This is a genomic window from bacterium (assembly GCA_014360495.1).
In the GTDB taxonomy this organism is placed as follows: domain Bacteria; phylum Armatimonadota; class JACIXR01; order JACIXR01; family JACIXR01; genus JACIXR01.
The window spans coordinates 230,686-346,028 of sequence record JACIXR010000001.1; the positions used below are offsets into that span (position 1 = coordinate 230,686).

Genomic DNA, 115,343 nt, shown 5'->3' on the forward strand with positions numbered 1-115,343 from the left:
GGACCCCAATAGCCTTGAGGCTCTTTTGGCTGCTGAGCTTGATGACCACGGGCGCTTTCCTCGTCCTGCTTTCCCCAAGGCATTTGAGGGAGATGGGAAACGATATGCTTTATAGACCTTGGTTCAATATGGGATGGGGATTTATCGCCCTTATAGTGGCGCCCATAGGCGCTATATTGATGGCAATAACTCTAATCGGGATTCCCTTGAGCTTGATAAGTTTGCTTATTTATTTAATTGCCATTTATCTTTCAACCCTTATTGCGGGAACAGCTTTGGGGATGAAAATTTTACAGCGTCTTTTGAAGAGTGAGGATGTAAATCTTTATCTCTCAATGGCGGTTGGAGTTATCGTGTTCTATATCCTTCAAAATATACCGATTCTCGGTTTGATAGTATCATTGCTTGGCATCTGCTGGGGGCTTGGAGGGATGAAAGGGCTCTTAGGAAAGAGGATAAGGGCGGCTCGCTTGCAGGATGGGTAAATTTATTTTGAAAAATGGTTGTTCGCCAGAAGAATTACCGCCTTGAATTGTTTTTGAATACTGAGAAATGCTTGGCTAAGGTATAGGCTTCGTATATTCCGAAGATTCTTGATATGTCCTTATAGCTCAATCTTGAAGTGAGGGATATGTGCTATTATAATAAAAGTATGCTCGTCATAACTGGCTCAGCGGGATTCATTGGAAGCGCCCTTGTTTGGGGATTCAATAAGAGAGGCTTTGATGATATTTTGATTGTAGATTCCTTGGGGCAAGACGAGAAATGGAAGAACCTCCTCAACCTTCGTTTCCAAGATTTTATGGATAAGGACGAATTCATAATTCGCCTTGAGAAGGGCGAGCTGGATGGAAAGATAGAGGACATCATCCATATGGGAGCATGTAGCGATACAATGGAAAGGGATGCCGATTTCCTACTCCGCAATAACTATGAATACAGCAAAAGATTGGCTTTATGGTGCTTAAAGAGGGGTAAACGTCTCCTCTATGCCTCCAGCGCCGCTACCTATGGCGATGGGAAGATGGGTTTTTCAGATGACCATAGCCTCCTGCCTTCCCTCCGACCTCTCAATATGTATGCCTATTCCAAACACCTATTTGACTTATGGGCATACAGAAACTCTTTTTTGGATAAGATGGTGGGATTGAAGTATTTCAATGTATTCGGTCCAAACGAATATCACAAAGGGGAGATGCGCTCCGTCATCCACAAGGCTTACGAGCAGGTCAAGCGGGAAGGGAAGATAAGGCTGTTCAAATCCTACAATCCGAATTTCAAAGATGGCTGGCAGATGAGGGACTTCGTCTACATAAAAGATGTCGTTGAGGCTACGATTTTCCTCTATGAGAATAAGAAGGCGAGGGGGATTTATAATATAGGGACGGGTAGGGCAAGGAGCTTCTATGATTTAGCTATGGCTGTATTCAGGGCTTTGGAAGTGGAACCGAATATAGAGTTCATAGATATGCCAGAGGAGATAAGAGATAAGTATCAGTATTGGACGCAGGCGGATATCAGCAAGCTGAGAAATGCGGGCTTCGTGAGGGAGTTCACTTCCCTTGAGGAGGCTGTAAACGATTATATCCGCAATTATCTCCTCAAACCCAACCCTTATTTGGGAAATGAATTTGAGGAAAGGAGTTGAGTTAAATGCTTCTTTTTTTAACCACTTATTTTACCACCATTTCCCTCCCAGTCGAAAGCTATACTGCTTATAAAGTGGAGAAAGCCCCCGTGATAGATGGTGATTTGCGCGATTGGAAGGGAGTTCCTTCGGTTGAGGTTAATTACGATATAGAGAAAGGGGAAAGGATAAAGCTCAAGACCTATGCGAGGGTAGTTTGGGATGATGAGCACCTTTACATTTCTTTTGAATGCGAAGATAACGACCCTTGGGCGACAATCACAAAGCGGGACGGCTTCTTGTGGGAGGAGGAGGCGGTGGAGGTTTTCATAGACCCAAGAGGAGATGGGAAGAGATATGTTGAGTTGGGAGTGAATCCCCTCAACACTGTTGACGATATTTTGATAATAAGGGAGCCAAAGTATCGCTGGCTCTTGAATTGGAATCTATTTGACCTGAAGACAGCGGTTAGGAAGAGGGAAGGTGGCTGGGATGTGGAGATAGCCATTCCCTGGTGGAATTTCCTCTCCTTTGAGGTTCCCCTGCCACCCCGAGAGAAAACCTGGCGAATCCAACTGTGTAGGGTGGATAGACCAGACCATAAAACACCCATATGGGTCTCCTGGTCTCCCACTCGCCAGACATTCCATAAGCCGGAGAATTTCGGAAAGGTCCTTTTCTCCGCGGAAAGAAGGTAAATGGGCAGCTTGAAAGAGGCTTTCATTTTAGGGCTCTTGCTTTTCGGGCTGATGAATTCCATTTGGGGAGTGCCATTTCTTTTGGCTTATTGCCTGTGCAGTGCGAGGGGTTCCTTTTATTGGACATCCCTTTTCCTCTTCGGCAATTTCACCGCTTATTTCTTTGTTTTCCTTTTATTTCTTTATTCGGGAGGAAATATAGTGGGAATAATACCTAACTTAAGGCAATTTTTCGCACTCGTGATTTCCTTCTTCTCCCTAATAGAAGGTTTTTTAATCCTCCTCACTGTTGCAACGCTGAAAAAGGGGCTTGTTATATTTATGAAGGGCTATCTACTCAGCGGGTGGGTGATTTACCTTTTCGGTTTTTTGGTCGGACTCTATCTTGGGAAAAGCGCTGAGGGAGCGAGCCTCTACTTTGATTCGTTGTTCCCATCAAGCAAAGGGATGTTTGCCCTTGCCAGCTTTCTTGGATGTCTTGGGACTTTCATTTCCCCTCTCTATATCCTCACGCCATTCTTCCGCGTCTTTCCCCTCCATACTTACACAAAAGGCGAGAGGAGGTTCTGGGATTCAATTGCGGGGATGACATTGATGATTACGGGAGCGGTATTTTTCTTTTTAAGGTAAAGGCTTTAATGGGAATAAGACCTAAGAGGATTCCTCCTCCTTGAGCATCCTGTTTATTTCTTCCTCCATGATATGCCCCTGGAGAGTTACCTCTACCTCACTTATCCCCTCAACGCTAAGGGCTTTCTCCTTGATTTGTTTGCCGATGAAGAGAGCGAATGGAGGAGGGCAGAAGGGAGCGGTGAGATGATATGTTATGGAAGCCTTGTTCCCTTCCACCCTTACCTCATCAATGAGTCCAGCCTCCAGGATTGAGAAGCCAAGCTCGGGGTCGGCTACATCCTTGAGGGCAGAGAGGATTGCCTTCTCCTTTTCAGATTGATTAGCCAATTTCTTTCCTCCTTTATTTGCTTTTTCTCACGATCATGTGACGGAGGATGCCCTCCTGTAGCTTCAGGAACTGGTCCAATTCCTTCAAGGTATCACCCGTCGTTTGAAAGAGGATGACGACATAATAGCCCTCCGTCTTGCGATTGATTTTATAGGCGAGCTGCCTTTTCTCCCATTCTTCTACATTTAAGACCTCGCCCTTTATCTCGTTTTTCACTGCCTCAATGATTTTCTCCCTTTCCTCATCGCTTAAATCAGGGTCTAAGATGAACATAAGCTCGTAAATATGCTCCACGATATCAACCTCCCTATGGACATTTTGGCTCCTCCCTGAGGGAGGAGCAGGGTTTCAATAAGATTTTAATGAAAAATTCAAGATATGGCAAATCGCTGTATAATTCCATAACATTTGGGACTCCTCTGGTTATTAAATTCCTCTATATCCGTTGAGTCCAGCGGGTATACATCTATGAAATATTCTTGGATAGTTCTCTGGAATCGCTCCACATAGCCGTTCTCTTGCGGTCTCTTTGGATGGGTGTAGAAATGGATAATACCCTTATTCCTGAGAAAATCTTCAAATTCTCCCGCGAACTCACTCCCGTTATCCGTTTGAACACACCCCACAGGGAAGGGGGATAACCAAATCTTGAGACAACATCTATTCTTCTATCCTTTTATAATTGTATCACTCTTATACCCCAGTTTCTTTTTCTTGGATTTTTAGGTCTTCTTGAGAGAGGTCGGAGCGCTGCGGGGTTATAACCTGCGTCTTTGTATATCTTTCTCCATCTATAGACTGTGCTTCTTTGTATAATTCCAATATCTTTGTGAAATTGTGCAATTTGCCCTTGCATTTCTCTCTGATATTTTAAATGCCCCCTATGTGAGAGATAAAGAGTGGTATCAAAGGGCGCTCTAATATTTTAACTTGTCAAAGAAGCTCATAAAAGCAGGCATCTTTACTCGCCTGGAAAAGCAGTAAATCGCCTTTCCTTGTCCATTCAACATCCCCTAACTCCCTTCCATCCTCCCCGAACGCCTTAACCTTGACCTTCTCCCATTCCTTTTTGAACTCTCCCAATCGCAACCCCACGGAGCATTCCCGCCCAATGGGAATGGGGATTATCCGAAGGGAATTTCCCCTCTTCTCAATCCTCAAACAGCCATCTGTTACAACCTTCCCAAAATCAATCGTTCTCCCCTCTTTATTCAAACGATATAGATACTTCTCCATTAAATCCTCTCCAGCTTCCTCATTGAACTCAATCCTCACTCTATCATTCTCTCTCCTCACCTCCAACTTACCCACCAAAAAACTATCCCTCCCATTTCCAAGTGTTACTCTCCCCTCCTTATTATAGAGCCCAAGATAGACTGGGAAAGTTCCCTCTTTATCCTTGGGCACCTCTATCGTATATGGACCATCTTCTATTACCATCCCTTTCTTCCAATCTTTTGTTGGAATAGGAAGATTATGGTCTTGCTGGAAGGCGATGGTATTTCTTTGAGGGTCGGTGAAATGGACGAAAGCAACGAAATCTCCACCCACCTCATCCTCAACTCTCCATCTATAAGTTATCTCAAACCTCCCGTCTCCCAGGTCCTTGAAATTTGAAATAGAAGGGAAGATTCGCTTGATTTTGGGAAGATATGTCTGCGTCCTGGCGTCGCAGAAAATCCCTTCCTCATCCTCGGAGTAATCAACGATAACGCCTTCACGCCTTGCGGTATAGGCGAGAACTCCCGCTCCCTCCGCAAGAAATCCATATTGAGGAATGATATAATTCCCTACTCTCCAGTCATCCCTTCCCCTGTTGAGGAAAAGCTTCAAGCCATTGGTAAATTCAATGAATAACCTATCCATATTGCCGAGAAGAATCGCTCCCGAGGAGCTTATCCATTTCCCATCTACTTCGTAGAGAATCCTCCTCGGCATAAAGGTCCCATACTTCTTCTGAATAGGCAGAGTGAGGAAATACTCTTTAGCCAAACCGTGAACGCTGAACATCAATTGGTGCCCCAAGAATCCGATTCTACCAAAGGCGAGAGTCATTATCCTATATTCGTCCCTTTCCTCCTCGGTTGGCACACGAAAATACCATGATGGGTCGGAATAGCCATCTATCAGCCAGCGCTCGTAATATCCCATCCCGTGATTGAGCATCAGCGGATGAACCTTGAGGAGTTCAAAGTCGGGAAGCATGGGGATTTGACGGCGATTCACACCGTAATTTGAGCCGCCATCGTAATATCCCGCCTCAGTGAAGTCGCTTGCCTCGCAGACGACTGGACCATTATATGTCTTTCGCAGGAAATCGTAGGCTTGCACATTTACTCTATGGGTATAGCTAATCTTTCCCGCGCCCTCAGCCTTCGCATCGTAATCCACATTCCAGCTTGGCATAATGTCAAAGTAGCCAGCATTCACACCATATCGCCTCTTTATCTCGGGAGAGAAGATTTTCTCGTAATAAAGGAATTTTGAGGGCTTTAAAATTAGAGCTTGGATGGGCACCGCCCCATTGAACCAACCTTTTAAATAATTCCCCTCCGGGTCTAAAGCAACATCCTCATATTTAAATGCCTCGGAGTTAGGATAATAATCGTAATAATTCTCGTGAACACAGAACCTATGCCCTATCCTCTTCGCTTCCTCGCATAACTTTCTCAGTTCCTCATCACCACCAAGCGATTTATTAGCGGGCATAGTTGTGGGATATGCGTTGTCATATCCCTCCCTTTGCCATTCGTGTTTGATGACGAGCAGGCTGTTTATCCCATATCTCTCCAATTCCAGTAGATATTTCCTATCATCGGCGAACTTTCCCGTCCAAATATCCAAGACAAGCCTATTTGAGAGCTCCTCCAGATAGGGGGAAGCTGGATTGGGGATATTGGGGAGAACCTCGTCAAGAATGGGAGAAGCGGTTAAATAGAAGATTTCCCTTGCGGGATTTCGCTCTCCGTTGGTCTTCGGGATATATGTGGGGGAAGAGCCATCGCCGCCTATGCTTGAAGCCTGGGTTTCCCACCAATCGCAGAAGGAGGATAAGAAAAGGGGCTCAACATAGGCTATTTCGGCTTGTCCCTCAAAGAGGAAGGGAATGAATACCTTTCTAAAGGGTGGAACCGCTATATTTATCGCATTGACGATGGGCTTCTCTGAGGAGAACTCCAATCTCAAGGACTTCCCTTCTATCGTCGCCTTGATTTTAAATTCTCCCCTTTCCCCCTTAAACTCCCATACTTCCCACTCCTCAACGCCTTTTTCCACAATTTTAACCTCAATATCCTTTTTAACATCTTCCCTTGCCCAATCAACTACCTCGCCTTTCAATACCAAGCTCACGCCTCCCATAAAGCAGGGTCCCTCTATCTCCTTTCCATTGAAAAATACAAGCAGATTGTTCAGAGATGAAAATGGTGGGGAGAAAATGTAATCTATCTGGCAATCTTTTCCTTTATAGCTGAATTTATATGAACCGTTTGAAAGCTTTTCAATTTTGTTTTGGAAGGGCGATGGGCAAGAGGGTCTTGGATTTTTCGCTCCTATTCCCCAAAATCTTCTGACATCACCGGTTTCCTCCCCATATCTCTTTAATATCTCCTTTCGCTTTTCCTCCTTTTCTTTCTCCTCCCATAATCTCGCTTCTTCCTCATTACCTACGATGACTTTCAACTCACCTACCCTCGCCCAATCGTTTGTCGTATTCCATTTCTCACCGGGATTCACCACCAATCTGAGGGTTATCCTCTTCCCCGCGAGATTTGATATATCAAAATCCCTTTCCTCCCATTCCTCTTTTCTGCAGAAAACACTGGCGATTTCTTTCCTTTCCCCATCTTCTATAGCCAACAGTTTATAGATTACCCCATCGCTTGCAGGGAGCGCTCCCTGGGATAGGGCTACTTTCAAACGAATCGTTATCGGCTTCACTTGAGGGAGAATAAGTTCCCATTCCGCGAAGGTTTCACCGGTGACACCACGCCAGGGTGGATGGATGAACCAGGGAGTGATATCTCTCTCCCTCATTTGGGGATAGCAATCAGCTCCCGTTGACTCAAATCTTCCATACCAATAGGGTGGCATATATCTCTCTTTCTCGCCCTTTATGATAAATCCCCAGCGAGGATAGGCCTCTAAAAGGTTATTCACACCCTCCTTTGGATTTATAGGCTGAGCGAATAGCAAAGCAAGGGAGGTGAATAGGGAGAGGCAAAATCTCATTTTATCTCTCCTCCTGAAAAAATAGTGGACAAACTTATAAAGGTATAGTAATATTTTTGAAAAAATTTTTCAAGGAGGTAGAGTTAAGATGAAAGTGAAGGTAGACAGAGAGCTTTGCATAGGTTGCGGGCTCTGTGAGGAGAGCTGTCCAGAGGTCTTCGCCTTGGACGATGAGGGCAAGGCATATGTTTTGCCCGATGCAGATTTTGAAGCCTGCGACCTTGAGGATGTAGCCCACTCCTGTCCCGCTGAGGCTATCAGCATAGAGGAGTAAGCTTCGAAGGGCGATAGGGGGAGATTATTGTCTCTGGTGAGAGATGAATAATCTCCCCCTACGCTCATTCTGGGTTAAGTATTTTGACATTGTGTTGACAAACTATAGATTGAGAATATAATAGTTATCGTCAGTCAAAGTAAGAAATAATTCATTCTAAAAAGAAGTTTTGAGGAGAGCTCTGTCCCTCTCATATTTTTAAAGCAAAAATCCAAAGAGAAAGGAGGTGAGAAAGAATGAAAAGAAAAGGATTTACGCTCATTGAACTGCTCGTCGTCATAGCTATCATCGCTATTCTCGCGGCAATTCTCTTCCCAGTTTTCAGCCGTGCGAGAGAGCAGGCGCGTAAAGCTGCCTGCGTAAGCAATATGAAGCAGTTAGCGCAGGCTTTGCAGATGTATGCACAAGACTGGGACGAAAACTTCCCAGATTGGCGATGGGGTCGTGATAGAGGTAATCCTCCTGTAAGCGGGAATCCCGCAACGCCGCTCCCTTGGTACCTCGCTGCCTTCCCCTATGTGAAGAACGAGGCTGTCTATGTCTGCCCCTCCGATAACCGTTGCCCCGACGGTGGTCCAAAAGGTAGAAGGTGCTGTGAAGATTGTAAGTACCCCCAGTTCCCAATAAGTTACGGTATAAACGAGGTTATAAGCGGTTGGGGTAGGACCTCCTTAGCCCAATGGCAGAAACCTGCAGAAACTGTTCTTCTCGGTGATTGTCGTGCTTCTCTGACCGGAAGCTGGCCCGGCTCTACCCCGAATTCACCCGGCTATATAGCTCGCTATATACTCGCCAACCAACCTCCCTCAGATGCATGCGGTGGCTGTCTTAGTGGCATCAATTTGCCGGCTATGCGCGATGATTATACCCGCCACACCGGTGGTTCAGTTATCGCCTTCGTTGATGGACATGTTAAGTGGGTGAAATGGGACCAGATAAAGATGAGAAGTTACGGAGGACCGCTTGTCTACCTGCCAGAGGACGAATGGTATTGATGATGAGTAGCTGAAAGGAAATGTGGGGGAGCGGGAGGCAGAGCCTCCCGCTCCCCCACATCCTTTGATTGTATAAAATAGCTTCTACTTGTATGTCGAATATGAAGCAGATTATGACGGCGATGATGATGTACACTCAAGACTGGGATGAGAGGTTCCCCTACGCTAGCTGGGGAGACCTTCACCCTGGCGGTGTGGAGAACCCAGCTGCTTCGGACTGGCTGGATGGCATTTACCCATACTTGAAGAATGTTCAAGTCCTTGCTTGTCCAAGCCAGGGATGGAGCCAGGGCATCTGCAATGTCATCCGCTGGAGAAACCCAGTCTGGAACACACCTAACATCAGAGTTAACTACGGCTTCAGCGAACCTGTTGCTCTGAATTGCGGTGGAAAGGGAAGTCTTGCAGCTATGAAGTATCCCGCCGATTCCTTCGTCGTTGGAGAGTCCGTTTGCCACTGGCTTGGAGGCTATTGGAATGACCAGAAGTTCTTCTTCCGCAGGACCGCTTGGACGGACTGGTATGGCTGTGGCTGTCCACCTTCTGGCGACATTCCTCCGGATCCTGATGACCACACTTACCACTCCGGAGGAGCTAACATAGGCTTTGCTGATGGACATGTTAAGTGGATGAAATGGGACCAGCTATACTCCGTGATGCGAGGAGGAAGGCTACGCTACGGGCAGTGTGAGCTATAACTAAAAAGGGGGCGGGAGGCAAAGCCTCCCGCCCCCAAAATTTTTATTTAAACCCCGCTAATGTTAAATAAAAATCTATTAGCGAGGAAGCAAAAAATATTGCCCCTATGCTCCCTATAACTAAAAAGGGACCAAAGGGAATATAAGTTCCCCATTCCTTCTTCCCTCTCAATATCAAACATATCCCCCATATTGCCCCCACTAAGACAGCAAGGAAAAAAGCGACAAGCGCGTTCTTCCAACCCAAACAAGCTCCCATCCCACCCGCCAACATCACATCGCCTCCGCCCATACTCTCCTTCTTAAATATCTTCCTCCCAATCAAATCTATCAGAACAACGAGAAGCGCCATGGCTAAAGCGGAGAATATCGCGGGCGGAAGAAAACCCCACATAAGCTCATCCCTTTTCTGCCAAATCATAATCCCATTTATGAGGATGCCCCATCCTATCGTAAAAAAGGAGAGCTGGTCGGGTATTATGTAGTGCTGGAGGTCTATGAAAAAGACAGCGATAAGGGCTAAGCTGAATGGGAGGTAGAGGAGAAGAAGATAGGGTTCGTAATCATAAATCAAAAACCTATATGCAAGGAGGAGTGATAAACTGGAGGAGGCTAATTCAACTATTAGATAGCGTGGCTCTATTCTCTCCCCACAATATCTACATCGTCCTTTAAGCATCAAATAGCTGAGGATAGGGATTAGGTCGAGGGGGCGGAGTGGGGCGTTGCATTTGGGGCAGTGGGAAGGTGGGAAGACGATGGATTCCTCTCTTGGCAGGCGCCAAATTAGCATATTGAGAAAGCTTCCAACCACCGCGCCGAAGATAAAGGCGCCTGCCAGAACAAGAGGAACCATTTATTCTTTTTAAGCTTTACCCTCCGCCGCCTTGCTCTCCTATCTTCTGGAGAACCGTTATAATGGGACCCCAGAGGGCGATGAGGATAACGAGAACAGCGCCTCCGAGGAGGACGAGAACGACAGGCTGGATGGCATCGGAGAGGGACTGAATGGCGGTATCAACTTCCTGCTCATAGAACTCTGCGACTTTAATGAGCATATCGTCAAGCGCACCGGACTCCTCTCCAACGCTGACCATATGCACGACCATGGGTGGGAAGTATTTGCTCTTCTGCATAGGACCAGCGATTGGGTCACCCTCTCGGATGCGGGCTCTTGCCTCCAAAATCGCGTCGCCGATTATGGAGTTGCCGACGGTTCCAGCGGTGGTTTCCATAGCTTGAAGGATGGGGACGCCGGAGCCAAGGAGGGTGGCAAGTGTGCGGGAGAAGCGGGCAAGGGCGAGCTTATGGGAGAGCTTGCCGACTACGGGTGCTTTCAACATCATGAAATCCCAGGCTCTTCTGCCCCAGCGGGTGCTCTTCAAAACGCGATAGACAATAAATAACCCAACCAGGATAGCGATTATCCAGTACCATTTATGAATGACGAAATCGCTGAAGTTCATTAGAGCCCTTGTGAGAGGAGGGAGTTCCTCCTCCGCTCCCGTCTTCTGGGTAATCTCCGCTATCATATTGATGAACCTTGGCACGACGAAGGTGACAAGGACGAGGATAATCATAAGAGCGAAGCCAACGACTATGATTGGGTAAGTCAAAGCTCCCTTGACCTTCCTCCGCAGGGCGAGGTCATCTTCTAAGAACTTGGCGATTCTTTGGAGGACTTCCTCCAACGCGCCACCGACTTCACCAGCCCTAACAAGCCCTACATAAAGGTCGGAGAAGACGCGAGGATGCTTTGCCATTGCTCTTGAGAGGCTTTCGCCTCCCTCAACATCCCTGCGAACCTGATTTATCACCTTGCGAAGAGTTCCGCTCGTCGTCTGCTCCTCCAAGACAGAGAGCGCCTTAACGAGGGTTACGCCTGCGTCTATCATCGTTGAGAACTGCCTGCTGAATATCGCGAGGTCGGATATCTTAACGCCGCCGATGAATGGCAGCGCGAAGCCAGCTCCCGCTATCTTCTCCCTTCTTATAGAAACGACCTTATATCCTTCCCTAGCAAGCCTCTGCGCCAATACCTTCTCATTCTCAGCCTCGGCTCTTCCTCTTATTATCTGCCCCGATATATCTCGCGCTGCGTATTCGTAGTTTGGCATATTATCTCACCTCCTTTTTTCAATCTTTCATCTCGGGCGGACTGGTCCCGAACTGGCGATTAATTTCTTAAGCTCATCGGGATTTATCGCCCGGCTCATTGCCTCTTCATAGGTTATCAGTCCCCTGATATAAAGGTCTCTTAGGGACTGGTCCATTGTTTGCATTCCTATCTCACCGCTCGTCTGAATTATTGAGGGAATCTGATGGAACTTCATCTCCCTTATGAGATTGCGAATTGCGGGGGTGCAAATCATAACTTCGCAGGCGGGGACTCTGCCGGGTCCATCGGCTCGGGGAAGCAACTGCTGGGATATCACCGCCACAAGCGTATTTGCCAATTGAACCCTCACTTGGTCCTGCTGGGAGGGCGGAAAAACATCTATGATTCTCTCAACCGTTTGGGCAGCGTTGTTCGTGTGGAGGGTGGCGAGGACAAGGTGTCCTGTCTCAGCCGCTGTTATAGCGGTTGCCATTGTCTCCAAATCCCTCATCTCCCCCACAAGTATTACATCGGGGTCTTCGCGCAAGGCACTGCGAAGAGCGGCTGCGAAGCTTTTCGTATCATGTCCCACTTCCCTTTGATTTATGATGGACATCTTGTGGGGATGGATATATTCTATTGGGTCTTCAATCGTTATTATATGACAACTGCGCTCAGAGTTTATCACACCTATCATAGCGGCGAGGGTAGTGGATTTACCCGAGCCCGTGGGACCTGTTACGAGGACCAAGCCACGAGGTTTGCGAGTTATATCCTCCAAAATGGGAGGGAGATTGAGCTCCCTTATGGTTGGGATGCGAGCGGGGATGAGGCGAAAGGCTCCCGCTACATTGCCCCTATCCCGATAAATATTGCAGCGGAAGCGAGCTATTTTGCTTAGGGAATAGGAGAAGTCCAGTTCCCATTCGCTTTCAAATCTTTGAATCTGGTCATCTCTTAGGATGTCATAAATCAACCTCTGCGCCTGGGAAGGCTTGACCCTCTCATAGGGCGTGGGAATGAGCTTCCCATCCACCCTTATGATGGGTGGAACTCCCACTACAAGATGGAGGTCGGAAGCCCCCTTCTCAACCACTATTCTCAATAGGTCGTCTATATGCACATCGTCTAATGGTAGCTGGCGACCGACTTCTTTTTCCGCGATTGGGTCTGGGCGATTCTCCATACTCTCTTACCTCCTTTAATTAGAATCCTACCGTTGCTGCCACGCGGAGCACTTCCTCAATCGTTGTTATTCCCGCCATAGCTTTCCGCAAACCATCTTCCATCAAGGTCTTCATCCCAGCCGCCCTAGCTGCTTCCCTTATTTCAGAAAGAGGCGCCCTCCTCACAATCAGCTCCGCTATCTCCTCGTTCACCACCATAAGCTCAAATATACCCGTTCTTCCATAATAACCGGTGTGGCGGCAATACTCGCAACCTCTTCCCCTATAGAAAGTTACTCCCTCAACTTCCTCAGGGGTAAGACCCAAACGCCTCAGCCCCTCAACTGGCGGCTTATATGGTTCCTTACAGCGAGGACAGAGGGTTCTAACAAGGCGCTGAGCGAGGACTCCTATCAAGGAAGCGGAAATTAGGAAAGGCTCAACTCCCATATCAACGAGACGAGTTACAGCTGTTGGGGCATCGTTAGTGTGGAGTGTGGAGAGGACAAGGTGTCCTGTAAGGGAAGCTTCAATCGCTATCTCCGCGGTTTCAAGGTCTCTTATCTCTCCTACCATTATTATGTCCGGGTCGTGGCGGAGGAAATATCTCAATGCGTTACTGAAGAGAAGACCTGCCTTGGTATTGACTTGCACCTGATAAATTCCCGCCAGCTGGTATTCAACTGGGTCCTCAATCGTTATTATGTTCACCTCGGTTGTATTCAATCTGCTCAAGATGGAGTACTGGGTAGTCGTTTTCCCCGACCCTGTAGGACCAGTTGAGAGGATAATGCCGTGGGGATGAGTTATCAGCTTTTCAAGGGCAGCGAATGTATCGGGGAAGAAGCCCAACTTGTGCAATCCAATCAAGGGGCTCTGCCTATCAAGTATTCGCATCACTATCTTCTCCCCGGTGATGGTGGGGATGCAAGAGACACGCAGGTCGTAATCCTTGCCGTCTGGTGTCCTTATGGGGATTCTTCCATCCTGGGGGAGACGACGCTCAGCGATGTTCATATCAGCCATAATCTTTATTCTTGAGGTGAGGGGCGGATGGAGAAAGCGGGGGAGATTCATAACCTCATGAAGGATGCCATCTATCCTATATCTAATCCTCACGCTTCTTCTCTCTGGCTCAACATGGATATCGGAGGCTCTCTCCCTTATCGCTTGATGGATTATGGCGTTAACCGCCCTTATGATTGGTGCCTCCTCAGCAACTCTAATCGCTTCTTCCTCCTCAGCGGAAATTTCTCCCCTTGCTCTAAGTGTGGATATAGCCTCCTGAACGGCGGTTGGCAAACCACCACCTCCAGCGGCGGTCTCCGTTAAAACAGCCGGCGTGGGCGCCGTTTCCCCACGATAGTGCCTATTTATAGCCTCGCTTATCATCTCAGGCACTGCTACTGCTGGCTCTATTTCCAAGCCAGTGACGAGCCTTAGGTCATCTATGGCAAGGATGTTCGTTGGGTCAGCCATAGCGACCAATAGCTTTCTGTCCCCTATCTTTCGCACGGGGATGACATTGTAACGCTGGGCGAAATGTTGGGGAACAAGATTTACAGCGCTGGGGTCTATACGCTCCTTGCTGAAATCAATGTAAGGATACCCCAGTTGTTGAGCGTAGGCGCTGTAAACTTGTTCCTCATTCGCGTAGCCAAGGTCTATAAGGAGTTTCTTGATGTCTCCTTTAGTTGCCTTAGCAACATCACGCACCTCCTTGAGCTGCTCGGGAGTTATAACTCCCTGCTCAAGGAGTATTTCGCCTATATCCTTTCTCATCATTGCCATAACTGCTCACGCCCCTTTTTAGGGTATTTAAGTAAATCATTTCCTATTATACATCAAACAAAATTTTTTGCAATACCTTTTCCATAACCTCTAAAGGTGCTTTCCTTCCCGTCCAAATCTCAAAGGAAAAAGCCCCTTGATGGAGGAGCATCTTCCATCCCTCCACAACCTCCGCCCCCCTTTCCCTCGCAGCCTTCAATAACGGGGTTTCCCTGGGATTGTAAACCAAATCCATCACCACCATCCCCTCCTTTAAAAGCTCGCTCACTCCTTCTATCTCCTCCCCCTTCATTCCTAAGGATGTAGCATTTATTAGAATATCCGCTCCTTTCATAGCTTCCTTCAGATTAGAAGGTGTTAATGCTCTCCCTTCTATCGCGCCAAGATTTTTATATTTCTCAGCCAATTCTCTCGCTTTCTCCTCTGTCCTATTCAGTATTATACAACTTGCCCCAGATGAAACAAGGGCATAAGCGACAGCCCTCCCCGCTCCTCCCGCTCCCAATAGAACCGCTCTCTTCCCCCTAACATCCACGTTCAACGCCCTCTTAAATCCTTCAACATCGGTATTATAACCGATGAGCTTACCATTGAGATTCTGCACCGTGTTAACTGCTCCCACCATTTCAGCTTCCTCGCTGAGGACATCAAGGAATTGACTCACCTTCTCCTTGTGGGGAATCGTCACATTCAAACCCACTATCCCCAATCCCCTCACCCCATCCATTGCAAGCTTTAGGTTTGGGGGAGCTACTTCCCAGGCAACATAGATATAGTTCAGACCTAAATGGGAGAAGGCAGAGTTATGCATCTGAGGGGATAGGGAGTGGGAAATGGGATAACCAATAACCCCTACCACCTTCGTGGTGGCATTTATAAATTTTGCTCTTAAATCTATTTCAACTGTCCGCTCCATATCCTTTCATATATTTTGACGAAAATAAGACTCAATATGTTCCCTAATTGCGAGCCGGAGAAGGAACCGCTCAAGATAATAGAAAAGCCTCGTCATAATTCCTGCACCTCCCTCCAACGGCTTCACTAATATCGTCCACATACCGACTCTATTCCCTCCCCATATATCTGTCAATAATCTATCTCCTATCATAACGCTTTCGTTAGGCTTCACTCCAAGGTAATTTAACGCCTTTCTCAGACCACCTCTTCTCGGCTTGAATTTCCCCCTTACATATGGAATTCCTAACTCAAGGCTTATCCTCCATAACCTCCTCATCTTGAAAGTGTTTGAAAAGATGCACAACTTGAACTCTTTCCCCTTTGCCTCCTCTATCCAAGCTCTTACCTTTTGAGGAACTTCGCTTTTACCTCCCAAAGCTATGGTGTTGTCAAGGTCAAGCAGGATAGCTTTTATTCCCAGCTCTTTAAGCTTCTCAAGTTCTACCTCCCAAAGGGAAGGATAAATAAAGTGAGGGACTATCCCTTTTCCCCTTGCCAAAGCCTTCTCGCCCTCTCTACAGCCTTGAAATGTTCCTCAGCGGTCAAAGAGAAGATGTGATAACCATCTGGACGAGCTACATAAAAGAGGAAAGGCGTGTCTTCAGGATTCAGCGCCGCCTCTATGGATGGAAGTCCGGGGTTGCATATTGGGGTTGGAGGCAATCCCTTCACCTTATAGGTATTATATGGGGAATCTATCTCCAAATCCTTATATGTGATTCTTTCCTTATGTCTGGGCAAAACATATTGAACTGTAGCGTCACATTCAAGCTTCATTCCCTTTCTCAATCTATTTAGAAGGACACCAGCTATCAGCCTCCTTTCCTCGTCGTGCTTTGCCTCCCATTCAACTAAGGAGGCAAGTTTTAGCGCGTCGTAAAATGGAAGTTCACCGCCTCTTTCCACCTTCTCCAGAACCTTTTTCCGAAAGTTCCATAGCATAGCCTTCAAAATGTTCTCGGGGCTTTCCCCTTTTGCAAAGTAGTATGTATCGGGGAATAGAAATCCCTCCAGATTACCGGAGGGAGCGCCCACTATCATTCTGAGGGTAAGGGGAGCGTTTGTAGCGAGATGAACGAACTCTTTAGCGGAGACTATGCCAGCTTTTTCCAGCCTCTCCCCTATCTGCCTTATACTGAAGCCCTCAGGAATGGTTACTTTGATTTTCTTCACTTCGCCTTCGGCGAGGATGCCCAATATCTTCCATGAGGGAAGAGCTGGGGAAAGCTCATAAAATCCTGCCTTCAATTTCCTCCCTTTACCCGTTAGGAGGGCAAGGAGAACGAAGGAAAATTTGCTCCTTATAAGTTTTTCGCTCTTTAATTCATCCGCTATGTAAAAAAGAGATGTTCCCTCCTTTATCTCTATATCCTTTCGCTCGCCTTTCCCCACGGGAAGCAGAGAAAGGAAGAAGAGCAAGAGGAAAAAAGATAAAAGGAGGTAGAGAAGCTTTACCCCTTCTTTTCCGCTCAGCTTATAGCGTTTCATCTATGCCAATTTTAGATTATAAATGATTTTGACGAATTATCAAAGATTAGTGTATAATTCCATAACATTTGAGACTCCTCTGGTTATTAAATTCCTCTATATCCGTTGAGTCCAGCGGGTATACATCTATGCAATATTCTTGGATAGTTCTCTGGAATCGCTCCACATAGCCGCTCTCTTGCGGTCTCTTTGGATGAGTGTAGAAATGGATGATACACTTATTCCTGAGAAAATCTTCAAATTCTCCCGCGAACTCGCTCCCGTTATCCGTTTGAACACACCTCACAGGGAAGGGGGATAACCAAATCTTGAGACAACATCTATTCTTCTACCCTTTTATATTGTATCACTCTTATATCCCAGTTTCTTTTTCTTGGATTTTTAGGTCTTCTTGAGAGAGGTCGGAGCGCTGCGGGGTTATAACCTGAGTCTTTGTATATCTTTAACTTAACTATATCTTCTCCTTTCAAATCTCTCCTCTTATCTATATATTCCAATATCTTTTTGAAATTATTCAAATTAGAGTGGTACTATCTTTTACCATTTTCTCTGGAAATAAAATTTTCTTTAGTGTAAAATAGAATTGATGAGGATTAAGATTTATCCCGTTGGCGATTTAAGATGCGATATCCTCCCTTATCTCAAGGAGGAACTCTTCAGGATAATCTCCTTCCCCTGTTCCATTAGTGAGGAAACCATTGCTCCCCCTCCGGAGGCGAAGGTGGGAGAAAGATACAACGCCTCAATCATCCTTCACAACCTTCCCTCATGTGATGAAGGGGAAAGGGTGTTAGGGGTATGCGACCTTGACCTATTTGTTCCGGGCTACAATTTCATATTTGGTGAGGCTGAGTTTATGGGAACCCGTGCTTTAATAAGCCTCTATAGGCTTTATCCCCAATTTTGGGGTGAGCCACCAAACGATGCAATCCTTTTGGAGCGAGCAGTAAAGGAAGCAACTCACGAGATTGGACATACATTTGGCTTGCGTCATTGTCCAAATAGGCGCTGTGTGATGCATTTCTCCAATTCAATTTGGGATACAGATATAAAGGGAGCCCTTTTCTGCGAGAATTGCCAAGCCCAGCTGAAAGATAATTTCTTTGGAAGGTGAGCGCCAAGATGAATGACAAGATAAAGGAGTTAAAGATTATCGCTACGAAGCTGAGGATAGATATAATAGAGATGCTCGCAGCAGCGGGTTCAGGGCATGCAGGCGGTTCCTTATCCTGTGCTGATATCATAGCCTGCCTTTACTTTTCCGTTATGCGACATAATCCTAAAAACCCAAAATGGCGAGAGAGGGATAGATTCGTTTTGAGCAAGGGGCACGCCTGCCCTGCCCTTTATGCCGCCCTCGCCGAGGCAGGATACTTCCCAAGGGAGGAAATCTTCACATTGAGAAAGCTGAACAGCATTCTGCAAGGACATCCAGATATGAATAAGACTCCCGGTGTTGAGTTTTCAAGCGGCTCACTTGGACAGGGTTTCGCAGCTGCTTTCGGTATGGCATTGGGATATAAGATGGATAATAACCCGGGGCGTATCTTCGTTATGCTCGGGGATGGGGAATGCCAGGAAGGGATAGTTTGGGAAACTGCTATGGGAGTGAGCCATTATAATCTTGATAATCTAACAGCTATCTTGGACTATAACAATCTGCAAATAGATGGAAGGGTCTCGGAAATTATGGAAATCGCTCCTATCTCCGAGAAATTCCGTTCCTTTGGCTGGACTGTCTATGAAATAGATGGACATAACATTGAGGAAATCCTCTGGGCGCTTTCGCCCGAGAGGATAGTGCCGGGAAAACCGACGCTCATCGTCGCTCGCACGATAAAGGGAAAGGGGGTTTCCTTTATGGAAAACCAAGTTGATTGGCACGGCAAAGCTCCTTCTAAAGATGAAGCAGAAATAGCCCTCAAAGAGCTTAGAGAGGAACTGGAGAGGTTGATGAAAGATGAAGGAAGCTGTTAAATCAACGAGGAGAGCTTATGGGGAAGCCCTTGCGGAGCTCGGAGAGCTCAAAGAGGAAGTCGTTGTGCTTGACGCCGACCTTTCCAAATCCACTTACACGAACATATTTGCCAAGAAGTTCCCTCATCGCTTCTTCAATATGGGCATCTCCGAGTGCAAGATGATTTCCTGCGCCGCGGGGCTGGCGACAACTGGCAAGATTCCCTTCGCCTCCACATTCGCTATATTCGCAGCGGGAAGAGCATGGGAGATGGTGCGGCTCTCCGTCGGCTACACAAACCTAAATGTGAAAATCGCCGCATCCCACGCGGGGATTTCTGTAGGGGAAGATGGTCCCACCCACCATTGCATAGAGGATATAGCCTTGATGAGGGTAATCCCTAATATGACGGTAATCGTTCCCGCCGATGCGACGGAGACGAGGAAGGCTGTCTTTGCTTCCGCTGAATGGAAGGGACCGGTATATCTCCGTCTTGGGCGTCCCGACATTCCAATCTTGTTTGACGATTCCTACGAATTCAAAATCGGGAAGGCAAATGTCATCAAAGAGGGGAAAGATGTCTCCATATTCGCTTGCGGTCTTATGGTCTGGCAGGCTTTACAGGCAGTTGAGCTATTGGAGAAGGAGGGAATAGATGCGGAATTGTTAAATGTCTCCACGATAAAGCCTTTGGACGAGGAGGCAATCCTAAATTCCCTAAGGAAAACCGGCTGCGCTGTCTCGGCGGAGGAACATAACATCATCGGTGGGCTTGGCTCGGCGATAGCTGAACTGATGGTAGAGAAATTCCCCGCTCCCCTGGAAATAGTTGGCGTGAAGGACCGCTTTGCAGAATCAGGTCCTTGGAAGGACCTTCTCATAAAATACAATCTCTCACCTGAGGATATAAAAGAGGCGGTCATCAGGGCAATAAAAAGGAAGGAAGAAAGAAAATGATTAGAGGAGTGAGAAGAGAGGAAAGAGAGCAATTGCTTTCCCTTTTGAAATCCGCTTTCCCAGACACCGAGATTGAATGGTTTCCTCCCTACTATGATGGCGACCCCTATTATAAGCTTGAATATACACGGGTGTGGGAGGAAAACGGCGTTTTGGTAAGCACGGTTCAGATTGTAAAGAAAATCCTTCGCATAGAGGACCAGACTATTTTGCTTGGCGGCATCGCAAATGTAGGCACACATCCGAAACACAGAGGGAAAGGGTATGCCACAGCCCTCCTCCAAGATTCAATCAGGCTTATGGAGACAGAAGGCTATCATCTCTCCCTCCTTTTCACGGGAATTCAGCCATTCTATGAGCGCCTCGGTTGGCGCGAAGTCCCCTTCCCCTATCTTCATATCCCCTCCTTGCCAAAAGACTTACCTCCCCAAACGAACATAAGGGAAGATAGCGATGAGGACATCCCTAAAATAGTGAGAATTTACAACGAGTTCAACGAAAATAGAAACCTCACAGCTGTGCGGGATGAAGCTTATATGAGGGGATGGATTTGGAAGTGGAGACATAATCAAGAGGTTTTGGTGTATGAAGAGGATTCTGAAATCCTCGCATATATACGCTTCAGCAAGGGAGCGGGGACGGAGCCTTTTTATATCAATGAATTTGGTTGTTTGAAAGGGAAGGAAGAAGTTTTCAATCCCTTATTAAAGGAAGCCATTAGGCGCGCTGTAGAGAATGGACGGAGCTCCTGCACCATTCACCTTCCATTTGAAGAATTCATTTTGGAGGGAATTAGAAATCTCTTGGGCGAGCCTGAAGTGCAGTATGGGAAGGGAGCGATGTGGCGGATAATCAATCTCGCCTCGCTACTTAGAGCGATATCCCCCATTCTCCGCCGTCGTTCCAAGGGAATTAAAGGCATATTCCCCCTTGATGTTGAGGGACATAGAGCGACATTGAAGGTGAACGATGGAGAAGTTGCAATAGAGGATTCGCTTCCATCCTCAATTTCTCCCATTGAAATTTCTCAGAAAGTCTTCATAAAACTCCTTGCCGGTTTTGAGGATGAGGAAATCCTTTCCCTTCCTGCTGAACTCACTCGCCTTTTCCCTCCCACCAAGCCCATGTTCTATTCCTTTGATGCTTTTTAAAAAGGAGGAAAAATGATAAACCAAGAGAGATTAAGGGAAACCATTCTGAAACTTCTTTCTATAAATAGCCCGAGCAAAAGGGAGGGCGAAATAGCGAGATTTCTCAAGGAGAAGTTAGCCTCTTTGGGATTTGATGTTTGGGAGGATTCCGCTGGCTCGGTAGTGCAGGGGGAGGTTGGGAACATAATAGGTAAGAGAAAGGGAAAGGGGATTCCAATTCTGTTCAATGCTCATATGGACACGATAGCGCCCACGGAAGGGATGAGGATTAGGATAGAGGATGGGGTAATAAAGCAGGAAGGAGCGAGCATATTGGGAGGAGATGATAAAGCGGGGGTAGCGGCTATTCTTGAAGCAGTGGAGGCGCTTATAGAGAAGGGAATTCCCCATCCTCCTCTGGAGGTTGTCTTCACAATAAGCGAGGAGACGGGATTGGAGGGTGCGAAAGCATTGGATGTATCACAGTTGGAGGCGAAAGCGGGTTTCGTTTTGGATGGAGGGGAACCGCAGGTTGCCATCGTTTCCGCTCCCTCACACGAGCAGGTAACCTTTTTCGTGAGGGGGAAGTCGGCACATGCAGGCGTTCACCCCGAGGAGGGGATAAACGCCATTCAGCTTGCCGCAAAGGCAATCGCTAAAATGAGAATTGGAAGGATAGACGAGGAGACGACGGCGAATATCGGGGTGATAAAGGGCGGAAAGGCGAGGAATATCGTTCCCGATCTCGTAGAGGTTTTGGGAGAGGCGAGGAGCAGAAACGAGGAAAAATTAAGAAGGCAGGTTGAACATATGATTTCCTGCTTTGAAGAGGTGAAGAAGGAAGGCGGTGATGTCATCTGGAAAGTGGAAAGAGAATACAATACATTTCGCCTCACTCCGGAGTCCCTCCCCGTTCAACTCCTGCTATCAGCGAGCAAAAGGACGGGATTATCTCTTCGTTTGGAGGATGGAGGAGGCGGCTCGGATGCAAATGTCTTCAACGAGAGAGGAATACCGAGCTTGATTATGGGAGCTGGCGCCCACAAACCCCACTCTTCAGAGGAAACGATAAATCTGAAAGAGCTTGAGCTTTCCGCCATCCTTCTTTACAACATCGCAATTGAAGCGGTTAATGCTAAATAGAAAAGAGAAGAGCCTTCGCCGGTCTCTGTTCTTTACCCTCTTTTTAATCCTACCCTCCCAGTTCCTCTTTTCCTTTGAGGCGAAGTTGTTTATTGGCGAGCCAAGGAAAGCGTTTTGGCAAAATGAAAGGATTCTCATTGGACTTTTCTCCTCTACCGATGTGGAAGGAAAGCTTTCCGTTTTAGCTATAGAGAAAGATTCTCCCTCTATTAGCATCCTGCTTCTAAAGGAGAGGAAAATGATTGGGAAGGGGGAAACTCTTCTTTGGGAATTGCCTCCATTTACCCTAAAGCCGGGGAACTATCGCTTGGTTGCCCAATTGGATGGGAAAACGATAGGTGAGGAAGAGATTAAAATCGTTTCAACCCTATTTCCTTCCCATTTTCTCATAGGCTCAACCGCTTCACCGGAGGAGAATGCGAGAATAGGGGCGAATCTGGCTCCCCTCGACCTTTACAATTACGCGAAATTGGATGGAGAGGGAAATTTCCTACCCGACCCGCTAACCCCTTCCCTTTTTGAAAAGGGAGTGGAAAGGCTGATAGCAAATGGATTGAAGGGTTTCGTTTGGCAGGGATTATGGAGCGGATATGTCCTCCATCAGCCGTTTGAGGCTAACGCTTCCTTCCTTGACCCTCATATAAGGGAAATCGCTATGCAGAGAGCGGAGTTGGGAGCCCAGCAAGCGAGAAGATTCCTATCCTCTATCGCCTCCTTAGGTGGTATGGATGAGCCTGGTTTGAATTATGGTGTGGTAAGAGAAGGGGCTTATTCTGGGCAGATTCTCACCTTGTTTCCCGATGCTTTCCAACGCTCCGCTTATGAAAAATTGAATAAAAAACCTCTCCCCTCTGACCCTCGCAAACTTTCGCCCAAGGAGTGGCTATCCTGGATGCGCTGGCGAGCAAATATTATGAGTGATTTCTTCCGGGAGGCAAAAAAACATATCAAGAGGGTAGCAAATGAGCTCCCTTGGGGGCAGGATATCTATGTCTCATGGGACATCAACGATGGAACCAATCCTTTCGCTCAAAGGTTGAATGATGTGCCTACTACTCATTCATTTATGTTCTGGCGAGGAGTAGCGGAACAGTCCTGGAATTTCGCCCCTGAGAGGGTAGGTAGAAGGGACAAGAGATTTCATTTTGCCTCCAATACCACCTATTTTGTCCCCCATAATCCCGATGAGGTTTCCCTTGCGGAAATGGTTACAAACTACGCAGTTATGGATGGGGTGGGGATGCTTTGGCATCTCAATTTTCAGAAGGCAGAGAATCTCAAGCCCTCAATAGAGAGGATAAAAAGGTTGGGCGATTTCATCCTGGCTACTTTGCCCGCCCGTCATCAAATAGGGGTTTTATACTCCTTCACTGAGGCATCTATGCGTCTGAGAGAAGCAGGCGAGGTTCCAAACGATGAAATATATCGCATTTCAAGGGATTATGCTTATGAGTGCTATGCTTTATATCACGCCATCAGAAGGGCTGGTTATACTGTGGATATAATCCACGAATGGGAATTGCCGGAGAGGGGATTAGAGGGAAGGAAGGTCCTCTTCCTTGTTGGGATAAAGCATCAGCTACCCGAAGAAATATTAAGCGAGCTCATCGGTTTTCGGAGAAAAGGCGGCGTTATTTTCGCCGATTTAACAACCACTTGGCTTCCACCAGAATTGGGGATAAGGAAAATTGCAGTGGATATGTCCGCTTATGTAGGGGAGATTGAGAAGATCGAGAAGGATGCTCAGGCGCTTTTCAGCAAGGGGGATTATTTGGAGGGAAGCAAGCTAATGAGACAGACAGTAAGCGATTCCCTGCTTGATAGATACGCCGAAATCTTAGCAACTTGGTTTGTTCAGGTTTTAGGGAAACCAGAGATAGAGTTTGACAGGAGAGGAATCATCCCCGGGAAGTGGGTGAGCGGTGAAGGACGCTATTATCTTTTGCTTAACGATTCCCAAAAATCGGATTCGGAACCAGTGGAAAGGGAAGTGGATGGAAAAAAGATAGAGGTTTACCCTGCGTCAGATTGGGATGAGTTGAAGGGGGTGAATTTAAAATTCAACTCGCTTCGCAAGGGGGAGGCTGTTTACATAATTGGAGGAAGGGATTGGTATAAGCATGAAGCCCATTTATTAATGCCAGGCTCAAAGCTATCGGTTGATTTCGAGCCCACGGAGATGAAAATAATCGCTGTTCTGCCTTCCCCTATAGAGGGAGTGGAGGCAAAAGCGCGATTAATTGAAAGAGAAGGCAGATTTATTGAAATAGAAGCTGGTTGCTATGGTAAGGGAAACCGGAGGATTCCCGTGGCTCTGCCATTAGAAATAATGATAGAAGACCCTAAAGGAAAACAAACGACTATTTGGCGTTCCACCGATAGCAAGGGAATTTATCGGGAGCATATACCCCTTTCTTATACCGATGAAATAGGCATATGGAAAATGAAGGTAAAGGAATTATTCAGCGGGAAGGAATCTTCAATTGAGGTCAATGTCCCTTCGGGCCCAGCTCCCAAGCTTAAACCCATTCCCGATGTCCTGATATTTGATGAGAAGGCGATCCGTTCGCTTCTTCTTTCCGATAAGAAGATACTCGTCGTAGTTGGGGAAAAGGCAAGCGAAGAGGAAAAGCTTGTTGCCAAAGAGCTTTGCCAAGGTCTTAAGGCTAAAGGAATTTCAGCCGAGTTGAGAGAGGAGCGATTGGTTTGGAGAAGGGGGAGGTATCCAAAGGTCTTTCCCGCAGTGGAGAGGAAAGGGGAGGAGTGGGTTGATTTGACAATAGAGGAAAGGGAGAAGAGGAGAAAGCCGTGGCTAAAGCTGCGGGTATGGGCTGGGGAAAACGGCTATCCACCAACCCTCCCCGATGCCTTTGAGGTGGATGAAAACCTCATCCTTGTTGGAACGGATAACTCAAGCATCCTTATTCAAGCCTTGCAGAGGGCTTCCATCTTGCCCATGGTCGCGAACAACTACTTCCCCGGGAAAGGGAGAGGAATTTTGGAATACGCTTGTTCTCCCTTCTCCCTTGAGAAAGATGTCATTCTCATAACGGGGAGCGACCCTTCGGGTGTGAGGAAATCTGCTCAGCGCCTCCTTGCTCTTTTACGCTAAGCGCTTATATTCTTTATAGGAGATGACTGAATATGCTCGTTGTGGGAATTGATGAAAATGGCTTGGGACCAGTGCTTGGTCCCCTTGTCGCAACGGCAGCTCTGGTTTCTGTGAAGAATTTCAAATCCCTTCTCGCTGGGAGCTTGAAGGAGAGCAAGGAGATTTTCCGCTCGGGTGAAAATATGGGCGAAGGTGAGGATATTGTCCTTTCATTTTTCACTTTACTTAAAGGCTATCTTCCTCGCCATCCTCAAGAGTTATTCAATGAACTTCTTTTAACTCAGGATTATACCTGTGCTTCCCCCTTCCCCCACTGCAAACCCGATTTCGTTATCCCAAATTGGTGTGAGGAAGCGGGAATAAGAAAAAGCAAGGCAGAGATATATTTAAAGGAAGTGGATGGGGAATTGATAGAAGTGAAGAGCATAGCCCTATGCCCCGCTCAGCTTAACAGAAGACTTGAAAGCTATAATAAAAACCACATAGATTATCTCCTTTTTGAGGAGCTGATAAGATATTTTAGGGAGAAATATAAAGAAGAAATCGTGTTTCTTTGCGGAGCAATTGGAACGACTAAAAATTATCCGTGTTATTTTCATCATCTAAAGGCATTTCCTTTTAAGAGCGAAAGGAAGGAAGAAGAGGTAGTTTACTTTTTCCCCTCCCTCGGCGAAATCCACTTCATTCAGGAGGGAGATAGTAAGTATTTCCCAATCAAACTCGCCTCCCTTTTCGGAAAATATATAAGAGAGTTGTTCGTTGAGCAAATGAATAGGTTCTTCCGTTCAAATCTTCCATCCTTGCCTTATTGCTCGGGTTATAGAGATGAGAAAACGAAAGAGTTTATTGAGAATAGCGAAGAAATAAGGGCGAAATTAAGGATCCCTCAAGCTTGTTTTATTAGGTCTAAATAATTCCCCAAGATTGCCATTAGCTTCTTTTTTCTGTATAAATTTAAAAATGAATAGGAGGTAAATGGATGATAGACGCTTATTCCTTTATCGGAAACCTGAACCCTTCCCTCTCCGCTTCTCCTGAAGCTGTTTTGGAAGAGATGAAAAGGAACAACATAAGCTTCTCTATCCTCACCCATTTCACTGGCTACTTCTACAATTTCCTTGAGGGAAATCACTTCCTCAGGCAGATAGTGGATGGCTCGGATTGCCTTTATGGCTATCTGTCAGCCAATCCCTATTATATTCAGCACTCCATTTCCGATATGAGGAAGCACCTCCCTCACGACAAATTCTTAGCCCTCCATTTCTCCCCCCAATACTGGGGCATGGAATGGTATGAGGAGCCGGTTTTGGAGCTCCTCAATGCTTATCGGCGCTTCGTTAAGCCCCTTGTCTGCTACTTCCCTTCTGAGCACTACTCCGTTGCCCAGAAACTGGCAAACGATTTCGCAACTATGCAATTCTTATTAACAGATATCAAAACTTCGGAATGGGATGAAGCACTAAAGCTAGCTAAGAATTGCCCGAATATTTTCCTCTGCGTTAATCCCTATCTACTGCCTCAGGATATCAAGAAAGCCTGTGAGCTTTTGGGAGCGCATCGCCTAATAATGGGGAGCAATTTCCCCTTGTTCCCCCAATCAATCGTTTTGCGTTTGATTGAAGCAAGCGGAATCTCCGAAAGGGAAATCTCGCTCATAACCTCCCAAAACGCCAAGAAATTCTTCCGCATAGGAGAAGAATGAGATGATAGCGAAGAAGCTTTTCCCCGTTCCAATAGAAGAGGAGATGAAGAACTCCTATTTGGATTACGCGATGAGCGTAATCGTCTCCCGCGCCCTTCCCGATGTAAGGGACGGTTTGAAGCCTGTTCATCGGCGAATCCTCTGGTCCATGTATGAGGAAAACGTGTTGCCCGATAGACCACATAAGAAATCGGCTTGGATTGTCGGGCAGGTGATGGGTAGATATCATCCTCATGGAGATGCTGCAATCTATGAATCACTTGTTCGTTTGGCACAGGATTTTGAAACTCGTTATCCCTTGATAGATGGGCACGGCAACTTCGGCTCAATAGACGGCGATAGCCCAGCGGCGATGAGATACACGGAGGTAAGGTTAGCCCCCATAGCTATGGAAATGCTCTCGGATATAGAGAAGGACACAGTGGAATGGCTTCCCAACTACGATGGTTCACTAAAAGAGCCATCCGTCCTTCCCGCAAAAATTCCCCATCTTCTTTTAAACGGCTCCGCTGGCATCGCCGTTGGAATGGCGACATCCATTCCGCCCCACAATTTAACCGAGGTCATTGACGCCCTTTTGCTACTCATTGAGAAGCCCCGCGCCAGCTTGAACGAAATCATGAACGTCCTCAAAGGACCAGATTTCCCCACAGGTGGCATCATCTTCGCCTCTCCCCAGAAATTGAAGGAAATATATAAGAAGGGAAAAGGACAGCTTCCAATTCAAGCTGTGACCCATTTTGAGGAATTAAGCGGAGGAAGAAGCGCTATCGTCGTCACGGAGATACCCTATCAAGTTAATAAAGCGAAGCTAATTGAACAGATAGCGGATTTAGTGAAAGCGAGGAAAGTGGAAGGGATAGCGGATTTGAGGGATGAATCGGACAAGGAGGGTCTGCGGGTTGTTATTGAGTTGAAGCGGGATGCCCAACCCAAGAAGGTGCTTAACTACCTTCTCAAGCATACCGCTTTGAGGACGACATTCGGGGTCAATATGCTCGCCTTAGTTGATGGAACACCCCGTCTTCTCGGCATCATAGATATCCTTAACAACTTCATCCAACATCGCAAGGAGGTTGTTCTTCGCAGAAGTCAATATGATTTGAACAAGGCTAAGGCAAGGGCTCATATATTGGAGGGACTTCTCAAAGCCTTAGACCATATAGACAGGGTTATCAGGATAATTAGGAGTTCATCCTCGCCGGCAGAAGCAAAGAAGAACTTGATGGATTTCCTCAAGATAACCGAGGAGCAGGCGCAGGCGATTTTGGATATGCGTCTCAGCCAGCTCACCCGCCTTGAAAGAAGCCAGATAGAAGGAGAGCTAAAGTCGCTTAGGGAAGAGATAAAGCGACTTGAGGGAATCATCAAATCTCCGAAGAAATTGCTTGAGGTCATAAAAGAAGAATTGGAAGAGATAAAGAGAAAATATGGAGATGGGAGAAGGACGCGCATTCTCCACGAGGAGCCAAAGGAGATAACGGAAGAGGATATCATCCCTGAGGAGGAGATGGTGGTCATTTTAACGAGGGATAACTACATTAAAAAAGTGCCGCTCTCCTCATTCCAAGGTGGGAGGAAGGGCTTAACTTTGACGACTAAAGAGGAGGATTCCATCTCCCATCTATTCGTTGCCTCAAGCCATTCTACCCTTCTCTTCGTGACGGATAGGGGGCAATGCTATAGCTTGCGTGCATTTGAAATTCCCCAAACCTCCCGCCAAGCCGCGGGGACTGCTCTTGACAATCTCCTCACCTTACAGGAAGGCGAGAGGATAAGATGCGCGATTCCCCTGCCCTCAAAGGAAGGCTACCTCTTCTTGGCGACTGTTAAGGGATTGGTGAAGAGATTAGAGCTTAAAGAGATAAACGGTGGGAAGAGGGGTGTGCAAATAATGAGGCTGGAGGAAAATGACCGTCTATGTTCCGCCCTCCTCACGGATGGCGAACAGCAGATTCTTTTAACCACCAAGAAAGGGATGGGGATAAGGTTCAGCGAGAAAGATGTTCGCCCAATGGGAAGAAGCGCTGGTGGTGTTAAGGGGATATCGCTTGGGAAGGATGACGAGGTCATCTCCGCTGAGGCGATATCTCCAAAATCTTTCATAATCCTTGCCTCGGAAAGAGGGTTTTTGAAGAAGATAGGGGAGAATGATGTAAGGGTGCAGGGGCGAGGGGGTAAGGGAATTATTCTCTGGAGGACAAACAAGAAATCGGGATTGGTTGCCTGTGTGGGAGTTATGGAGAACAACGATAGATTCCTTTTGAGCTCAGCAAAGGGAAATGTGTATCATTTCAAGGTCAAGGATTTGAAGGAAGGAAAGAGGGAAACGCAGGGGGTGCAAATGGTAGAGCTCCCCCAGGATGATAAGATAGCCTCTCTTGGAAAGATAGTGAGAGGTAGCTGATGCTAAGGTATAGAACTATTCGCCACACAGCCGATAAAGCTATTTTCGCTTGGGGAAGAGATTTACCAGAGCTTTTTGAGAATTCAGCTTATGGTATGTTTTCCCTTATCGCTGATATAAGAAATTTGAAGCTCGAGGTGGAAAGGAAAATAGAGATTAAGAATGACCAGCAAGATTACGCCATTTTGCTCGCTGATTGGCTTGGCGAGCTTCTTTATATTTTTGATGCGGAGAAAATTCTCTTCTGCCAATTCAAAATTGAATCGCTTGATGAAAAAGGCGTAAAGTCTGTATGCGGAGGTGTGAGGGCTCGTCCCGACCTTCCCTGGCGAGGCTCTTATGTAAAGGCGGTAACTTATCATAGATTGAAGATAGAGAAAAAGGGACAAGTCTATCGCGCAACTCTTTTCTTTGATGTTTAATTATTATTAAGAGATTGCCCAACCTAAAATATCTCAAAAATATGCCTTTATAGATATCTTCCCCTTCTTGGGCTTGATAAACACACATTCCCTCGCTTTATCAAACTCTTTATGCTCCTCTCCGTCCACCAATATCCTCTTCATTCTCTTTCCCTCGGGATGGCGGAGGCGAAGAACCAAACGCTCAGCGGAATTCTCCTCCAGACACTCTATCTCAGCTTCAATGAAACCATCCTTTATGTGGGAAGAGATTCTGAAGCTAACCCTTCCGAAATAAGTGGGAGCATTTGAGACTTCCACATTTTTGCCATCCTCCATCCAATACGTTGGGAGGAAGGGAGCAAGCCAGAGCTCCTTTCCCCTCTCAACGACAAACATATTCCTCGTCTGCACCAGAAACCATCCTGTTTCGTGAGTTTTATTCCAAGCTCCCATATTATGGAAATGCTCCCAGAAAGAGAGATTCTCTTCATTCAACAAAGAAGGAATCGCGTTGAAATAAGAGCGGATGAAGGGTTTTATCTCGTCGCGTTGGGCATATATCTCCACCATTCTCGTGTAGTATGGCTGGAGCTTGGAGAAACCGCCCAAGTTGAACCAATCCTTGCGATTATCCTCCTCGGGATATTCTCCCATCCCGCTGTATAGAAACCAGTAATCCTCCATATGCTCAACAATCCAATCAGCATCCCTGCTTTTCGCCTCAAAAACGCCGCAGGGAACGAGATAATGCGCTCCGATTTCCACATCTCCCGCCCAAGAGCGATTCCCATCCTCCCCTGGATACATCTCCCCAACCTTACCGAAGCAGTATAGCATGCCCGGATAGGCGGGAACCCATTTCCCATTAGAAAGACCGAGAACCGGCATTCGCGCTTGATTCCAGCGATAAGCCCTCACAATATCCTCCCTAAATTCCCTCGCATCTTCTCTGAATTTCTCCGCTTTGGGGTAACCTACCTCGGCGAGAACTTCTCCCATCTCCGATAGTCCGGCGTAAAAATGCGCCTGATTGAAGAAACGATAGGCAAAGCGATTCCAATCCGCAGCCACGCCCGGGGGCATCAAGCCGAATTCAGGCACCCTTTCCCCTTTATAATCCATTACCTTCGTTTTCTCTCTCTGCCGAACAATCCAATCGCAAACCCTCGCTACCTCATCCGCATACCTTCTCAGCCATTCCCTGTCTCTTGTCAATTTAAAATGGCGGGCAAGGGTCCAGAGATGCCAACCAGTTCCCAATATAGTGTAGCCAGTTGTGAGATAACCCTTCTCGTTGTAGCGATTTATGAAGAACTCCAATCCTCTTCTTGAGAACTCTGAATGTCCGAAGAGGTCCATCCCATAGATTATTGAATGTGCCTCGCTCTCCAAGGGACCATATGACATAGAGGCAATCCAAGGGGCGATTCTCTCCCCTTCTTCCTCATTCCTCGCAGCTATCAAACAGTGCACCTGGGAAGCTTTTATCACATTCGCAAGCAAGGGTTCGGGAATATCAATCCGAAGCGAATTTGAAAGCACTCTTTCCCAGTATCCTTTCGTTTCAGCAACAAGCAAATCAAATCTATCGGATATAGCTAAAGAATCTCCTTCCCCTTGCTCTATCTCCCAGGCGGGGATGTAGAGAAGACATCTTTTCCTTTCACCCGGTCTCAATTCCCATCTTATATTTATTTCATTTCCTTTAATTTCCCCTCCGGAAATCTCCAAAAAAGCTAAAATCTTATCATCAAGAAGGATGGCTATCCCTTTATCCTTTGCTTCCAAGCGAGCCGGTATGCCCTTTTCCTTATCGGCAAGGAAAGATAATGTTATCTCTCCTCTTTGGAGGTCTTTACCCTTATTTATCGCCTCTATCTCGGCAACAAATAGGGGCTTCCTATTGAACCAATAGGGAGGTTTTTTCGTTTTCTCGTCGCTCTCATCGTAGGGAACGACGAAGCTCCTCTGCCTATAAACTATCCCCTTCTCCTCAATTTGACTGACTGTGATTGGGAACCACCCTCCGTCAAGATATCTCTTCAAATTCTCGCTTTTCCCCGAGCCGAAATGCGCCTTGACCTCCATTGCTTCATAGATAACTCCACCTTCACGGGGAACAACGAACTTATGATTATCACAGGCAAGGGAGAGCATAGTGGGACCGTTATTTTGGATGGGCTTATGTACCTTCTCCATCGCCTGAGAAAATCTCTGGTCTGGCATTTCTCTCACGAGCTCAATAACGCTCTTCTTCCCCTTGATTTGCTTCTTATATTCCTCAAATTTGATTTTCGGTGGATAAGTTGTGGCGAAAACGCCGAAGTCCTCAACATAAACACAGCCATTCTCAAGGATATCTTCAATGGCTATTCCGAACGAAAAAACAGGAAGTTTTATTCGCAAAATTGTTCTGTCAGATTTTGATGGCGACGGGCGGAAATATCGCAATTTCAGGCGGAGCTCCTTGCTCAAATCCCATTCAGTTTTATAAACTTCCCCTCCATTTGTGAGAATCTCCCCATTGTAAATCTCTACTTCTCCCTTGCCCTCTTTAGGCTTCTCCAATTGAAGAACGAACTCTCCATCTTCGGGAATTGAATTTGTGAAAGCTTGAACTCGCTTTATGATTATCGTTTTGGGAGTGGGAGGGAAGATAAAACGAATCTTTTCCGTTCCATTCAAGGCGAGCTGGGGCTTACCCTGCCAATTTATAATGAAGCTGAGCGTTGAGTTGCTCCCTTTTACCTCTGCCTGTAGAGGAACCCAGTTCCCCTGCCAGTGGGATTCCCCTAACCAGGCTTGAAGCTTGATTTCCTCAGGATTGGAAATTACATTTCGTTCTGCAAATTCCAAAATTAACTCCTTCACTCTCCTCCTCTCATACCAGACGAGACCTATACAACCCTCGCCATTCATCCCTTTTTCAACGATGTAGCCCTCAGGCGATGGAGGGAGCTCCTTTTCAAGGAATAGGTCCTCGGGAGGAAATTCTTCAATTCTATTACATCTACAGCCATCCATCCTCTGCGGGTCTGAGTAGACAATCTTTGCAAAGGGAGCGATATCCATATTATGCAACCCCCTTTCGGGTTTTCTCGCTGATGGGTCTCTTATGAGACGGGCGTTCGCCCAGTTTGCGCAGTCGCAGATGATTCCATCTCCCGCGTCTTTGGAAACGAGCTTGAGCTCCTTAGCCCCTTTTAAGGAAACGCGAACTGGAAGGGGAGGGTCAAGCTCGTGTCTAATTCCGCTATCAAATACCTTCTTACCATCAACGAAGATTTGGAAGATGACGCTACCCACATTTTGTCCGCCCTGCCATTGAACGCCCACTTCAGCCTCAAAGGCAAGATATTCGCCATTGAGAGCTATTAAAATCTCTCCATTGGCGTGGTGTCCGAGTCCCTTTTCATATTGTTTATCCTTAATTTGGAGGGGAAGCGGGGTCTGATAGGAGGCGTGAGCGGAGACATCCAATCCCAAAAGACCCCATCCTTGAGTGAATGAGACGATTCTCTCCAAATGGTCGCTTAGGAACTCCTCTTTTGCACTATTAACAACACGACCATTCAGTAGGAAAGGAAGAGATAAGCCAAATAATAGAACCATCATCTTCATTTCGTCTTGATTATAACATATTTCCACAAACTTCTAAATAAATTTGACAAAGAAAATATATAGTATCCTGTAATATAAATAAAACACGTTTTGTTTTCTTAAAAATCTTGACTGAGTTTGAAATTGTTTTAGAATAGGAAATTAGATGGGGCTCAAGCCAGGGTTAAGGTTGTTAAATAGCCGCGGAGGAGAAAAGATTCTCATAGGGAGAATCTCTGGTGCCAATATATGTGCTTCTTTTTTCTTAAAATTCAGCAAGCTGGGGTATTGTAATGTTTCATCTTTAAAAATCATCAAGGAAAGGAGGTGAAAAAGGATGAAAAGGAAGGGATTCACTCTGATTGAGCTTCTCGTGGTCATAGCTATCATAGCTATTCTGGCCGCGATTCTGTTCCCAGTTTTCAGCCGTGCACGAGAGCAGGCTCGCAAAGCCGCTTGCCTCTCAAATATGAAGCAAGTAGGAATGGCGCTGATGATGTATGTGCAAGATTGGGACGAGACATATCCATACCTCATATCCTGCGCTGCCCCAGAGCATGTGCTTCCCACTTCCCTACCTCAAGGTCTGCTCCATCCTTATGTGAAAAACTGCGGCGTATGGGAATGCCCATCTGGAATTCGGATAACAACCATAGCTGTAGCTCCCGAAGGAGATAGGGCTATATGGGACCCCAATTGGGACAGCTGGCGCCTACCTATAGACTTCGTCGGACACACAATTAACATAGGGGTAAACGAGGTCTTGGTACCTAATCTCGCTTGTGATTGGAGCGGTGGAAACTTTGGACCGGTGGTCCGGATGTCGGAAATCCAAGCTCCCGCAGAGATAATCGCCTTCGCTGACTCACCAACAAATGCCACTTGCGGAGGAAATAGAATACCTTTCTCAAATGTATGCGCAGCTGGCTGCAACCCCGACCCTAACCATCGCACAGTTAGCAAGCACACACGCCATACAGAGGGAAGCAACATCGTCTTTGCGGATGGACACGCGAAATGGCTTAAGTGGGAGGTAATAGCAAATAATTGTTGGAGCTTAGTGGACCCAAGAGGAAGGCCAGTAAACCCAATCTTTGGAATAAGGACATGGTTTGAGAGATGGGGAGCTGAGTGGTGGCCGTAAGGAAAAAAGGGGGGCGGGCTAAAGCCCGCCCCCTCTTTTTTCTAAAAGCGTTGGCTATAGGTCAGATTAATCCATCTCCCCGGTCCCGGGTAAAAGACAAGGTCCTCGTATTCCTTGTCAAAGAGATTTTCAATTGAAAGCGTTAGCTTCCCATCGTTCCCTATCTTTTTGCCGATTTTCAAGTTGAATAGAACGTAGCCTCCCACTTCCGTCGGAACAGTTACATTCCAAGGGTCACCTACCCAAGTGGGTTTATCCACATCGGTCTTCCTTGGTCCTACCGCTATCATCTCCAAATCATAACTCGTTTCCTGCTTTCCCTGGAGGGAAACACCCGCCTTCAGCATATTCTTCGGCATTGAGGTGCGAAATACCACAACAAGGGGACGATTCTTAACCAAGTCTTTGGCATCCAAATAGGTGTAATTAATCCACCAAGTGCCGAAACTGGTTTCCCTCTCAAGTTCAACTTCCAATCCTCTCAGACGCGCCTTACCTATGTTTTGATAGACATTATTGGCATCCGCTCCAATTATGTTGTCAAGCTTCGTTTGATAGAGGGACAAATTGAAATCATAACCTGGGGAAAGCTTCCTCTCCCAATCAAGCTGATATGTCCAACCCGTTTCTGGTTTCAAGTTAGGGTTACCTACCCACATACCTACTCCGTAGAGCTCGTGTAAGTCAGCGAACCTCCTGTTTTTGGTAACAGCGAACCTTATCTTGCTGTTTTCCCCTTGCGGAATATGAACGCTGAAGAAAGGAGAGATTATGTTCTTTCCTGGCTTGGCGGTATCATAGCGAAGTGCGAGAGTATATGCCGTAAGTTTGGAGGTTAGGAATGTATTTTGGAGGAAAACCCATTTGAAAGTTTGGTTATGTTTCTCCCACATATAGCCCGGGATATTACCCAAATACTGAACATCCAACTGACCGGGTGTTCGGAATGTATCCCTTTGATAACCTATACCATATGTCCAAATTGTATTTGGATTCGGACGGAGATTGTATTGAAACTCCGTCTTCCAAAGAGAGTAGCGCCATGGCATGAATACTGGCTTTACATCTCCTGTCGTTTCTGAATACGATTTCCATGCCTGGTGACCTGAGAATGCATAGGGAGCGATTCTAAGGAAGTAATCGGCTCTCTCGCTAATCCGTTTCTTATAAGTTATTGAGCCGGTAGAGCGAGAATGTATCGTCCAATCTGCCTCCCACTTCTTTTTGGGGTTTGGTCCAGTTGGTCTATATCCCCAAATTAGCCCCGTCATAGAGGTGCCAGCAACTGTTAGTGTTGAGTCCTCCCCTAAGGAGAAATTCAGCTTCATTGAGGTTTCCGTGAGATTCTTCCTCTGATGTTGCCTCCAGCCAGAATGAAGACCCTTATTTATGGCGATGAAGTAGTTTCTCTCCTCGTTTCCGCCTCCTGCCCAGAGCTCATAAGTTTGTCTACCATATCCCCCGATAGTCAAGCTTGCCCCTGCTCCCGGATACTTATCCCCGCTTTTAAGAGTGAGGAGAATTATTCCACCTATGGTTGAGCCAGGGTATTGGGGAGGAGCGGGACCTTTTATTATCTCAACTTTTTCAACCGCTGTGAGGGGCATCATATTCAAAACATAAGGCCTACCAATGGGAGAAAGTATTGCCCCCTCTACTAGTATCTGCGTCCACTTGCTATCATTGCTCCTCACTATAGGGATGGAAGCACAAAGAGCAGCTCCTATAGCGGTAGTTGTCCCCGAAGTTCTCTTCAAGACATCCGGAAGGGTCTGCACATTCACCATCTTCTCAATCTTCTCAACCGGCACCTCCTCCACCTCAGCAGGCTTCTCCTTCTCCGCCTCCACTTCCACAGCGATGGAAATCTCCGGTACCATCTCTTCAATCGTCTCATCCTGCGAGAAAGCAATTATGCTAAGGAAAAATATACTCGCTAAAATAAACAGCTTCGCCCTCATTTCTAAACCTCCTTCCTAAAAATTCTATTTGTTTAAACAATACAAAATTTATATGTCAAATATTTATCATTAATTTGACTTTTTTGGTAAACGATTTTAAAAAATTTCCAATAGCTTGCAGAAACACAAAGGGGTAAGATAATCATATTGGAGGTGCTAATGGATTGCGTTTAATCGCTTCTTGTATTATGAGTATTTTTCTTTTTGGTTCACCCCATTTGATAGGCGAATTAAGAAAGGGAGAGACGAGCATCGCTCTGATAAAGGAATGGGATAAAATAACGGGTTTCTCCTTGAAGGCTAAAGGAAAGCCCATCGCCTCAATATACTGGGATAGCTTGGGCGTTCTTTATCCCACTCATTTTGAGGAAAAAGATGATTCGCTTCTCTTCCGAGATTTCAAAACTCATCCATCATTTTCACTCAGCGATAGCTATTTGAAAATCTCCTTCTCTTCAAAAGATGACTATCCGGAGATTTATTTCCGCTTAAAGATAAAGGATTTTGACCTGCAAAAATGGGAATCCGCTTTCGGGAAAATTCCCTTCCATTTCCTCGCCTGTTCCTTGCCAGGCGCTTCAATCTTCCAGGGCGGTGGAGGATGGTCAATTGCCACCCCGAACATAGACCCTTATCCCCTCCTTGGCATCACTCCTGAGGCAAGGAAAATCGCCTCTGAATGGTCGGAGAATTGGACATATGCTCCCTCAATTGAAGCCCACGCACAACCTGTTGCGGGCTTGTGGTACCCCGAAAAGAAGCTCTACATCGGCTATGCCTTCTATGAATCCCGATTAAAAGGAGAGCCACCTCCTCCTGTTGGTATGGCTTATTGTTGGAAGAGCAAGAAGGTTAATGAATTCCTTACCCTCGTCCTTCCCTATGCAAAACCCCATCGCAAGTTCCGTTATCCTCAAAAGGGTGATTTATTGGAGGGGCATTTCACCCTCCTTTATTCAACAAACCTTCCATCCGATTCCGACCCCAATCTATTCTGCAATGAGTTCGCCTGGCGAAGATATTACAACCTTATGCCCTCCGTTCCCAACTACAGCGACCTTTCCTGGCTACCAAGCCCATATAGAGTTGATGAATTTCGTCATCCACCCTTTTACGGTCTTATCCAAGAACATCAGGGAGATGTCTTCATCAAAAAGGGCTCACTATTGGGAATAGGGACGAGCTGGCTATGGCCACTGGATTACTTCTATGAGAAGGAAGACAATGAAGCTTTGGAGATTCTCCATAGGGATTTGGAGAGATTGAAAGGCTATGCACGCCATATTGATATTGATGGTGACCATTGCGTTTACTGGCAATGGCCTCTTGAGGGAGATTGGCAAGATTTCTGGGGAAAGGGCGTGCCAACCCTCCACAATATTCACGGAACCCTCTGCGCTCTCGCATTTCTTGATGCTTATCGCAACGAGAGAAATCCCGATTACCTTCCCTACATAGATGGAGCCCTCCTTTGGCTGAAGCACATCCTGTTTACGCGCAACTGCTATCCAGATGTTCCCGATGGGATGTTCGCATGGGATGCCGCTCCCTTTGCGACATTTTGCATAAAATACGCTGACACCTTCCGTAAAGATAGAAATAGAAAGGAGCTCGTCTCGCTTGCTGAAAGGTTAACTCGCAGTTTGGTCTATCGCTGTCTGGCTATGTTCAGTTCCGACAACAATCCCTTTGACAATATAGATTCATCTTGGATGATGGGAGGGAACGCGGGAGAGTTTTGGATTGGCATAGGGAGCGCCAATGAGCTGTGGGAGATGACCGCTGGTGTTCTTCTCGCCTATATATCCACGGGAGACCCGATACTAGGGCAGTATTTAAGGGGAATATTGGAAAGATGGCATTGGCTCTTTAGGGATTCTCCCTTCCACAAAAGAGTCTTGGATTGGGATGGTGAATTTGCAGAGATTTGGGCGCTCTGCGATGGCGTCCCAGGTTATAAGAAGGACCAGAGAAGCAAATTCGGTGGCTTGTGGGGCGGTTTGGAGCAATTAATCTATCCGCCAAAGGGCGCTAAGGCGAGGGTTGTCTGTAGACAGAAATCGGCTCTCGCCTTCAATATAGAGGGAATCCATACGACTATTTCCCAATACAAAGCGGATGCGGAAGCTAATTTCTCATTTAAAATAAACAGCAAATTAAAAGGGAAATTCCCTCTCGCAATAACTTGGCCTTTCTCCGATTTAAGAAAGAAGAGAGTGAAGGTAAACGGGGAAATAATAAATCCCTTGGTTTTTGTTGATAGACCCGATACCGTTATCATCCCTCAAGTTGAGGATGGGGATTTAGTAGAGGTAGGGAATTTGAATTCCTCTACGCCGTTATTATCGTTGAGAATAGGAAAGGGAAGAAGGAGATGGGAAGCGATAAGTCCCTCCGAAGATTTTCAGCAAATCGATTTGAGTAAGTTTGCGAATGTAAAGATAAGGAGGGATTGGCTTGATAATTCCACTTGGGCGGGATACGAGGGAGGATTGAAATGGCTCTTCGGCATCCCCTTCGTTTTAATTGAACCGGGATTAGATGACCATCCTTGTGCCTTTAGGGGAGAGATTCCCGTTAAGATTAAAGGAAAATGGGATTATATTTTCCTCCTTATTGGAGGTATAAATCCCGATTCCCTTTTGCTTCTTAATTTCTCAAATAAAAAATCAAACAGTTTAGACTTAAGTAAAGCGGTGAGCGCTATTGATGGTTGGCCACCAATTTTTAGATGGAAGCTCTCGCTTATATATGCTCCTTTAAATGATAATTTGGAGAGCATAAAGGTAGAGAACTGTCTCTTATTCGCAGTAACATTGGCAAAGAAGACGAAGAATCTTGTCCTCTCCTTTAAGGCAATTGAGGAAATGCGAGAAGAGGAGAGGATGAAAAGGGAAAAGGAAAAGAGAAGCGCGCGAGTAGCGGAATATTTGAAGAAAATCGGGAAATGCGCCATTCTTCCCTTACCCCAAGGACACGATAACTCGCCTCCGGAAATCTTCTATTCAGCAGTTAAAGAGGGTTTACTTCACTTGCTCACACCAGAAGAATTCGTTGATAAAAGCGTTTTCAACGCCAAGAATTTCCCTATCCTCTTCGTTTTCGGAGACGAAAGCTACATTCAAACCGTCAGGGAATTTGGGGATGGTGATAGGGCGCTGATAGAGTATTTGAAAGGGGGAGGAACGATTGTATCGCTTGCTAACGGTCCAACCCCCTTTGCTTACAATGAGAAAGGGATTCTTCTTCCCTCATATGACCGCTTCGGCTTCACACTATGCGGGAGAGGAGGAACGAGACCTCCTAAAAATCCCTCAGCTTATGCCCCTTGGGAAAAACCACCTTTGGGAGAAAGATTTGTCTTTAGAAAGAATATCAGTCTGGAAATTTTAAAGAATCTGCCGGAGGAGTTTCCCTTCTACAATAGCGGTGACCTACGCTGGCGACCTATGGGAAACTTCTGGTCTCCTGAAGAGGCGGAATACATTCCTTTGATAACCCTTTACGATAGCAAGGGAGAGAATAGAGGGGACGGAGCGGTTATAGTGCGATTCAAAGGAGGCGTATTAGCCCCCGGTAGGGTGGTTTATGTCTGGTTTCGTTTATGGCAGGATGAGAGATTCGGCGATTATTTAATAGAGGATATAATAAAGGCATTGGCTGAAACGAAATAAAGGGGTCCACATTATTCTATCATTTTAGCCGCTTGACCTTGCTTTTCTCCAATACCTTAAAAATTTCGGTTTGTGTCGTTTGCGAGCCCGCCAAAGGCGGGCGTGGCAATCTCTTCTTCTCTCGTTGCGATGGCTCCCACAAGGGAAGCGTGGCAATCGCTTAAAGAAATAAACCAAAAAACCAAGATTGGTTCCACCAACACAGTTCGCAAATCTCACCGCCTTTACCTTGACAAAATTGGTTCCACTTCATATTTTTACAAACTTGCCATAAAATGGGTGATTTGTATAATATCATTTGGGATATAAAATGCCACAGTTTAAGCTTGTCTCCGATTATAAACCCACGGGTGACCAACCCAAAGCTATAAGGGAACTCGTTGACGGATTAAGGAAGGGGTATAAGTATCAGACCCTCCTGGGCGTTACTGGCTCGGGAAAGACATTCACGATGGCTAACATAATCGCTGAGGTTCAGCGCCCCACCCTCGTCATAGCCCACAACAAAACCTTGGCAGCCCAGCTCTGCGCCGAATTCAAGCAGTTCTTCCCCTATAACGCGGTTGAGTATTTCGTCTCCTACTACGATTATTATCAACCAGAGGCTTATATTCCCGAGCTTGACCTCTACATTGAGAAGGATTCCTCCATAAACGACGAGATAGACCGCCTACGCCACTCCGCAACCCAAGCGGTGATGAGCAGGAGGGATGTGATTGTCGTAGCCTCCGTCTCCTGTATCTATGGACTGGGAACCCCAGAGGATTATAAAAGAATAACCCTCGCGATAAAAAAGGGAGAGGAAATGGACAGGGAGGAGATGCTTCTCCGCCTGGTGGAGATGCAGTATGAGAGGAACGATTTCGCCCTTCAGAGGGGGAAATTCAGGGTGAGAGGGGATTCCGTGGAAATCTTTCCGATTGATGAGGAGGTAGTTTATCGCATAGAGTTCTTCGGGGATGAAGTGGAGAGAATCTTGGAGATAGACCCTATCAGCGGTGAACTGAGGAACGACCTTGATTATCTTTATCTCTTTCCCGCCACCCATTATGTCGCTCCCTGGGACAAGATAGAGCGGGCGATTGCCTCAATTGAAGAGGAATTGAAGGAAAGGCTCGCCTATTTTGAGAGTCAGGGGAAATTTTTGGAAGCCCAGAGATTAAAAGCCCGCACCCTCCACGACCTTGAACTAATCAGGGAAATCGGCTACTGTCCGGGAATAGAAAATTACTCCCGCCATTTTGACGGTCGCCTTCCCGGGCAGCCTCCCTACACTTTAATTGACTACTTCCCTGAGGATTTCCTCCTCTTCATAGACGAATCCCATCAGACCATCCCCCAGCTTCACTCAATGTATGAGGGAGATAAATCCCGCAAAGATGCTCTTGTGGAATATGGCTGGCGTCTTCCATCAGCCTACGATAATCGCCCTCTAAAGTTTGAGGAATTTGAGAAGAAAATAAATCAGGTTATCTTCGTCTCCGCAACCCCTGGTCCCTATGAGCTCGCTCATTCGCAAAAGGTGGTTGAGCAGATTATAAGACCGACAGGTCTCGTTGACCCTGAGGTGGAAGTGCGTCCAACAAAAGGACAGATAGATGACCTAATCGGAGAGATAAGGAAGAGGGTGGAGAGAGGGGAAAGGGCATTGGTCACCACTCTCACGATTAAGATGGCTGAGGACCTCTCGGAATACCTGAGCGAATTGGGGATAAAGGTTCATTATCTTCACTCGGAGATAGAAACCCTTGATAGAGTGGGAATTTTGAGGGATTTAAGACTGGGGGTTTATGATGTTGTAGTGGGGGTAAATCTTCTAAGGGAGGGGTTGGATTTGCCGGAGGTATCATTAGTGGCAATATTGGATGCAGATAAGGAGGGTTTCCTGCGCTCGGAGACCTCGTTGATTCAGATGATTGGGAGGGCATCAAGGAATATAAACGGCAAAGTGATAATGTATGCGGATACGATAACGGAATCTATGAGGAAGGCGATAGAGGAGACCAATCGGAGAAGGAAAATCCAAATGGAGTATAACGAGAAACACGGGATAACCCCGGAAACAATCAAGAAAGCGGTTCACGATATCCTTCAACAGAAGATGATTCAATTGGAGAAGGAACAATTAAAGGTGAGCGAGGAAGCAGCTTCCTATTTAGATGTTGACTATATCCTCTCCCGCATAGTTGAGCTGGAGCGGGAGATGAAGAAGGCGGCTGCTAATCTTGAATTCGAAAGGGCAGCTCAGCTAAGAGACGAAATCAAACGACTTAAGGAGCTTGTGTCCGCTCCCTCAGGCGGGAAGAGGGGCTGATTATTCAGAGGGCACTGGGGGTTCAGAGGGCTCTTCTGACTCACCGACATACTGTTGTAGAAGCTCGCCGACGAATTGTTTGAGAGTTTGTCCAACAAACTTCTTAAGAAGCACGGCTTCCTTTCCTTCCTTTATCTCCTTGAAGGCGAGCTTGGCGAAAGCTCCCGCTATATGCACCTTCAAATCCTTCTTTCCCCCCTCTTTAGACATTTCCTCTTCCATCTCCTGCAGTCTCTTCAGAGCGAGGTCGGCATTAGCTCTGAGAATGTTCCTCACAGTGTTTCTCGTCAAGCCTAAGAACTTCGCTATCTCGTCCTCAGTCTTCATAAGCTCCTCTCTAAGAACGACGGCAAAGGAAGCTCTTGCAAGGGAAGGAAGCCAGGTAAGGGCGCGATACTCGGCGAGCTTGTGCAGTCCCCCCAAGAGGTCTATCGTCTTGAGGAAAACCCTTCCCGCTAAAAGCTCAATGTCATCGTCCTTGCGAATGGGTTCCACTATCATCACTTCTCACCTCCTATTGGGTCAAGTATTTTCACGAGCCCTGTTTGGGTTATCTCCATAATATGGGTATAGGTATCGTGCCCGGAAAGCCTGCACCCATCTATCCTGAATAGGCGCACTATATCGCCGATTTCCTTCTTGTAGAGCTTTGCCTTATAGGATGAATCAACGAGTTCCTTGGCGAGGACCATCGTGCCATCAACTATGTGCCCTACCGCATAACCACCAGCCGCCTCAGCCGTTAGCTCCTCGTGTCCGCTCCTCTTTTGCGATATCAGTATCGCCGTCTGATGCCACTTCTTGAGGAAATTGAAGATTCTCCTCACAACAGCTCTCGCCATCATCTCTTTGTTCTCATATAGACCAGTTATTGAATCTATCACCGTGAACTTGACCTTATAGTTCTGGATAACATAGGCAAGAGTGGCGAGAAGTTCCTGAATGTTCTCCCGCAGATTGCCATAAGATGCTGCGTCTATTATGAGGATGTTATCGGAGAAATCGTTTAAATCATAACCCATTGCTTGAGCTCTCAATCTCAAACCGCTGACGAGAAAGGGAGCGGGTGATTCAACCGTTATGAAAGCAACCTTCTCTCCCCTCCTCGCTTGTGCAACTGTGAATTGTTCAGCCATCAATGACTTCCCCGTATCGGATACGCCTGTGAGATTGAAAACGGAATAGGCGGGTAAACCACCAAGCGTTTTCCTTGTCAATTTACCATCCACCGATTCAACTGTGAAGAAAAGGTCATCCAAACCCTCAATACCGGTGGGAATGCCGACGATTTTGGGAGCTTTGGCGAGGGCTTCCTTAGCTGTGAAGATACTGCGCTTATCAGGCTGAGGAAACTCCCTCTCCTCTGCTTCAAAACTTGCTCTTTCTAACTCCTCTCTTTCCATTGCCATCGCAAACCACCTCCATTTAATATTTTTTAACGCATAAAAAAGAAAAGTCAAAAATCAACAAATAAAAAATAGTTTAAATTGCTTCTTCGCTACGCTCCTCGCAGCTACCGCTCGTAATGAGTAAGGAGCTAAATGTCATTGCAAGTCCGACAAAGGAAGGCATGACAATTTCATTCCTTAGCTACGATTAAATACGAGATTGCGAGCCTGACTGCTTACGCAGTCAGGCTCGCAATGACAGTGAGGTTCTTACCTCGCTATGGAAGGAATTGACACTGAAACCTATACCCATAGATGCGAGTTTACTTTTTGGTGATAAACCTTCAATCCCTTTAAACCTGTATCAAATCCCCTGGGCGTGATTCCTTTATAAGGGCGAGAAGGAGAATTGAGGCGAGAAACGCCAATCCGGCGCCGAATGTAAAGGCGGTTATGTGACCCGCCCAATGCCAAATCGCTCCGAAGATAACGCTCGCGGGAAATGCCCCAACCCCAATGGCGAAACGATAAATCCCGTATGCGGTTGCCCTCAGCTCTGAGGGAACTAAATCCGCTATGAAAGCCCTTTCCGTTGCCTCCGTCAGGGAATAATAGAACCCATAAAATATGAAAAGTAACCATACGTGAATGGGCTGGGAAGAGAAGGCGAAGCCGAAATATGTTAATGCATATAAGAACCAGCCCAAAACAATCACATATCTTCTCCCTACCCTATCGGAGATTATTCCCGCGGGCATAGAGAAGAGAGTCCTCGTCATATCCAACGCGAACCAAAGCATCGGTATGAGGGAGAGGGAAATCCCTATGTCTTTCGCTCTCAAAAGCAGAAAAGCATCGCTTGAATTCCCTAATGTGAAGATTATGACTATGATAAGGAAGAGCTTGAATCTATGGTCAAAAGGGCGGAGTGTGAGCTGAACGGGAGGGGCACCCTCCTTTCTCTCGGGCTTCCTTTCCCTAACGAAGATGAGGGCGAAAAGGCTGAGGAGGGCAGGAATTGAAGCTAAGAAAAATATGAGGCGAAGATTCTCTTTAAGGGTGATGAGGAGGAGCGTGGCTAAGATTGGTCCAATTGCTGCTCCCAGATTATCCAGCGCCCGATGGAAGCCAAAGGCTCTTCCCCTGAATTCCTCTGGGGTTGAATCCGCAACAATTGCATCGCGAGGAGCTCCCCTCATTCCCTTGCCGAACCTATCGGCAAATCTTATAAGGAGGACTTGCCAGGGAGCTTTAGCAACGCTGAGGATTGGACGAGCAAGGGAGGAAAGGGAATATCCGAACACGACAATCGGCTTTCTAACAGCCCATCTATCCGAGAGCCAACCGGCGAAAATCTGGAGGATGCTCGCCGTTGTCTCCGCAATCCCTTCAATAACCCCTATGAAAGTCGTTCCCGCCTTTAAAACGCTCTTGAGGAAGATGGGGAGAAGGGGATAGACCATTTCGCTGCTGACATCGTTCAACAGGCTAACGATTCCCAGGAGGAAAACATTTAAGGTAACTCCCTTGAGAACGAATCTCTCTTTTTTCTCCATAGAGGAAAATTATAAAACCTGTAAAAGATTGGAGCAACGATATGTATAATTCGTGGTTCATATAGCTCCGAACCCACCAATGTCGTGTGTTCCAATTGCACTTTCTTAATAAAAAAGACTGCTTCGCTCCCAGCAATGACAGTGGAGAACTAAACTATTGCGATGAAAGGGTTTTTCCTTTAATTTTTTATAGGTGATGAAAATGACCTATAAGAAAGCTCTATATTTCCTTTTCCTCACCTTTTTGGCAATCGCAAAAGAGGGAATCCTTCAAGATAACTTCCAAAACTGGCAAGTGATAAGGGGGAAATGGGAAATTCAAAATGGGAAATATATAATCAGGGAGGCAATTGGACGGGCAAGTTATTCCTTAGCCCCAACACCAATTTCTTCTAAGCAAATAATAGAAGTAAATATTTTAATAAAAGAGAGGGTGAATAAAATTGGCTGGGCGGGAGCAGGAATATGTCTCTGGTGGGATGAAGGAAGCTTCTGGCGCCTATCCTTAGTTGAAGCACCCGACCTTGGATTCCGCTATCCGGAATTAATAGAGAATTTTGAAGGAAGACATCAAGCACAGTTAGAGGGTTCCACAAGGCTTCCTATCTGGACTGAGGGACACATAGATTGGCAGTATAACCGCCTTTATAAGATGAGATTGGAATTGGACGAGAATGGCATTAAGGGCGAGATAAGCGACCCCCAGACAGGAGCAAGCTGGCGTATAAAGTATTCATTTGAAAGGAACCCCGCGGTTCGAGAGGGAGTGGCTGGATTATGGGCACAGTGCTTTGATGTTGAGTTCAGTGGTTTTACCCTCCAATATTGGACGGAAGATTATAAGGGAAAGCAGATTGAAATAAAAAGAGGAAAGAAGGGAAATGTGGCGATTCTCTCTGAGGATAATTTCCCGGGAGAAGGGAAAGCGGTGGCGAACTATCTCACTTCTAAGCTGGAGAGCAGAGGCTATGGAGTGACTATCCTTGATAGCGATAGTATATGCGACCAACAAATCCTCAGCCCGGAAAACTTCTCCCTTCTACTCATTCCGGATGCTCGCTATTTCCCTCAACAAGCGACCACTTCTCTCCGCTCATACCTCAGAAGGGGTGGCAACCTCCTCCTTATAGGAGCGCCCGCTTTCGCGAATATGCTCTTCCAGTGGGAGAACGGGTGGCTGGATTCAACGAAATTGGGGCAAAAGATAGACCAATATTTCCTCAATCAGCCCAAAAACATTTTCCTCAATTTTGAGAACGAAGATTTGAGCGCATGGACAACTGAAAGCAATTCGCCGAAAAATCCTGTGGATTTGGATATTGTAGAGGGAAAGGTAGGAAAGTGTCTTAAAGTTACCGCTTCCCTCCCTGGCTGGGGAGCATCTGCTTCCCCGATATTTGAGGAATCTCCCTTTATTGATGACCATACCCTCACCTGTTTCTGGGCTAAAGGAGATGATACAACTATACAGATGTCTGTTGAATGGCGGGAGAAAGACGGCTCCCGCTGGATAGCCGTCGTTGAACTCACCTCCGAATGGAAATTTTACTCCCTTCCTCCTTCCGCTTTTCTATATTGGCACGATAATCCAAGCTTAAACCGAGGATTTCCCGGCGATTGCTTCAATCCCAAAAACGCCAAGCAAATCCTCTTCGGCATCTCTGATTCTCACACTCCCAAAATCGGAAGCGGAAAACACACATTTTGGGTAGATGAAGTGGGAACGCAAAGCATACCAAAGGAAATAGAAACTCTTCCCAACCCCTCTTCCCTTCGCCCAATCAACCTTGAAACAGTCAGTCCTTCCTACAAAATCTACCCCTTGAGTAAAATAGACGAGTTCCAGACCTCAAAACTCGCTGTATTCCTAAAAAATTATAAAATCAAGGAAAATATTTCCGGCTTTTCTCCTGTGTGGCGTCCCCAGGGGAGAGGGTATAACAGGGACAGGCTTTGGCGTTGGATACCACTTCTTGAAGCTTATGAAAAAGGAGAACTGAGGGGCGCCTTAGCTTCACTTCTCCTGAAAAGGGATGGCTCTTGTCTGATTTCATTTCAATTGCAAAACCCCTCAGACATTCAAAAACCATACCTTACAGATATCCTTCTGCAAGCGGTTGATAGAATCAATGGGGCATTTTTATTTGAGGGAGGGGCAGAGCATTTCATCTATAATCAGGGAGAGGATGTCAAGATGGGTGCCCTCATCTTCAATTTAAGCCCGGAAGGAAAAACGCTGAAAATAAAATGTTCCATTACAAATGGCAAAAAGAACCTTTTCCAAAAGCAAGAGGAAATATCAATTACCCCTAAGGGAAAGACGAATCTTGAATGGCACTGGAAAGCTACATCGCCTTCTAACGGCTATTCGGTTGAAATTGAAGCCTGGGAGAATGGAAAGCTGATTGACAAAATCAGCCACCCCCTCACCGTTCTCCCACCCCAAAAGCCTCCTAAAAAGGATGATTTCGTTTCCGTTAAAGGGTCATATTTCTATCTCAAGGGGAAGAAATGGTTCCCTCGGGGGATAAATTATTGGCCATCTATGCTGGGAGGATTGGATGCGGATATCTATGCGGGAAATTGGCTTTCTCCCACCCTCTATGACCCCTGGATTATTGAGAAGGATTTAACTATTTTGGAGAAATTGGGGATAAATATGTTAGCTGCTGTAGGAGCAGATATCAGTCTCATTTCGGGTGAGAAACGAGTCGTGAGAAATCTTCTGGATTTCCTCCATCGGGCTGACAAGCACAATATGAAGGTTATGCTTTACATTCCCGCCAATCCCTTCAATTTTGATGAAGAAGTCATCAGTTCTATAAGGAAAGGAGGAGGAGTTGGCGAGGTTGGTTTGGCTTCTCGTTCTCTTGAGGATGTCCTTCGCTTCATAAAGGAGACGGGGCTTCCAAATATAACCACGATTTTCGCTTATGATATAGCCTGGGAGCCCGCGGAGGTTTTAAGGGTGCAAGCTGGCGCCTTTAACTCCGCTTGGGAGAGATGGCTAATAAAGAACTATGGAAGCGTGGAGAGGGCTGAGGTAGAATTTGGGGTGAAACTTCCGAGAAAAGAAGGGAAGGTTGCTCCTCCAATTGGGCTCAACAATACTAAAGCGGACGCTGCCTTCCTTCGCTTTTTCAGCGATTACGCGAGCAAGAGATACAATGCGATAGTTCGGGCGATAAAAAGCATTGACCCAAATCATCTCGTCAGCTTTAGGGGCGGAGCATGCGGGCTCCCCAATGCCTATTGGTGTGCCCATCTTGATTCCATAGGTGTTGCCAAGCATATAGACTTTCTCTGCCCGGAGGGCTACAATCTTCATACGAAAGGATATGGCAATCCAACTCCCTGGGAGGATATAAGGAAGGGTGGGCTGATAACCCTCTATTATCGGTTCATCAGTAGGGAGAAGCCAGTGATATGGATGGAGTTCTGCGGACCAGTCTGGCCGAATGGAACGGTTTGGAGGACGGAGATGGTTTTCACACCAAAGGAGAGGCTTGAATATCAGAAGGAAGAAGAGGAGAAGTTCTACAAAATGTTCTTGGAATCTGGAGCAATAGGATGTGCTCCTTGGTGGTATCCGGGAGGATTCAGAGTAGGTGAGAACAGCGATGCGGGGATAATAAATCCCGATTGGACATTGCGTCCCGTAGCGGAAGTGATAAGAAAATACAATCCTCTATTTGCGAAACAGAAACAGAAGAAGCCCGATGAATACATAACGATTGACTTTGATGCCCATCCCCTTGATGCGTGGGATACCTATGCTCCCTTATATCTAAAGCTTGTGGAAGAAGGGAAAACTCCCGGTTTGAAGACAGAGGGAACAGGGACAAATTCCTGTAATGTTCCATTGACAGCTGTCGGCAACAGCGAATACAATGGGAGGAACCCTTTGAAGTTCTTAAACGCGGAATTCAATTATCTTGAGATAAAGGATAGACGCGGAAAGTGGGTGAGGGTGGAGGATGGAGATACATTGGAGGTTGACGGAAGCGGGGAGATTTGGTGTAGAGCATCAGTGGGGAACATAGGAGAAGCGGAATGGATAGCACCCGGAAAAACGAAAGAGCCCGGAGCGGTTTATCTTCTCTGCTACGGTGGAGGTATTGAAATGGAGGTCGGGATAACAAAAAATACCCCCTTCCTCAAAGATGCTGAAATTCCTCCCTTCCTTTTGCTTTCCTCGCTTAAAAGAGAAATCACTTTAACCTTTAGAATGGTGGCGAAAGGCAGAGCCTTCTTCGGCGAGAGCTTTAAGATAAAGCTCGTGCCAAAGAAGTAGAGAAAATGGAATAGGATGTGCTTGACTTGGGATGATATTTAGCATTCTATGGAATTAGGGTTTACCCAAAGCAAAAAACAAAGTCTCTGATTGTAGGGTATCCGCCCTTTATTATACTTGTCCTATCAATGCTTCTCTTGATAAGGAGGCTGATATACACATCTTTAAATTTTGCGTTCCTTTCAAAAATTGCACATAATTGAAAAAGAGACTTAGAAAGGGAGGGATTTAATATGAGGTGGTATTTCCTTTTATTCCTATTCTGCTTCTCTCTTCTCGCTAGTGAGGAGAGGGGAAAATTCATAATTTCTGTCTCACCCAAAATTGTTGGGTGTTATGAGAGGGTTGATATAGATATAAATCTGAACGCATCTTTCTCCAATCCATTTGACCCCGAGGAAGCAGATATCTCAATTGAATTGAAAACCCCTAAAGGCAAGACAATCATCATCCCCGCTTTTTACTACCAACCTTATGAACGAAAAACTTTGGAGCAGGATGGTCGCAAATTGGATTGGATTTATCCTATAGCTCCGCCCCACTGGAAAGCCCGCTTCACGCCAAAAGAAGCGGGAAGATATCAATGCACAGCGGTTTTGAAAACTAAAAACAGGGTTCTCCGCTCAAATACTGAGAGCTTCACGGTTAAGCCAAGGAAACACCACGGCTTCGTCACCATATCCTCAAAAGACCCTCGCTTTTTCTCCTTTGAGGATGGGACCCTCTTCTTCCCCATCGGACAGAATCTCGCCTTCATCGGCCCAATGCAGTATGTTAATTTGGTTAAAGCGGAGGAAATATTCAAGAAGTTAGCGGATAACGGAGCGAATTATCTTCGTATATGGGTCTGTTGCGATGATTGGGCAATCGCTATTGAATCGCAGAAGAGCGCCTTCGGACGCTCTTGGGGTCCTAAACCTCCCTTAGCGCCTATGCCAGGGGAGGAAAACAAGCTCTGCCTACAAATTGGAGATGAAGCGGTTCTCTCCGTTGAGCCTTCCCATCCCGTCGCCCTCCGTCCCAATGCCACCTACCTCCTTTCCGGACGCCTGCGTTCGGAAAATCCATTGAAAGTTGTAATAGAGAGAAATGGAAAACCTTTAGGTGAACCAATTTCTCTCGGTGGACAGGGGGAATGGATTCCCTTCCAGAGGGAATTCACGACTTCTCAAAACGAATGGTGGCTGGGAAGCCTTCGCGTGCGAAAAGAAGGGAAGGGAAAACTCTTGCTCGCGGATTTGTCCCTTAAGGAAAAGGGCGATGGCGTTGAGCTCCTCTGGGAAGCGGATGTAAATCGCCCAATTATGGGTTTTTATAATCAGGTTGATTGCTTTATGATTGACGAGATTGTATCCTTGGCGGAGAGATATGGAATTCATCTTCAATTATGCTTGTTAACAAGGAACCTGTATATGGACAAGCTGAAGAATGATAACAGCCCTGAATATGAAGAGGCTATAAGCTACGCAAAGAAGCTACTCCGCTATGCGGTTGCGAGATGGGGGTATTCAACGAGCGTCGTCAGCTGGGAATATTGGAACGAGCAGGACCCAAACCTGCCCACAGAGCGCTTCTATAACGAAATGGGAAGCTATCTTGAGCAAATAGACCCATATAGACATCTAAGAGCAACTAGCGCTTGGGCTCCCACGCCAAGGGATTGGGCGAACAGGAAACTGGATGTTGCCGACCTTCATTGGTATCTTCGTCCCAACTGGAACGAGCTTTGGAAGGATGCTGTGGGGGCAGTTCAGGACAGGGCTCAGCTTTTAAGAAAATATGCCACTGAGAAGCCAGCATTGCTGAGCGAGTTCGGATTAGCTGATGAGCAGTGGCGCCTCAGCCCCTATATGGAAAAGGATGAGGAACTCCTCCATTTCCACGATGCCCTCTGGGCATCCGCTCTCAGCGGGCTATCCGGAACCGCGATGTTTTGGTGGTGGGAGAAGCTTGATATGATGAATGCCTACCACCACTATAAACCCTTATCCATCTTCACCTCCGATATCCCCTTCGCCTCTGGGCTTCAATCAATAAATGCTCAAACTTCCGACGAAGCGATAAGGGTCATCGGATTGCAAGGGAAGGACCGGGCTTATATATTCCTCTCTGATAAAGAGGCGGGCTGGTATTCTGTAGTTGTGGAGAAGATAAAGCCAAGGAAAAGAGAGGGCATTTCAATAATTATAAACGGGCTATCGCCGGGCAAATATAAAGTTCAATGGTTTGACACTTATCAAGGAAAGGTTCTTGAGGAGAAAATCGTTAAGGCAAAGGAGAAAACCTTACAGATATCAGCACCGCCTTTCCTTCGTGATATCGCTTGCAAAATTTTGCGAATAGAGAATCGTTGAGAAATCGCCTTTAAATTCTTTTGACAAATAAAGGGAAATTTAAGATAATAACTCAGAGATGGGAAAATTCAATCTCGTGTTCAAAATTTTTCTTTCCGCATTAGCAATTTCCTCATCTGCTCTCAGCCAGCCACTATATGGGGAAAGGGGAAAGAATCTCAGCGATTGGTGGGCTAAATCGCCCCATTATGACATCACTGACCGCTTTGAACGCACCTCCTTCATCCTCTCAACCGAACTATCGCCTGCCATACTCATCCATTCCAATCAAGCCAAAATAACCCTATTCGCGAATATGGATAAATGGGGGCTGTCGCCACCCACTTTTCTTTCCATCCCTCTCAGCAAGGGCATTCGCGCTCTCAAAAGAGGTGAATCCCTCTCCTCTCCCTCCCAAATCGCTCCCTGGATTCTCGCCTCCTTCTCCCAAGCGGAGGGATGGGAGGATTGGGATGCTCCCATTCTCATCGTCCTCCAACATCGCCCATCTCAAATATCCTTAACCAAAAAAGGACTCTCCCTATCTTTCCCAAAAGAAGCAGGAGACATCGTCCTAATGCCCATCTACGGCTACTTCAAACCCCCTCAACAGGGAAAGGATTTCCTCGCCCAGCACAATCTTCCTTCAAAAAACATCCGCCCCTGGCAATGGGCTAAAGGGCTTCCCCAAGAAGTGTTCAATCGCTGTCAATATTTCAGCAGAATCGCCCGTGCCTTCCCCCTCTATGCTGAGGAAAGATTTGCCCTCTCAGGCGATACCCTCATAATAAGGGAAACCTTTAAATGGCGATATATAAAAGACGACTGGGAAACTAAGCCCTTACGCCTCGCTCCCCTCCCTCCCGCTCTTGCCCTTGCTTGGTGGGCGGGTAAAAACGAACTCGCCCAAAAGCCTTTCCCTATGACCCTCTATCAGCCCATCACCGACCCCAATCTATTTACTCCCTACGGTCCCTGGCTCGGAATAGAAAATGTTGATACCTACGAGATTCGCTTCCCCCTCCTCCAGTATATTCACATAACGGAGGAGGTGAAGCTTCCCAATCTTGATGAGGCGCCCCAAGTCGTCAAGCAGGCTTATGATTGGATTGTGAGGCGCGTGGGTGAAAAATTCAAGGGAGAGGATTGGCAGGAGATTTGGGACCACGGAGGCAAGGAGAATTACTGCTGGCAGGTTATGGGAGATAGGTGGTATGGAAAAGTCCTTCCCTATCTTCCCAAAGAAATCGGGGATAGGGTGAAGTGGGTATTGAAGCAGTATATGAAGAATTTCGTCCTTAAGGAGGAGAATTATAAGGAATTTAAAGGGATGCTGCTTTTAGTTGGTCCGGGAATAGGGACCTGGGGTGGATATGATGATGCGGGAAAGTTCTCCTCTAATCTCCTTGAAACCCTCTGGTGTTATGCCCATTACACGGGAGATTGGGGAACAATTAGGGAGCGTTGGGAGATGATAAAGCGTCTCTTCATAACACCCCTTGAATGCGATTGGAAGTCCTTCGGTCGCTATTCTATAGCGGAGATGGGAGATGAGGCGAGCCCTCCCCTCTATATGGCTCGCCTCGCTTATATGGCTGATGATTACGATACCTATGCCTTCTCCTGCTACATATTCGTTAGGGAGCTCGTTCACCATTACATCAAGCAGGTTGGAGCGGAATACTTTCGCCTCAATCAGCCCTGGCATTCCTTGGAGTTTATGCCGAAGGAGGTTTATTTAACCAACCTTTGGGGGGATTTGGCAGGATGGCAGATAGACGGTCCGACATACCCAAAGGAAACGGGAGAGAGGCAATTTGAGAATCGTTGGGTTCGCTTCTCAAGCGAGGATGTAGCCCGCTTCTATAGGGATGTCTTGGGGAAGGAGATAAAGGAGGAGATGGAACTTTTGACGCAAAGGGCAAGACGAGGAAAAACTCCCTATAGACTAAATGAGGATACCGCTCACATAGCCCCCTCAATCATTCGTCTACGCTCCCTTCTCCTGAATGAGACGCCTGTGGAATTAGCGAAGCTTTCCCCTCCAAGCGATTGGCAGTTGGGACGCTGTGCGGATGGGGTCGCCTTCTGCCTTTCGTTCCTCCGCACGAGCCACCCCCTAAGCTACATAAGGCTAATCCCGCAGAGAAATCCCACTAATTTCGTTTTGGGATTGGAGAGGGTGAGGGAATATTCGGAGTTTCCCGCTCTATGCTTGGCGATTGAGGGAAAGGGATTGGAGCGTCCTTTCCTACGCTGGTGGGGTTGGAAAGCTCCGAAGAAGGTGGATGCACCCGGAGGGGAATGGTGGAGCTTCGGTGAGATAATCTTCGGGGAAGGGAATTTGGGGAGGCTTGAATCCCGCTATCTAAATTGGAACAGCTTTATGCTTTTCTATCCGAGGGATTAGAGATTGAGAGGCTTTCCTTTCATAGTAGAGGTTGAGGCGAAGCAGTGGGTGTTTCTTTTTAAATGATACTTCCACCAAAAACTTTAATCCATTAAACTACTCTAAACACATAATAGGAGGTTGAAATTATGAAAAACCTTGAATATCTCTATCAACTTCTCAAATACGAAATCGTTCAAAGGAGAGAGGAAGGTTGCGATGTTGAGGGTTTTGAGCTAAAGCTTGAAGAAGCGAAGGGAGATGAGAAAGGCATATGGAAGATATATGAAGAGCTTTCCTCACTTTCCCCAAAACAAGATTTCCCCTATCAAGAACCATCCGATTTGGAGGAGCTGAAAAGCGTTGTGCCATTGCCCGAATCTTTTCCCCTTCCCTCAGAGGAAATACTTTACGATAAAATCTATGGTGCTTGGCTGGGAAGATGCGCCGGCTGTATGCTCGGCAAGCCAGTTGAGGGCTGGAGCAGGGAAAGAATAAGGGAAAATCTCCAAAGAATCGGAGAATATCCCCTCTCCTTTTATTTCCCCTTAGAGTTCTTCCCCGAACCAAATCCCTACATAAAAAGCCTAACGAGGGGGAATATCCAAAAAGCGGAGAGGGATGACGATACGGATTACACAATCATCAACCTCCACATCTCTGAGACATATGGAAAGAGCTTCTCCCCCCATGATGTCGGCAGGGAATGGCTTGAGCATTTCCCTTACCATCTCGTCTACACGGCGGAGAGGGAGGCGTATAGAAATTTAGTTATTGGCTTGGAGCCTCCCGAGACCTCCCTATTTCTCAATCCATTCAGGGAATGGATAGGGGCACAGATAAGGGCTGATGCTTGGGGGTATGTTTCTGCTGGTCAGCCCGCCCTGGCTTTTGAGCTCGCTTGGCGTGATGCAATTGTATCCCACAGGAAGAACGGCATATATGGGGAAATCTTCTTCGCCGTGCTTTTATCATCGGTAATCGGAGGAAAGAATTTGCAAGAAGGAGTTGATGTAGCTCTTTCCCTCATTCCTCCTCGCTCTCGCTTCGCTGAAGCAGTTAGATTCTCTTTGGAGCTTTTTGAGAAGGAAAGGGATTGGGAGAAAGCGATAGAAAGGGCGCTTGAGAGATATGGACATTACCATCCCGTCCATACGATAAATAATGCGGCAATCGTTCTCCTTGCCCTCTTATATGGGGAAGGCGATTTCGGAAGGACGATTTGTTTGAGCGTTATGGGAGGATTGGACACGGATTGCAATGGAGCAACCGCTGGCTCAGTGATGGGTGGTATTTTGGGCGCGTCAAAGCTCCCCAAGGAGTGGATAGAGCCGCTTAACGACGAGCTCGAGAGCATACTCGTCGGCTTTCATAGGAATAAAATCAGCGATTTGGCAAGGCGAAGCACCCGCCTTGCCTTGCTATTTTACCAATAAAAGAAGACGAAGAGGAAAAATAACCCTTTTCCCCTTATCCAGAAAGCATTTCTAAAAGGCTGAGAAAATGGGTAAGCCCTTAAAGATAGATAACCCTTGCCATAAAAAGAATCTTCAATTAGACTTCTTTTTAATGATAAGAAAAAATTCTCTTCTCTTCTTGCTCTCCATCTTCTTTATTTCCCTTTCACATCCATCCACCATTGGAAAATGGAAATGCGTGAGCAACTACATTCCCTATCCTCAGATAAACTATGATTTAAAGGTTTGGGAGAAAGACCTTGAAGAGATAAGGAAAGCTAACTTCAACGCAGTCTGGCTCGTCAATGTTTGGGCGGAGATTCAGCCTTCCCTTGACCCGCCCATTTTTAACGAAGAGCGTTTAAAATGGCTAAGGGGTGTTTGCAGGAGAGCCCAGGAGAAAGGATTGACAGTTATCCTCGCCCTCGGCTATGTGGGTGAAGGCTGGGCGCCCAAAGGATTAGATGAGCAAATCTGGCCAATAATGCCAAAACAAGTTGAAAGTTATACAAGTTTTCTGAGAAAGATTGCTCATATCACAAAGGATTTTCCCAATGTCGTCTATCTTCTCGCCTCCGAGGAAATCCTCCCCGCAACCCTCCTTTATCACCCCGATAAGAGAGGGGAATGCATTGATGCTTTCAAAAAATGGGCAAGGGAAAGGAATTCAGATATAGAATATTGGAACAAGCGATGGGGAAAATCTTTCACTTGGGAGACATTCAAGCCCCTCTCAACAGATGAACGGTCAAAATGGGAGATTTGGATGGACCACTATCTCTGGTTCGCCTCAATTCTCCGCCAAATTCTGCCGCCCATGGTTAAGGCGATTAGGGAGGAGAGACCGAATGCCATAGTCGGCTTCCACGATTTCCTCTTAGACCCCGTCTTGCCTCCCCCGTCTCCCAACGAGGCATCTCTCCCCATCCCAAATCCCTTTGACTTCTACAGCATAGGTTACTATCTGGACCCCAAGTTAACGCTTTTGGAAAACCTTGAGGCTATGCAGAGGAAGATAGATTTAGCGAGGAGATTATACCCAACTCTTCCCCTTTGGATGGGCGAGTTGGGAGCGGATGTAGAAACTGTGGGGGAAAAGAAGCAGAGGCATTGGTTGAATATCTCCATTTCCTCTTTGAAAAAACAGGGAATCGGCTATTCAATTTGGAATTGGCGACATTACATTGAGCGAGGGACCTCCTCTTTCAGCTTGTTGAGAAAGGACGGCTCCCCTCGCCCAGCATTAGAGGTGGTGAGAAGGTTGAACAAAAGCGAGGATAAACCCTCCTCTCTTTTCCTTCCAAATGGCGAACCGCTACTCTCCATTTATTTCTTTGGGCATTGGTGGGAACCTTGGAAGAGCGATGATTCAGCGATAAGAAGGGATTTGAGAAGGCTAAGGGAGTTGGGCTTCAATACCCTACTTTTGGACCACGAGTTCTCCCAAATGCTTGACGGGAATTGGAAATGGCTTGATAGGGAGCATAGATTGGCGAAAGAGGAGGGGTTTTACATCGTTCCCTGGCTGGAGGCTCATTGTGGTAGGGACATCTCCGCCCATTACGAATGGAGGATGGAATGCGCGAGCAGGCTTTACGGAATCCCCCCAATTGCATTGACAATTAATCAAAAAGGGGAAACAACTCAAGCGAAGGTTTATAGCGAGGAATTCAAGGAGTATCTCGTCTCCTATGTCTCCTCCTATCTTGAGAGATATTTGAGGGATGGGAAAATATTGAGAGTCATCTGGGAAGGGAAGGAGCGTCCCGTCATCTCCCTCTCCTGCGAGATGGACTTCACCGCTTTTGACGAGGAGACGAACCAGCTTTTCCGAGAATGGTTAAGGAAGAGGTATAAGGGCGATATAAAATCATTGAACGCCCTTTGGGGAACCTCCTTCAGCGATTTCTCACAGATAGACCCAAGGGATGAGAGGATTTTTGATTATTCAAGGGTTGACCAGCCAATCCAGCCCATCCCCGTCGTTGAGCATTCTCGTTTTAGAGCGGAGCTATGTAACTCCGCTTTCGCGGAAATAAAGAAGAGACTGAAAAAGAGGTATCCCGACCTTCTTTTCTTAGCAGAGGTTCCCTATCAGTTCGGCTCCCAGCATCCCCATGCGCTTAGCTATCAATGGAGCTGTGGCTGCTTACCCGAGATAGTTAGGTTTGCGGATATTATTTTGATAAGGGGAACGCAGGGGAGGTTGACGAGGGAAGAGAGGGAGGAGATAAGGAAGCTGAGGAGAAGGGGGCAGAAAGTGATTTACTGCTATAGGGTCAGCAATTGGATAGACGCTGAATTCGGCAGGGATATTGCGGAGATAGGAGATGGGCTGGGATATTATAGTTGGAACGAGATGGTTGATTGTCACATAGTGGAGAATCCCGTTGGCGTGGGAAGGGAGGAGTTCCGCATATCAGCTGAGATGTCAAGGGAACTCATAGAGAGGGTGAAATCGGCGAATCTGGCTTATGTTGAAGAGATAAAGAAGCGTTGAAAAAGTATTGACATAGTATTGACAGGGTTTAAAATTGAGATAAAATGATATTAACATAGATTAGTGGGTGCAATAAAATGTTTATGGAAATGCAAAATGATATACGAGAAAAATCGCTCCTTTTAAAAGGGAGAGATTTCTCTCTCTCTCTCTCTCTCTGATACCTTTGCTCCTTCTATTTTAGGCTTCAATTAGCCGAGCCATCAGATGGCTCGGCTAATTTTTTTAAATCCAAAAAGAAAGGAGGTGAGAAAGGATGAGAAGGAACGGTTTCACTCTCATCGAGCTCCTCGTCGTCATAGCTATCATCGCCATTCTAGCGGCGATTCTCTTCCCTGTCTTCAGCCGTGCTCGGGAGCAGGCTCGAAAAACAGCTTGTTTGTCCAATACGAAGCAGATAGGAACCGCCCTCCAGATGTATATGCAGGATTGGGATGAAACTTTCCCCTATGCCCCCAAGCCCTGTTGGAGTGTAGGGCCAGGTAATCAAACTTGGCTGTTTTGGACGGAGATGCTCTATCCCTATGTCAAGAATTGGCATGTCTTTAGCTGCCCCAGTATGCCTTCGGATTCCCACTCCGCTTGGCCCGCCTGCTGCTGGCCCACGAGCAATCCAAATTGCAGTAGACCTCAGAACTCCCTGACGCCCTGCAATGTGGGTGTAAAATGCGCCTACGGGATAAGCGACCTCGCTTTGAGCGGAACCTTCTGGTGCCAGGGAAAGTCAGGCGCTCTTAAATTAGCAGATATCAAAACACCAGCTGAATATGTCGTTATCGGAGACTCCTCCAATGGTTATGTAGCTCCCTATCTACAAGTGGATGGAATGGTTGTTATGTTCGCCTTCGCTAATGCTGTGGCGGGTAGCAATCCAGGCATAGAATGTTGCGTAGGCGGTTGGGGTTGCAATCTCACCGATTTGCAAACTGCAATAGACAAATCCGCTCGCCATACGGGTGGTTCCAACCTCATATTTATGGATGGACATGCGAAGTGGTATAAGGCAGACCAGATAAAGCCGATGGTCGCTGGAGGTAAGCTGCGCATCTGTCATTGGGACTTGGTCTGGGCGCCTCAATAAAGTAGCTCTATTTGGGGGGCGGGGGGGCAAACCCCCCGCCCCCTTAAAAAGATATATTCCTCCGAAATTTCTCTTGCTTTCCTCGTAGAAGACGCAATAAAATTTTTCCAAACTGTCTCCTCGGAGGTGAATTTCTATGGACAAGATGCTCTGGTTCCGAGAAGCAAAGTTCGGGATGTTCATCCACTGGGGGCTCTACGCCATCCCAGCGGGAGTCTGGAAGGATAAAACAATCCCGGGAATCGGAGAGTGGATTATGTTCTCCGCCCGCATCCCCATAAAGGAATACGAGAAGCTCGCCGAACAATTCAATCCCGTCCGCTTCAACGCTGAGGAATGGGTAAGCATCGCCAAGCAAGCTGGTATGCGCTATATGGTCATTACAGCAAAGCATCACGATGGCTTCTGTATGTTTGATACGAAATACACCGATTACAATATAGTCAAAGCCACCCCCTTCAAACGAGACCCTATAAAAGAGCTCTCTCAAGCATGCCAGAAGGAAGGGATTCGCTTCGGTGTTTATTATTCCCAAACCCTTGATTGGCATCATCCCGATGGAATGGGCAACGATTGGGACTTCCACCCCGGCAAGAAGGATTTCACGAAATATCTTAGGGAATATGTGAAGCCCCAATTGGAGGAACTCCTAACGAATTACGCTCCACTCGCCCTCATCTGGTTTGATATAGGCACTCCCACTCCCGAGCTGGCGAGGGAATTGAGGGAATTCGTCCTCTCAATCAGCCCGGAGACAATCATAAGCGGAAGAATAGGGCATAATTTGGGCGATTATCAAGAGATGGGTGATAACGAGATTCCCCAAACGATTGTTCCCGGCGATTGGGCAACCCCAGCAACAATCAACGATACTTGGGGATATAAAAGCTATGACCACAATTGGAAGTCAACGGGTCAGCTCATCTACAATTTGGTTGATATAGTGAGCAAGGGAGGGAATTATCTCCTAAATGTTGGACCTACAGCTGAGGGGATAATTCCTGAGCCATCCGTCGTGCGTCTGAAGGAGATGGGGGAATGGCTCTGGCTTAACGGAGAGAGCATCTATGGCTGCGAAAGGAGCCCGCTTCCCTTGGAGAAGCTTTGGTGGGGGAAATGCACGGCTAAGGGCAACAAGATTTACCTCCACATCTTCGCCTGGCCCTGGTATGGAAAGCTGGAGATTCCCGACTTCCCAAGGGAAGTGAAGAAAGCTTATCCCCTTTTGACGAAGGAAAATCTGAGCTTCAAGCAGGATGGAAACAACCTCGTCCTCACTCTTCCCTCAAAGCCGATAGACTCAATTGACACGGTGATTGTATTAGAGACATAAATGGATGAGGAAACTCATCTCCTTAAGAGCCCTCCTAACGGGGATAATCCTTTCAATATTAGTTGACCTCTGGCTTCATTACGCTGAGCTGGTCTTGGGGAGCGCCCGGGGGCACACTGCTCTTGCCAATACCTCCATTCCAGTAGGTGCCTTCTGCGCCTTTCTCTTCGTTGTCTCAATCAACCAATTTCTCCGCCGCTATTCCCTTCCCGCCTTCACTCGTGGCGAGCTGATAACGATTTACGCTATGCTAACGACCTCAACCGTCATCTCCTCCTCGGGAGGAATGCACTTCCTTATTCCCACGCTCGTAGCTGGATTCTGGTTCGCCTCGCCTGAGAATAAATGGGAGGAGCTCTTCCATCGCTATGTTCCCGCTTGGCTTGTGCCGAAGAGCAGGTCTGCTATAGAGAACTTCTATCTGGGTGATTCGCCCGTTCCAATCAAGGCTTGGCTCAAGCCTATGTTCCTCTGGCTCTCCCTCCTCTTCGCCCTCGTCTTCGCCACCCTTTGCATCAACTTAATCTTTCGCAAGCAGTGGATAGAAAGAGAAAGGCTGACCTTCCCCACTGTCTTCCTTCCCGTTGAGATGACAAAGGAGGGATTCTTCCAGAATCGCCTCATTTGGATTGGATTCGCCATTCCCTTCCTATTAGATGCAATCAACACTTTGAGTTTCAATTTCCCCACCATCCCTCGCATAGAGGTGCGTCCCAGAGATATCTCACCCTATTTCACCACTCCTCCCTTCAACGCAATCGGCTATACACCCATCTCCTTTTATCCCTTCGTAATCGGAATAGGGTATTTGATATCCCTTGAGGTTCTCTTTTCCTCTTGGTTTTTCTTCGTTCTCACGAGGGTGCAGAGGATATTGGGTGCCGCCTGGGGAATCGGTCAGCAGGGAGGACCAATTGCTGAGTTTCCCTTTATTGGTCACCAGGGAGCAGGCGCTTTCATAGGTATAGCGATAGTTGCCCTTTGGCTCGGCAGGAGGCATTTGAAGGAGGTTTTCCTGACTGCGATAGGTAAGGCGAGGGCGGATAAAGGGGAGCCTTTTTCCTACAAATTCTCCTTCTGGGGGTTCATCTTAAGCCTTGCCTTCATAATCGGCTTCTGCGTTGTTGCGGGAATGAGGCTCATCGTCGCGATACCTCTTGTCCTAATCGCCCTTGCCTACATGATGTCAGCAACGAGGATGAGAGCTGAGGCGGGAAATGCTTGGCTCTTCGGACCGGATGTAGACCCAAACACCCTGATGACCTCAACAATCGGCACGAAGATATATCTTCCCCAGGACCTGACGATAATGTCCTATATGAGAGTCTTCACCTCCTATGACCTTCGCTGTCTATCTATGCCCCATCAGCTTGATGCATTGAAGATGGCGGAGCTAACGGATACATCAGCGAGGTCAATCATAGTAAATATCTTGATAGCGATAGTATTTGGACTTTTCATTTCCTTTTATATCGCACTCGGTATTTGGTATAAATATGGCGGAGGGGCTAAATGTGATAGCTGGCGAAGCATAACCATACCGCAAAACACCTTCAATTCCTTAGCAAGCTGGCTACAGACTCCCCTTCCCACCAATTGGTATGCAATTTCCTTCTTGATAGGTGGCTTGATATTCACGCTCTTTCTCTATTTTATGAAATTGAATTTCATTTGGTGGCCTTTCAATCCCTTCGGATATGCTATAGCGAACACATTCACTATGACCTGGCTTTGGATGCCCTTCTTCTTGGCTTGGTTGATAAAGCTATTCATAATAAAATATGGTGGTATGAAGCTTTACAGGCAGGCGATGCCCTTCTTCTTGGGCTTGATAATGGGAGATTTCGTGGGCGGAGGATTGACGACGCTTCTTGGCTGTCTAATAAAGATGAATGTATATCCGATAAACTGGTAGCAAAGTTGTGGAGAAATGTATAAACTTTATCAAAAATTCTAAAAAGGAGGGTTTGATATGGCGAAGGTATTGATTGTTTATCATTCAATGAGCGGGAACACCGAGGCTGCAGCGAGAGCTGTTGCAGAGGGAGTGAAACAAGTTGAAGGTGTTGAGGTGATTTTGAAGGAAGCGATGAAGGCAACTGTGGATGATTTGCTGGAGTGCGACGCGATAGCAATTGGAACTCCCGATTACTTCAGCTATATGGCGGGAGCTCTTAAGGATTTCTTTGACCGCACCTTCTACCCAACACATGGGAAGGTAAACGATAAACCCTACTTCGCCTTCGTGACTCACGGAGGCGGTGGAAGAGCTTTGGAGAGCGTGGAGAGAATAGCTAACGCGTTCAACTTCAAGAAGGCGGTTGAACCTGTCTTGGTCAAAGGAAGACCGGATGAGAAGGCGGAAGCGAAGCTTATGGAGGCAGGAAGGAAGCTCGCCGAAGTAGCGAAAGAACGAAGTCGTCCGCTTTGAATTTATCTCAGCTCTTGTCCATTCTTAAATGTCATTTAAATAAAAACCTTTTGCTCTTGATTTTTCTTTTTCCCCTCCTCTCCTATGGAGAGGAGGTTATCTCTATCTGGGGTGGAGGAGAAAGGGGATGGCAGGGATGGATAAGCGAGGGCTCATTTTCCCAGACCACTCGCTCTCGCCCTTCCAACCCATTCCCCTCCCTGCCTCATTATGAATCAAGCGAAACGGAAACCGCCGTCCTTCGTTCTCCCGTCTTCACTATCAGGGGAGATATCCTTCGCTTTTGGGTCAATGGCTGGGACGGAAGAAGCGGAGAAAAGGGAAAGAATTTCTTCTATCTTTGCTCTGCTGAGGATGGCTCAATTCTCCGCACAGCTATCCCTCCCCTCTCCGATGAATTCCAGCCTCTCTCTTGGCTAATAGGCGACCTAAAAGGGAAAAAAGTCTTTTTTTCCGCCGTTGATAACAATAGGGAAACGGGATTCGCCTGGCTGGGAGTTGCCCTCGTTGAGGAAATCAAAAAGGATATCCCCCAGAATAAAAGCAATCTCTACGCTGTCCCCCTCTCCTTCGGCTTGGGGACATTTCGCATCCTCACCTATGATGGAGCTCATCGCACCACTCCTCCCTATCTCTCCTCCCTGGGAGGAGGTGAACAGGGAACGGGAGCCATCCGCTCTCCAGTTTTCACCATCGGAGTTCCCAGGATTCGCCTTCTCGTCAACGGCTGGGATGGGCAAAGAGGGGAAAGAGGGGAAAATCGCTTCCAACTCGTGGATGCGGAGACGAGGGAAATCCTGTTTTCCACCCCTCCTCCCCTCAATGATTTTCCCCATTGGATAGAATGGGATGTGGCAAATCTTCAAGGGAAAAGGGTTTACATCAGGATGATTGATGGCAATCCCGAGCCCGCCTTTGCCTGGCTCGGGTTATTTGAAGTTGACGCGGGTGAGAATTTCCATATCCGCTTTTCGGAAAATCCCTCCCTCATCGGTTGGTCGGCAGAGGGTGAGCAGCAAATCTTCACAGAGCGCCTTGTTCCCTTCCTCGCCTCTTCTTTTCCCCAATTTATGGAGAATTCCTCCGTCCGCCTCGTCTTGAATGTAAAGGCTAAACATCTCTTCCTCTTGGGAATGACCAATTCCCTTGACCAGGGCTGTCCCGTTTGGGGCGACCCAAACGATAGAACATCCCGCTTCTTCATAGGAGATGAGCTGGGAAGGATAAGGATAAAATATATAGACGGAAAGGAGGACATCTACCCCCTCGTCCTTGGGGAAAGCCTTTGGTGGGGGAAAATGTTTTACGATTTTCCCGAGCCTTTCTCCTCAGACCCTAAGGCTAGGGCGATTCTCAAGGAGACGCTTCACCTATATCCCCAATCCCCCACTCCCGATGGACGCTATGTAGCGGTGATAAATCCCCGTCCCATCCCAATCTATTCACTTGAAATTGAGGATTCAAAGGGAAAAAGAGGCGCCCCTACTTTCTACGCCCTCACTCTGGAAACCTATCCAGGCGAGAGATTTCCCTCCGGCATCCCCCTTCCAGCCGATAGACCACCGAAAGAGCTTTCCGAGTTCATAAAGGAAAAGGCACTTATTCCCGGTAAATTTTCCTTCAAGAGGGTGGAGAAGCTCGCCAAATTCCTTTACGGTTCAGAGGAAACGCTTCCCTCTCGTCTGCCCCTATCAATTCCACCCGCTTATAGAGGTCCTTACGTCCGCTTTGAAGGAAACATCTACGCCGATATCCTCTCAAACGCCTTCTACCACAATGTCCTTGATATTTTGAATAAAATAGATTCCGAGGGGATGTATCATACCTCAACGAAGAACGCTCCCTCTTGGGGTGGATATCAGGGGTTCGGGACATTCAAAAGAGATGTAGGCACATATTACGCCCATTCCTGGTCAAGGGATTTGGGGAGGAGCTTACAGGAGATAGTCTCCCTTGGCTATCTTTCCCAGGGTGAGCGGGTGGCAGATTATTGCTTCAGGATGGCTCTTCTTTGGCTTGAGAAGGGCTTTCCTCCCCATTGGTGCAGGATAATAAATATTCCGTCACCAAACGAGGGAAACTTTGAAAACGATGGGCATGGCTTGATATCCCTCTTCCTTTACAAGCTCTGGCAGAGGCTTCCCTATGGAGAGGAATGGCTGAGAAGGCATTGGCGGGATATAGAGCTCGCGGGAGATTGGATAATCTGGCAGTTTGAGAATCCCGATAAATCGGGAGCAACGGATGTCCTCTTAACCGATAGCGAATGCGCGGGAGGCGTGGGAAGGAGCGTCTATGCGGATTATATCTGTATGGAGGCGCTCAATGCTTTCTCCGAGATGGCTGAGAGCATAGGGGAAAAAGAGAAGGCGAGAATTTGGAGGGAAAGGGCGAAGAAGATGAGGGAAGCGATTGAGAAGAACTACATCGTCGTAGAGCCAAAATACGGGAAGGTTTGGACGCTCGTAAGCTCGGGTTGGCCAAATCACAGCACGGTTCTTGGTCCCCTAATTCTGCATTGTGATAGGCAAGGCTTCCTCCCCCTCAAGGATGACCCAGATTGGTCTCAATACAACCTCTCCACCTACCAGCGCCTTATAGATTCCTATAAGCCTTTCGGCTTTTATGGAGTTGCGATGGGCTATGGTCAAGGATTCGTCACTCAATCAGCCCTCCTCCTTGATAGAATGAGGGATGGGGAAAAGATGTTGGAATGGATGGCAAAGGCGATATACGACCCCAAATATCAGCCCTTCATCACGCCTGAGGGATGTGAGATAAGCGATGATGGAAGATTCTGGCATCGCACGGGCGATTTGGGGAACGGCGTGCAGGAAGCGGAGATTGTTAAGACTTTGAGAATCGTGATAGGAATTGATAATCCTCAGCCGGGAAAATTGAGAATCATTCCAAGGATGCCATATGGATGGAAAAGAATAGAAGTCAAAAGCTATCCAATTTGGCTTGGAAAGGGGGAACGAGCAAATATTGAGTATAGAATCACGAGGGATGGAAAGGGGATGAGAATGGAGATAAAAGCGGATAAGAAACTCCCCCAGATTAAAGTTCGGCTCGGACCATTTACCCAAAAGCCGAGGGAATGGAAGGGGAAAGGCGAATTGGAATTCAGTGGAGATAGCTGGTGGATATGGTATGAGCTTCCCGCTGGAATGCAAACCATAGAGGTATGGGGGTGTTAAAGATGATTCTCCTCCTCATTCTTTGTTTGTCCGTCCTTGCCTTCGCCGCGGATGCAGGGCAGGAAAGAATAACAGCTTTCCACGAGACAATCCTTTCCTCCTTTGATTATTTCGCCCTTCCCGGCTTCTTTACCTACGACCACGACCCTCGCTATTGGCTCCACAACATAGCTCTGGGCAAATGGAGGATAGGAGTGAAAACAAAGGATAAAATAGTCTTTCTCTACGAAGGCTTTGGTCAGGAGACAACACAGACGCCAGAGGAGTTGGTGATAAAGGCAAAAATAGGGAACCATCAAGTAACCGCTCGCCTGTTTCCTATGATGGTGGGGAGGGAAGAGATGAGATGGGAGGGGGCGGTGGGTTTGGTTGTGGAAAGCAAGCCCCCAGCCGATATCGTCGTTTTCTTCGGCGCTCCCGGGAGATTGAGAATTCTTCCTTTATTCTCAGAACTTCCCTTCCGCTGGCAATATCTCCTCCAACCCGAGCTAACTTTAGCTAAACCTAAATGGATGGAGAAAAAGAAAATTTTTTACTCCCCCATAGAGGAGACGACCCTATATGTTTCCGCTTCTTCCCGTTCTCTGGCTGAGGTATCGGAAGACGGCTTTTGGCTCAAATACGAAGCAAAAGGGAGATTCTCTATGTGCGTCGCTTTCTCGGAAGATGAAAGCCGGGCGATTGAGCTTGCAAAGAGGGATGTCTTATCGGAAGAAAGGAAATTAAAAGAGCATTATAAAAAGCTTTTTGAGAGCGCATGGATAAAAACTCCTGAGCCCATATTGGACGAGGCTTTCCGCTGCGCCCTTTGGAACCTTGAGTTCAATTGGGTTCGCCCTTGGGGATGGATTGAGGCAGTCCATCATTGGGGAACTCTTTATTCCCAACAGCATAGTTTAGCGGCTGATTGGCTGGGGCAAAAGGATAGGAGCAGGGAGATGATTCTCACCCATGCACGACATATCCTTCCCGATGGAATGATTCCTCAACTGGATACCTATGGGAGGGCAAGGGTTGACTTCGGTGGTTGGAACCAGTTTTATGTATGGGATGTTCAACATCACTGGCGGCTGACAGGGGACAGGGCTTTCGCGAAGGAGATTTATTCAACTTTGTTAAAGGTTATAGAAAAAACTTTTACAGCCCACGACCCCGATGGGAATGGGCTATTGGGCTTCGGTCAGCAGATAGGAAATCAAGAGGATTATATTTCCACTCCTGAAGATGGGACATCGCCGACCATTGCGGGGATAGAGATGCTGAGAACGAAAGAGGAGTTAGCGGAGGCTTTGGGCGATGAAGCGGAAGCAAGAGAGGCGAGGGAGAAGGCAAAATGGATGGAGGATAACCTAAAGAAGGAACTCTGGCAAAGGGAATTGGGATGGTTTGCCTTTTACAAAGATGCCCTTGGCGTTAGCCACATAGAGCCTCCCTATCATTCCCTCATCTGGCCGGTTATCTATGAAATCCTGGACCCTTTGGATTCCTACACCTCCTTACGCCATTTGAGGGAAGCATTAAAGGGGAAGGATGGGGAGATATATGTGAGCAATCTCTTTCCCTCCTATGTGAACGCCACTGTCGGCTCTCAGGCAGGAGGTCAGCAACAGCCATGGGCGACATTGGGCTTTTGCCGTCTCGGCTTTTTTGAGGATGGATTGGCCCCCCTTCTCTGGATAGCGAAGCTCGTCGTTTCCCCTCCCCACGATGGCGCCTGGCCCGAGCTGGGGATAGAGCCCACAAGAGCTTATTTCTCCCCTCCCGCTGCAGTTTTCATCTGGGGTGTTATAGAGGGGCTCTTCGGTTTGCAAGTGGATAAACCCAAAGGCGTTCTCTGGTTGAGACCTGGAATTCCACTAAAATGGAGAAATGCAGAGCTCAATCTGCCAGATTTCAAAATGCTTATTTCCCATAGGGAAGGAGAGCTGACTTTGAGAATTAACACAAAGGAGAGATTTAAACAATGCATCCGCTGGGCTTTGCCGATTGTTGATATCAAAGAAGTGAAGGTGAACGGGAAGAATGTTCCCTTCAAAATCCAACCTCTCGTCAGCAGAATCTTGCTTACATATGATATCCCTTCTACTGATGAAAGCGAGATAAGGATTAGATACGAACCTCTCAGCTGGCGCCTCTCTTATCCTTCAAGGGTAGCGGAAGGAGAAAGCTTTTGCGTTGAGATTAAGGGAGGAGAGATTTTGGCTATGGAGGATAGGGCGGGAATTGTTGAAAGCTGGGAAGTTTTGGGGAATGGCAAGATAAAAGTTAAATTAAAGGAGAGAATTTGCGAGTTGGAAAGGAGGTTTGGCGAAGTTGGGAGAAGACTTTTCTCCCATAGGACGTTTTTCCTCAAATGTCGGTCACACTCAATCGTTTTTTGGCTGCCGGTTGATTTGGAGATTGTGCCGCCCATAGAGGTTGAGGCGAAGGAAGATAGGCTCCTCAATCGCTCCTATTGTGTTTCCCTATTTTTAAGAAACAATACCTCTCAAGAGATAAGAGGGAAAGGAAAGGTGGAAATCGGCGTTGATGAGATGGGAAAGCAGGGAATCGTAAGGGAGGTAAATTTTGTGTTTAAAAAGGAGCAAATCATCCTAATCCCACTCTTACCACATCCCTCTTTGCTACCCGGTGAGAACCGGGTTCTTGTTCATCTGCCGAACGGAAGGATTCTTTCTTCCTCCGTTCGCCTCAGCGAGCTGTTTGAGGAGCACCCCTATTCGCAGGAGAAAATGGGAGCGATAACTTTGCCTGATGAGATATTGAGAGCGGATGAAGAGTGGAGGAGTTTCCGCTGGTGGAGCGCCTATGGACATCCTCCTTGGAATTCCCTGCGTGCTCCCTTGGAGGGGATAAAGGGTAAAGAGATAAGTGTTCCAGCCCTTCCCGGCTTGAGATTTCCCATCAAAGAAGGGAAATTAGCTGTTGCGAGTTGGTGGATAAATCAGCCGAGGCTGAGCATAGATGTGAGGAAGGAAGCGAGAAAGCTCTACTTCCTTTTGATTCCCTTCCTGGACCATCAGGATGCTTATTCAAAGGTAGGAAGCATCTCCGCGATTTGCGAGGATGAAAGCGTGATAAGGAAGGAGCTTTTCTTCCCTGGTGATTTGGATTTGTGGGGTCCGCCAGCGATAATCGGCGATTTCTCTACATTAGGGAAGGGTTGGTCAAAGAGCATATCCGTTGAGCTGCCCTCAGCGATTGGAAATGTAGTGGAGCTTGACTTGGGAAAAGAAAGAACTGTGGAGAAGGTGATAATTGAAACCAATGGTCGCTATCCCGCCTTGGGGGTTTTATCCCTTCTCTGCTTGAGATAATTTTGACAATCTTGTCAATTTTATACTATAATGTTTTTGGAGGCGATGAAAAGTGCTTAGAACAATCAAGGTCTGTGTTATCATATTAGGGTTGATTGGGGGTTCTCTCTCCGCCGTTGTACCTTCTGATGTGGAAGCCACCCTTGATAAGTTTCTCAACATCATAACATCCTACGACAACTTCAAAATGGAGTTCCAAATCACCGCTCAGCTCGCGGGAATTAACGCCAACGCAGATGGAGTTCTCTTATATGATAAAAGCGGGAAATTCAGATTAGAGCTTGGACAACTCTTATACCTCATAAACGATGGGAACAACATCTGGTTCTACACCCCCTTATTCAAAGAGTATTCCCGTTCAGATTCCAACATTCAACAGATTGCCCAGCTGTTTTCCCCCTCCGCCACTTCTCCCACCCTCGGACCTGCTCTTTCCTTTTTCCTTAAGCAAATCTTCCAGAGCCAGGATTTCGCGCTCCAATCCGCATTTATGCGGGAGGAAAATCTGGAAAACAAAAAATCCCTTGTCCTGACATTCACAAGCGCGAAGGGATTTGAGGTTAAAATCTGGCTTGAGCCGAAAAACTATGACCTCCAACAGATAGGGGTTATGGCGAAAATAGGGGAAGGGCAGAAAATCATCATCTATTTGAAGGTTTTAAAGTTCTCAACCAATATCTCTCTTCCCTCCAATGCCTTCCTATTTGTCCCACCACCGGGAGCTAAATTGAAGGATTGAGGAGCTGAAATTAATTAGCGAATCTCTAAAAAGGGTGGAGAATAAATGGTGGGAGAGGGAATCTTAGGAGGCAACTCAATGGAAATACGGCGAAGTAAGAAAGGATTTTTAATAATTAGCTATTTTATCGCCAGCCGATTATCTCCTTAACTCTTTCAACCTCCTCATTATTTTTCGGTGATAGCCATCCCGCATTCGTCAGCTTCGTCAAGACATCCGCCCAAATGGCATAATCGGAATCGGCAAATGGCTTGAATAGAACTCCTCCCCAATCGTCCAATTCACCGAAATTCTTCTCTATTAGGGGACGAAACATCTGCTCATCAAGGACAGCCTTCAATTCCCTGATTATTCCGCTCAACATCATCTGAAAAGCCTCTTGATGAACCATAGCCTGCGCTCTCGTCCCGTATTCCCCCTCCGCAACAAGCAAGCTGGGAATCAATAGAGCACGGAGAATCTGGTTATCATAATATCTTATCGCAGATTCAAATAGCTCGCCCTTCCCCTCAAGCCTTTCAAATCTCACCTCCGCTCCTCCCGCATAAATTAAGGAGTTGCGGTTGTGTAAGTCCTCCATTATGTGTTTCATCGCTTCTATATATCTTTCCTCCCGCTGATGCACTGGACACCAAACATTCATCTCCGCCTGGGGTAGAGCGACAACCCCAAAAGGGGTGGCTTGCCTCTCCAAGTGAGTGTTCCAGAGACGAATCAATAATTGTTTCATAAGCCAAGGGGAGTAAGCGGGACGGAGGAGGGAATTTCCCCAGGGATTGTTGAATTCAGAGGAGAATGACCAGATAATGCACCTCTTTAGAGAGAGCTCTATCTTTTCCGTTCCAATCCTTTGAACTATGCGTAAGATTTCCCCTTTATCGTTTATCTCCAAGCCATCGGGATAGATAGATGTGGGATTGAGCACCTTTATCTTTTTCCAAATGATTTTCCCATCAAGCTCCTTGTAAGTGACCTCTGCGATAGCGAAACCCGCCCAGAGGGCAGAAAGGAGGTCCTGAACGACATCCCAAAGCGAGCCTTCCATCTTCTGAAGGGCGAATTTGACGAACTCTTCCACCCTTGGATATGAGCTGTTTTGATATCCTGCAAGGCGAGATAGGATGGAAAGGCGGATGAATTCAATCCCCGCTTTAACTGTCGGGTCTGTGCGATACATCTGCCAATAAATGGGTAGGTCTATCTGGTCAAAGGTGTAAGGGGAAAATTGAGAGAAAATATAAAGGAAATCCCTCAATTCAAACAGAGCAAATGCACCTCGCTTTCTAAAAGATTTAAGTGGAGCAATGTTTTCATTGACTACCATTTATTGGCAGCCCATCTCCAATTGCTAAGGAGATGCCTTATCCAGCAAACTATTCTCTAACGGAGCCCTCGCCGAAATCTTAAGGCTATGCCAAGTGGTCCAAACTGCTAACACTTAAATAAGAACCTAAACTAGCCATGACTTGAAATTTATAATAAATAAGAAAGACGATGAAAGGAGGACTTCTTCAAAATGCGTGTTATCTTTTTCCTGAGCTTAATTGCTTTGGCTTTTGACGCCTTAAGATGTAGCGAGCTTCCCTCCTTGAATTGGCAGGAACGCTCAGATTGGATAAATGTCAAGGAGGATATAAATCCGCCCGCCAACGGTGATGGGATAACAGACGATACCGAAGCCCTTCAGAACATCTTTTCCCATCTTCAAGATGGAATGGTCATCTACTTCCCTCCAGGGACATATAGGATAACGAAAACTATAGAGTTCCGGGGACCCGCTGTGGGCGTGAGCATAATAGGACACGGAAGGGATACGAGGATTATTTGGGATGGTGAGGAAGGAGGGAGGATGGTATGGGTGAACGGTTTAGCATACTCAATTTTTATGGGGATTGTTTGGGATGGGAAGAACAAGGCGGGAGTGGGATTGGATTTCGCCTCCCATCTTCGTTTCAACACGGAGACGGACCACGAGTTTGAACACTTCCTCAATTTCAAGGAGGCGGGAATTCGCATAGGTTATAACGAGAAATTGGCTTCCGCAGAGGCAATTTACCGCTACTGCATTTTTGAGAACTGCAAAATCGGCTTCTCTATGTCTAATTGGAACGAATACGACCACACATTTGATAAATGCGAGTTCAGAAACTGCGAAATCGGCATCAGCGACCTCCATGGGAACTTCTATGTTCGCAATTGCCATTTCGAATTTAATGGCACAGACATACAATTCAATAGCGAGCATGGAGATTCCGTCCGTCGTTCAACCTCCTTCGGCTCTGGGACTTTTATAAAGGAATTGGGGACAATCGCTCCCTTAACAGTTGAGAATTGCCATGTCAGCAATTGGAAATCGGAGGAGGGAGCAATCATCCTCAATGGCTCGCCTGCTTTAATAATTGACTGCCAGTTCTCCAACCCACCCAGGAAAGGACCTGCAATTAAAATACTTCGCGATGACCAAAGAGTGATTATCAGCGGAAATAAAATAGAGGGAGATAATCCCCTCCTTGAGAAAACCCCAAATTCCCTCATAGTGGAAGTTCCCGAGGGAAAGGTTAAGCCAATCAGATTAAATGCCCGAAGAACGGTAATCCCAAAGAATGTAATAATCCCCACAAAGGTCTTTGATGCGAAGGTTGATTTCGGAGCAAAGGGAGATGGAATCGCAGACGATACAAATGCAATCCAATCCGCGATAGATGCAGCTCGCAAATATGGGAGATTCGCTATCGCTTACCTGCCAACTGGACGCTATAAGGTCTCTAAAACTCTTGAAATATCGGGCTCCAACTTCTTCTTTGGTGGAACGGGTTTTCGCACGGGTATAATTTGGGGAGGAGAAAAGGGAGGAACGATTCTCTCAATAAAGGACGCGAGGAATGTGATAATTGAAAACATCGCAATCGGTCACGGCGATTTCCCTCTCGCTGAAAACAGCGAGGACATCCTCCAAACATCATCGGGTAAAGGTTCATTTGTTCGTTATAATAGAGTATTCGTCTACGGCTGTTATTTAAAGGACCCTTTCAAGAAAGGGCTTCATTTGAAGGGCTTGGGAAGAAACGACTTCGTTGATATCCTCCATCTGCAGGGGAATATAAGGATAGATGATTGCCAAAGAGCAAATCTTCTTTTCAGAAATTCCTATGAGGGTTCGGTTGTGATAAGGGGAAAGAACAAAGAGAGAGATGGTTTAACCGCTTTTCTTATGCGTCTCGCTACCCTCGTTCCATATAGCCTATATGTCTACGATAGCAATTCAGCGACATTCGTTGATTTCTACAACGAACAATCGGAAAGACATCTATATTTGGAAGGGAACAAAGGGGACCCTGAGGGAAGGGTGGTTATAATGGGCGCCAAGTCACATTTAAACGAACCATTGCCCTACGCCGATATCAACAACTATCATGGCTCCCTCATACTGGGGATGAACCAGCTCTATATCAACCCCAGCGAGTTTATCTTCAATCAAACCGGAGATAACCCCTTCCGTCTTCTTCTTTTCGGACATTTCTTCTACAACACTAAACCCAAGTTTTCCTTCTCTTCTGGGAATTATTATCTCTTAGCGAATTATCCTGAGGAGAAAAGCGAAATTTCAAAAGAGGCTATATCTCTCCTTTCCCTTGCCTTTGATGACCTACGCAGAGCGGAAATCCTTGAGCAGAGGATGGATGCGAAAGCCTCTAACCTTCGCTGAATAGCTTTAGCGCTTCCTCTATCCTTTTTATGGTCTTTTCCTTGCCCAAAATAACTATTGATTCTATCAATGGCGGGCTGACCGTCTTTCCTGTAATTGCAACACGGAGGGGATGAAATACCTCCTTTGCCTTCACTCCCTCCCTTTCAGCAAGCCCCCTTAAAGATTCTTCTATCTTTTCCTTCGTAAATGGCTCGCAATGGCTGATGGTTTCCTTAGCGAGGGAAAGAAGACGCCTTCGCACCTCCCCTCTCAACCACTCATCAACAGCGGATTTATCGTAATTTATCTTCTCAAGGAAGAAGAAATCCGTCCATCTGCCTATCTCCGCGAGCGTCTTCGCCCTTTCCTGAACGAGTGGGATTATCTTCTCAAGAGTGGCGATGGGGTAATTCTCATCTATCAATCCCTCTCTGGCGAGGAAGGGAAGGGCTAACTCCGCGAGGCGCGAAGGAGAGGATGTCTTCATATAATGGGAATTCAGCCAAACAAGCTTATCGTAATTGAAAATTGCGGGATGCCTCTTAACCCTTTCAAGGCTGAACTCCTCAATCATCTCCTCCCTTGAGATTATCTCCCTATTCCCACCGGGAGACCATCCAAGAAGAGCGAGGAAATTGAGCATCGCCTCGGGGAGGAAGCCCTGCTCTCTAAACTCATTTATTGAAGTTGCCCCATGTCGCTTGGAGAGGCGAGATTTATCCGGTCCGAGAATCATAGGGAGGTGGGCGAATTGGGGTAGGGGATAACCCAAAGCTTGATAGAGAAGTATCTGCTTTGGCGTATTTGAGATATGGTCTTCTCCCCTTATGATATGGGTTACCTGCATATGAAAATCGTCAACGACACAAGCCAAATTGTAAGTGGGAATTCCATCCTTGCGCATAATGACGAAATCCTCTATCTCCTCGTTCATGAACTCTATGTCCCCTCTGATTATATCCCTAAACACCGTCTTCCCCTCCAAAGGAACCTTGAACCTTATCGCCGGCTTCCTGCCTTCCCTTTCCAAGTCCTCCCTTTCCTTCTCCGATAGTTCCCGGCAATGCCTATCATACATGGGCTTCTCCCCTCTTTTTAAAGCCTCCCTCCTCCTCTCCTCCAATTCATCGGGAAGGCAATAGCAGGGATAGGCATATCCCTCCTCTAAAAGCTTTTCCACCGCTTCCCTATATAGCTCAAGCCTTTGGGATTGGTAATAAGGTCCCTCGTCCCAATGCAAACCCAGCCAATCCATTGCGGAAAGGATTGCGGAAAATGCTTCATCAACATTCCGTCGCAGGTCTGTATCCTCTATACGTAGAATGAAGACTCCCCCCATTTTCCTCGCAAATAGCCAATTGAAGAGGGCAGTGCGAGCGCTCCCTATATGGAGATAACCTGTTGGGCTGGGGGCAAAGCGAACCCTTACCATCTTCATCACTTCGTGAGAATGTATTTCTTCTTGGACCTTTTCATTACCTCGTCCCTCTTAGCGGAATCATAATAGAAGTAGCCCTCTTCCTTTTCCCTTATATAGAAGCAGGGGAAGATGCTCAGAATGGAAGCCACTCTCCGCTTCGGCGTCCTTCTTATTATGTTCACCTCGCTTAAAATCGTGAAGAAATGGGCTCTTTTGTGATACTCAAGAAGAGTTTGAATTACCTCAATCGTAGGCTGTTCTATCAGCTCCTCCCTCAATTTGAGGAGGTCGTTCAACCTCTTCTGGGAAATGGAGAGAAGGGGATGAGTCTCTCCCTCCCAAATTAACCTATATACTCCCTCGTCCACCTTCCTAACCTTGATAATTCCCCCTGAGGGAGGAAGGTTATTTTTGTACCATTCTTTGAGACCGAAGATGAGAGGAAGGTCCTGGTTATACCAAAGTTCTATCTCCTCGTCGTCGTGGAGGAATGCAAGGGATTGGAGGCGGGGCTCGGAGGGATAGAAGCTTTTCTCCCATTGACGCACTGGAAGCGTCCCCGCGATATAATGATGATAGGGGATGACCAGCTGAATTTCCTCTTGGGGAGGTGAAACCTCTATCTCCTCCTCATCGCCTGTGTCCTGGATTATTGGGTCCTTGAGAAGTTGAGGAAGGGCATCCTCCAGTCCCTCATCGGAGAGCTCTACCTCCAATTGCTCTCCATCCAAATCCTCATATTGAAACTCCCTATCTATCTCCACTTCCTCAGGGATGGCAAGGATTTCCGTGGGTATTTTCTCCAATTTAATCCACTTATCCCCTCCTACCCAGAGTAGACCCTCCCTTCCCTTGAGGAACTCCTTGAGCGTCTCCTCAACCTGCTTCATATCCACATCCTCTAACTCAAACAGCTCCCTTGCCGACTTGCTGATAGATATGATGTCTTTCCCCTCAATATACGATAAAAACATCTCTTGCTCGTCCTTGCCGAATATGAAGGGCTCGGGCTCTACAGCTCCCGGTGGAATCTCTATCTCCTTAAGGAGAGCTACAGCGGCGGGTATCTGTTCCTTGTTCACCCAGGTCGCTTCTTTAATCATCAAAAATCCGCCATCTTCAAACATTTCCTTCATCAACCTGAGAGAATCCACGCTACCCCTTGCTCTCCAAACAAGGAAAGAGAAAACTTTATGTGATATCGCTCCCCTTTCCCTCAACAAAGCCTTTATCTCTTCAATTGGTTTCTCGCCTTTTAAGGGAGGCATAGCCAACCATTCCTCCAATTCCTTTATCTCCTCGTCCATAAAGTTATAAAACACTATATCCTCCTCTTTTGCCCCTCTTTCCACCTGAAGCAGCCAGCGTCTTAAACCCGCTTTATCCCCTAAAACGAAATACTTCTTAGCACGGGAGGAGAGAAGGGAAGGGAGCGATTGAAGATAAACCTCGGGCAAACGCTTTTGAACTATCGCCAACTCTTGAGACAGGATTTTGAGGGGGATGGGTTTCCCTATATTCTTCAATATCGTCTCTATGTCGCCCTCTAAAGGACGACTCACCTGTTCCTTTCTATACCTTATATTTACGCTTCCCTCCTCAACTACGCCTTCCTCCCACATAGGGATGAGATAGCGGACAAGCTTGCGGGGAAGGCGAAGTCCTTTCTCTTCAAGCAGGGGCACAAGCTCCTTAATGAAGAGGGCTTTCCCCTTCTCAAGGAGTATGTCCCTTACCATATCATAAAAAATGCGCAGAGCAACAATCCTCCCTATATGAGAGATTGTCTTGTCCAAGATTTCACCTCCATTTACCTCTATAGCTTGCTGTTTTCACATATTTCCTTGCGATTGAAAGAAAGCGTTCCACCTCTTCCCTTCCATAGGGTTTGAGATGGCGAAACGCTTCCTCTTTCGCCTGTTCCGGTTGATAATCCTGCAAAAACCATCTACTCGCCCCCTCAATCATCCTACCGATATCTTCTATCTCCTCATCCCCTATAATTGATGGCACAAGCGTTGTTCTGAACTCGTAGTCTACACCTATGGAAAGCAGAAATTCAATGCTCTCTCTTATCCTCTCCAAATCCAATCCCTTTATTCCGCTCGCTATTTCGTATCTCTCATCCAGGGGCGCTTTCACATCCATAGCTATATAATCAACAAGCCCTCGCTCATAGAGCTCCTTTAAAAGCTGGGGATTATAGCCATTCGTATCAAGCTTAACCATTTGTCCCAACCCCTTTATCCTCTCTAACAAATCTATTACCTGAGGATAAATTGTTGGCTCCCCTCCTGTTATCACTACACCATCTATCCAATCTTTATGCTTTCTCAAATATACCTCAACGATTTCCCAATCTATGTCATCAAACTTCTCCGGCTCTTCAACGATTTGCCAGTTCTGGCAGAAGGGGCAGAGGAAGTTGCAGCCGGGAAGGAATAGAACGCAGGACACCTTCCCATCCCAATCAATGAAAGATGTCTCCAAAAAGCCCTTTATTCCTAACAAGTTTATGCGGGAAGGATGCTTACTCACTTTCGTTCAAATAGCGGTATATATCCTCCTTTGCTGGCACTTCTCCTCTCCAACCTGCGACCTCTTCATCCTCGTTATTGACGATTATTATCCCCGGAGTTGAGAAAACGCTATAAAAGGAAGCCTCCGTCAACCCGTCAAGGCTCTTAACATCATAATAAACCACCTCCACTCCTTCCTCCTCCAATTCCTTTCCTAATTTCTTTGCCGCTGGGCAACGAGGACAACCTTCCTGCCAAAATATCTTCAACTTCATCTTTCAACCTCCTCTGCATAGAGATTATAGCTATCCGCATTGAGAATTTTCGCGGAAACAAAGCTTCCCACCCGGCAATCCTTAGCCCTTAATAGCACCCTGCCATCAATCTCCGGCGCCTCCCTGAATGAACGCCCGCTTAATCTCTTCCCATTTATCCCCTCAACCAACACCTCTATTTCCCTCCCTATCCAAAGCCTGTTTCTCTCCTTTGCTATTTTCCTTTGCAGCTCCATAGCGGTTTCAAGCCTCTCCTTTACTATCTCTCCCCTCAAAGGGGGAAGAAGGGAGGATTTCGTTCCCCGCTCTGAATAATAGGGGAAAAAGCCAACCTTATCAAGCTTGGCTTCCTTCAGAAATTCAAGAAGCATTTGGAAATCCTCCTCGCTCTCGGTGGGAAAGCCAACGATGAAGCTTGAACGAAAGCAAGCATAGGGTATGGCTTGCCTTATCTTCTCTATGAGCCTCAAATATCTTTCAGCCGAGCCTTCCCTTCCCATAAGTTCCAATATGCGAGGAGAAGCATGCTGAAAAGGGATGTCAAAGTATTTAACTACTTTATTCGTTTCCGCCATCATCTCCAGAAGCTGGGGAGTAATCCTTGAGGGATGCATATACATAACTCGTATCCACTTAACATCGGTATTAGATAGTTTAGCAAGAAGTTTAGGAAGCGTCAACTCACCATAAATATCCAATCCATATCTCGTCGTCTCCTGCGCCACCAATATTATCTCCTTTACCCCCTTCCTCACCAATTCCTCAGCCTCAGCCAAAATACCCTCCATTCTTCTGCTCTTATACCCACCCCTGATATAGGGAATGGTGCAATAATTACACCGATTATCGCACCCATCAGCTATCTTAAGATAAGCATAGGGAAAAGTTGTAAGAAGGACGCGGGGAGGAGTATTCAATGGGTCGGGCTCATCAACATCAACGGTTTTCCTCCCCTCCCTTGCCCTTATCAGCGCCTCCGGAAGCCTCCATCCCTTTCCCAGTCCAAGGACAACATCCGCATCTATGCGGGAAAGATTATCTCTCCACCTTTGAGGCAGACAACCGACAACAGCAAGAAGTTTTCCCTTTCTTCTCGCCCTCCTTATCTCTCTTAGAGCCTCCTTCACCGCCGGCTTTATGAAGGCGCAGGTATTTATCACTATCGCATCCGCTTCCTCTTCAGAGGAGAGAGAAAAGCCCTGCGTTAGGAGGAAGGATAAAAGGCTCTCTGTATCCACCCTATTTTTGGGGCAACCCAAACTTACGAAGGCAACCTTCACTATTCTTCTTCCCTTGAAGAGAACATCTCCTCTACTTCTTCGGGAGTAACAAGGACCTCCCTCGGCTTCACCCCTTCCTGCGGTCCAACGATTCCCCTCTCCTCCATAAGCTCCATTAGGCGTGCTGCCCGATTGTATCCTATCCTCATTTTCCTCTGCAACATAGAAGTTGATGCTTGTCCGAGCGTGGCGACGAGCCTAACCGCTTGCTCAAACAGTTCGTCATCGCTCATCTCTTCCGCCCACATCTCGCCCAGCTCCACGGGCTTGGTCCATTCCGCAAGTGGTGTGGGCTCGCCTTGCTTGCGCCAGAAACCCGCAACTTTTTCCATCTCCCTCTCGTTGATGAAGGGAGCCTGTATCCTGGTTGGTTTAGGGGAATCCAAGGGAGCGAAGAGCATATCTCCACTACCTATAAGCAGTTCCGCTCCTCCCGTATCCAAAATTACCCTTGAATCTATTTGAGTTGAGACGGCGAAGGCTATACGGGAGGGGAAGTTAGCCTTTATCAAGCCCGTTATGATATCAACGGAGGGACGCTGGGTGGCGACTACAAGATGGATTCCCGTTGCCCTTGCCAGCTGGGCTAAGCGACAAATCATCGCCTCAACTTGAGCCTTCTGCTTCGTCAACATTATATCCGCAAGCTCATCAACCACTATGACGAGATAGGGGAGCTTTTTCTCGGGGAAACGCTGATTATAACCTGCTATATTCCTCACCCCAGCCTCAGCAAATATATCATATCTCCTTTCCATCTCCCGCAAAGCCTTCTGCAAAACCATTATAACATCCGCCACTTCCTTCACCACAGGCTCCACAAGATGAGGTATCCCATCAAACAAAGTCAATTCAACCCTCTTTGGGTCAACTATTATCAATCTGAGTTCATCCGGGCTGAACTTGTATAGAAGGGAAGTTATAAAGGAAGAAAGAAAAACGCTCTTCCCTGAGCCAGTAGCTCCCCCAACGAGGAGGTGGGGCATTGCGGTAAGGTCGGCATAAATGGGTTGCCCAGCGACATCCAATCCCAAGGGGAAGATAATCTTCGTGTGGTTTTTCCAGAACTCTTCCTTTTCCAAAAGCTCTCTAAGGAAAACCGTTCTTACCACCTTGTTAGGGACCTCTATTCCAATTGCGGATTTGTTGGGGATGGGCGCTTCCACCCTAACTGATTTTGCCGCTAACTCCATCGCCAAATTATCGGCAAGGCTGACTATTTTATGCACTTTTATTCCCGGTGCCAGTCGGACCTCATAGCGAGTTACCGTGGGACCTCTTGATATCTCCACTACTTCCGCTTGAACCTTGAAATCAGCCAATGTGCGGGTTATTATGGCGATGTGTTCCTTTGCCTCGCTCTCAAGACGTCTCTCGGAGGGCTCCTTTGGTTTATTCAAGAGGTCAAGGGGTGGAAGCTGCCAAGGAGATTTATCCAGAGGCTTTATCTCTTCTTTCTCCTCCTCCATTTCCTTATCTTTCTTCCTCAGGAAGGAGAGAAGCTTCAGCTTTCCCAAGGAGGGCTCCTTTTTCTTCTCCTCCACCACCTCGGAGGGCTTGGGAGGGAGAGGAGCTGGCTTGATGGGACGAGGTGGGAGCTGGGGCTGCTCCTCCTTCTTTTTTAGTCTCTGGACTATTTCTCTTATGGGAGAGCCAATGACGAGAAGGATGCCTATGAGAGCAAGGGCGTAAAGAAAAATAAACGAACCATAGTAGCCGACTGATTTAAAGAAGATATAGGAGAAGAAAGCCCCGATGAATCCACCACCATCGCCTTTGCTTGCTGAGTTCCAAACATCGGCTATATGGGGTAGGTGGAGGAGAGCGAGTATGACGAGGAGAAGGAGGGAAACACCAAGAGCGGTGTTCTTCGTTTTGTGTTTCTCTAATCGGATGAGGATTGATATTCCTATAAAGAAGAGGATTAAGGGGAAGAGGAAGGAACCCTTCCCTAAAAGAAGGGAGAGATAATGGCAGGCTCTTGCCAGCAATCCTCCTTCCTTGAAGAGAAGGGCGAGGAGCACGACCAATCCTAATGCGATAAGCGAGATCCCTATGACATCATATGTTAGGGGACTTAATTGTTTTCTCTCTTTCTCCTTGTGATTCCTTTTGTTATTCTTCCTCTTCTTTGCCTTCATCTTCAGGATTTAATTTTAACGATTTTTCAATTTATGTCAAAACTTCGGTTAGGCGGGAATTTTCTCAACCCCCCTTTTAAAAATTTTCACCACTATATCCCTGATCCAGTTCTCAACTTTCAAAATCATCATGTCTCCGCTCTACCATCAACCTTCACAACTATCTGGCAAGGGGTGGAAACAACCTTGACGGTAAAGAAAAACAACCCTGAAAAACGGGTAGCCAACATCCAAGAGGCGCTCTTTCATTGGGCTTATCTTATGAATATAGGTTTGACCCTTTAAAGAGTCTTCTTTTTATCTTAAGCTAAAGCCTCGTCCAGCATTGTGAGGTAGTTCTCCAAGGGAATGTAGTTAGGGATTGAGTTCCCTGAGCCGACGGCGAATCGCCCCAAAGAAGCGCATCTGTCAATCAGATTCCTAACATATTTTCTTAGCTCGGAAGGAGTAGCTGAAGCTAAAACATTGACATCCACTCCGCCAAGGGTCGCTATCCGCCTTCCATACCTCCTGTGAAATTCCCAAGCGGGAATTATCACATCCTCAAAGGAATGCTTCCCATCTATCTTCACATCCTCTATCAAATCCTCAATTATCGCCTCCACATTTCCACAGCTATGAAGGAAATAGGGAATCCCCTTTGAATGCGCCATCTCGGCAAATCTCTTGTGCCAGGGGAGGACATACCTTCTCAGATGGTCGGGATGAATTAGAGTCCCGCTCTTAAAGCCCATATCATCGCCCGGGAAAATCGCTATTATGTTGTCTATCTTCAATAGCTTCTCGTAATATTCCTCCATCAATTGCCCAAGCTTGTTCGCAACCGCTTCAACAAGCGCTGGGTCATCGTAAAGGGCGTAGGATAGACCCTCATAGGACATTATCCAGCTCAAATGCTCATAGATTCCACCGCTATGGGAAGCTATCAGTCCCATCCCTTCCGGAAGATGGGAGGCTATGTATTCATAGGGGAAGAAATCAACCATATCAAGAGTCGGCCAGCGGTAAGCTTCAAAATCCTCCCAACTCATTATCGCTCCTTGATGCTCATCCACCCAGGAGCGAATTCCCTGAGAGGCGGTATCAGGAGCGAATATGCGCCTCTCCTCAAAGGGATAACCTATCTCAAGCTTAACGAAATCATACCCCAATCTATACCAGAGCTCTATGTAGTTATCCCAAAAGGCGGACTGCTTCCCCCTATCATTTGGGTCATAGTCAACCCATTCCCTCCCAATCATCTCTTCCAAAATGACTTTAGCAATTGACCAATCTATGATGTATTCAACCAGGGGAGGCTTGTCCCTCCTCTCCTTTCCCAATAGATAATTGATGAAACCCTTCGCATCGGGCTTAGGATTATCCAAAGGAACGCGGAATCCCATTTATCATCCCTCCTTGATGAATGTATTGTAGAACAAAAGAGCGCTAACAGTTTTAGCGTCCTCTACTTCTCCCTTTTTCACCATCTCCAATGCCTCTTTTAGAGATAACTGGCAAACTTTTATCTCCTCATCCTCATCGGGCTTTCTTGCTCCCGCCCTCAAATCCTCGGCGAGAAATATATGAATGCACTCTGTTGAGTAGCCGGGAGCAAGATAGAGGGAAATCAGCCTCCTCCATTTCCCCGCAATGTAGCCTGTTTCCTCTTGCAATTCCCTCTTAGCACATTCAAGCGGTTCCTCATTTGGAGAGAGGGTTCCTGCGGGAATCTCAAGGAGAATCTTCCCCGCAGGGAGGCGAAATTGACGAACGAAAATGATGTTTCCATCAGGCAAGATGGGCAGTATTGCCACCGCTCCCCTATGCTCTACTACTTCCCTCGTTGATATAACGCCGTTAGAGAGCTCCACCTTATCAACCCTAAATTTCAAAAGCCTCCCCTCAAAGATTATCTTCCTCTCTAAAACCTTCTCCTCCATCACTGATTCTCCACCTTCACGGGGTATTCCACCTTCCACAATCTCTTTCCGTCCTCTTTAACCCTTGAAACTGCATAAAAGGTAAGGGTATGATTTCCATCGGGAATTTTGGTTGTATCAAGCAAAACATCGTATGTCTTCCAGAAGATATTCTTTGCTGAGGGCTGAAGGAATATCAAGGGCGGCTTGTTATCCACCCTTATCGCTATCCCCTTTATGTTATCAGAGGGGTCAAATACCTTTATAGTTAATGAACTTTTCCCCTTTAGAACCGATTCCCTTATCAGATTTGCCACATCTACGGAATGTTTCTCCCCAACCCATTTATAACAGGATAGGACCTCGCCTTTGTCCGCGAGGATTAAACGGTAGCCACGGGGAGTGCCATCAAGATTGGGCTTTTCATCTCCCCACCAAGAGCCCGAAAGTGCTCCGGTGAGGATATTCAATATCCTTCCCAAAGGAAGTTGGACATTTGAATGCTCGTGCCCGGAAAAGACCACCTTGACTTGGGGATTTTGATTAATAATCGCCAAAAAGCGAAGGAATTTATCACATTCAAAGGGTGGCTGATGAGTGAAGATTATGGTTGGCTTATCCTTAGCTAGGGATAAATCCTTCTCCAACCAATTCAATTGCTCATCATCAAATCCAGATTTCTTATTAGTTGTGGCTTCAAGCATAACGAAATGCCAACCAGAATAATTGAAGGAATAATAAACTGGTCCCAAAAATTCTTTAAAAGCTCCCCTATCGTAAAGACGGGATGTTGGTGGAATGCTCAAAGGATGTTCGTGATTTCCCGGCAAATTGAAGAGAGGAGGCTTAAGATTCCTCATCAATTTTAGATAAAGCTGATAGTATTTAATGACATCTTCTTCGGTTTGCAAGGGATTGGCATCCATAACCAGGTCTCCAGTGGCAACAACAAACTCCGGTCTCAATTCATTAGCTTCCTGAACGAATTTCCCAACATCCCTATAGCAAACCTCGGAAAAAGTGGAATGTATATCAGTCACTTGAATAATGAAAAGGGGCGTTTTTTCGTTTACTTTATGAAGGGGAAAATTGATATTTTGGGAATCATCTGAGAGCTTGACTTTTCGCCAGAATTTATAAGTGAAATAACCTGATGGGAAAGATACGAAGATTATCGGCTCATCTTCACTGGATTGAATCAAATAATGTCCTCTTTGGTCAGTTAAGATGATTTGTCTACCATCGCTAACCGGGACTTTTGCTAATCCTTTTTCTCCTTCATCCAAAACCTCGTTGTTATTGACATCAAAGAAAACTATACCCTCTATTTTTCTATCTGCAAATCCAAAGGAAGAAACAAAGAAGAATAAAAAGAGAAAAACAATTTTTTTCATAAGCTTCACCTCCAAAAAATCTTACACCTTAAGTGAAAATAATTCAAGAAAAAATACATATATAAAATATAGCTGTAGTGATTGGTATGTAAGTTATGTAAATTTTTTTAAAGTTAGTGATAGAATGAATAAGCTAAAATAAAAATAAAAAATTTATTTTGATATTGATAATTGAAAAAGAATATTTTACTCCAGTGGAATTTCTTAATCTTTTAAATTCCTTTTAGATTCTTGCAAAAATTTATTTTATTTATCTGTAATTTATAGGAAGTGAAATTGTAGATAAAATGTAACTAAATGTTAGTTTGGTAAACAAAAATGAGGACAACATGGGTTGTAAATAATTTATTTACATTATGATTCTTTGCTGGGAAGGAGCTTGCTCGTGATATCTTGAACCAACTTCGCCAACTCTTTATCCCTTTGCAATTCTTCCTTGATCTTATTATACCCGCTTATCACGGCGGGATGGGTTCTGCCAAGCGCCCTTGCTATTTCGGTTATGGGTGCGGAAGTGAGCTCCCGGCAAAGGTACATGCATATCTGGCGAGGTTGCGCTACCTTTTTGTCCTTTCTTTTCCCCCTGATAAGTCGCTGAGATATATTGAAATGCCTGCATACAGCTTTCACGACATCCTCTATTGTCAAATTTATCTGTTTTCTGCCGATGTAATCAACGAGGAGCTCCTCTGCCAAGGGCAGTGTTAGCTGGGTGCCATTAATTGATGTCCACGCCATAAGCTTGGCAAGGGCACCCTCTAAATCCCTGATATTCGTCTTTATCTCCCTCGCTACATAAAGCAATATCTCGGGAGATATGTTGAAGTTTTCCTGCTCTGCTTTCTTCTGAAGAATGGCGAGCCTCAGTTCAAGGTCGGGAGGTGATATGCCCATAACGGGTCCGTGTTTTAAGCGGGAGAGTATACGGGGATGGAGTGGGGCGAGCTCTTCCGGCGGTCTATCCGAGCAGATGATTATCTGCTTGCCCGTTTCATAAAGGGTGTTGAAGGTATGGAAGAATTCCTCTGTCGTTCTCTCCTTATCCGCGATGAACTGGATGTCGTCAACGAGCCAAACATCTATGTTCCTGTATTTCTCCCTGAAGGCAGACATCCTCCCGTTCTTGATTGCCTCAACATATTCAAATGTGAAGTATTCGGCGGGAACATAGACTACCTCCATTTCGGAGGATTCAAGGAGGGCATTGCCGACTGCTTGGATAAGATGGGTCTTACCGAGCCCGACTCCTCCGTGGATGAAGAGGGGATTGTAGGTTTTCCTCCCTGGTCTCTCTGATACATCCTTCGCCGCCGCATAGGCTAACCTGTTTGATTGACCGACAACGAAGTTCTCAAATGTATAGTTCTCGTTGAGGGAGAGACCGAAGGGAGGTTTGCGTTTCTTTGCTGTCTTTTTCCTCTCTCTCTTTTGAGGAGGCACGACATGGATTTCTATTTTCACTTGGTGCCCAGTGAATTTGGAGGCTGTTTCCTCAAGAAGGGAGAGATAATGCTTCTCAATCCATTCCTTGGCGAAGCGAGCGGACACAGTGAAGATGAACCTATCAATGCCAAGGGTCACGGGCTTCAGCTGGCTGAGCCAAAGGTCCCGTGATGAATCGGGGTCTTGCGCGATAAGGTACTGGGAGATTATCTCCCATTTATCCTTATCGGGCAGAAGATTGAACTTATCTCCAAAATCCAAATTTAACTGGTCTTTAGCCCCCATAGATATATGCTCCAGGGATAGGGTGAGGAAATAAGAAGCCTTGCCTATTTATAGATTACAAATTCGCCTTTGGGAGGTCAAGAGAGGAGATTTGGGAAAAAAATATTTTAATCTTTTGCTATTTCGCTATTTCTTAAATATTCTGCTTTTTTTAAATAATTTCAAAAATATCCCAGAAGCTCTGAAACCATTTCCCTTGTTGGTGCTCCTTCCATAGGTCCCTTCTTTGTTATGGAGAGACCCGCGACGATGTTGGCGAAACGTAAGAGCTTGGGAAGCTCCATCCCCTCAATCATCCCAACCGCTAAGGCGCCAGCGAAGCAATCTCCCGCTCCCGTGGGGTCAACAACATCTACCTTTATCGCGGGGCTATGAATTCTCCCCTCCGGTGTAAAGGCGATACAGCCATACTCTCCTTGCTTCAAAATCACGAGCATTTTATCTGCGAGGGATTCGCAAGCTGAGAACGGCTCTTGAATTCCCGTAAGCATAGAGACCTCTTCACCCGAGGGAAGAAGCACATCGCAAATCTCCATTATGGGCTTGACTATCTCCCTTATCTCCTCAATGGATAGGAGCTGGGGGCGAATATTTGGGTCAAAGAAGACCTTCCCTCCTTTCTCTTTAACTATTTTTGCTGATTTAATGCAGGCATTTCGCATTTTCTCGCTTACGGAAAGGGATGAGCCGCAGATGTGGATGATTTCAGTTTGCGAGAGGTAATCCTCTAATATGTCTTCGGTAGATATGGAATCCGCAGCGGTGTTTGGGATGTGGAAGATGAAATCGCGGGAGCCGTCTTGAAAATAAGCTACGAAGGCGCAGGCGGTGGATTTATATGGGATTATCTTGAGGTGGGAGGTATCAACGCCGTCCAGTTTGAGGCGTTGGTAGCAGAGATGCCCGAATGGGTCATCGCCCACCGCTCCTATGAAGCCGACATCTCCGCCGAGGCGAGCGGCGGCATCGGCGAAGATAGCGGGAGCACCCGAGGGGAAAGGACCGACGAAATCGGCGGGAGTGCCCAAGGGCACGCCGATATCCTTCCTCATAATTTCAACCAAGATTTCGCCTAAGGATACTATTTTGGGCATTTGATAGAAATTTTAAAAATAGGGAAAGCCCTTTGCAAATAGAAAAGGAGACAAAAAGCAGATGACTACCAATGAATAATTTCAAAAAGATATTGGGATATATAGATAAGAGGAGAGATTTGAAAGGAGAAGATATAGTTAAGTTAAAGATATACAAAGACGCAGGTTATAACCCCGCAGCGCTCCGACCTCTCTCAAGAAGACATAAAATCCAAGAAAAAGAAACTGGGATATAAGAGTGATACAATTATAAAAGGATAGAAGAATAGATGTTGTCTCAAGATTTGGTTATCCCCCTTCCCTCTGGGGTGTGTTCAAACGGATAACGGGAGTGAGTTCGCGGGAGAATTTGAAGATTTTCTCAGGAATAAGGGTATTATCCATTTCTACACTCATCCAAAGAGACCGCAAGAGAGCGGCTATGTAGAGTGATTCCAGAGAACTATCCAAGAATATTTCATAGATGTATACCCGCTGGACTCAACGGATATAGATGAATTTAATAACCAGAGGAGTCTCAAATGTTATGGAATTATACATACCATTGAAATGTTTAGGCGATATTTTATAATATTTCTAAATTGGAACAAAAGAACGGCAAAAAGGAAAACAAAAAAGGCTCACCTTGGCAGGAATTCGCCCAATATGGCTCGCTGGGGATGACAATGGTGATTTCAACTGTTGGTGGGTATTTCTTTGGTTATTGGCTTGATAAAAAGCTTGGCACTTCTCCCTATCTCTCACTCGTCGGGCTTTTCCTCGGAATATCCGCAGGCTTCTATCAGCTTTATAAAATAGCTAAAAGGGTGGAATGAACGAAAAAGAAAAGAGGTTTTACCTGTTCTCTTCCCTCCTTTTATGTATCCTACCAGCCATCTCCTATCCATTCGGTTTTCCCCTCTCTTTGGGATTCCTTCTCGGAATAGCCACTGGGATGTTCGTCTTTTCCTATTTCCATTTCCTTGTTAATTTCCTTTTTAAAAAAGGTAAGGGAACCTATCTTTGGCTGAGCCTCATCCCTCGCCTTGCCTTTCTCGGTGTCATAGCTTTCCTCCTGGGAATCTACCAAAGCCTAATCTCACCCTTGACTTTTACCGTCGGCTTTGCTATTATAACATTCGTCATTCTCTTCTCCCATTTCAAAGAGGATTAAGCCCTATGGAAAGAGAACATTCGCTCGTCTTCGCTCTTTTAAGCAGATATTTTCATCTGCCCCAATGGGCAGACACGGCGATTATGGCGGGCATCGCTATTTTCCTCATACTTATTGTCGTCCTCCTTGCCACTCGTCGCCTTTCCCTTTTCTCCCCTTCTCGCTTGCAGGCTGGCTTAGAACTCGGCGTCTCCGCTGTGGAGAACTTCGTAAAAGAAAATTTGAGAAAAGAAGAGGCAGAATTTTTTGCTCCATTTCTTGCCTCCCTCTTCATCTATATCCTCATTCTCAATCTCTTGAGCGTAATACCGGGCTTTATCCCACCCACAATGGATTTGAATACAACAATTGCGCTGGCGATAACCTCTTTCGTAGCTGTTCAGTATAGCGGAGTGCGAAGAATGGGATTTGTAGGTTATCTTAAGCACATATCTGAATGGGAGCTCTTCTCCCACATCCCTTTCTACTTCATCCCCCTTGCTCTACTTGGTGCTCTCTTCTTTATGATAATCCATCTCATAGGGGAGTTCGCGAAGCCCTTCTCCCTGGCAATCCGACTTTTCGCCAATATGTATGGGGAAGAGACGATGGTTTTGACATTCGTGATCCTATCGCCTATCCTCTTCCGCTTCATTGCCCTTCCTCTCCATTTCCCCTTCGTCCTTTTCCATATGTTTATCGGCTTCCTTCAAGCTTATATTTTCACGGTTTTAACCACGATTTATATATCAATTGCAACAACAGAAGAGTAAGGAGGTGCAAGTGTTATGGATTATTTCACCGTGGTAGCTTTAGGAGCAGCCTTTGCCCTTCCGCTTGCTGTTTTATCAGCAGCTTACGCTCAAGGGAAAGCAATAGAAAAAGCCCTTGAGGCGATAGCTCGCCAACCAGAGGCGGCGGGTCCGATAAGGACGACTCTTATAATAGGTCTCGCCCTCATTGAGTCGCTCGTTCTCTATGTTTTGGTTATGGCTATGGCTTTCATCGCTCCCAAAATGCCGACTTTCCAGCAGATGTTGGAATACATCAAAAGATAATAAATGGAAACTCTTGGGCTGAATATTCACAATATAATCGTTCAAATATTCGGCTTTATCGTCGTGTTTCTCGTCTTGCGAAAGTTCCTTTTCGCTCCCCTTCGTCAAGTAGCGGAGGCTAGAAGAAGGGAAATAGCAAGCCAGTTATCTACCTTGGAGAGGGAGAAAAGGGAAGTGGAAGAGCTGAAAAGGGATTTGGAAGCTCGTCTACAGGTTATATATGAGGAAAGACAAGAAATACTACAAAAGGAAAGGGAGAATGCAAGGCAAATCGCACAGGAGATACTGGAATCCGCGAGGGCGGAGGCGCAGAGGATAAGGGAAAAAGCAAGGCGGGATATGGAATTGGAAAGAGAGAAAATGTTGATAGGCATGAGGGAAATGATAGCCGATTTGGTAATAACGGCGATGGAAAGGGCGCTCCGTTCCACTTTGGATGAGGTAAAGCAAAGGGAATTGATTTCAAAGCTCCTGGAGGAAATAGAGAATGAGGATAGCAAGGAGATACGCAGAAGCATTTCTTGAGACCGCCTCGGAAGAGGACTTGGCGAATTTACTTGATGCGGTAGAGAGGCTGAAGAAGGGGAAGACCCTCTTCTACCTCTCACTTCCTTCCTTCGGCATTCAGCAGAAGGAGGAATTCCTTTTGAGCTTCCTACCTTCCCTCAGCGAAAATACAAGACGCTTCCTTTTTCTTCTCTTGAGCAAGAGGAGGATTTCCCTTCTCCCCGAGATTGGGGAAGAACTTATAAGGCTCAAGAGGGAAAAAGAGGGAATAGCCCTGGCGCTCGTTCGCTCCCCCATACCTTTACTTTCCGAGGAAAGGGAACTTCTTCGAAAGATTTTGGAGAATAAATTCGCCAAGAGGATAATCTTGGAAGAAGAGATAGACCCTTCCTTAATAGGCGGATTCACAGTAGAAGTAGAGGGAAATATGATAGATGCGAGTTTAAAGGGTTTCCTTATCAGGCTGAGGGAAAAGATTATCTCAAGGGGTGAAAGCAGATGGGCATAAGACCGGAAGAGGTAACAAATATACTGAAAGAATTGATAGAGAAAGCTGATATTGAGAGCGAGATAAGGAATGTGGGGATAGTGACAGAGGTAGGTGATGGAGTAGCGAGGGTTTGGGGGTTAAGTGAAGTTATGTATGGTGAATTGGTGGAGTTTCCCAATGGTGTTTTCGGATTGGCGCTTTCATTGGAGGAGGATTCGGTGGGATGTGTTCTCTTGGGACCTGATAGGGAAGTCAAGGAAGGAGATAGGGCGAAAACGACTGGGAGGGTAGTTGAGGTGCCCGTTGGTGAGGAGCTTCTTGGGAGGGTTATAAATCCCTTGGGTCAACCGCTTGATGGGCAAGGACCGATTCCCTATAAGAAGACGCGCCCGATAGAAGTCCTGGCTCCTAGCGTCGTTGACCGCAGACCCGTCTGCGAGCCACTTCAGACTGGCTTGAAGGTTATAGATGCTCTCATCCCCATAGGAAGAGGGCAAAGGGAACTTATAATAGGAGACCGCCAAACTGGAAAGACAGCCATATGCATAGACACGATAATCAATCAAAAGGACGAAGGGGTTTACTGCATATATGTTGCGATTGGGCAGAAGGCATCAACCGTCGCTCAGGTTATAGCGAAGTTAAAGGAGTTCGGTGCTATGGACTACACGATTGTTGTAGTGGCTGAGGCTGACGACCCAGCTCCCCTCCAATATATAGCTCCCTACGCCGGCTGTGCCATAGGCGAGGAGTTCCGCGATACGGGCAAACACGCCCTTGTTATCTATGACGATTTAACGAAACACGCATGGGCTTATAGGGAGATGTCCCTCCTTCTGCGCCGTCCACCGGGAAGGGAAGCCTATCCCGGCGACATCTTCTATCTTCATTCCCGTCTTTTGGAGAGGGCGGCGAAGCTCTCCGATGAGCTCGGAGGTGGTTCCCTGACCGCCCTTCCAATCGTGGAAACCCAGCTTGGCGATATCTCAGCTTATATTCCCACCAACCTAATCTCCATCACCGATGGGCAAATCTATCTGGAGAGCGACCTCTTTTACGCAGGGATAAGACCGGCAGTGAATGTTGGCTTATCGGTTTCCCGTGTGGGAGGAGCGGCACAGATTAAGGCTATGAAGCAGGTCGCTGGTCAGCTCAGGCTTCAGCTTGCCCAATATAGGGAGCTGCAAGCCTTTACCCAATTCTCAGCCGAGCTTGACAAGGCAACCCAGCTTCAATTGGCAAGGGGCGATAAGCTCGTTCAATTGCTCAAACAACCCCAATATAAGCCGATGCCGGTTGAGGAACAGGTTATGGTGCTCTATGTGGGCACAAGAAACTATCTTGACGATATACCAACCGAGGCAGTTGAACGATTCGCGGAGGAATTCCTTTCATTTATGAGGGAACATTACCCCCATATCGGAGCGACGATAAAGAAGGAAAAGGAGATTTCCCCTCAATTAGAGGAAGAGCTGAAGAAGGCAATTAACCATTTCAAGGAGGTATTTCAAATAGATGCCGGGAAAAAGCTTGCGTGAGCTGAGAAGAAGGATAAAGGCTGTAATGGGAATTGAGAAGCTGACCGATGCTATGAAGAAGGTAGCCACCGCCCGCCTACATCGCTTTCAACGCCAACTCCTCTCCTCCCGCCCATATACCGATACCCTCTTCTCTATGACCGAGAGCATCCTATTCCCCTCTCTTTCCCATCCCTTCTTCCAGGAGAGGAAGGTAAAGAGGGCGGGAATAATCGCTATAACCTCAGAGCGAGGGCTCTGCGGTGGCTACAATATGAACATATTCAGGGAGGTTGAGAATTTAGCCAAAGGTTTTCCCGATGTCCTCCTATTTATAGTAGGTAGAATGGGGCAAAGGCATTTCTCCCGCCTTTCCTTTAAAATAGCAGGAAGCTTTCCCTTTCCTCCAATCGGCTTTACCTTAAAAGATGTCTCGCCCATTTGGGAAGCGAGCTTGAACTCTTTTTTAAAGGGAGAAATTGACACTCTTTATATAGTTTACACTCATTTCCATTCTCCATCCGCCCTTCTTCCCGCTACTCGTCGTCTTCTGCCTTTGGAAAGAAAGGCTGAGGAGCGTGAGTTCATTTTTGAGCCGAAGATTGGGGTTCTTCTTGACCATCTTCTCTCCCACTATCTTCATACTCAGATTTATCGTGCCATTCTTGAATCAGCAACGAGCGAGCAATCAGCGCGCTTCATAGCTATGGATATGGCTACCCAAAACGCCAATCGCCTCCTCCACAGTCTCCGCATCCAATATAATAAGGAGAGGCAAGCCCAAATCACAAAGGAGATAACGGAGATAGTTGGAGGGGCAGAGGTACTGAGGAGAGGATAGGATTATGGCTAAAGGAAAAGTTATTCAAATATTTGGTCCGGTTTTGGATGTTCGTTTTTCTCCTGAGGAAGTTCCTCCATTGTATAATGCCCTTCGCATAAAGGATGCGAGGAACGGCAGGGAGGTAGTGGCGGAAGTTATGCAGGATTTGGGAGATGGGATAGTGAGATGCGTCGCCTTGGGACCCACTGAGGGTTTCTATAGGGGGGCTGAGGCGGAGGATACAGGCGCTCCTGTGATGGTGCCAGTAGGTCCCGAGACATTGGGAAGGCTCTTCAATGTTTTAGGTGAGCCGATAGATAAGATGGAGCCGCCAAAGAACGCCCCCCGCCAGCCAATCCATAAACAACCGCCTTCCCTCGCCGAACAATCAACGGAAATTGTTCCATTTGAAACGGGAATAAAAGTCATAGACCTCCTCTGCCCTTTCCCTAAAGGAGGGAAGATTGGGCTATTTGGTGGAGCGGGAGTGGGGAAAACGGTGATACTGATGGAGCTAATCCGAAATGTGGCTATAGAGCACGGAGGAGTTGCCCTTTTTGCTGGGGTAGGGGAGAGAACGAGGGAGGGGAACGACCTCTGGCTTGAGATGAAGGAGACGGGAGTCCTCCAGAAGACGACATTGGTATTTGGACAGATGAACGAACCCCCTGGGGCGCGCTTCCGTGTAGCTCTTACAGCCCTAACTATGGCGGAATACTTTAGGGATGAGATGGGGCAGGATGTCCTTTTGTTCATAGATAACATCTATCGCTTCATCCAGGCTGGCTCGGAGGTATCAGCCCTTTTGGGAAGAATTCCCTCCGCTGTTGGCTATCAGCCAACTCTTTCCACAGACCTTGCTAAATTGCAGGAGCGGATAACCTCAACTAAAAAGGGCTCAATAACCTCGGTTCAAGCTATATATGTTCCCGCTGATGACCCGACGGACCCTGGACCCGCTACAGCTTTCTCCCATCTTGACGCCTTCGTATATTTGGATAGGCAGCTTGCGGAGATGGGGATTTATCCTGCAGTTGACCCTCTAGCATCCGCATCAAGGATATTAGACCCCAACATAGTTGGGCAGGAACATTACGAGACGGCGAGAGGGGTTCAAGCAGTTCTTCAAAGATATAAGGAGCTTCAAGATATAATAGCTATATTGGGGATTGAAGAGCTTTCCGATGAGGATAAACTTATAGTTCATAGGGCGCGCTGTTTACAGAGGTTCTTATCGCAGCCCTTCTTCGTGGCGGAGGTTTTCACCGGTGTGCCAGGAAAGTACATAAAGAGGGAGGACACAGTGCGAGGATTCAAGGAGATATTGGAGGGGAAATGGGACCACTTACCGGAATCAGCCTTCTATATGGTTGGGACAATAGAGGAGGCGGTGGAGAAGGCGAAAACGATGGGGGCGATTTGAGATGGCGAAGCAGTTTGAATTGGAGATACTCACTCCCAACGAAAGGATTTTCAATGGAAAGGTTTCCTCCCTTGTGATGCCAGCGGAGGAAGGATATTGGGGTGTATTAGCTGGTCACATACCGAGCATAGCCAAGTTGAGAGAGGGCAAAGTAAGGGCGAGGATAAACGAAGAGGAGAAGGAATGGATGATAAAGGGCGGATATGCTTGGGTGGAAAGGGAAAAGACAGTTCTGCTTGTGGAATTGTAGAGAAATGGATTCGGAATAAAACAAGTCGCAATATTTCTGTGGAAAAGTACGACGATGATTTGATGGATAAGCTTTTAGATAGGGTAGATATGGCTGATTACGACATACATATATCGCAAGCAAGACACAACGAGGAGGTAGCTAAAAAACATATATCGGTTGAAACTTTAAATTTGAGCTGGGTATCAGAATATAATATCTTCCTCCGAGATAAGATGAAGATAGTTTAAATTGTCAAAACATTCAACGCATCCTTATACTTTTATTTATGGAGAAGATTACATCAAGAGCGATTATAATCGGGAGCATATGCGTCGCTATCCTCTCCTTTGCTGTTCCATATTCTGACCTTCTCCTCAACGGAACCTGGATAGCCTGCTCTCACCTCGCCATCGGTCCCATTCTGCTTTTCTTCCCGCTCGTCGCCCTCATAAATTATTTCCTCCGCAAATTCAAATCCTCCACCAACATCTTTATACTCTCCTTTATCGCTCTTATAGGTATCTCCCTTTCCCACCTATTGCTTCGCCACTTAGGAATAATAAGCATTTTAGTTCCCTCTATCCTTTTCATATCCCTTTTCCTCTGGGCTTACCGCAAATTCGTTAGGAAAGAAATCATACTTCCTCTATCCCAATCAGAGCTCATTTTAATCTACTCTATGATGCTCGTTGGGACGGGTATTCCCTCCTTCGGGCTAACCGCTTATCTCGTCCCTACCCTTATTGGAGGAAACTACTTCGCCAGCCCCGAGAACAAATGGCGGATACTTTTCTACAAATATATACCCAAATGGCTTGTCCCCTGGGACCCTAAGGGTTCGGAGAAACAACCAGTATCGGTTGCTTTTTATGAGGGGCTTCATTACGGCGAGCCCATCCCCTGGAGGGAATGGGTGATTCCTCTTTTAGCTTGGACGGTCTTCGCTCTTCTTCTCTTCTTCATGATGATTTGCCTTGCCTCAATCCTCAGAAGGCAATGGGTTGAGGGAGAGAAATTAATCTTCCCCCTCGTCCAAGTTCCTTTGGAGATGGCGAGAGAGGATGGGGGAATTATCAATCCTTTCTTCCGCAACAAACTTATGTGGCTCGGCTTCGCCATCCCCTTCATCATTCACACGATAAATGCTTTCCATTATTATTTCCCCTATATCCCCCAGATTACCTTACAAACGAACCTCAACCAATACTTCCCCAACCCTCCTTGGAATCAGATAGGAATCTTTGAGATTTGGGTGCATTTCTCGGTAATTGGTTTATCCTTCATCATTGCCTCCGACCTCGCCTTCAGCCTTTGGTTCTTCTTCCTCCTATTTAAAGTAGAAGCTGCCATTGCTGCCTCCTTCGGTATGAAAATGGACTATGTCTTCACCTATCCCGTGCAGGTCTTCGCTGCCTACCAAATGCTTGGAGCTTTCATCGTCCTCACATTCCATATGTTGTGGACGGCTCGCCATTACATCAGGGATGTTTTATTGAAGGCATTCACGAACAGGGGTTCAATAGACGATAGCCGAGAGCCTATGCCATATAGATTGGCTGTTTGGGGATTCATTATCTCGGGAGCATTGCTCGTTGCTTGGTGTGGCTATGCGGGAATGAACATATTCGTGGCGATAGTTGTTCTTGTCCTTTTCGTCTTCTTCATAATGCTCCCCCTCACTCGCTTCGTATCGGAGGGAGGGCTTCTCTTTATTCAGGCACCCTTTCAGCCCACGGAAATAATAAACTCCTTTGCTCGCTCGGATATTTTAGGTGGAAAGAATCTCACAATACTCGCTTTCATTCAGCGAATATTTATGTTTGACCTGCGTGCTTCCCTTTTGCCCAGCGTTATGGACGCATTCAAGATATCGGATAGCACCCGTTATGCGAAGCGCCACTTTCTTTTAGCTTTGATTTTAGCGATTTTGATAGCTATAGGAGGTTCATATATAAGCGAATTATGGATGATTTACAGAAGGGGTGGTGTTAGTATGTCCCCCTGGTTTTTAATCGCGGCGCCTCAACAGCCCTTCCAATTCCTCGCCTCCGCATTGCAAAATCCCGTTCATCCCGACTGGCGGGCAGGGACATTCTTAGGAGTGGGCTTAGCCATAGCGATTTTCCTCACTCAGATGAGGCTCCGCTTCACTTGGTGGCCGCTTCATCCCCTTGGCTATGCGATGGGACCTTCCTGGCCGATGATTCAGCTTTGGTTCTCAATAATGATTGGCTGGTTTATAAAGCTCTTCATTTTGAAAGCGGGAGGTATGAAAGCGTTCAACAGAGCCCGCCCCTTCTTTTTGGGGATGATATTGGGCGAGTTCGTTGTGGGAGGTATTTGGATTATTATAGATGGAATCACCGGGGTTCAAGGGCATAGGATATTTTTGACTTGATAAAGTGTGGGAATGATTTTGGAAAGATTTTTGGATACGCCTCGAAATCTAAAAATCTCTTAGAGAAAGTCAAAAACTCAACATTGCTTGTTATGTGTAGATATTGGGATATAAAAAGAATGAATGACCAGAGCTATTTAAAAGCTTATAATCGATTTCTCCCAAATTTGGATAAAAAAGGGAAAATACATTAGGCTCCCTTGGGTAGCCCACACAACTTCTATTCTTTTTAAATTGCGACCCCGCCTTCAACGGGACCGCGATTAAAGAAATGTAGCTTCACGCTTTGCAATAAAAAGATATCCCTTCTAACCTTATGGTATAGAATTTTAAGAAATATTGACATTCAATTTAAGAGGTAATAAAATCAAGATAAAATAAGATTCCAGGTGGAACAAGATGCTGGTGCAATTTTTAAATGATTGGAGAATATTTTCCCTTTTAAAGGGAAAGTCTCTAGCTCTATCCTTCCGAATCTTAATTTTGGGGTTTAACGAACAAAAATCCAAAAAGAAAGGAGGTGAAAAGGGATGAAAAAGGGAGGATTTACACTCATTGAGCTATTGGTCGTCATAGCTATCATCGCCATTCTGGCGGCGATTCTGTTCCCAGTGTTCTCCCGTGCAAGAGAGCAAGCTAGGAAGGCTGCTTGTACAAGCAATTTGAAGCAAATCGCTCAAGCATTCCAGATGTACGCCCAAGATTGGGACGAACATTTCCCCTGCACACCCTACTGGAAGTGTGGTTGGGCCCAAGGAGCAATAAATAGCCGATGGTATCTGCTGATTTTCCCTTATGTGAAAAATCAGCAGATATTCATTTGCCCCTCTGGGAAGTCCGCTGGCGGATGGGATATTCCACCTGGATGGGAAAGGATATCTTATGGTATGGGAAAGATAGCGCATTGCGGCGGGGACTGGAGCCGTTATGAGGAGATAGGAAACAGCCTGGCGGAATATCAGCAACCTTCCCAGAGCATTCTCGTTTGCGACTCTACTCACGATGGCGATGGGGCAAGCAGATGGGAGAAAATCGCTTTCAGCGGTGGAGGTTGCGGTGCTGGATGCAATCCCCGGACTGAAAACGATGCTCGTCACAGCGGTGGCGCCAACATAGCTTTCGTTGATGGGCATGTAAAGTGGATGAGTGCCTACCAGATTAGGGATGCTTGGAATGTCACGCTCTTCCGCGGTCGTTGGGCAGGAGATTAAAAAGTGCTAAAATGGGAGGGGCGACGAAGTCGCCCCTCCCAAAAAATCTATTTCTGCCTACCTACTAAAATTAAGCCCTCAAGTATTTCTAGAAAGGCGATGGTTAGCTTTTTATGTCGCAAAACCTCCTCAAATGAGCGGAAGGAGGTCCCCCATTCTTCGTTCATTTTCTCCACCGTTCCGAATCGCTTCTGTAAGTAGGGAACAGTTATCATTGGAGGTGCTCCCTTCTCCAACTGCTTAGCTCTTCTTGCTGCTACTAAAGTGAGAATATAGACATTGGGGAATTTCTTCAGAAGCTTATCAGCTCTTGGGAAAAGCAAGGACAAGGAGAATCACCTCCCTTTTATGAACTCTCTCCGAATTCTAATTTTAGCAAATTTTAAAACAAAAACAAATTTGGGTAGATAACCCAAATTGATATTGCGAGGAGCCAATAGACACCGCTACTTCTTTTGTATTTCATAAAATATTAAATTAATGCTTCAACTTCGCACCGCCACGCACGCAGCGGACGAGGTTCTTTATGCGAACTACATCTCCCTGAGGTCCTTTCCCAAATGGATAAGCGGATGGGTCGCCTTTCTTTGGGTCGCTCCTCTGACATCCCGCTCCATGGACATCTAAAAGCTCATAGCTATTTAAAAAGGGATTCCACATCCAGCCCAGTCCCCTCCCAAAAGCTATATATACCGCGCTTCCACCTGAACCAACTCTCATATGGGTCGTGCTCGTCCAATAATAGGGGTAATCTACTTCCCCTCTTTCATTGATTATCTTCGTGCATTCAAAGAAGGGTTCAATTGCTGGAGAATTGGTCGTATCGGGAGAGCGGGTGTAGTCAACTATGCTTTGTAGCTCCTTGGCATTCGGGAGACGCCAATCATCGTAGCCGGCTAACTTCAAATTCTCCGCATAGGAAAGGGCTTCCTCCCATGTCATCCCTCTACCGCTATCCTTTTTCTGCCACATCAAACCCGTCGCTAAGTCCGTAACTGTCCCGTCTCCATTGTCAATAAAGCGATTCTTTCCGTATTTGGGGTTTCCTCTCACATAACGGACGAAGAATTTCATCTTCTTTGGATAGCATTTTATTCTCCCATCGGCGAAGTTGACGCCGAATACCCCCTCCTCTCCCCACATAATCCTCCCAACATATGTTGTGCTACTCACATATTGAGCGTCTATTATCCGCTCACCCTTGCTTGGGTCACCATAACGAAAGACGAAATATCTCGTATCTAAGAATGGCTTCAATTGGAAGGTATCTTTGGTAAGAGGGTTGGGGTCGGTTCCGGAGAAGAGAATGAGGGAATAGAGTTCCTTTATAGAGGGAAGCCTCCAATCTTTGTAACCTCCCGTTCGGCATTCCTTTGCTCCTTTAACCGCCTCTTCATAGGTTTTCTTCTCCCCTGGGTCTTTCTGCCACATTAGACCAGTGACGAGGTCGGTTATCGTGCCATCGCTGTTGTCCTTGTAGCGAGGTTGATTGCCGATGTATTGAGCATCTTGACCAAAAAATGGCTCGCCTTTCTTTGGGCAATAAATCTCAAACCATTCGTTGAAGCATTTATCCTGCGCGGTATCAACGATTGGATATGTTAGAGAAGAGCTTTTGGATGAAAGGGGAAAGGATGTGAAGAGGAAAAAGGAGACACAGAAACTGAGAGCGAATCGGGATAGAAATTTGTTCATGATTAATTTAAGTATATTTAACGAATAACAACTTGCCAAACTTGAAGGTATGCTTAACATTCTTAACTCATTTGCCTTTGCCTATTAAGATAATATCAGGAGGCGAGAATATGCGTTTGTTTTTCCTGCTATTGGTCTGCGGATTGCTTCTTTCTGCCGATTTCTATCGTTTGCCAATAGCCCCTCAACCACCCCAAATTGACGGCTATGTGGAGGAGAAAGAATGGCAATCCGCTGTTAAATTTGACGGCTTCTCCTACAACGGCATCCTTGAGCCGAGAAGAGTTATCGGCTATATAACCGCGACTGAGGATAAAATCTTCTGTGCCGTTCTCTCCGAACTGCCCAAGAAGGGCAAAATCCTCTCCGAAATCAAGGGGAATATAGAGAAAATCGTTTTTGATGACGCGGTTGAAGTTTGGATTGACCCAAATCCCGAAGAGGGAAACGGCGTAGTATATCAGATGCTCTGCAATTCCTTGGGCTATGTCTATTATCTCGCCCATCCCAAGGGAGAAGTTCCCACTCAGGCTTATTATGGGTGGAAGGGGAATTTCAAAATCGCCAATGGCTTTCATAATGGATTCTGGCACTGCGAGATTGAGATTCCCATTGATAGCATCGCAAAAACCAGGAAGGCAAGTGAAGGAATTTGGGCGATTAATCTCTGCCGGGATTTCAAACAGCCCTGGGCTTGGTCTTGTTTAGGAAACGATTGCTATAACCCCCAAAAGGATATCATCTTCATATTCAACAAAGATGACTGTATTATCGCAAAATTCAACCACAACTCTGAGCCAATTTGGGGGGAAATCAATTGTTCGTTGGATATCCAAAATCCAACCCAGAACTCGCTTGCTTTACGGGCTAAGATTTCTTTGAAGAGGGACTCTCAAGAGGATGTGAAGGAGGAAGTGATTAGCTTGGCTCCGGGAGATAAGAATAGCATTGCAATCACCGTAAAAGATACATCTTCCGAGAAGTTTCGCCTAAGCGTCCTCGTTTCCTCTCCCGATGAGAAGAAAATCTACTACTCAAGAAGCTATCAATGGCAAAGGGCGAAAAGCGAGGAGAAGTGGACGACTGTTGCGGAGAAAGCGAAGCCCCCCATAGATTTCCTCTTTGCCTATTATCCCTATCTTAATAAGATGAGAATCCTCGCCGATATAACTGCTCTTCCGCAGGAAGCAAAATTGAAAGCATTGAGATTCCAAATCAAAGAAGATAAGCCAAACGGCAAAACTGTTAAAGAGATAAGTATGAACGCTGAGGAATTCAAGGACGGGAAATGCGAGAAGACCTTTGACCTTCCACCTCTTTCCGGGAAATACATAATATCAGCCAAAGCTGATGGAGAGGACATTCCCTCAGGCGAGATAGCGAAGGGATTTGAGAGGAAGGTTTTCCCCGAGTGGGAGCACAAGAATTTCGGCAAGAGCAGGAAGGTTTATCCACCCTTCACTCCGATAAAAGTAGATGGGCGAAAGATTTTCACTGTTATGAAGGAATATGAAATCAATGATTGGGGACTTTTATCCTCTGTTAAGACAGAGGACCAGGAATGGAGGATAAAGAAAGAACTCTTGGCTTCCCCAATGACCTATAGGGCTGTCATAGAGGGGAGGGAATTCTCTCCCGCCAAAAGAGAATTTGCCTTCAAGGAAAAGGCGGAGGATAGAGTAGTGATGACATCAACCTTTACACTTGGGGATTTGAAGGCAGAGGCAACATCCACCCTGGATTACGATGGAACTTTGAGGGTTGATTTAACCCTCTTTCCCACTAAGAGCAGGATAGATTCCCTCATCTTGGAGATTCCCTTAAGGGACGATTTGGCTAAGCTGATGCACGCTATGGCGGATGGCATAAGGGATGTTATCTTGAGCGATTATGTTCCAGAGGGGCAGGGCGTTGTTTGGGATGCAACTAAATTGATGAGTTCCAGCTTCCCTCCCAACTTCTGCACTTACATTTTCCTTGGCAATCCCACGAGGGGAATCTGCTGGTTTGCTGAAAACGATAGAGGCTGGAGTTGGGACATCCAAAAGCCGAACCTCCAGCTGGTAAGGGATGGGAATGTTCTGAAACTGCAGGTGAATTTGGTGAACAAGCCGATAGTCATTGAGAAGCCGAGAACCATAACATTTGGGATATTGGCTGCTCCCGTGAAGCCGAGGCTTGCAGGCTGGCGCTATAGATGGTTCAAGGAGAAGTTCCATCTTTTAGGCACGGATATAAACTGGTTTGCCTTGGGGGATTGTGGCTCTGTGTATCCCGCGGGAAAGGATATGTATCTCTGGCAGAAGTTAGCCGAGGGAAACAAGAGGGAGCTATCAGAGCAAGAGATTGAGGAAGTAATTCAGAGAGGGAAGAAATATTTTGAACCCTATGGCAGGGTGGATGCCTTCGCTGCTCATGTTCGCTACAACTTGAGGGCACATTGTGGGGCGACAATGGTCTTCTACTACAATCGTTCCTCCTACCCAGCTTGCGAGGAATTTCAAACCTTTATGGATGAGTGGTGCCTAAACGATTACAATCCCCATCGTGGGGAGGATGCAATTTACGAAATTCAAATCGTTCCTTCCGAATCCTACATAGACTATGCTCTATATTGGTTCGGCAAGTCATTTGAGATAGCTAATAACAAGGGAGTTTATCATGATAACTATTTCTTCATTCCCAGTTTCAACAGGATGATGACGGGAGCATACGAGAAGGAAGATGGAACCATTATGCCCTCCACTGGCGTTTGGCAATTGAGGGAATTGCAGAAGCGGATATTTACATTTATGAACGAGAGGGGAATGGAGCCCATAGTGATGGTTCATAATACGAGCACACAAATCCTTCCCCTTTACTCCTTCGCCACGGTTCAATACGATTGGGAGTGGCATTATTCTGAGGGCGATGTGCAGAATAGGTTTCCAAGAAAATACATCCTCCTTGTATCCACGGGAGAATTAGCTGGTACTTGGCCAGTCCTTTTGAGCGACCACGGTCCACAGGATAGCGACCCCTGGATTCAGAAAACATACATAGCAGTTACACTTGTCCATGACCTCCTGGGTCCAGTCGCGGTATGGGTGCCTGAGTTAGGCAAGCTTTGGCAGACTTACAGGGAGCCCTTCTTGAAGCTGGCGGAAGAGAAAGGGATGGTTGCTTATAGGTATTGGGATGAGAAGCCACAGCCAATCTATGCAGATAACCCCGATTTGCCGGGCATAGTTTATTCCCTCCCGGGCAAGGAAGCTCTCTATGCGATAACCTCCTATTCATCTAAGGATGAGGAAGCCGTCGTTCATATAAAGCCGGCTGTCCTTGGATTCAAAAATTATAGGGTCATAGATATAGATACAGGAGAGGAACTGGAGGTGGAAAATGATACGGTGAGGTTCAGCTTGAAGAAGCACGATTTGAAGGTCTTCCGCATTTTGCCAGCTGGTTAGGGGATATGAGGATAGCGAAATTGTTGATTTTAAGCCTCTTTGTTTCCCCTCTTTTCTCGGATATCCTTCCCGAGGGGTGGGAGAAATTCGTTATCTATTACAACGATTTTGAAAAAGATGGGAAAGCGAGAATTAATCCTTTGAAGATTGAGGAGATTTTCTCTACCGATTCCTTGGCAAACGGTCTATTGGGGAAGGGATATTTGTGCGCAGAGGGGAAGGGTTTAACATTGCGTTCCTTTCAACTCTCTCCCCATAGGTCGCTCACGATATCAATTTGGTGGGCTCTAAAGAAGGAGCACAAGCCGGGTGCAGGCTTCGTTATTTTTTCCTTAAATGGGAAGGGGTTTATCTCCTGCTTCGTGAGGGGAGGTGGTGGCGACCCCTGGTGCGCTCTAACGAAACCAGCGGGCGTCTTTCAGGTTTACTATTTCCCTGGAATTCAAAACATAAACGGCATATATGATTTTGATATTATGAGGACACTTGATTTGAGAGGCGGGGTTTGGCATAACACCATAGTTTCCTTCTCGTGCGGAAGGGAAGTGAAAGTTTATCAGGATGGCAGGAGAGTGGGGCGATGGATTTTGACACGTTGTTTAAGGGAGGACGATGGGATAAATTCCCTTACACTTGCCCCGTATGGGGAGGCTATGTTCTTTGACGAGGTTTTGATTATACGGGGAGTTTTGAGAGAAGATGAAGTGAAGAATTACTATTTGAAGCTCAAAGGATTGAAGGATATATTTGGTGATTGGAGCAATTTGGGTAAATGACTTAATAATTTAACATAGTCAAGCAATACGGGAAGGCTCTTGGGTGTGCTTCAAATGTTATGGAAATATACAATTGATTTGTCATTTCTTAAAATTATGTGTATTATTTAAATAACGGCTGTAGAAAGTAGGTTGCTTCCCTAAAGGGAAGCTAAAAGGTGCATAAAGCACCTGCCTGCCGAGGCCAAGCGCGTTGAATCTGGACCCCAAAAGGTCCCCGCTTAACCTCGGCGGGGACCTTTAATTTTGTAAAGGAGGTTTAAGATATGGCTAACATAACGAGAGAGAAGAAGGAACAGATAATAGAAGAGCTTTATAATCTCTGGCTTAACTGCCCGGGAGTTATCTTTACTACCTTTATGGGCATTGATGCCAATAGTATGTCGGAGCTTAGGAGAAGAGTCAGGGAGATGGGAGGAAGGATAAAGGTTGCCAAGCATACCCTAATAAGGCTTACCGCAAGGAGATTGTTTGGCGAGGATTTTGAGCTCGATTCTCTCTTCCAGAACTCCCCTACAGCGCTTGTCTTCCTTCCCCCTGACTTCCCCACTTTCTTACAGGGATTCAATCGTTTAACGAGGGAATTTGAGCAAGTGAAGATAAAGGGGAGTATTATTGAGGGGCATAAGTTCAATGCAGAGCAGACCATTGCCCTTGCTAACCTTCCCTCTCGTGAGGTCCTTCTCGCCCAAGTCACAGCTGCCATTGCCTCTCCCATTACCTCTCTCGTTTATACTTTGCAAACCATACTTGCCCGCCTTGTGTGGGCATTAGAAGCGATAATAAAAGCAAAAGGAGGTGAATAAAATTGACGAAGGAGGAAATAATTGAGGCGATAAAGAAGATGAGCGTTTTGGAGCTCAACGAGCTTGTGAAGGCGCTGCAGGAAGAGTTCGGTGTCAGTGCCATTCCCGCAGTCGCAGCTGCCCCCGCTGCTGCTCCCGCAGGAACTGCCGTTGCTGAGGCTCCTCCTGAGGAGGAAGAGAAGACCACCTTTGATGTAATCCTGAAAGAAGTTGGTGAGAAGAAGATTCAGGTCATCAAGGTGGTGAGAGAGCTTACGAATCTCGGGCTTAAGGAAGCCAAGGACCTCGTTGAATCTGCTCCCTCTAAGGTGAAAGAAGGGGTCTCAAAGCAGGAAGCCGAGGAAGCGAAGAAGAAGCTGGAGGAGCAGGGCGCCGTTGTAGAGATAGTTTAAATTCCTCAGTGGGGAGGGCTATCAGCCCTCCCCACTTCCCACAATTAAATGAAAATTAAAATAGAACGCCTCCCTTACGCAAAGGATATCCCTCTTCCCTCTTACATCACCCCTCATTCCTCCGGAATGGACCTGCGTTCCGCTGTTGATTGTGTTTTACAAAAAGGCGAGATAAAGATAGTCCCCTGTGGATTTAAAATAGCAATCCCACCTGGCTATGAAGGGCAGATAAGGGCGCGGAGTGGTTTATCAGCGAGGGGGATAATCGTCCCCAATGCGCCAGGAACAATAGATGCTGATTATAGGGGAGAGGTTAAAGTTATTCTCGCTAATATAGGAAGGGAAGATTTTCAGATAAGGAGAGGGGATAGAATAGCCCAGCTTGTGATTGCCCCTGTAATTCGGGTGGAATTAGAAGAGGGAATGCTTGATGAGACGGAGAGGGGAGAGGGTGGATTTGGACACAGTGGCTTGGCATAAAGGCAAACACCCCATTCCTAAATTTCCCCTTAATAGATTATAGGAATTCTCTCCCCAAAATATCTCATTAAAATTTAAGACTGACTGATAAATTTATCTCGTATAAAATTTTAGGAAAATTACGAGGGAGGTTAGGAAAGATGAAGAAAGCGTTGCATCTTTTAGTTTTGCTTTTGGCTTTGCCTTTTCGCAAGAAGAGGTTATGATAGGAGTGGAGGAGATACCGGAAATCGCCGTGGCGATTGAGGTGGAAGCGGAGAAGGAGAAACCCGCTAAGGTCGACGAGGTCCCCTTGGAAAAAATAGAGAAAATGGTCAATCTCCGCTGCGTTCCAGAGGTTCTCAAGCGTCTTCCCGGAACGGAAACTTATTATGGACCTGGTCTCGGCGCATCTATGCCCGTCGTTAGGGGAAACGATTCCAAATGGACGCAGGTTCTCCTCGAGGGAGCCATTCTTTCTCCCATCGGTAGACCATTTATGCTGAATATGATGCCCCTAACCGCGATAGAGAGCATTGAGGTAATTAAGGGACCTGCTCCTCCCCAATATCCAGGCTCAACTATAGGTGGATTGGTCCTCCTAAAGATGAAGAGCGGAGATAAATATCCCGGTTCGGGAGCGAAGTTAACCCTTGGCTCATATGATAGGCAGACATATGAGCTGTGGAGCGGTGGAGGAAGCGAGGAAAAAAACTATTTCTTTGCTCTAAACAAGGAATTCTATACCGGATGGGAACCCCATCAGAAAAAGAACTTCACCGAAGCGTCTTTAAAGCTGAATTTCTCGCCTGGGGAGAAATCCAAGCTCGCAATAGTGGGGACATCTCTAACGGGCATCCTTTGGGGATTGAAGCAGAAGGGTCCCAATCCCGCTAAGAAGTGGCTTCCCGAGTGGACGATAGACCATAGGGCGCTTGCCTCAATCACTTACAGCAAACAAGTTAGCGAGAAATCAGATTATTTCCTGAGGTTTGTCCCCTTCTCATTTTCAGGCGAGCAGAAGATACAAACTTACCCCGATGGACCTGCCCTTATGCCTTGGCGATATGCTCTATGGAAAGCAGAGTATCAATATAACCTTCGCCCCACTTCCAATTCAGTCTGGGTGTTTGGTCTAGGCTACCAGAAAGATACTTTAAGGTCTCCCGGGCAAATTACCTATAAAGACATTATCAACACATACGGAGGTAGCATCCCTGCTTCCCTTTGGAAGAAGCATGACCTCACCTATAATTGGGCTTTCGTTCAGAATACCTTTACCCCCTCTGAGGGAAGGGCTTATACTTTCGCTCTTCGCTACGACAATGCCGACCCTGGCAAGACGATATATTCTCCCTTCCTCAGCGCCCACTTCTCGCTTAACCCAACAAGCAGGATGAGGTTAGCTATAACAAAAAATAGGAGATTCGCTGACCTCCACGAGCTTTATGGAGAGGGGGTATTCAAGGGTAATACAGACCTTAGACCGGAAACGGGATGGACATACCAGCTCGATTGGGAAAAAAGAATAGCGAATTCCTCCAAGCTTGACCTCACTATTTATCACACCAAGCTTGATAATGTGATAGGTGCCGACGCAAGCACGAATAACCAATATATGAATATTGGCAGGGCGAGGTTAAGGGGCATTGAACTGCGATATGAAAAGGAGATGCCCAGCGGGCTTTGGTGGGCGAGCTATACTTATCTTGATGCGAAGGACCTCGTGAACAATAGGGACTTGGTGATTATTTTCCGAACTGCCTCTCCTAAAAATATGTTTAAAACGGGGTTCAGCTGGAAGGGCAATAACGGGATGAGCTACGATTTAGAGCTATTAGCCTATGGACCGAGGAAGACCGATGTTGATAAGCCCACAGAAGTTAAACAGGACCCTTGGAAAGGCGTAGTGATTCCAACGCAGGTCGGTGGCTATGCTATAGTCAATTTCAAGATAAAGAAAAGCGTGGGGAAGGATGGAGAGCTTGCTTTCTCCGTTGAGAATCTGTTTGACAAGGAATACCAAGACCTTCTCTTCTATCCAGCTCCCGGCAGATGGATAAACTTAAGCTACAGCAAGAAATTCTAAAGCCTCATCTGGTGATAAAGCCGTGAGGCGTTTTCGTTTCCGCCCAGCTCCTTATCGTGAAGGAGCGAAGGAAGGATATCAGCCAGTGAAAAGAGAAAAGGAAGAAAGCGGGAAGATAAAGGATATCCTTTAGCTCTTTCTGGCGAATCGCTCTGTAAACAAAAAATGTATACATCGCTATTAAAGAGATGAGCCAGAGATAAACGGAGGGAAACCAGAATGTTATTCCCAAGCCGAGTTTTTGGAAGGGGTAATAAAGGGCGGTGATAAGGGCGCAGAGATACCAGGGAAAGTAAAAGAAGGGAGAGAGCATATATATAATATCAAAGAGGGGGAAGGGTTGAAACATTCGTTTTCTCAAAATTTTGAAGTGTCCTTTAATCCACCGAGCTCGCTGGATTATCAGGGATGACCAATAAGGAGGCTTCTCATCGTAGCATTCAACATCAGGTGCATATACGACCTTAATCCCTCTTTGAGTTAACTTACAGTAAAGGTCGAAGTCCTCTATCAGCTCGTTTTCCCATCCGCCAACTTCCTCCAAAATTTTCCTTCTTATGACCACCCCTGTCCCTCCTATTGTGCAGGAAAGCCCGAGCGCCATCCTCCCTTCCCAGAAGGGCATGCCGAAGAGGTCGTACTCTAATTGCTGACATTTCGTTAAGAGGTTGAAATTAGCGTTCTTCGTCAGCAACCTCGCTTGGATAGCTTGGATTTTCTCGTTGGAGAAATAGCCGATGATTCTTTGAAGGAAGTGAGGTGGGACCCTGTTATCAGCATCCATTTGGACGATTATCTCTCCCTTGCAATGCTTTAATCCCTCATTTAAAGCGAGCGCCTTCCCTGCTTCTTTTGTCTTTAGCTCTATGACCTTTAGGCGTTCATCTTTAAATAAACTTGCGACCTCAAAAGTTCTATCTGAGCAATTATGGCAGATGACGACTAATTGAAATTTTGTATAAGTTTGTTTAAGAAAATCGCTCAAAATATCTGAGATGACTCGTTCTTCGTTGTGGGCGGGGATGAGGATTGAGATGAGCGGGGAGTAGGAGGGTGAATTTTTGTTTGTTGCTCTTTTATAAGCAAGGCTGGAAAGCAGGATGAAGAGCCAGGTGAAGGAGATGGCGAGCATAAAGATTGTGGCGGGAATAGTTAGGAAGGACAGGTCCATGGTCTATCAAGCGGGGAGCGGCGGAGCAGAGGGAAGGAAACCCAGGGAGAAGGTGAGGACTAATAGGACGAAGAGTGCACAGATGATGACGAGGAGGAAGAAGAGGAAATCTTTGGTTTTCTCTATCCCCAGGAGGGAGAGGAAAGTAGTGGAGTTTCCTCTTTCATATTTAAAAATTAGGGCGGTGAAGAGGAAAATAAGGAGGATAAGCGAAAGTAGAAGTAGGGGGTAAAGTATTAGGGGTGGATAGGGAAGCAAAAAATAAATAAAATTTCGCTTCGCTATTTTTTCCATATTTCCAAAAATAATAATATGGATGAGGTAAATGGTCAAACTTTTATTTGGTTTTAAGAAGGGATTGATTTATATGGATTAAGGGTTATTACCTTCTAAAGAGCTCTTAGGGATGAAAAAATCTCCTGTATTGGCAATCTCACAAACAAATAATCAATAAATAAGGGAGTAGAAGAGGCAAAGGAAGCTTTCGGCGTTTCCAAATGGAGCTTCTTCTTTGGGGTTTATAGTCAAGCAATATGGGAAATCTCCTAAGGTGTCTCAAATGTTATGGAATTATACAAATTCGTGGAATTGCGAAGGGTTCTTGGTATAATATTTTTAATGTTCAAAAAAGCGATATTATTGGGTATCCCTCTTTCCGTTCTCGTCTGCCTGGTGGTTTCCTTCGCCGAGCTCGTCGTGAGCAGGGGTGGCAGTATGGAAGGGGTTCTCCTCGGCGGCTCTCACCTTCCCGCTGGCGCCATTGCCTTCCTCCTCCTTCTCCTCGCTTTCAACGCAATCTGGAGAAAATTAAGAAACAGGATCCTCCTATCCAGCCGCGAACTTTTGATAATTTATGTTATGCTTATTGTCGCTGCCCTGCTTTCCTCATTTGGTTTGGGTGAGCAACTCATCCCTAATCTCGCAGGCGTGAATTACTTCGCTACCCCGGAGAATAAATGGAGGGAGCTTTTCTTCTCCCATATCCCTCGCTGGCTCGTCCCCTGGGACCCAAATGGACCGGAAAAGCAGAAGATTGTGAGGGATTTTTACGAAGGGCTTCATTATGGAGAACCAATCCCCTGGAAAGCTTGGCTTATCCCCCTCATATCCTGGAGCGTCTTCGCACTACTCCTCTTATCTGCCATGTTCTTTATGGCTAAGCTCATAAGAAAGCAATGGATAGAAGTGGAACGTCTAACTTTCCCCTTGCTTCAACTCCCATTGGAAATGTGCAGGGAAGAGACATCAAGAAGTTTTTTTAAGAACAAGCTGATGTGGATTGGCTTTTCTCTCCCCTTCATATACCATTCCATAAACGGTCTTCACAAGTTTATGCCCTACATCCCGGAACTCCCGGTAATCTATAATCTAAATCAGCATTTCCAAACCCGCCCTTGGTCGGATTTATTCGTGATTTATCTCGTCGTTTCCTTCTCGGTAGTAGCGATTGGTTTCCTTCTGCCCTCCGATATTTCCTTCAGCTTCTGGTTTTTCTTTCTATTCTTCCGCACGCAGGAACTTTTCGCCTCAATGTTCGGGGCAACCTTGGACAATATGCCCGTCTATCCTGCTCGCTTCTTCGTAGGTTATCAATCAACGGGAGCCTGCGTCGTGGTTGCAATTTATATGATTTATTTGATGAAAAGACAGATAAAGTCAGCCTTTCGCAATTCCCCTCAATATGTCATTGGGCTTTTGGTTTCTATTTTACTTATGATTATCTGGATGTGGCTGGCGGGAATGAATGTTCTGGTTGCGGGAGCCGTTATAATCTCCTTCCTCGTTTTCATAGTCCTCGTATTATCTCGTTGTGTCTCGGAAGTGGGATTATTGATGATTCAGGGTTTATTCCGCCCCATAGATATCATCGCCCTCACTATGCCTCGTGCCTCACTCGGAGCTGGCAATCTCGCTATTATGTCTCTAATGGATGGAGCTTTTATGAGAGATGTGCGAGGAATTTTGCTTCCCACCTTTATGGATGGATTCAAGATAAGCGATGTAACTCAAACAGAAGAAAAGAACTTCCACATTGCCTTTTTAGTCGGCATTCCCATTGTGATGGCAACAGTCTTGCCTCTACAACTCTGGATTATCTATAGACACGGCGGAGTAACCCTCAATAACTGGTTTCTTCTCTCCAATCCCCAGCTTTATTTCCAGCAAAGCGCTTCAATCCTCTCGGCGGGCTCTCCTACCTACGATGTTCGTGCCCCAATTTTCTTCGTAATCGGTGGATTCTTCGCCCTTTTCCTCTATATGATGAGGACGAGATACTGGTGGTGGCCCTTTCATCCATTGGGTTACGCAATGGGAGCAACTTGGCCAGTAATTGTTTATTGGTTCCCCCTTTTCATAGGCTGGTTCATAAAAGTATTCGTCAACAAATATGGAGGATTGAAACTTTTTGTTCAGGCAAGACCTTTCTTCTTGGGGATGATATTGGGAGAGTTCGCAACTGCTCTTTTATGGGCATCAATCTGCTCCCTTGTGGGCGTTCCCGCTCCTTACATTCCCCTCTGCTAATCCACACGAAAAACGCAGCGCTTTATCGCAACTCTCCTATATGTATAGGTTAGATGAATGTAGCCATCCCTGGTTTGGAGGAGGCAGGGATAAGAGAATTCTCCTTCCTCGCTTTCAACATCAATTAAAATCTCCCAGTTTTCTCCGTCTTCTGAATATGCAAGGGTAAGGGGTGTTCTTTTGGTCGCGGAATTATTGAAGGCGAGAAGTATCCCGCCATCCTTTAGGGAGATTGCGTCTATGCCGCTATTGGGATTTGGGAGAGCGATTGGCTTGGGGGAACTCCAATTTCTTCCCCAGTCCTCTGAGCGGGACATCCAAATGTTTTGCCCCTCCGAACCACATCGCATATAGGCGAGAAGCACACCCGCGGAGAGCTCAATTACAGCTGGTTGGATAATCCCCACTTGTGCAACGAGCTTATGGGTGGGAAACCAGCTTTTCCCTTTATCTTCTGATATGAGGAAAAAGGATGTCCAATCCCGCTCATCATACATTGGCAGGATTATATCCCCATTTGAGAGTATTATGGGTTTATTTCGGGTCATCCAGCCAAGCTCTTCCTGAAGGATTATCGGTTGCTCCCAGCTCTTTCCTCCATCAAAAGAGAGTTGATATTTCACCTTGCAGGTATCCCATCCTTTCCCGAACATCGTTACGAAAAAGAGCCAAAGAGTATTTTGCTCGTCAAGGAAGAGGACGGGATTCCCCTCCGGGAGGTTAGGCGTATCGGCTATTACCCTTGCTTGCGACCAGTTATCCTTTTGTTCATCAAATTGGCTTGCGAGGATGGCACTATCGGAGCTTCCCTCATATGCACCCGCATAGAAAGCGCAGAGGAGATTGCCATTGGGAAGCTCCGCAAGAGTTGAGGCGTGGCAGGAGGGAAACCTCCCGTTAGCCTGAAAAGGAAAATCTTCTTTAAGGAGAGAGATTTTCATTTTTAGTTGAGAACCCGTTATTTTTAAGGAAATTGGCGGGCTCCCTTCGGGAGCCCGCCATTCCTTCTTATCTCCAGAAGGGAGAGGAGAAGGTCTCGTAATAGATTGACGCCATTACCTCCTTAGACGATGTCCAAGAAAGCCATATCTTATCCATATATGGACCAGGTAGATAATTCCCATACGCCGATAGCTGGCTCTCGTTTGTGATGTTATCTATCGGCACCATCCTCTCCGGATTGAGAACAGTCTCCTCCTCCAGAAGAGGCACAACCTGCTGATTATTGAAGAGAAGCGTTATCGTCCTCCCCTCATCCTCAGGAGCGAAGTAAATTATCCCTGTTAAGGGGTCCATAGGATACCACTCATAGGCGCCTCCCGCCACCTTAACCCAAATCGTCCCCTTTGCATCCATAAATGCGGTTGAACCGTATGCACTCTGAGGAGGAATAAGCGAGAGAGCCCTCACCCTTATCGCTTTGTGGAAGAGAGTGACCTGTCCTTGTGCTAAGGGAGAATGACTTCTCCGCCAGAAGAGATGGATTCTATCCCTGTTTAGGTATGTCGTTTGAGGACTACGGGGGTCTCTTTGACCTTGCCAACCGGGGTCTCCAACGGGTGGATGAAGCTTATTTATGGAGCTCTCAACGACAGCGAACGGCTGAGCGTCGGTTAGAGGGGAGTTTGTGAGACAGAGAACGCGAGGACTGTATTCAGCAATTACATCTCCAGAGAAGGGCTGCTGGAATGTTATTACGCCGGCGACGGTATCCATCCAAATCTTTCCGAGCTGAGCATCATCAACATACCATTTCTGCTTATCGGTATCCCATCGCCAACCCGTTATCTCTCTTCCATTTGCCCAAATGCGAGGTGCTAAATTGGGGTCATCTCTTGTTGTGAGCCAGTAGATATGCTTTGACCAATAAATCGTTCCTGTCTCGTTCCTCTGAAGAACTTCGCTATAAACTCTCGGGAAAGCAAGCATCTGCCCAGATAAGGTGAGAGAACCTGTATTAGCATTATAGTTCAAGGGATAGCGAGAGAGGAGAATCTCCATATTCCCTCTTGTGTTTAGGAAGCCAGCATAGATGAGCTCCAAAACTGGAGTTGGTTGACCGTTAACATTCATAATTCGCCAGAGAGGGAAGGGGTCCTTTGCGTATGATACCTCAGCGGGAAGGCTAACTCTCCTATCCCTCTGCCAGGAGTTAATATCCATTGCGTTGGGATTGCTGTTGTAGAAGATTTGCCAGCTGCCTTTACTACCTGAGAACCAGAGGAGAAGCGCCCAAGGGGTTGAAGTTGGAGTATAATTAGCGGGTATTATCGTGAGGCGAGGTGAATTCTTATAGCCAGCGTCGGCGCCAATCTGATATGGAGTGATGCCATCGGGCGAATAGAAGATTCTGCCATCCCAGACTTGGCTGTTTTGGCGGAAAGCCCATCCTCGCCAGAAGAGATGCAATCCGGTCGCATCGCTGAACCACGAAGGCTCAGTATGCTTGATGTAAATGGGTGGGTCTGTGTTGGGGTCGCCAGTGGGATTGCCGATAGGGGGGAAGAGCAGTGTGTTGTCGGAGCTCGCAACAACTGTGGCTGGGTTAGTATCCCAATTGGGGCGGTTATTCTGCAAATCATCGTATATGTGGATATCGGGCCATTCAGCTGACGGAACCGATGGAATCGCGTTTACAACCGGCGTTGCGATTAGCTTGGTCATCAATAGGCTCCAAGTATTGAGGTTTGCATCATCTCTGCGGGAAAGGGCGAGGTAAACATCGCCAAGACCGGTTTGCGTGGTCATCCGTGCTATTGCTGGCCATTGAAGGACTTGTGCCAATAGGTCAGGTTTGTGGAAGGCAACGATGGCTTCAGAAACCTCTACCTTCAAGACGGGATTGCTCATTGCCTCGGGCTCAATAGATGTCCCAGTATAAGGGTCTCTCTGTAGCACGAGGTCGTTGTTCAAATCCTCGTAGATGTGAAGAGTGGAGGAGTAAACGCCGACAGGCTGAGCAGTGGGAACGAAGGCAAGGGTGGTTGTGAATTGAGCGGAAGTGGGTTGAGAGGAATCGGGAGGAGCTTTTCTGATCATTCCGGGGCTTCCCGCTGTGCTGTAGATTGCGGGGAATTGATTGTAATCTACATTCGTGAGAATTAAAGTACGGGAGAGGAAGACGGAGGGGTCGGTGCTATCGCTTATCATATGCTCCCTATCGGCTCTTAGATAGAGGAGATTGATATTTCCCGTATTGCGAACAGTGAAGGTTTTAGTGGGAAGGGGAGTTGCAGCACTGGG

The 115,343-nt window shown here is 46.5% G+C and carries 90 protein-coding genes and 1 pseudogene (2 of these 91 only partly in view); 55 read left to right on the plus strand and 36 right to left on the minus strand.

Translation table 11 applies throughout. The features are described from left to right. The 4 genes from H5T88_01005 to H5T88_01020 form a co-directional block, all read left to right on the plus strand. Positions 1–485: the 3' portion of a hypothetical protein gene (locus H5T88_01005; protein MBC7328917.1), read on the plus strand. Its footprint begins 652 nt before the window's first position; the window shows 485 of its 1,137 coding nt (coding positions 653–1,137); its start codon lies beyond the left edge, outside the window; it ends in the stop codon at positions 483–485. 167 nt (positions 486–652) lie between these two features. Further along, positions 653–1,648, plus strand: coding sequence for an ADP-glyceromanno-heptose 6-epimerase (rfaD, locus tag H5T88_01010; protein ID MBC7328918.1), 996 nt, complete (start codon positions 653–655; stop codon positions 1,646–1,648). A 5-nt stretch (positions 1,649–1,653) separates the two neighbouring features. Beyond that, entirely contained in the window at positions 1,654–2,325 is a 672-nt protein-coding gene (locus H5T88_01015; GenBank protein MBC7328919.1) for a carbohydrate-binding family 9-like protein, read from the plus strand. Next, complete coding sequence (locus tag H5T88_01020; GenBank protein ID MBC7328920.1) at positions 2,326–2,955, plus strand: hypothetical protein; 630 nt, start codon at positions 2,326–2,328, stop codon at positions 2,953–2,955. A 21-nt stretch (positions 2,956–2,976) separates the two neighbouring features. On the opposite strand, the gene H5T88_01025 is transcribed toward H5T88_01020, so the two are convergent. From H5T88_01025 to H5T88_01040, 4 genes are all read right to left on the minus strand, one after another. Continuing rightward, the gene (locus H5T88_01025; protein ID MBC7328921.1) at positions 2,977–3,285 is read right to left on the minus strand and encodes an iron-sulfur cluster assembly protein; all 309 of its coding nucleotides are present in this window, start codon (positions 3,283–3,285) and stop codon (positions 2,977–2,979) included. A 13-nt stretch (positions 3,286–3,298) separates the two neighbouring features. After that, positions 3,299–3,559 carry a 30S ribosomal protein S6 gene (gene rpsF / locus H5T88_01030; protein MBC7328922.1) on the minus strand — a complete coding sequence of 87 codons (261 nt, stop codon included), beginning with the start codon at positions 3,557–3,559 and terminating at the stop codon, positions 3,299–3,301. A gap of 98 nt (positions 3,560–3,657) precedes the next feature. Next, positions 3,658–3,912 carry a transposase family protein gene (locus tag H5T88_01035; GenBank protein MBC7328923.1) on the minus strand — a complete coding sequence of 85 codons (255 nt, stop codon included), beginning with the start codon at positions 3,910–3,912 and terminating at the stop codon, positions 3,658–3,660. 307 nt (positions 3,913–4,219) lie between these two features. After that, complete coding sequence (locus tag H5T88_01040) at positions 4,220–7,516, minus strand: hypothetical protein (protein MBC7328924.1); 3,297 nt, start codon at positions 7,514–7,516, stop codon at positions 4,220–4,222. An 88-nt stretch (positions 7,517–7,604) separates the two neighbouring features. Between H5T88_01040 and H5T88_01045 the strand changes: the two genes are divergently transcribed. From H5T88_01045 to H5T88_01055, 3 genes are all read left to right on the plus strand, one after another. Next, entirely contained in the window at positions 7,605–7,790 is a 186-nt protein-coding gene (locus H5T88_01045; GenBank protein ID MBC7328925.1) for a ferredoxin, read from the plus strand. 236 nt (positions 7,791–8,026) lie between these two features. Then, positions 8,027–8,785: a DUF1559 domain-containing protein gene (locus H5T88_01050; GenBank protein ID MBC7328926.1), complete on the plus strand. Its 759-nt coding sequence runs from the start codon at positions 8,027–8,029 to the stop codon at positions 8,783–8,785. Positions 8,786–8,877: 92 nt separating this feature from the next. Then, complete coding sequence (locus tag H5T88_01055) at positions 8,878–9,483, plus strand: hypothetical protein (protein MBC7328927.1); 606 nt, start codon at positions 8,878–8,880, stop codon at positions 9,481–9,483. A gap of 43 nt (positions 9,484–9,526) precedes the next feature. On the opposite strand, the gene H5T88_01060 is transcribed toward H5T88_01055, so the two are convergent. The 8 genes from H5T88_01060 to H5T88_01095 all read right to left on the minus strand — a co-directional run bounded on the left by H5T88_01060 (position 9,527) and on the right by H5T88_01095 (position 17,269). Continuing rightward, a complete protein-coding gene (locus tag H5T88_01060) occupies positions 9,527–10,339 on the minus strand; it encodes a prepilin peptidase (GenBank protein MBC7328928.1) in 813 nt (270 codons plus the stop codon). 16 nt (positions 10,340–10,355) lie between these two features. Continuing rightward, positions 10,356–11,600, minus strand: coding sequence for a type II secretion system F family protein (locus H5T88_01065; GenBank protein ID MBC7328929.1), 1,245 nt, complete (start codon positions 11,598–11,600; stop codon positions 10,356–10,358). Positions 11,601–11,627: 27 nt separating this feature from the next. Continuing rightward, positions 11,628–12,704 carry a type IV pilus twitching motility protein PilT gene (locus H5T88_01070; GenBank protein ID MBC7328930.1) on the minus strand — a complete coding sequence of 359 codons (1,077 nt, stop codon included), beginning with the start codon at positions 12,702–12,704 and terminating at the stop codon, positions 11,628–11,630. Positions 12,705–12,786: 82 nt separating this feature from the next. Further along, positions 12,787–14,532 (minus strand): type II secretion system ATPase GspE, encoded by a 1,746-nt coding sequence (gspE, locus tag H5T88_01075; protein ID MBC7328931.1) that lies wholly within the window; start codon positions 14,530–14,532, stop codon positions 12,787–12,789. A gap of 52 nt (positions 14,533–14,584) precedes the next feature. Next, on the minus strand, positions 14,585–15,454 hold the full coding sequence (locus H5T88_01080) for a shikimate dehydrogenase (GenBank protein MBC7328932.1): 870 nt from the start codon (positions 15,452–15,454) through the stop codon (positions 14,585–14,587). Between the two features lie 6 nt (positions 15,455–15,460). Beyond that, positions 15,461–15,994: a YqeG family HAD IIIA-type phosphatase gene (locus tag H5T88_01085; protein ID MBC7328933.1), complete on the minus strand. Its 534-nt coding sequence runs from the start codon at positions 15,992–15,994 to the stop codon at positions 15,461–15,463. Then, a complete protein-coding gene (gene mltG / locus H5T88_01090) occupies positions 15,973–16,983 on the minus strand; it encodes an endolytic transglycosylase MltG (protein MBC7328934.1) in 1,011 nt (336 codons plus the stop codon). The genes H5T88_01085 and mltG overlap by 22 nt, the downstream gene beginning before the upstream one ends. A gap of 46 nt (positions 16,984–17,029) precedes the next feature. Further along, complete coding sequence (locus H5T88_01095; GenBank protein ID MBC7328935.1) at positions 17,030–17,269, minus strand: DDE-type integrase/transposase/recombinase; 240 nt, start codon at positions 17,267–17,269, stop codon at positions 17,030–17,032. A gap of 300 nt (positions 17,270–17,569) precedes the next feature. Here H5T88_01095 and H5T88_01100 point away from each other — a divergent pair, with 300 nt between their 5' ends. From H5T88_01100 to H5T88_01145, 10 genes are all read left to right on the plus strand, one after another. Next, positions 17,570–18,097 carry an archaemetzincin family Zn-dependent metalloprotease gene (locus tag H5T88_01100; GenBank protein MBC7328936.1) on the plus strand — a complete coding sequence of 176 codons (528 nt, stop codon included), beginning with the start codon at positions 17,570–17,572 and terminating at the stop codon, positions 18,095–18,097. A gap of 8 nt (positions 18,098–18,105) precedes the next feature. Further along, the gene (locus H5T88_01105; GenBank protein ID MBC7328937.1) at positions 18,106–18,960 is read left to right on the plus strand and encodes a transketolase; all 855 of its coding nucleotides are present in this window, start codon (positions 18,106–18,108) and stop codon (positions 18,958–18,960) included. Next, on the plus strand, positions 18,944–19,897 hold the full coding sequence (locus tag H5T88_01110; GenBank protein MBC7328938.1) for a transketolase family protein: 954 nt from the start codon (positions 18,944–18,946) through the stop codon (positions 19,895–19,897). The genes H5T88_01105 and H5T88_01110 overlap by 17 nt, the downstream gene beginning before the upstream one ends. After that, positions 19,894–21,048, plus strand: a complete 1,155-nt coding sequence (locus tag H5T88_01115; GenBank protein MBC7328939.1) for a GNAT family N-acetyltransferase — start codon at positions 19,894–19,896, stop codon at positions 21,046–21,048. Before H5T88_01110 ends, H5T88_01115 begins: the two co-directional genes overlap by 4 nt. A 12-nt stretch (positions 21,049–21,060) precedes the next feature. Next, the gene (locus H5T88_01120) at positions 21,061–22,170 is read left to right on the plus strand and encodes a M20/M25/M40 family metallo-hydrolase (protein ID MBC7328940.1); all 1,110 of its coding nucleotides are present in this window, start codon (positions 21,061–21,063) and stop codon (positions 22,168–22,170) included. Next, entirely contained in the window at positions 22,160–25,282 is a 3,123-nt protein-coding gene (locus H5T88_01125) for a hypothetical protein (GenBank protein ID MBC7328941.1), read from the plus strand. Before H5T88_01120 ends, H5T88_01125 begins: the two co-directional genes overlap by 11 nt. A gap of 32 nt (positions 25,283–25,314) precedes the next feature. Then, positions 25,315–26,196: a hypothetical protein gene (locus H5T88_01130; GenBank protein ID MBC7328942.1), complete on the plus strand. Its 882-nt coding sequence runs from the start codon at positions 25,315–25,317 to the stop codon at positions 26,194–26,196. Between the two features lie 65 nt (positions 26,197–26,261). Further along, positions 26,262–26,984: a hypothetical protein gene (locus H5T88_01135; protein ID MBC7328943.1), complete on the plus strand. Its 723-nt coding sequence runs from the start codon at positions 26,262–26,264 to the stop codon at positions 26,982–26,984. 1 nt (position 26,985) lies between these two features. Further along, on the plus strand, positions 26,986–29,391 hold the full coding sequence (gene gyrA / locus H5T88_01140; GenBank protein ID MBC7328944.1) for a DNA gyrase subunit A: 2,406 nt from the start codon (positions 26,986–26,988) through the stop codon (positions 29,389–29,391). Beyond that, entirely contained in the window at positions 29,391–29,813 is a 423-nt protein-coding gene (locus H5T88_01145; protein MBC7328945.1) for an archease, read from the plus strand. Before gyrA ends, H5T88_01145 begins: the two co-directional genes overlap by 1 nt. A gap of 33 nt (positions 29,814–29,846) precedes the next feature. Here the strand turns inward: H5T88_01145 and H5T88_01150 are convergent, their stop codons facing one another. Beyond that, positions 29,847–33,416: an NPCBM/NEW2 domain-containing protein gene (locus H5T88_01150; GenBank protein MBC7328946.1), complete on the minus strand. Its 3,570-nt coding sequence runs from the start codon at positions 33,414–33,416 to the stop codon at positions 29,847–29,849. A gap of 316 nt (positions 33,417–33,732) precedes the next feature. Between H5T88_01150 and H5T88_01155 the strand changes: the two genes are divergently transcribed. Further along, positions 33,733–34,539 carry a prepilin-type N-terminal cleavage/methylation domain-containing protein gene (locus tag H5T88_01155; GenBank protein MBC7328947.1) on the plus strand — a complete coding sequence of 269 codons (807 nt, stop codon included), beginning with the start codon at positions 33,733–33,735 and terminating at the stop codon, positions 34,537–34,539. Positions 34,540–34,580: 41 nt separating this feature from the next. Here the strand turns inward: H5T88_01155 and H5T88_01160 are convergent, their stop codons facing one another. Then, positions 34,581–36,500 carry a TonB-dependent receptor gene (locus H5T88_01160; GenBank protein ID MBC7328948.1) on the minus strand — a complete coding sequence of 640 codons (1,920 nt, stop codon included), beginning with the start codon at positions 36,498–36,500 and terminating at the stop codon, positions 34,581–34,583. A 188-nt stretch (positions 36,501–36,688) separates the two neighbouring features. On the opposite strand from H5T88_01160, the gene H5T88_01165 reads away from it, so the two are divergent. Then, on the plus strand, positions 36,689–40,174 hold the full coding sequence (locus H5T88_01165; protein ID MBC7328949.1) for a hypothetical protein: 3,486 nt from the start codon (positions 36,689–36,691) through the stop codon (positions 40,172–40,174). Between the two features lie 56 nt (positions 40,175–40,230). On the opposite strand, the gene H5T88_01170 is transcribed toward H5T88_01165, so the two are convergent. Then, positions 40,231–40,386 carry a hypothetical protein gene (locus H5T88_01170; GenBank protein MBC7328950.1) on the minus strand — a complete coding sequence of 52 codons (156 nt, stop codon included), beginning with the start codon at positions 40,384–40,386 and terminating at the stop codon, positions 40,231–40,233. A 98-nt stretch (positions 40,387–40,484) separates the two neighbouring features. Between H5T88_01170 and uvrB the strand changes: the two genes are divergently transcribed. Beyond that, complete coding sequence (gene uvrB, locus H5T88_01175) at positions 40,485–42,488, plus strand: excinuclease ABC subunit UvrB (protein ID MBC7328951.1); 2,004 nt, start codon at positions 40,485–40,487, stop codon at positions 42,486–42,488. Here uvrB and H5T88_01180 read toward each other — a convergent pair whose 3' ends face one another. From H5T88_01180 to H5T88_01190, 3 genes are all read right to left on the minus strand, one after another. Beyond that, on the minus strand, positions 42,489–42,989 hold the full coding sequence (locus H5T88_01180; GenBank protein ID MBC7328952.1) for a hypothetical protein: 501 nt from the start codon (positions 42,987–42,989) through the stop codon (positions 42,489–42,491). Beyond that, on the minus strand, positions 42,989–43,897 hold the full coding sequence (locus tag H5T88_01185; GenBank protein MBC7328953.1) for a KaiC domain-containing protein: 909 nt from the start codon (positions 43,895–43,897) through the stop codon (positions 42,989–42,991). Before H5T88_01185 ends, H5T88_01180 begins: the two co-directional genes overlap by 1 nt. 332 nt (positions 43,898–44,229) lie before the next feature. Beyond that, the gene (locus tag H5T88_01190; GenBank protein ID MBC7328954.1) at positions 44,230–45,432 is read right to left on the minus strand and encodes an MFS transporter; all 1,203 of its coding nucleotides are present in this window, start codon (positions 45,430–45,432) and stop codon (positions 44,230–44,232) included. Positions 45,433–45,634: 202 nt separating this feature from the next. On the opposite strand from H5T88_01190, the gene H5T88_01195 reads away from it, so the two are divergent. From H5T88_01195 to H5T88_01250, 12 genes are all read left to right on the plus strand, one after another. After that, a complete protein-coding gene (locus tag H5T88_01195; protein ID MBC7328955.1) occupies positions 45,635–49,726 on the plus strand; it encodes a hypothetical protein in 4,092 nt (1,363 codons plus the stop codon). A 233-nt stretch (positions 49,727–49,959) separates the two neighbouring features. Then, on the plus strand, positions 49,960–52,080 hold the full coding sequence (locus H5T88_01200) for a DUF5060 domain-containing protein (protein MBC7328956.1): 2,121 nt from the start codon (positions 49,960–49,962) through the stop codon (positions 52,078–52,080). A gap of 58 nt (positions 52,081–52,138) precedes the next feature. Then, positions 52,139–54,469: a hypothetical protein gene (locus tag H5T88_01205; GenBank protein ID MBC7328957.1), complete on the plus strand. Its 2,331-nt coding sequence runs from the start codon at positions 52,139–52,141 to the stop codon at positions 54,467–54,469. 128 nt (positions 54,470–54,597) lie between these two features. Next, positions 54,598–55,884 (plus strand): ADP-ribosylglycohydrolase family protein, encoded by a 1,287-nt coding sequence (locus tag H5T88_01210; protein MBC7328958.1) that lies wholly within the window; start codon positions 54,598–54,600, stop codon positions 55,882–55,884. A 133-nt stretch (positions 55,885–56,017) separates the two neighbouring features. Continuing rightward, positions 56,018–58,405 carry a beta-galactosidase gene (locus H5T88_01215; GenBank protein ID MBC7328959.1) on the plus strand — a complete coding sequence of 796 codons (2,388 nt, stop codon included), beginning with the start codon at positions 56,018–56,020 and terminating at the stop codon, positions 58,403–58,405. Between the two features lie 256 nt (positions 58,406–58,661). Then, positions 58,662–59,486: a DUF1559 domain-containing protein gene (locus tag H5T88_01220; protein ID MBC7328960.1), complete on the plus strand. Its 825-nt coding sequence runs from the start codon at positions 58,662–58,664 to the stop codon at positions 59,484–59,486. A gap of 136 nt (positions 59,487–59,622) precedes the next feature. After that, on the plus strand, positions 59,623–60,819 hold the full coding sequence (locus H5T88_01225) for an alpha-L-fucosidase (protein ID MBC7328961.1): 1,197 nt from the start codon (positions 59,623–59,625) through the stop codon (positions 60,817–60,819). A 4-nt stretch (positions 60,820–60,823) separates the two neighbouring features. Continuing rightward, a complete protein-coding gene (locus tag H5T88_01230; protein MBC7328962.1) occupies positions 60,824–62,734 on the plus strand; it encodes a hypothetical protein in 1,911 nt (636 codons plus the stop codon). A gap of 57 nt (positions 62,735–62,791) precedes the next feature. Then, positions 62,792–63,250, plus strand: coding sequence for an NAD(P)H-dependent oxidoreductase (locus H5T88_01235; protein MBC7328963.1), 459 nt, complete (start codon positions 62,792–62,794; stop codon positions 63,248–63,250). Positions 63,251–63,300: 50 nt separating this feature from the next. Next, the gene (locus H5T88_01240) at positions 63,301–66,450 is read left to right on the plus strand and encodes a hypothetical protein (GenBank protein ID MBC7328964.1); all 3,150 of its coding nucleotides are present in this window, start codon (positions 63,301–63,303) and stop codon (positions 66,448–66,450) included. After that, on the plus strand, positions 66,444–69,767 hold the full coding sequence (locus H5T88_01245) for a hypothetical protein (GenBank protein MBC7328965.1): 3,324 nt from the start codon (positions 66,444–66,446) through the stop codon (positions 69,765–69,767). Before H5T88_01240 ends, H5T88_01245 begins: the two co-directional genes overlap by 7 nt. 52 nt (positions 69,768–69,819) lie before the next feature. Next, on the plus strand, positions 69,820–70,506 hold the full coding sequence (locus H5T88_01250; GenBank protein ID MBC7328966.1) for a DUF2092 domain-containing protein: 687 nt from the start codon (positions 69,820–69,822) through the stop codon (positions 70,504–70,506). 124 nt (positions 70,507–70,630) lie between these two features. Here H5T88_01250 and H5T88_01255 read toward each other — a convergent pair whose 3' ends face one another. After that, complete coding sequence (locus tag H5T88_01255; GenBank protein ID MBC7328967.1) at positions 70,631–71,830, minus strand: DUF935 family protein; 1,200 nt, start codon at positions 71,828–71,830, stop codon at positions 70,631–70,633. A gap of 192 nt (positions 71,831–72,022) precedes the next feature. Here H5T88_01255 and H5T88_01260 point away from each other — a divergent pair. Beyond that, positions 72,023–72,256, plus strand: a pseudogene (locus H5T88_01260) (hypothetical protein). A gap of 345 nt (positions 72,257–72,601) precedes the next feature. Next, complete coding sequence (locus H5T88_01265) at positions 72,602–74,212, plus strand: hypothetical protein (GenBank protein MBC7328968.1); 1,611 nt, start codon at positions 72,602–72,604, stop codon at positions 74,210–74,212. On the opposite strand, the gene H5T88_01270 is transcribed toward H5T88_01265, so the two are convergent. The 11 genes from H5T88_01270 to H5T88_01320 form a co-directional block, all read right to left on the minus strand. After that, positions 74,199–75,632, minus strand: a complete 1,434-nt coding sequence (locus H5T88_01270; protein MBC7328969.1) for a glutamate--tRNA ligase — start codon at positions 75,630–75,632, stop codon at positions 74,199–74,201. The genes H5T88_01265 and H5T88_01270 overlap by 14 nt on opposite strands. Further along, entirely contained in the window at positions 75,632–77,410 is a 1,779-nt protein-coding gene (locus H5T88_01275; GenBank protein MBC7328970.1) for a hypothetical protein, read from the minus strand. The genes H5T88_01270 and H5T88_01275 overlap by 1 nt, the downstream gene beginning before the upstream one ends. Before the next feature lie 4 nt (positions 77,411–77,414). Next, positions 77,415–78,104 (minus strand): anaerobic ribonucleoside-triphosphate reductase activating protein, encoded by a 690-nt coding sequence (locus H5T88_01280; GenBank protein MBC7328971.1) that lies wholly within the window; start codon positions 78,102–78,104, stop codon positions 77,415–77,417. Between the two features lie 40 nt (positions 78,105–78,144). Next, positions 78,145–78,408 carry a thioredoxin family protein gene (locus H5T88_01285; protein MBC7328972.1) on the minus strand — a complete coding sequence of 88 codons (264 nt, stop codon included), beginning with the start codon at positions 78,406–78,408 and terminating at the stop codon, positions 78,145–78,147. Next, positions 78,405–79,688: a 30S ribosomal protein S12 methylthiotransferase RimO gene (gene rimO, locus H5T88_01290; protein ID MBC7328973.1), complete on the minus strand. Its 1,284-nt coding sequence runs from the start codon at positions 79,686–79,688 to the stop codon at positions 78,405–78,407. Before rimO ends, H5T88_01285 begins: the two co-directional genes overlap by 4 nt. Then, the gene (locus tag H5T88_01295; GenBank protein MBC7328974.1) at positions 79,688–81,829 is read right to left on the minus strand and encodes a DNA translocase FtsK 4TM domain-containing protein; all 2,142 of its coding nucleotides are present in this window, start codon (positions 81,827–81,829) and stop codon (positions 79,688–79,690) included. The genes rimO and H5T88_01295 overlap by 1 nt, the downstream gene beginning before the upstream one ends. A 302-nt stretch (positions 81,830–82,131) precedes the next feature. Further along, entirely contained in the window at positions 82,132–83,214 is a 1,083-nt protein-coding gene (locus H5T88_01300; protein ID MBC7328975.1) for a hypothetical protein, read from the minus strand. 3 nt (positions 83,215–83,217) lie between these two features. Beyond that, positions 83,218–83,751, minus strand: coding sequence for an NUDIX hydrolase (locus tag H5T88_01305; GenBank protein MBC7328976.1), 534 nt, complete (start codon positions 83,749–83,751; stop codon positions 83,218–83,220). After that, a complete protein-coding gene (locus tag H5T88_01310) occupies positions 83,751–85,124 on the minus strand; it encodes a metallophosphoesterase (protein ID MBC7328977.1) in 1,374 nt (457 codons plus the stop codon). Before H5T88_01310 ends, H5T88_01305 begins: the two co-directional genes overlap by 1 nt. A 354-nt stretch (positions 85,125–85,478) precedes the next feature. Next, positions 85,479–86,852 carry a chromosomal replication initiator protein DnaA gene (gene dnaA, locus H5T88_01315; protein ID MBC7328978.1) on the minus strand — a complete coding sequence of 458 codons (1,374 nt, stop codon included), beginning with the start codon at positions 86,850–86,852 and terminating at the stop codon, positions 85,479–85,481. A 161-nt stretch (positions 86,853–87,013) separates the two neighbouring features. Then, positions 87,014–87,946: a sugar kinase gene (locus H5T88_01320; protein ID MBC7328979.1), complete on the minus strand. Its 933-nt coding sequence runs from the start codon at positions 87,944–87,946 to the stop codon at positions 87,014–87,016. 282 nt (positions 87,947–88,228) lie between these two features. Between H5T88_01320 and H5T88_01325 the strand changes: the two genes are divergently transcribed. The 14 genes from H5T88_01325 (at position 88,229) to H5T88_01390 (ending at position 98,737) form a co-directional block, all read left to right on the plus strand. Beyond that, a complete protein-coding gene (locus H5T88_01325; protein ID MBC7328980.1) occupies positions 88,229–88,378 on the plus strand; it encodes a DDE-type integrase/transposase/recombinase in 150 nt (49 codons plus the stop codon). Positions 88,379–88,605: 227 nt separating this feature from the next. After that, on the plus strand, positions 88,606–88,761 hold the full coding sequence (locus H5T88_01330; GenBank protein MBC7328981.1) for an AtpZ/AtpI family protein: 156 nt from the start codon (positions 88,606–88,608) through the stop codon (positions 88,759–88,761). Then, positions 88,758–89,099, plus strand: coding sequence for a hypothetical protein (locus H5T88_01335; GenBank protein ID MBC7328982.1), 342 nt, complete (start codon positions 88,758–88,760; stop codon positions 89,097–89,099). The genes H5T88_01330 and H5T88_01335 overlap by 4 nt, the downstream gene beginning before the upstream one ends. Positions 89,100–89,104: 5 nt before the next feature. Next, on the plus strand, positions 89,105–89,851 hold the full coding sequence (gene atpB / locus H5T88_01340; GenBank protein ID MBC7328983.1) for a F0F1 ATP synthase subunit A: 747 nt from the start codon (positions 89,105–89,107) through the stop codon (positions 89,849–89,851). Between the two features lie 15 nt (positions 89,852–89,866). After that, on the plus strand, positions 89,867–90,136 hold the full coding sequence (gene atpE, locus H5T88_01345; GenBank protein MBC7328984.1) for an ATP synthase F0 subunit C: 270 nt from the start codon (positions 89,867–89,869) through the stop codon (positions 90,134–90,136). A gap of 3 nt (positions 90,137–90,139) precedes the next feature. Then, the gene (gene atpF / locus H5T88_01350; protein MBC7328985.1) at positions 90,140–90,661 is read left to right on the plus strand and encodes a F0F1 ATP synthase subunit B; all 522 of its coding nucleotides are present in this window, start codon (positions 90,140–90,142) and stop codon (positions 90,659–90,661) included. After that, entirely contained in the window at positions 90,624–91,151 is a 528-nt protein-coding gene (gene atpH / locus H5T88_01355) for an ATP synthase F1 subunit delta (protein MBC7328986.1), read from the plus strand. The genes atpF and atpH overlap by 38 nt, the downstream gene beginning before the upstream one ends. Continuing rightward, positions 91,142–92,671: a F0F1 ATP synthase subunit alpha gene (locus H5T88_01360; GenBank protein MBC7328987.1), complete on the plus strand. Its 1,530-nt coding sequence runs from the start codon at positions 91,142–91,144 to the stop codon at positions 92,669–92,671. The genes atpH and H5T88_01360 overlap by 10 nt, the downstream gene beginning before the upstream one ends. Then, complete coding sequence (gene atpG, locus H5T88_01365; protein MBC7328988.1) at positions 92,649–93,491, plus strand: ATP synthase F1 subunit gamma; 843 nt, start codon at positions 92,649–92,651, stop codon at positions 93,489–93,491. Before H5T88_01360 ends, atpG begins: the two co-directional genes overlap by 23 nt. A 4-nt stretch (positions 93,492–93,495) precedes the next feature. Then, positions 93,496–94,896, plus strand: coding sequence for a F0F1 ATP synthase subunit beta (atpD, locus tag H5T88_01370; protein MBC7328989.1), 1,401 nt, complete (start codon positions 93,496–93,498; stop codon positions 94,894–94,896). 1 nt (position 94,897) lies between these two features. Next, positions 94,898–95,146, plus strand: coding sequence for a hypothetical protein (locus tag H5T88_01375; protein MBC7328990.1), 249 nt, complete (start codon positions 94,898–94,900; stop codon positions 95,144–95,146). Between the two features lie 38 nt (positions 95,147–95,184). Continuing rightward, entirely contained in the window at positions 95,185–95,376 is a 192-nt protein-coding gene (locus H5T88_01380) for a hypothetical protein (GenBank protein ID MBC7328991.1), read from the plus strand. Positions 95,377–95,414: 38 nt separating this feature from the next. Continuing rightward, a complete protein-coding gene (locus H5T88_01385) occupies positions 95,415–97,526 on the plus strand; it encodes a hypothetical protein (GenBank protein MBC7328992.1) in 2,112 nt (703 codons plus the stop codon). A gap of 530 nt (positions 97,527–98,056) precedes the next feature. Continuing rightward, complete coding sequence (locus tag H5T88_01390; GenBank protein ID MBC7328993.1) at positions 98,057–98,737, plus strand: DUF1559 domain-containing protein; 681 nt, start codon at positions 98,057–98,059, stop codon at positions 98,735–98,737. 47 nt (positions 98,738–98,784) lie between these two features. Here H5T88_01390 and rpoZ read toward each other — a convergent pair whose 3' ends face one another. Together rpoZ and H5T88_01400 are read right to left on the minus strand one after the other, a co-directional pair. Then, positions 98,785–99,066, minus strand: a complete 282-nt coding sequence (gene rpoZ, locus H5T88_01395; GenBank protein ID MBC7328994.1) for a DNA-directed RNA polymerase subunit omega — start codon at positions 99,064–99,066, stop codon at positions 98,785–98,787. Positions 99,067–99,214: 148 nt separating this feature from the next. Further along, complete coding sequence (locus H5T88_01400; protein ID MBC7328995.1) at positions 99,215–100,432, minus strand: DUF1566 domain-containing protein; 1,218 nt, start codon at positions 100,430–100,432, stop codon at positions 99,215–99,217. Positions 100,433–100,542: 110 nt separating this feature from the next. Here H5T88_01400 and H5T88_01405 point away from each other — a divergent pair, with 110 nt between their 5' ends. The 6 genes from H5T88_01405 to H5T88_01430 all read left to right on the plus strand — a co-directional run bounded on the left by H5T88_01405 (position 100,543) and on the right by H5T88_01430 (position 108,403). Further along, positions 100,543–103,881 (plus strand): hypothetical protein, encoded by a 3,339-nt coding sequence (locus tag H5T88_01405; GenBank protein ID MBC7328996.1) that lies wholly within the window; start codon positions 100,543–100,545, stop codon positions 103,879–103,881. Positions 103,882–103,886: 5 nt separating this feature from the next. Continuing rightward, complete coding sequence (locus H5T88_01410; protein MBC7328997.1) at positions 103,887–104,657, plus strand: hypothetical protein; 771 nt, start codon at positions 103,887–103,889, stop codon at positions 104,655–104,657. Between the two features lie 266 nt (positions 104,658–104,923). Then, positions 104,924–105,463 carry a 50S ribosomal protein L10 gene (locus tag H5T88_01415; GenBank protein MBC7328998.1) on the plus strand — a complete coding sequence of 180 codons (540 nt, stop codon included), beginning with the start codon at positions 104,924–104,926 and terminating at the stop codon, positions 105,461–105,463. A gap of 2 nt (positions 105,464–105,465) precedes the next feature. After that, positions 105,466–105,855: a 50S ribosomal protein L7/L12 gene (gene rplL, locus H5T88_01420; GenBank protein MBC7328999.1), complete on the plus strand. Its 390-nt coding sequence runs from the start codon at positions 105,466–105,468 to the stop codon at positions 105,853–105,855. Between the two features lie 48 nt (positions 105,856–105,903). After that, the gene (gene dut, locus H5T88_01425; protein ID MBC7329000.1) at positions 105,904–106,335 is read left to right on the plus strand and encodes a dUTP diphosphatase; all 432 of its coding nucleotides are present in this window, start codon (positions 105,904–105,906) and stop codon (positions 106,333–106,335) included. Between the two features lie 202 nt (positions 106,336–106,537). Then, positions 106,538–108,403, plus strand: a complete 1,866-nt coding sequence (locus tag H5T88_01430; GenBank protein MBC7329001.1) for a TonB-dependent receptor — start codon at positions 106,538–106,540, stop codon at positions 108,401–108,403. Positions 108,404–108,407: 4 nt separating this feature from the next. Here the strand turns inward: H5T88_01430 and H5T88_01435 are convergent, their stop codons facing one another. Both H5T88_01435 and H5T88_01440 read right to left on the minus strand, forming a co-directional pair. Next, on the minus strand, positions 108,408–109,574 hold the full coding sequence (locus tag H5T88_01435) for a glycosyltransferase family 2 protein (protein MBC7329002.1): 1,167 nt from the start codon (positions 109,572–109,574) through the stop codon (positions 108,408–108,410). Between the two features lie 6 nt (positions 109,575–109,580). Further along, positions 109,581–109,868: a hypothetical protein gene (locus tag H5T88_01440; GenBank protein MBC7329003.1), complete on the minus strand. Its 288-nt coding sequence runs from the start codon at positions 109,866–109,868 to the stop codon at positions 109,581–109,583. Positions 109,869–110,192: 324 nt separating this feature from the next. Here H5T88_01440 and H5T88_01445 point away from each other — a divergent pair, with 324 nt between their 5' ends. After that, positions 110,193–112,100, plus strand: coding sequence for a hypothetical protein (locus H5T88_01445; GenBank protein MBC7329004.1), 1,908 nt, complete (start codon positions 110,193–110,195; stop codon positions 112,098–112,100). Here the strand turns inward: H5T88_01445 and H5T88_01450 are convergent. Next, positions 112,097–113,041: an exo-alpha-sialidase gene (locus tag H5T88_01450; GenBank protein ID MBC7329005.1), complete on the minus strand. Its 945-nt coding sequence runs from the start codon at positions 113,039–113,041 to the stop codon at positions 112,097–112,099. The genes H5T88_01445 and H5T88_01450 overlap by 4 nt on opposite strands. A gap of 67 nt (positions 113,042–113,108) precedes the next feature. Then, a protein-coding gene (locus H5T88_01455) for a PQQ-binding-like beta-propeller repeat protein (GenBank protein MBC7329006.1) crosses the window boundary here: on the minus strand, positions 113,109–115,343 show its 3' portion. It continues 5,352 nt past the right edge of the window; 2,235 of the gene's 7,587 nt are visible here — the last part of the coding sequence; its start codon lies off the right edge, out of view; it ends in the stop codon at positions 113,109–113,111.

Coding starts and splice junctions, on each gene's coding strand:
- rfaD (MBC7328918.1), top strand. CDS start 653: ATGCTCGTCATAACTGGCTCAGCGGGATTCATTGGAAGCGCCCTTGTT.
- H5T88_01015 (MBC7328919.1), top strand. CDS start 1,654: ATGCTTCTTTTTTTAACCACTTATTTTACCACCATTTCCCTCCCAGTC.
- H5T88_01020 (MBC7328920.1), top strand. CDS start 2,326: ATGGGCAGCTTGAAAGAGGCTTTCATTTTAGGGCTCTTGCTTTTCGGG.
- rpsF (MBC7328922.1), bottom strand. CDS start 3,559: ATGTTCATCTTAGACCCTGATTTAAGCGATGAGGAAAGGGAGAAAATC.
- H5T88_01040 (MBC7328924.1), bottom strand. CDS start 7,516: ATGAGATTTTGCCTCTCCCTATTCACCTCCCTTGCTTTGCTATTCGCT.
- H5T88_01045 (MBC7328925.1), top strand. CDS start 7,605: ATGAAAGTGAAGGTAGACAGAGAGCTTTGCATAGGTTGCGGGCTCTGT.
- H5T88_01050 (MBC7328926.1), top strand. CDS start 8,027: ATGAAAAGAAAAGGATTTACGCTCATTGAACTGCTCGTCGTCATAGCT.
- H5T88_01055 (MBC7328927.1), top strand. CDS start 8,878: ATGTCGAATATGAAGCAGATTATGACGGCGATGATGATGTACACTCAA.
- H5T88_01060 (MBC7328928.1), bottom strand. CDS start 10,339: ATGGTTCCTCTTGTTCTGGCAGGCGCCTTTATCTTCGGCGCGGTGGTT.
- H5T88_01065 (MBC7328929.1), bottom strand. CDS start 11,600: ATGCCAAACTACGAATACGCAGCGCGAGATATATCGGGGCAGATAATA.
- gspE (MBC7328931.1), bottom strand. CDS start 14,532: ATGATGAGAAAGGATATAGGCGAAATACTCCTTGAGCAGGGAGTTATA.
- H5T88_01080 (MBC7328932.1), bottom strand. CDS start 15,454: ATGGAGCGGACAGTTGAAATAGATTTAAGAGCAAAATTTATAAATGCC.
- mltG (MBC7328934.1), bottom strand. CDS start 16,983: ATGAAACGCTATAAGCTGAGCGGAAAAGAAGGGGTAAAGCTTCTCTAC.
- H5T88_01100 (MBC7328936.1), top strand. CDS start 17,570: ATGAGGATTAAGATTTATCCCGTTGGCGATTTAAGATGCGATATCCTC.
- H5T88_01105 (MBC7328937.1), top strand. CDS start 18,106: ATGAATGACAAGATAAAGGAGTTAAAGATTATCGCTACGAAGCTGAGG.
- H5T88_01110 (MBC7328938.1), top strand. CDS start 18,944: ATGAAGGAAGCTGTTAAATCAACGAGGAGAGCTTATGGGGAAGCCCTT.
- H5T88_01115 (MBC7328939.1), top strand. CDS start 19,894: ATGATTAGAGGAGTGAGAAGAGAGGAAAGAGAGCAATTGCTTTCCCTT.
- H5T88_01120 (MBC7328940.1), top strand. CDS start 21,061: ATGATAAACCAAGAGAGATTAAGGGAAACCATTCTGAAACTTCTTTCT.
- H5T88_01125 (MBC7328941.1), top strand. CDS start 22,160: ATGCTAAATAGAAAAGAGAAGAGCCTTCGCCGGTCTCTGTTCTTTACC.
- H5T88_01130 (MBC7328942.1), top strand. CDS start 25,315: ATGCTCGTTGTGGGAATTGATGAAAATGGCTTGGGACCAGTGCTTGGT.
- H5T88_01135 (MBC7328943.1), top strand. CDS start 26,262: ATGATAGACGCTTATTCCTTTATCGGAAACCTGAACCCTTCCCTCTCC.
- gyrA (MBC7328944.1), top strand. CDS start 26,986: ATGATAGCGAAGAAGCTTTTCCCCGTTCCAATAGAAGAGGAGATGAAG.
- H5T88_01145 (MBC7328945.1), top strand. CDS start 29,391: ATGCTAAGGTATAGAACTATTCGCCACACAGCCGATAAAGCTATTTTC.
- H5T88_01150 (MBC7328946.1), bottom strand. CDS start 33,416: ATGAAGATGATGGTTCTATTATTTGGCTTATCTCTTCCTTTCCTACTG.
- H5T88_01155 (MBC7328947.1), top strand. CDS start 33,733: ATGAAAAGGAAGGGATTCACTCTGATTGAGCTTCTCGTGGTCATAGCT.
- H5T88_01160 (MBC7328948.1), bottom strand. CDS start 36,500: ATGAGGGCGAAGCTGTTTATTTTAGCGAGTATATTTTTCCTTAGCATA.
- H5T88_01165 (MBC7328949.1), top strand. CDS start 36,689: ATGAGTATTTTTCTTTTTGGTTCACCCCATTTGATAGGCGAATTAAGA.
- uvrB (MBC7328951.1), top strand. CDS start 40,485: ATGCCACAGTTTAAGCTTGTCTCCGATTATAAACCCACGGGTGACCAA.
- H5T88_01180 (MBC7328952.1), bottom strand. CDS start 42,989: ATGATAGTGGAACCCATTCGCAAGGACGATGACATTGAGCTTTTAGCG.
- H5T88_01185 (MBC7328953.1), bottom strand. CDS start 43,897: ATGGCAATGGAAAGAGAGGAGTTAGAAAGAGCAAGTTTTGAAGCAGAG.
- H5T88_01190 (MBC7328954.1), bottom strand. CDS start 45,432: ATGGAGAAAAAAGAGAGATTCGTTCTCAAGGGAGTTACCTTAAATGTT.
- H5T88_01195 (MBC7328955.1), top strand. CDS start 45,635: ATGACCTATAAGAAAGCTCTATATTTCCTTTTCCTCACCTTTTTGGCA.
- H5T88_01200 (MBC7328956.1), top strand. CDS start 49,960: ATGAGGTGGTATTTCCTTTTATTCCTATTCTGCTTCTCTCTTCTCGCT.
- H5T88_01205 (MBC7328957.1), top strand. CDS start 52,139: ATGGGAAAATTCAATCTCGTGTTCAAAATTTTTCTTTCCGCATTAGCA.
- H5T88_01210 (MBC7328958.1), top strand. CDS start 54,598: ATGAAAAACCTTGAATATCTCTATCAACTTCTCAAATACGAAATCGTT.
- H5T88_01215 (MBC7328959.1), top strand. CDS start 56,018: ATGATAAGAAAAAATTCTCTTCTCTTCTTGCTCTCCATCTTCTTTATT.
- H5T88_01220 (MBC7328960.1), top strand. CDS start 58,662: ATGAGAAGGAACGGTTTCACTCTCATCGAGCTCCTCGTCGTCATAGCT.
- H5T88_01225 (MBC7328961.1), top strand. CDS start 59,623: ATGGACAAGATGCTCTGGTTCCGAGAAGCAAAGTTCGGGATGTTCATC.
- H5T88_01230 (MBC7328962.1), top strand. CDS start 60,824: ATGAGGAAACTCATCTCCTTAAGAGCCCTCCTAACGGGGATAATCCTT.
- H5T88_01235 (MBC7328963.1), top strand. CDS start 62,792: ATGGCGAAGGTATTGATTGTTTATCATTCAATGAGCGGGAACACCGAG.
- H5T88_01255 (MBC7328967.1), bottom strand. CDS start 71,830: ATGGTAGTCAATGAAAACATTGCTCCACTTAAATCTTTTAGAAAGCGA.
- H5T88_01265 (MBC7328968.1), top strand. CDS start 72,602: ATGTCTAATTGGAACGAATACGACCACACATTTGATAAATGCGAGTTC.
- H5T88_01270 (MBC7328969.1), bottom strand. CDS start 75,632: ATGAAGATGGTAAGGGTTCGCTTTGCCCCCAGCCCAACAGGTTATCTC.
- H5T88_01285 (MBC7328972.1), bottom strand. CDS start 78,408: ATGAAGTTGAAGATATTTTGGCAGGAAGGTTGTCCTCGTTGCCCAGCG.
- H5T88_01295 (MBC7328974.1), bottom strand. CDS start 81,829: ATGAAGGCAAAGAAGAGGAAGAATAACAAAAGGAATCACAAGGAGAAA.
- H5T88_01300 (MBC7328975.1), bottom strand. CDS start 83,214: ATGGGATTCCGCGTTCCTTTGGATAATCCTAAGCCCGATGCGAAGGGT.
- H5T88_01305 (MBC7328976.1), bottom strand. CDS start 83,751: ATGGAGGAGAAGGTTTTAGAGAGGAAGATAATCTTTGAGGGGAGGCTT.
- H5T88_01310 (MBC7328977.1), bottom strand. CDS start 85,124: ATGAAAAAAATTGTTTTTCTCTTTTTATTCTTCTTTGTTTCTTCCTTT.
- dnaA (MBC7328978.1), bottom strand. CDS start 86,852: ATGGGGGCTAAAGACCAGTTAAATTTGGATTTTGGAGATAAGTTCAAT.
- H5T88_01320 (MBC7328979.1), bottom strand. CDS start 87,946: ATGCCCAAAATAGTATCCTTAGGCGAAATCTTGGTTGAAATTATGAGG.
- H5T88_01330 (MBC7328981.1), top strand. CDS start 88,606: ATGACAATGGTGATTTCAACTGTTGGTGGGTATTTCTTTGGTTATTGG.
- H5T88_01335 (MBC7328982.1), top strand. CDS start 88,758: ATGAACGAAAAAGAAAAGAGGTTTTACCTGTTCTCTTCCCTCCTTTTA.
- atpB (MBC7328983.1), top strand. CDS start 89,105: ATGGAAAGAGAACATTCGCTCGTCTTCGCTCTTTTAAGCAGATATTTT.
- atpE (MBC7328984.1), top strand. CDS start 89,867: ATGGATTATTTCACCGTGGTAGCTTTAGGAGCAGCCTTTGCCCTTCCG.
- atpF (MBC7328985.1), top strand. CDS start 90,140: ATGGAAACTCTTGGGCTGAATATTCACAATATAATCGTTCAAATATTC.
- atpH (MBC7328986.1), top strand. CDS start 90,624: ATGAGGATAGCAAGGAGATACGCAGAAGCATTTCTTGAGACCGCCTCG.
- H5T88_01360 (MBC7328987.1), top strand. CDS start 91,142: ATGGGCATAAGACCGGAAGAGGTAACAAATATACTGAAAGAATTGATA.
- atpG (MBC7328988.1), top strand. CDS start 92,649: ATGCCGGGAAAAAGCTTGCGTGAGCTGAGAAGAAGGATAAAGGCTGTA.
- atpD (MBC7328989.1), top strand. CDS start 93,496: ATGGCTAAAGGAAAAGTTATTCAAATATTTGGTCCGGTTTTGGATGTT.
- H5T88_01375 (MBC7328990.1), top strand. CDS start 94,898: ATGGCGAAGCAGTTTGAATTGGAGATACTCACTCCCAACGAAAGGATT.
- H5T88_01385 (MBC7328992.1), top strand. CDS start 95,415: ATGGAGAAGATTACATCAAGAGCGATTATAATCGGGAGCATATGCGTC.
- H5T88_01390 (MBC7328993.1), top strand. CDS start 98,057: ATGAAAAAGGGAGGATTTACACTCATTGAGCTATTGGTCGTCATAGCT.
- H5T88_01400 (MBC7328995.1), bottom strand. CDS start 100,432: ATGAACAAATTTCTATCCCGATTCGCTCTCAGTTTCTGTGTCTCCTTT.
- H5T88_01405 (MBC7328996.1), top strand. CDS start 100,543: ATGCGTTTGTTTTTCCTGCTATTGGTCTGCGGATTGCTTCTTTCTGCC.
- H5T88_01410 (MBC7328997.1), top strand. CDS start 103,887: ATGAGGATAGCGAAATTGTTGATTTTAAGCCTCTTTGTTTCCCCTCTT.
- H5T88_01415 (MBC7328998.1), top strand. CDS start 104,924: ATGGCTAACATAACGAGAGAGAAGAAGGAACAGATAATAGAAGAGCTT.
- dut (MBC7329000.1), top strand. CDS start 105,904: ATGAAAATTAAAATAGAACGCCTCCCTTACGCAAAGGATATCCCTCTT.
- H5T88_01430 (MBC7329001.1), top strand. CDS start 106,538: ATGATAGGAGTGGAGGAGATACCGGAAATCGCCGTGGCGATTGAGGTG.
- H5T88_01435 (MBC7329002.1), bottom strand. CDS start 109,574: ATGGACCTGTCCTTCCTAACTATTCCCGCCACAATCTTTATGCTCGCC.
- H5T88_01440 (MBC7329003.1), bottom strand. CDS start 109,868: ATGGAAAAAATAGCGAAGCGAAATTTTATTTATTTTTTGCTTCCCTAT.
- H5T88_01445 (MBC7329004.1), top strand. CDS start 110,193: ATGTTCAAAAAAGCGATATTATTGGGTATCCCTCTTTCCGTTCTCGTC.
- H5T88_01450 (MBC7329005.1), bottom strand. CDS start 113,041: ATGAAAATCTCTCTCCTTAAAGAAGATTTTCCTTTTCAGGCTAACGGG.